At 64.4% G+C, this 112,502-nt stretch carries 114 protein-coding genes and 1 pseudogene (2 of these 115 only partly in view); 45 read left to right on the top strand and 70 right to left on the bottom strand.

Going from position 1 to position 112,502, the window contains the following annotated elements:
• On the top strand, positions 1-639 hold the 3' portion of the coding sequence (locus tag XH80_RS27065) for a lytic murein transglycosylase (RefSeq protein WP_271601196.1). Its footprint begins 186 nt before the window's first position; only the last 639 of its 825 coding nucleotides appear in the window; its start codon lies off the left edge, out of view; the stop codon is at positions 637-639.
• A 77-nt stretch (positions 640-716) separates the two neighbouring features.
• Here XH80_RS27065 and XH80_RS27060 read toward each other — a convergent pair whose 3' ends face one another.
• A complete protein-coding gene (locus XH80_RS27060) occupies positions 717-1,043 on the bottom strand; it encodes a hypothetical protein (protein WP_271601320.1) in 327 nt (108 codons plus the stop codon).
• Between the two features lie 634 nt (positions 1,044-1,677).
• Here XH80_RS27060 and XH80_RS27055 point away from each other — a divergent pair.
• From XH80_RS27055 to XH80_RS27035, 5 genes are all read left to right on the top strand, one after another.
• Entirely contained in the window at positions 1,678-1,830 is a 153-nt protein-coding gene (locus XH80_RS27055) for a DUF1127 domain-containing protein (RefSeq protein ID WP_007590701.1), read from the top strand.
• 126 nt (positions 1,831-1,956) lie between these two features.
• Positions 1,957-3,384 carry a methylenetetrahydrofolate--tRNA-(uracil(54)-C(5))-methyltransferase (FADH(2)-oxidizing) TrmFO gene (gene trmFO / locus XH80_RS27050; RefSeq protein WP_271601195.1) on the top strand — a complete coding sequence of 476 codons (1,428 nt, stop codon included), beginning with the start codon at positions 1,957-1,959 and terminating at the stop codon, positions 3,382-3,384.
• A 7-nt stretch (positions 3,385-3,391) separates the two neighbouring features.
• The gene (locus XH80_RS27045) at positions 3,392-4,486 is read left to right on the top strand and encodes a serine/threonine protein kinase (RefSeq protein ID WP_271601194.1); all 1,095 of its coding nucleotides are present in this window, start codon (positions 3,392-3,394) and stop codon (positions 4,484-4,486) included.
• A gap of 76 nt (positions 4,487-4,562) precedes the next feature.
• Positions 4,563-5,144 (top strand): CAP domain-containing protein, encoded by a 582-nt coding sequence (locus XH80_RS27040; RefSeq protein ID WP_271601193.1) that lies wholly within the window; start codon positions 4,563-4,565, stop codon positions 5,142-5,144.
• Between the two features lie 97 nt (positions 5,145-5,241).
• Positions 5,242-6,420, top strand: coding sequence for an aminotransferase class V-fold PLP-dependent enzyme (locus XH80_RS27035; RefSeq protein WP_271601192.1), 1,179 nt, complete (start codon positions 5,242-5,244; stop codon positions 6,418-6,420).
• Between the two features lie 26 nt (positions 6,421-6,446).
• Here XH80_RS27035 and XH80_RS27030 read toward each other — a convergent pair whose 3' ends face one another.
• A complete protein-coding gene (locus XH80_RS27030; protein ID WP_271601191.1) occupies positions 6,447-6,908 on the bottom strand; it encodes a cupin domain-containing protein in 462 nt (153 codons plus the stop codon).
• Positions 6,909-7,034: 126 nt separating this feature from the next.
• Between XH80_RS27030 and XH80_RS27025 the strand changes: the two genes are divergently transcribed.
• Entirely contained in the window at positions 7,035-8,576 is a 1,542-nt protein-coding gene (locus XH80_RS27025) for a winged helix-turn-helix domain-containing tetratricopeptide repeat protein (protein WP_271601190.1), read from the top strand.
• A gap of 14 nt (positions 8,577-8,590) precedes the next feature.
• On the opposite strand, the gene XH80_RS27020 is transcribed toward XH80_RS27025, so the two are convergent.
• From XH80_RS27020 to yajC, 6 genes are read right to left on the bottom strand one after another with little or no spacing between them, the layout of a single operon-like run.
• The gene (locus XH80_RS27020) at positions 8,591-9,835 is read right to left on the bottom strand and encodes a threonine ammonia-lyase (RefSeq protein ID WP_271601189.1); all 1,245 of its coding nucleotides are present in this window, start codon (positions 9,833-9,835) and stop codon (positions 8,591-8,593) included.
• 45 nt (positions 9,836-9,880) lie between these two features.
• Positions 9,881-10,744 (bottom strand): phytoene/squalene synthase family protein, encoded by an 864-nt coding sequence (locus XH80_RS27015; RefSeq protein WP_271601188.1) that lies wholly within the window; start codon positions 10,742-10,744, stop codon positions 9,881-9,883.
• Positions 10,741-11,124, bottom strand: a complete 384-nt coding sequence (locus XH80_RS27010; protein ID WP_057755755.1) for an Mth938-like domain-containing protein — start codon at positions 11,122-11,124, stop codon at positions 10,741-10,743. Before XH80_RS27010 ends, XH80_RS27015 begins: the two co-directional genes overlap by 4 nt.
• A gap of 60 nt (positions 11,125-11,184) precedes the next feature.
• Positions 11,185-12,210, bottom strand: a complete 1,026-nt coding sequence (secF, locus tag XH80_RS27005; RefSeq protein WP_271601187.1) for a protein translocase subunit SecF — start codon at positions 12,208-12,210, stop codon at positions 11,185-11,187.
• A gap of 16 nt (positions 12,211-12,226) precedes the next feature.
• Positions 12,227-13,825, bottom strand: coding sequence for a protein translocase subunit SecD (secD, locus tag XH80_RS27000; RefSeq protein ID WP_271601186.1), 1,599 nt, complete (start codon positions 13,823-13,825; stop codon positions 12,227-12,229).
• 49 nt (positions 13,826-13,874) lie between these two features.
• On the bottom strand, positions 13,875-14,243 hold the full coding sequence (gene yajC / locus XH80_RS26995) for a preprotein translocase subunit YajC (RefSeq protein ID WP_057755761.1): 369 nt from the start codon (positions 14,241-14,243) through the stop codon (positions 13,875-13,877).
• Between the two features lie 179 nt (positions 14,244-14,422).
• Between yajC and XH80_RS26990 the strand changes: the two genes are divergently transcribed.
• A complete protein-coding gene (locus XH80_RS26990; protein WP_271601185.1) occupies positions 14,423-15,415 on the top strand; it encodes an ATP-binding protein in 993 nt (330 codons plus the stop codon).
• A gap of 180 nt (positions 15,416-15,595) precedes the next feature.
• On the opposite strand, the gene XH80_RS26985 is transcribed toward XH80_RS26990, so the two are convergent.
• Both XH80_RS26985 and XH80_RS26980 read right to left on the bottom strand, forming a co-directional pair.
• Positions 15,596-16,993 (bottom strand): LysM peptidoglycan-binding domain-containing M23 family metallopeptidase, encoded by a 1,398-nt coding sequence (locus XH80_RS26985; RefSeq protein ID WP_271601184.1) that lies wholly within the window; start codon positions 16,991-16,993, stop codon positions 15,596-15,598.
• Positions 16,994-17,102: 109 nt separating this feature from the next.
• Positions 17,103-17,753 (bottom strand): protein-L-isoaspartate(D-aspartate) O-methyltransferase, encoded by a 651-nt coding sequence (locus XH80_RS26980; protein ID WP_083514639.1) that lies wholly within the window; start codon positions 17,751-17,753, stop codon positions 17,103-17,105.
• A 239-nt stretch (positions 17,754-17,992) separates the two neighbouring features.
• Between XH80_RS26980 and XH80_RS26975 the strand changes: the two genes are divergently transcribed.
• Entirely contained in the window at positions 17,993-18,364 is a 372-nt protein-coding gene (locus XH80_RS26975) for a response regulator (RefSeq protein WP_271601183.1), read from the top strand.
• A 2-nt stretch (positions 18,365-18,366) separates the two neighbouring features.
• Here the strand turns inward: XH80_RS26975 and surE are convergent, their stop codons facing one another.
• The 12 genes from surE to XH80_RS26915 all read right to left on the bottom strand — a co-directional run bounded on the left by surE (position 18,367) and on the right by XH80_RS26915 (position 29,866).
• Positions 18,367-19,134 carry a 5'/3'-nucleotidase SurE gene (gene surE / locus XH80_RS26970; protein WP_271601182.1) on the bottom strand — a complete coding sequence of 256 codons (768 nt, stop codon included), beginning with the start codon at positions 19,132-19,134 and terminating at the stop codon, positions 18,367-18,369.
• A gap of 132 nt (positions 19,135-19,266) precedes the next feature.
• Complete coding sequence (locus XH80_RS26965) at positions 19,267-19,632, bottom strand: hypothetical protein (RefSeq protein WP_271601181.1); 366 nt, start codon at positions 19,630-19,632, stop codon at positions 19,267-19,269.
• A gap of 97 nt (positions 19,633-19,729) precedes the next feature.
• The gene (gene serS, locus XH80_RS26960; protein WP_271601180.1) at positions 19,730-21,061 is read right to left on the bottom strand and encodes a serine--tRNA ligase; all 1,332 of its coding nucleotides are present in this window, start codon (positions 21,059-21,061) and stop codon (positions 19,730-19,732) included.
• A gap of 207 nt (positions 21,062-21,268) precedes the next feature.
• The gene (gene tatC / locus XH80_RS26955; protein WP_057755777.1) at positions 21,269-22,081 is read right to left on the bottom strand and encodes a twin-arginine translocase subunit TatC; all 813 of its coding nucleotides are present in this window, start codon (positions 22,079-22,081) and stop codon (positions 21,269-21,271) included.
• Positions 22,078-22,599, bottom strand: coding sequence for a Sec-independent protein translocase protein TatB (gene tatB / locus XH80_RS26950; protein ID WP_271601179.1), 522 nt, complete (start codon positions 22,597-22,599; stop codon positions 22,078-22,080). The genes tatC and tatB overlap by 4 nt, the downstream gene beginning before the upstream one ends.
• A gap of 88 nt (positions 22,600-22,687) precedes the next feature.
• Positions 22,688-22,921 (bottom strand): twin-arginine translocase TatA/TatE family subunit, encoded by a 234-nt coding sequence (locus XH80_RS26945; protein ID WP_027529733.1) that lies wholly within the window; start codon positions 22,919-22,921, stop codon positions 22,688-22,690.
• A 166-nt stretch (positions 22,922-23,087) separates the two neighbouring features.
• Complete coding sequence (scpB, locus tag XH80_RS26940) at positions 23,088-23,840, bottom strand: SMC-Scp complex subunit ScpB (RefSeq protein WP_271601178.1); 753 nt, start codon at positions 23,838-23,840, stop codon at positions 23,088-23,090.
• A 21-nt stretch (positions 23,841-23,861) separates the two neighbouring features.
• Positions 23,862-24,701, bottom strand: coding sequence for a segregation and condensation protein A (locus XH80_RS26935; RefSeq protein WP_271601177.1), 840 nt, complete (start codon positions 24,699-24,701; stop codon positions 23,862-23,864).
• The gene (locus XH80_RS44130; protein ID WP_442869181.1) at positions 24,698-25,135 is read right to left on the bottom strand and encodes a hypothetical protein; all 438 of its coding nucleotides are present in this window, start codon (positions 25,133-25,135) and stop codon (positions 24,698-24,700) included. The genes XH80_RS26935 and XH80_RS44130 overlap by 4 nt, the downstream gene beginning before the upstream one ends.
• A gap of 46 nt (positions 25,136-25,181) precedes the next feature.
• Positions 25,182-26,729: an SPOR domain-containing protein gene (locus tag XH80_RS26925; RefSeq protein WP_271601319.1), complete on the bottom strand. Its 1,548-nt coding sequence runs from the start codon at positions 26,727-26,729 to the stop codon at positions 25,182-25,184.
• Between the two features lie 140 nt (positions 26,730-26,869).
• Positions 26,870-28,660: an arginine--tRNA ligase gene (gene argS, locus XH80_RS26920; protein ID WP_271601176.1), complete on the bottom strand. Its 1,791-nt coding sequence runs from the start codon at positions 28,658-28,660 to the stop codon at positions 26,870-26,872.
• A 9-nt stretch (positions 28,661-28,669) separates the two neighbouring features.
• A complete protein-coding gene (locus XH80_RS26915) occupies positions 28,670-29,866 on the bottom strand; it encodes a deoxyguanosinetriphosphate triphosphohydrolase (protein ID WP_271601175.1) in 1,197 nt (398 codons plus the stop codon).
• Positions 29,867-30,001: 135 nt separating this feature from the next.
• On the opposite strand from XH80_RS26915, the gene erpA reads away from it, so the two are divergent.
• The gene (gene erpA / locus XH80_RS26910; RefSeq protein WP_271601174.1) at positions 30,002-30,331 is read left to right on the top strand and encodes an iron-sulfur cluster insertion protein ErpA; all 330 of its coding nucleotides are present in this window, start codon (positions 30,002-30,004) and stop codon (positions 30,329-30,331) included.
• A 299-nt stretch (positions 30,332-30,630) separates the two neighbouring features.
• On the opposite strand, the gene XH80_RS26905 is transcribed toward erpA, so the two are convergent.
• Both XH80_RS26905 and XH80_RS26900 read right to left on the bottom strand, forming a co-directional pair.
• Positions 30,631-31,053 carry a deoxycytidylate deaminase gene (locus XH80_RS26905; RefSeq protein WP_271601173.1) on the bottom strand — a complete coding sequence of 141 codons (423 nt, stop codon included), beginning with the start codon at positions 31,051-31,053 and terminating at the stop codon, positions 30,631-30,633.
• Positions 31,054-31,170: 117 nt separating this feature from the next.
• Positions 31,171-32,106, bottom strand: a complete 936-nt coding sequence (locus tag XH80_RS26900; protein ID WP_271601172.1) for a LysR family transcriptional regulator — start codon at positions 32,104-32,106, stop codon at positions 31,171-31,173.
• A 163-nt stretch (positions 32,107-32,269) separates the two neighbouring features.
• Here XH80_RS26900 and XH80_RS26895 point away from each other — a divergent pair, with 163 nt between their 5' ends.
• The 7 genes from XH80_RS26895 to fdxA are packed head-to-tail and all read left to right on the top strand — an operon-like array spanning position 32,270 to position 38,711.
• Positions 32,270-33,304, top strand: a complete 1,035-nt coding sequence (locus XH80_RS26895) for an ABC transporter substrate-binding protein (RefSeq protein ID WP_271601171.1) — start codon at positions 32,270-32,272, stop codon at positions 33,302-33,304.
• A gap of 33 nt (positions 33,305-33,337) precedes the next feature.
• Positions 33,338-34,153: an ABC transporter ATP-binding protein gene (locus XH80_RS26890; RefSeq protein ID WP_442869180.1), complete on the top strand. Its 816-nt coding sequence runs from the start codon at positions 33,338-33,340 to the stop codon at positions 34,151-34,153.
• Positions 34,153-35,001, top strand: a complete 849-nt coding sequence (locus tag XH80_RS26885; RefSeq protein ID WP_271601170.1) for an ABC transporter permease — start codon at positions 34,153-34,155, stop codon at positions 34,999-35,001. Before XH80_RS26890 ends, XH80_RS26885 begins: the two co-directional genes overlap by 1 nt.
• A 27-nt stretch (positions 35,002-35,028) precedes the next feature.
• A complete protein-coding gene (locus tag XH80_RS26880) occupies positions 35,029-36,381 on the top strand; it encodes an FAD-dependent oxidoreductase (protein WP_271601169.1) in 1,353 nt (450 codons plus the stop codon).
• An 11-nt stretch (positions 36,382-36,392) separates the two neighbouring features.
• Positions 36,393-37,583 (top strand): CaiB/BaiF CoA transferase family protein, encoded by a 1,191-nt coding sequence (locus tag XH80_RS26875; RefSeq protein ID WP_271601168.1) that lies wholly within the window; start codon positions 36,393-36,395, stop codon positions 37,581-37,583.
• Entirely contained in the window at positions 37,580-38,356 is a 777-nt protein-coding gene (locus tag XH80_RS26870; protein WP_271601167.1) for an enoyl-CoA hydratase-related protein, read from the top strand. Before XH80_RS26875 ends, XH80_RS26870 begins: the two co-directional genes overlap by 4 nt.
• A 16-nt stretch (positions 38,357-38,372) precedes the next feature.
• Positions 38,373-38,711 carry a ferredoxin gene (fdxA, locus tag XH80_RS26865; protein ID WP_271601166.1) on the top strand — a complete coding sequence of 113 codons (339 nt, stop codon included), beginning with the start codon at positions 38,373-38,375 and terminating at the stop codon, positions 38,709-38,711.
• Positions 38,712-38,742: 31 nt separating this feature from the next.
• Here fdxA and XH80_RS26860 read toward each other — a convergent pair whose 3' ends face one another.
• Entirely contained in the window at positions 38,743-38,976 is a 234-nt protein-coding gene (locus XH80_RS26860; protein WP_057755815.1) for a DUF6356 family protein, read from the bottom strand.
• 128 nt (positions 38,977-39,104) lie between these two features.
• Here XH80_RS26860 and XH80_RS26855 point away from each other — a divergent pair, with 128 nt between their 5' ends.
• Positions 39,105-39,578 carry an Lrp/AsnC family transcriptional regulator gene (locus XH80_RS26855; RefSeq protein WP_442868626.1) on the top strand — a complete coding sequence of 158 codons (474 nt, stop codon included), beginning with the start codon at positions 39,105-39,107 and terminating at the stop codon, positions 39,576-39,578.
• Positions 39,579-39,639: 61 nt separating this feature from the next.
• Here the strand turns inward: XH80_RS26855 and XH80_RS26850 are convergent, their stop codons facing one another.
• Positions 39,640-41,970 (bottom strand): ATP-binding protein, encoded by a 2,331-nt coding sequence (locus XH80_RS26850; protein WP_271601165.1) that lies wholly within the window; start codon positions 41,968-41,970, stop codon positions 39,640-39,642.
• Between the two features lie 134 nt (positions 41,971-42,104).
• Here XH80_RS26850 and xth point away from each other — a divergent pair, with 134 nt between their 5' ends.
• Positions 42,105-42,902 (top strand): exodeoxyribonuclease III, encoded by a 798-nt coding sequence (gene xth, locus XH80_RS26845; protein ID WP_271601164.1) that lies wholly within the window; start codon positions 42,105-42,107, stop codon positions 42,900-42,902.
• 158 nt (positions 42,903-43,060) lie between these two features.
• On the opposite strand, the gene XH80_RS26840 is transcribed toward xth, so the two are convergent.
• Positions 43,061-43,885 carry a tetratricopeptide repeat protein gene (locus XH80_RS26840; RefSeq protein WP_271601163.1) on the bottom strand — a complete coding sequence of 275 codons (825 nt, stop codon included), beginning with the start codon at positions 43,883-43,885 and terminating at the stop codon, positions 43,061-43,063.
• Positions 43,872-45,596, bottom strand: a complete 1,725-nt coding sequence (gene ilvD, locus XH80_RS26835) for a dihydroxy-acid dehydratase (RefSeq protein ID WP_271601162.1) — start codon at positions 45,594-45,596, stop codon at positions 43,872-43,874. The genes XH80_RS26840 and ilvD overlap by 14 nt, the downstream gene beginning before the upstream one ends.
• A 576-nt stretch (positions 45,597-46,172) precedes the next feature.
• On the opposite strand from ilvD, the gene XH80_RS26830 reads away from it, so the two are divergent.
• A complete protein-coding gene (locus tag XH80_RS26830; protein WP_063706516.1) occupies positions 46,173-46,451 on the top strand; it encodes a metal/formaldehyde-sensitive transcriptional repressor in 279 nt (92 codons plus the stop codon).
• 4 nt (positions 46,452-46,455) lie between these two features.
• The gene (locus XH80_RS26825; protein WP_271601161.1) at positions 46,456-47,529 is read left to right on the top strand and encodes a nickel/cobalt efflux transporter; all 1,074 of its coding nucleotides are present in this window, start codon (positions 46,456-46,458) and stop codon (positions 47,527-47,529) included.
• An 11-nt stretch (positions 47,530-47,540) separates the two neighbouring features.
• Here the strand turns inward: XH80_RS26825 and XH80_RS26820 are convergent.
• Positions 47,541-48,403 (bottom strand): annotated as a pseudogene (locus XH80_RS26820) (DUF1259 domain-containing protein).
• 433 nt (positions 48,404-48,836) lie between these two features.
• Positions 48,837-49,238 carry a MerR family transcriptional regulator gene (locus XH80_RS26815; protein WP_220005673.1) on the bottom strand — a complete coding sequence of 134 codons (402 nt, stop codon included), beginning with the start codon at positions 49,236-49,238 and terminating at the stop codon, positions 48,837-48,839.
• Positions 49,239-49,329: 91 nt separating this feature from the next.
• On the opposite strand from XH80_RS26815, the gene XH80_RS26810 reads away from it, so the two are divergent.
• Positions 49,330-49,770 (top strand): hypothetical protein, encoded by a 441-nt coding sequence (locus XH80_RS26810; RefSeq protein ID WP_271601160.1) that lies wholly within the window; start codon positions 49,330-49,332, stop codon positions 49,768-49,770.
• Positions 49,770-49,988, top strand: coding sequence for a hypothetical protein (locus XH80_RS26805; protein WP_271601159.1), 219 nt, complete (start codon positions 49,770-49,772; stop codon positions 49,986-49,988). The genes XH80_RS26810 and XH80_RS26805 overlap by 1 nt, the downstream gene beginning before the upstream one ends.
• Here the strand turns inward: XH80_RS26805 and XH80_RS26800 are convergent.
• The 8 genes from XH80_RS26800 to XH80_RS26765 form a co-directional block, all read right to left on the bottom strand.
• The gene (locus XH80_RS26800) at positions 49,976-50,740 is read right to left on the bottom strand and encodes a CbtA family protein (RefSeq protein WP_271601158.1); all 765 of its coding nucleotides are present in this window, start codon (positions 50,738-50,740) and stop codon (positions 49,976-49,978) included. The two genes, XH80_RS26805 and XH80_RS26800, sit on opposite strands and share 13 nt — an antisense overlap.
• 10 nt (positions 50,741-50,750) lie before the next feature.
• Positions 50,751-50,957, bottom strand: coding sequence for a CbtB domain-containing protein (locus XH80_RS26795; protein ID WP_220005677.1), 207 nt, complete (start codon positions 50,955-50,957; stop codon positions 50,751-50,753).
• A gap of 3 nt (positions 50,958-50,960) precedes the next feature.
• Entirely contained in the window at positions 50,961-51,251 is a 291-nt protein-coding gene (locus XH80_RS26790; protein ID WP_271601157.1) for a hypothetical protein, read from the bottom strand.
• A complete protein-coding gene (locus tag XH80_RS26785; protein ID WP_271601156.1) occupies positions 51,248-51,826 on the bottom strand; it encodes a hypothetical protein in 579 nt (192 codons plus the stop codon). Before XH80_RS26785 ends, XH80_RS26790 begins: the two co-directional genes overlap by 4 nt.
• Before the next feature lie 151 nt (positions 51,827-51,977).
• Positions 51,978-52,235: a hypothetical protein gene (locus XH80_RS26780; RefSeq protein WP_057755853.1), complete on the bottom strand. Its 258-nt coding sequence runs from the start codon at positions 52,233-52,235 to the stop codon at positions 51,978-51,980.
• Between the two features lie 130 nt (positions 52,236-52,365).
• On the bottom strand, positions 52,366-52,578 hold the full coding sequence (locus XH80_RS26775) for a hypothetical protein (protein WP_271601155.1): 213 nt from the start codon (positions 52,576-52,578) through the stop codon (positions 52,366-52,368).
• Between the two features lie 219 nt (positions 52,579-52,797).
• Entirely contained in the window at positions 52,798-52,974 is a 177-nt protein-coding gene (locus XH80_RS26770; protein ID WP_167354011.1) for a hypothetical protein, read from the bottom strand.
• Positions 52,975-53,080: 106 nt separating this feature from the next.
• Entirely contained in the window at positions 53,081-54,817 is a 1,737-nt protein-coding gene (locus XH80_RS26765) for an adenylate/guanylate cyclase domain-containing protein (RefSeq protein ID WP_271601154.1), read from the bottom strand.
• A gap of 325 nt (positions 54,818-55,142) precedes the next feature.
• Here XH80_RS26765 and XH80_RS26760 point away from each other — a divergent pair, with 325 nt between their 5' ends.
• Positions 55,143-57,338 carry a lytic transglycosylase domain-containing protein gene (locus XH80_RS26760; RefSeq protein ID WP_271601153.1) on the top strand — a complete coding sequence of 732 codons (2,196 nt, stop codon included), beginning with the start codon at positions 55,143-55,145 and terminating at the stop codon, positions 57,336-57,338.
• A gap of 69 nt (positions 57,339-57,407) precedes the next feature.
• Here the strand turns inward: XH80_RS26760 and XH80_RS26755 are convergent, their stop codons facing one another.
• Both XH80_RS26755 and XH80_RS26750 read right to left on the bottom strand, forming a co-directional pair.
• Complete coding sequence (locus XH80_RS26755) at positions 57,408-57,602, bottom strand: hypothetical protein (RefSeq protein ID WP_271601152.1); 195 nt, start codon at positions 57,600-57,602, stop codon at positions 57,408-57,410.
• A gap of 143 nt (positions 57,603-57,745) precedes the next feature.
• Complete coding sequence (locus tag XH80_RS26750; RefSeq protein WP_057755864.1) at positions 57,746-57,934, bottom strand: hypothetical protein; 189 nt, start codon at positions 57,932-57,934, stop codon at positions 57,746-57,748.
• A 68-nt stretch (positions 57,935-58,002) separates the two neighbouring features.
• On the opposite strand from XH80_RS26750, the gene XH80_RS26745 reads away from it, so the two are divergent.
• The 4 genes from XH80_RS26745 (at position 58,003) to XH80_RS26730 (ending at position 62,119) form a co-directional block, all read left to right on the top strand.
• Complete coding sequence (locus tag XH80_RS26745; protein WP_271601151.1) at positions 58,003-58,296, top strand: hypothetical protein; 294 nt, start codon at positions 58,003-58,005, stop codon at positions 58,294-58,296.
• Between the two features lie 693 nt (positions 58,297-58,989).
• A complete protein-coding gene (locus tag XH80_RS26740) occupies positions 58,990-60,969 on the top strand; it encodes a PAS domain S-box protein (RefSeq protein WP_271601150.1) in 1,980 nt (659 codons plus the stop codon).
• A gap of 8 nt (positions 60,970-60,977) precedes the next feature.
• The gene (locus XH80_RS26735) at positions 60,978-61,637 is read left to right on the top strand and encodes a response regulator transcription factor (RefSeq protein ID WP_271601316.1); all 660 of its coding nucleotides are present in this window, start codon (positions 60,978-60,980) and stop codon (positions 61,635-61,637) included.
• A 95-nt stretch (positions 61,638-61,732) separates the two neighbouring features.
• On the top strand, positions 61,733-62,119 hold the full coding sequence (locus XH80_RS26730; protein ID WP_271601149.1) for a response regulator transcription factor: 387 nt from the start codon (positions 61,733-61,735) through the stop codon (positions 62,117-62,119).
• A gap of 9 nt (positions 62,120-62,128) precedes the next feature.
• Here XH80_RS26730 and XH80_RS26725 read toward each other — a convergent pair whose 3' ends face one another.
• From XH80_RS26725 to eno, 16 genes are all read right to left on the bottom strand, one after another.
• Positions 62,129-63,100 (bottom strand): tripartite tricarboxylate transporter substrate binding protein BugD, encoded by a 972-nt coding sequence (locus tag XH80_RS26725; protein WP_271601148.1) that lies wholly within the window; start codon positions 63,098-63,100, stop codon positions 62,129-62,131.
• 87 nt (positions 63,101-63,187) lie between these two features.
• Complete coding sequence (locus tag XH80_RS26720; protein WP_271601147.1) at positions 63,188-64,429, bottom strand: threonine synthase; 1,242 nt, start codon at positions 64,427-64,429, stop codon at positions 63,188-63,190.
• Positions 64,430-64,613: 184 nt separating this feature from the next.
• Entirely contained in the window at positions 64,614-66,035 is a 1,422-nt protein-coding gene (lpdA, locus tag XH80_RS26715; protein ID WP_271601146.1) for a dihydrolipoyl dehydrogenase, read from the bottom strand.
• Positions 66,036-66,677: a hypothetical protein gene (locus tag XH80_RS26710; RefSeq protein ID WP_271601145.1), complete on the bottom strand. Its 642-nt coding sequence runs from the start codon at positions 66,675-66,677 to the stop codon at positions 66,036-66,038.
• Between the two features lie 16 nt (positions 66,678-66,693).
• Positions 66,694-68,046 carry a pyruvate dehydrogenase complex dihydrolipoamide acetyltransferase gene (locus XH80_RS26705; protein ID WP_271601144.1) on the bottom strand — a complete coding sequence of 451 codons (1,353 nt, stop codon included), beginning with the start codon at positions 68,044-68,046 and terminating at the stop codon, positions 66,694-66,696.
• 62 nt (positions 68,047-68,108) lie between these two features.
• On the bottom strand, positions 68,109-68,561 hold the full coding sequence (locus tag XH80_RS26700) for a nucleoside deaminase (protein WP_057755887.1): 453 nt from the start codon (positions 68,559-68,561) through the stop codon (positions 68,109-68,111).
• A gap of 2 nt (positions 68,562-68,563) precedes the next feature.
• A complete protein-coding gene (locus XH80_RS26695; protein WP_008547332.1) occupies positions 68,564-68,866 on the bottom strand; it encodes a DUF5076 domain-containing protein in 303 nt (100 codons plus the stop codon).
• A gap of 3 nt (positions 68,867-68,869) precedes the next feature.
• Entirely contained in the window at positions 68,870-70,252 is a 1,383-nt protein-coding gene (locus XH80_RS26690; protein ID WP_271601143.1) for a pyruvate dehydrogenase complex E1 component subunit beta, read from the bottom strand.
• Positions 70,253-70,280: 28 nt separating this feature from the next.
• Positions 70,281-71,303, bottom strand: coding sequence for a pyruvate dehydrogenase (acetyl-transferring) E1 component subunit alpha (gene pdhA / locus XH80_RS26685; protein ID WP_057755893.1), 1,023 nt, complete (start codon positions 71,301-71,303; stop codon positions 70,281-70,283).
• 254 nt (positions 71,304-71,557) lie between these two features.
• Positions 71,558-72,937, bottom strand: a complete 1,380-nt coding sequence (locus tag XH80_RS26680) for a glycerophosphodiester phosphodiesterase family protein (RefSeq protein WP_271601142.1) — start codon at positions 72,935-72,937, stop codon at positions 71,558-71,560.
• Positions 72,938-73,082: 145 nt separating this feature from the next.
• On the bottom strand, positions 73,083-74,600 hold the full coding sequence (adh, locus tag XH80_RS26675) for an aldehyde dehydrogenase (protein ID WP_271601141.1): 1,518 nt from the start codon (positions 74,598-74,600) through the stop codon (positions 73,083-73,085).
• Between the two features lie 134 nt (positions 74,601-74,734).
• Positions 74,735-75,694, bottom strand: coding sequence for a helix-turn-helix domain-containing protein (locus XH80_RS26670; protein WP_271601140.1), 960 nt, complete (start codon positions 75,692-75,694; stop codon positions 74,735-74,737).
• 188 nt (positions 75,695-75,882) lie between these two features.
• On the bottom strand, positions 75,883-76,200 hold the full coding sequence (locus tag XH80_RS26665) for an FtsB family cell division protein (protein ID WP_027529774.1): 318 nt from the start codon (positions 76,198-76,200) through the stop codon (positions 75,883-75,885).
• A gap of 171 nt (positions 76,201-76,371) precedes the next feature.
• A complete protein-coding gene (locus XH80_RS26660; RefSeq protein WP_271601139.1) occupies positions 76,372-76,923 on the bottom strand; it encodes an NADPH-dependent FMN reductase in 552 nt (183 codons plus the stop codon).
• Positions 76,924-77,149: 226 nt separating this feature from the next.
• Positions 77,150-78,283, bottom strand: coding sequence for a zinc-binding dehydrogenase (locus tag XH80_RS26655; protein ID WP_271601138.1), 1,134 nt, complete (start codon positions 78,281-78,283; stop codon positions 77,150-77,152).
• A 48-nt stretch (positions 78,284-78,331) separates the two neighbouring features.
• Positions 78,332-79,615, bottom strand: coding sequence for a phosphopyruvate hydratase (gene eno / locus XH80_RS26650; RefSeq protein ID WP_271601137.1), 1,284 nt, complete (start codon positions 79,613-79,615; stop codon positions 78,332-78,334).
• 112 nt (positions 79,616-79,727) lie between these two features.
• On the opposite strand from eno, the gene queF reads away from it, so the two are divergent.
• Entirely contained in the window at positions 79,728-80,204 is a 477-nt protein-coding gene (gene queF / locus XH80_RS26645; protein ID WP_057756723.1) for a preQ(1) synthase, read from the top strand.
• 37 nt (positions 80,205-80,241) lie between these two features.
• On the opposite strand, the gene XH80_RS26640 is transcribed toward queF, so the two are convergent.
• The 4 genes from XH80_RS26640 to XH80_RS26625 form a co-directional block, all read right to left on the bottom strand.
• Positions 80,242-80,709, bottom strand: a complete 468-nt coding sequence (locus XH80_RS26640) for a universal stress protein (protein WP_271601136.1) — start codon at positions 80,707-80,709, stop codon at positions 80,242-80,244.
• Positions 80,710-80,856: 147 nt separating this feature from the next.
• On the bottom strand, positions 80,857-82,068 hold the full coding sequence (locus tag XH80_RS26635) for an MFS transporter (RefSeq protein WP_271601135.1): 1,212 nt from the start codon (positions 82,066-82,068) through the stop codon (positions 80,857-80,859).
• Entirely contained in the window at positions 82,068-82,919 is an 852-nt protein-coding gene (gene kdsA, locus XH80_RS26630; RefSeq protein WP_271601134.1) for a 3-deoxy-8-phosphooctulonate synthase, read from the bottom strand. Before kdsA ends, XH80_RS26635 begins: the two co-directional genes overlap by 1 nt.
• Positions 82,920-83,035: 116 nt before the next feature.
• Positions 83,036-83,362, bottom strand: coding sequence for an NIPSNAP family protein (locus tag XH80_RS26625; RefSeq protein WP_271601133.1), 327 nt, complete (start codon positions 83,360-83,362; stop codon positions 83,036-83,038).
• Between the two features lie 195 nt (positions 83,363-83,557).
• Between XH80_RS26625 and XH80_RS26620 the strand changes: the two genes are divergently transcribed.
• The 4 genes from XH80_RS26620 to XH80_RS26605 all read left to right on the top strand — a co-directional run bounded on the left by XH80_RS26620 (position 83,558) and on the right by XH80_RS26605 (position 88,159).
• On the top strand, positions 83,558-84,232 hold the full coding sequence (locus XH80_RS26620; protein ID WP_271601132.1) for a response regulator: 675 nt from the start codon (positions 83,558-83,560) through the stop codon (positions 84,230-84,232).
• On the top strand, positions 84,229-85,605 hold the full coding sequence (locus tag XH80_RS26615) for a sensor histidine kinase (RefSeq protein ID WP_271601131.1): 1,377 nt from the start codon (positions 84,229-84,231) through the stop codon (positions 85,603-85,605). The genes XH80_RS26620 and XH80_RS26615 overlap by 4 nt, the downstream gene beginning before the upstream one ends.
• Positions 85,606-85,716: 111 nt before the next feature.
• Entirely contained in the window at positions 85,717-86,352 is a 636-nt protein-coding gene (locus XH80_RS26610) for a class I SAM-dependent methyltransferase (protein WP_271601130.1), read from the top strand.
• A gap of 148 nt (positions 86,353-86,500) precedes the next feature.
• A complete protein-coding gene (locus XH80_RS26605; protein ID WP_271601129.1) occupies positions 86,501-88,159 on the top strand; it encodes a hypothetical protein in 1,659 nt (552 codons plus the stop codon).
• Between the two features lie 40 nt (positions 88,160-88,199).
• On the opposite strand, the gene XH80_RS26600 is transcribed toward XH80_RS26605, so the two are convergent.
• The 3 genes from XH80_RS26600 to tpiA form a co-directional block, all read right to left on the bottom strand.
• Positions 88,200-89,831 (bottom strand): CTP synthase, encoded by a 1,632-nt coding sequence (locus tag XH80_RS26600; RefSeq protein ID WP_271601128.1) that lies wholly within the window; start codon positions 89,829-89,831, stop codon positions 88,200-88,202.
• A gap of 166 nt (positions 89,832-89,997) precedes the next feature.
• Positions 89,998-90,387, bottom strand: a complete 390-nt coding sequence (secG, locus tag XH80_RS26595) for a preprotein translocase subunit SecG (RefSeq protein ID WP_220005706.1) — start codon at positions 90,385-90,387, stop codon at positions 89,998-90,000.
• A 139-nt stretch (positions 90,388-90,526) separates the two neighbouring features.
• Positions 90,527-91,282: a triose-phosphate isomerase gene (tpiA, locus tag XH80_RS26590; protein ID WP_271601127.1), complete on the bottom strand. Its 756-nt coding sequence runs from the start codon at positions 91,280-91,282 to the stop codon at positions 90,527-90,529.
• A gap of 223 nt (positions 91,283-91,505) precedes the next feature.
• On the opposite strand from tpiA, the gene XH80_RS26585 reads away from it, so the two are divergent.
• The 5 genes from XH80_RS26585 (at position 91,506) to XH80_RS26565 (ending at position 98,747) form a co-directional block, all read left to right on the top strand.
• The gene (locus XH80_RS26585) at positions 91,506-93,404 is read left to right on the top strand and encodes a SurA N-terminal domain-containing protein (protein WP_271601126.1); all 1,899 of its coding nucleotides are present in this window, start codon (positions 91,506-91,508) and stop codon (positions 93,402-93,404) included.
• A gap of 14 nt (positions 93,405-93,418) precedes the next feature.
• Positions 93,419-94,432 carry an anthranilate phosphoribosyltransferase gene (trpD, locus tag XH80_RS26580; protein WP_271601125.1) on the top strand — a complete coding sequence of 338 codons (1,014 nt, stop codon included), beginning with the start codon at positions 93,419-93,421 and terminating at the stop codon, positions 94,430-94,432.
• A 7-nt stretch (positions 94,433-94,439) separates the two neighbouring features.
• On the top strand, positions 94,440-95,261 hold the full coding sequence (gene trpC, locus XH80_RS26575; protein WP_271601124.1) for an indole-3-glycerol phosphate synthase TrpC: 822 nt from the start codon (positions 94,440-94,442) through the stop codon (positions 95,259-95,261).
• 16 nt (positions 95,262-95,277) lie between these two features.
• Entirely contained in the window at positions 95,278-95,793 is a 516-nt protein-coding gene (moaC, locus tag XH80_RS26570; RefSeq protein ID WP_271601315.1) for a cyclic pyranopterin monophosphate synthase MoaC, read from the top strand.
• A gap of 221 nt (positions 95,794-96,014) precedes the next feature.
• Positions 96,015-98,747 (top strand): bifunctional diguanylate cyclase/phosphodiesterase, encoded by a 2,733-nt coding sequence (locus XH80_RS26565; RefSeq protein ID WP_271601123.1) that lies wholly within the window; start codon positions 96,015-96,017, stop codon positions 98,745-98,747.
• Here the strand turns inward: XH80_RS26565 and XH80_RS26560 are convergent.
• Complete coding sequence (locus tag XH80_RS26560) at positions 98,744-99,310, bottom strand: RNA polymerase sigma factor (protein WP_271601122.1); 567 nt, start codon at positions 99,308-99,310, stop codon at positions 98,744-98,746. The genes XH80_RS26565 and XH80_RS26560 overlap by 4 nt on opposite strands.
• A gap of 407 nt (positions 99,311-99,717) precedes the next feature.
• On the opposite strand from XH80_RS26560, the gene XH80_RS26555 reads away from it, so the two are divergent.
• Positions 99,718-99,957: a hypothetical protein gene (locus tag XH80_RS26555; RefSeq protein WP_271601121.1), complete on the top strand. Its 240-nt coding sequence runs from the start codon at positions 99,718-99,720 to the stop codon at positions 99,955-99,957.
• Between the two features lie 376 nt (positions 99,958-100,333).
• On the opposite strand, the gene XH80_RS26550 is transcribed toward XH80_RS26555, so the two are convergent.
• The 5 genes from XH80_RS26550 to XH80_RS26530 form a co-directional block, all read right to left on the bottom strand.
• On the bottom strand, positions 100,334-101,083 hold the full coding sequence (locus tag XH80_RS26550; RefSeq protein WP_271601120.1) for a cytochrome c3 family protein: 750 nt from the start codon (positions 101,081-101,083) through the stop codon (positions 100,334-100,336).
• A gap of 23 nt (positions 101,084-101,106) precedes the next feature.
• Entirely contained in the window at positions 101,107-101,811 is a 705-nt protein-coding gene (locus tag XH80_RS26545) for an iron reductase (RefSeq protein WP_271601119.1), read from the bottom strand.
• Positions 101,812-101,815: 4 nt separating this feature from the next.
• A complete protein-coding gene (locus tag XH80_RS26540; RefSeq protein WP_271601118.1) occupies positions 101,816-103,786 on the bottom strand; it encodes a 2Fe-2S iron-sulfur cluster-binding protein in 1,971 nt (656 codons plus the stop codon).
• A 22-nt stretch (positions 103,787-103,808) separates the two neighbouring features.
• Positions 103,809-104,519 carry a Spy/CpxP family protein refolding chaperone gene (locus XH80_RS26535; RefSeq protein ID WP_271601117.1) on the bottom strand — a complete coding sequence of 237 codons (711 nt, stop codon included), beginning with the start codon at positions 104,517-104,519 and terminating at the stop codon, positions 103,809-103,811.
• Between the two features lie 128 nt (positions 104,520-104,647).
• Positions 104,648-105,880 carry an OpgC domain-containing protein gene (locus XH80_RS26530; RefSeq protein WP_271601116.1) on the bottom strand — a complete coding sequence of 411 codons (1,233 nt, stop codon included), beginning with the start codon at positions 105,878-105,880 and terminating at the stop codon, positions 104,648-104,650.
• 494 nt (positions 105,881-106,374) lie between these two features.
• On the opposite strand from XH80_RS26530, the gene XH80_RS26525 reads away from it, so the two are divergent.
• Positions 106,375-106,629: a hypothetical protein gene (locus tag XH80_RS26525; protein ID WP_271601115.1), complete on the top strand. Its 255-nt coding sequence runs from the start codon at positions 106,375-106,377 to the stop codon at positions 106,627-106,629.
• Positions 106,630-106,860: 231 nt separating this feature from the next.
• Here XH80_RS26525 and XH80_RS26520 read toward each other — a convergent pair whose 3' ends face one another.
• Entirely contained in the window at positions 106,861-108,198 is a 1,338-nt protein-coding gene (locus tag XH80_RS26520) for a S41 family peptidase (protein ID WP_271601114.1), read from the bottom strand.
• Between the two features lie 309 nt (positions 108,199-108,507).
• On the opposite strand from XH80_RS26520, the gene XH80_RS26515 reads away from it, so the two are divergent.
• The 5 genes from XH80_RS26515 to lexA form a co-directional block, all read left to right on the top strand.
• On the top strand, positions 108,508-109,635 hold the full coding sequence (locus tag XH80_RS26515) for an alpha-hydroxy acid oxidase (RefSeq protein WP_271601113.1): 1,128 nt from the start codon (positions 108,508-108,510) through the stop codon (positions 109,633-109,635).
• A gap of 14 nt (positions 109,636-109,649) precedes the next feature.
• Positions 109,650-110,273: an HAD family hydrolase gene (locus XH80_RS26510; protein WP_271601112.1), complete on the top strand. Its 624-nt coding sequence runs from the start codon at positions 109,650-109,652 to the stop codon at positions 110,271-110,273.
• Between the two features lie 141 nt (positions 110,274-110,414).
• Positions 110,415-110,630, top strand: coding sequence for a hypothetical protein (locus XH80_RS26505; protein WP_271601111.1), 216 nt, complete (start codon positions 110,415-110,417; stop codon positions 110,628-110,630).
• Between the two features lie 171 nt (positions 110,631-110,801).
• Positions 110,802-112,013, top strand: coding sequence for a molybdopterin molybdotransferase MoeA (locus XH80_RS26500; protein WP_271601110.1), 1,212 nt, complete (start codon positions 110,802-110,804; stop codon positions 112,011-112,013).
• A gap of 175 nt (positions 112,014-112,188) precedes the next feature.
• On the top strand, positions 112,189-112,502 hold the 5' portion of the coding sequence (gene lexA / locus XH80_RS26495) for a transcriptional repressor LexA (protein WP_057756726.1). 388 nt of this gene lie beyond the right edge of the window; the window shows 314 of its 702 coding nt (coding positions 1-314); its start codon is at positions 112,189-112,191; its stop codon lies off the right edge, out of view.

Below are 112,502 nucleotides of genomic sequence, written 5' to 3'. Positions count from 1 at the left end.
GGTGTCACGCTGGACCAGAGCGTGCTCAACCGCGACAAGTCGCAAAAGGTCTTCACCCAGACCTTTGAGGAGTTTTCCGGCCGCATGGTGCCGCCGCGGATGACGCGCGGCTCCAACATGATGAAGCAATACGGATCGGTGCTGTCGCGGATCGAGCAGGCCTATGGCGTGCCAGGCGAGATCCTGGTCGCGATCTGGGGCCTGGAGACCGATTTCGGGGTCAACACCGGCAAGTTCTCGACCATCCGCTCACTGGCGACACTGGCCTATGATTGTCGCCGTGCCGAGCAGTTTCGCGGCGAGCTGATGGATGCGCTGCGTATCGTTCAGCGTGGCGATCTCACGCCTGCCGAAATGAAGGGCGCCTGGGCCGGCGAGCTTGGCCAAACCCAGTTCATGCCCTCGTCCTGGCTGAAATATGCGGTCGATTTCGACGGGAACGGCAAGCGTGACCTCCTGCACAACGCTCCCGACGTGCTTGCCTCCACTGCCAACTATCTCGCCGGATACGGATGGCAGAAGGGCAAGGACTGGCAGCCGGGCAGTCCGAACTTCGCGGTGCTGCAGCAGTGGAACAAGAGCGAAGTCTACTGCAAGACGGTGGCCTATTTTGCCACCCAGCTCGCGCACGCTCCTTAAGATACATCGAAATCAAAACGCGTAGGGCCGATCGGTAAGGCGACCGGCCCTCTCTTGGATTGCGCCTGCCTACCCGTCTACTTGCCCATGGTGGCTTGCATCGCCTTGTTCAGGTGCATACCGCACACACCCATCTTGCCGTTGAGCAGCGCGTCCTGGGCCGCCGTGATCTCCTTCTCGGCAGCGAACTTGCTATCGCCGTCAGGCATGGCCTCGATCGCGGTTTCAGTCTTTTCCAGATTGGCCCCGCTGCAACCACCCATGCTGTGCTTGGCGGCCTGAGCCGGTGCGACGGCGAATGCAACGGCGGCAATTGCGATAACCCCGAGTAACTTCGTCATGATGTTACTTTCCTTCTCTTTTTCTTGGGACAGACCCGGCGACATTGCCGGAATCCGCAACATGACTTTGCTGCCGACGCGGCAACTTGCCGCAATAAATTCCCCGCGAGAATTGCGTGATGTTGCGCGCGGCGCAGAGCCGCATGCGAAATTTCTGATTTTCATTACAACTTTGTAATCAGGCTCTGCACGCTCGGCGTGTGCGCTGCCCCATCAGGCTGGCGTTCAGCCACGAATTGGGCGCGCGATTCCCGCTCCCCTGAACGACGAACATGACCATAGGGCGGCCCTGCTCGTGATCTTCCGCCTGCAACCGCCGTTCGCCTGGCATTCAAAATATGATTTTATATTCATACTTACAAATCAGAGTTCATGCGAATCATGCATGCCGGACTTGGGCCTACAAGCTAGACCGACCACCTTGCAGATGACGGGAACGTGGCTTATTTCGCAACCGTCGGAACCGCCAGCCGGCGGGTAAATCCGTTATTTCACGGACATTTACCTAGACCGTTCGGTGATTTCGCCCAACCGTTGGGCGGGAGCGCCTAGAGGTTAAGCGTCTCTTACCTGGGCCATGCGTTTGACGCTTAGCTGCATCGCAACATAGGAACTTTCGCACTGCATCACTCTCACCTATATTCATTTCAACGATGACGCCCGGGCAAGGGCTGAATCGAACTACAGGAGACTACCAATGCTGCTCTCGCTCATCCGCATGATCCAGGCTTTCCGGGACTATCAGCGCAATGTTGCCGAGCTGTCCCAGCTCAGCGATCGCGAACTGGCCGATATCGGCCTCGATCGCTCGGACATCCCGCGCGTTGCCGCCGGTCAGTATCAGGGCTGATATCGTTCAGCCCTTCACTGGACGAACCGATAACGCCCGCCTCGTGCGGGCGTTGTCGTTTTCAGCGGCAGAAAACTCGATCTCGGCGATTCCACTGGCCGCCGAAAAGCGCTACCTGTCCGCCCCATGACAGGACCCCTATCCAAACCCGTGCACGTCATCGGTGCCGGCCTCGCCGGTTCCGAAGCCGCCTGGCAGGTCGCGAAAGCTGGCCTGCCCGTGGTGCTGCATGAGATGCGGCCCGACCGCATGACCGAGGCGCACCGCACCGACGGGCTCGCCGAGCTCGTCTGCTCCAATTCCTTCCGCTCGGACGATGCCGCCAACAACGCGGTCGGCCTTCTCCATGCGGAGATGCGGCGCCTTGATTCGCTGATCATGCACGCAGCCGATGCCAATCAAGTGCCCGCCGGCGGCGCGCTGGCCGTCGACCGCGATGGCTTCTCCGCGGCCGTAACAAAGGCGCTGAACGAGCATCCCCTTGTCGAGATCGCCCGCGGCGAAATTAAAGGCCTGCCGCCGGCCGACTGGAGCAACGTGATCGTTGCGACCGGCCCCCTCACCTCCGCGCCGCTGGCCGATGCCATCCGCGAATTGACCGACGAGAACGCGCTCGCCTTCTTCGATGCCATCGCGCCGATCGTGCACCGCGAATCCATCGACATGTCGGTGGCCTGGTTCCAGTCGCGCTACGACAAGGTCGGTCCCGGCGGCAACGGCGCCGACTACATCAACTGCCCCATGACCAAGGAGCAATATGATGGCTTCGTCGCCGCGCTGATCTCGGGCGAGAAGACCGAGTTCAAGGAGTGGGAGACCAATACGCCCTATTTCGACGGCTGCCTGCCGATCGAGGTGATGGCGGAGCGCGGTCCCGAGACGCTGCGCCACGGTCCGATGAAGCCGGTCGGCCTCACCAATCCGCACGATCCCACGACGAAGCCATACGCAATCGTGCAACTGCGCCAGGACAACAAGCTCGGCACGCTCTACAACATCGTCGGATTCCAGACGAAGCTGAAATACGGCGAGCAGCAGCGCATCTTCCGCACCATTCCCGGGCTGGAGAAGGCCCAGTTCGCCCGCCTCGGCGGCCTGCATCGCAACACCTTCCTCAACTCGCCAAAGCTGCTCGACAGCCAGCTGCGCCTGCGCGCGCAGCCGCGACTGCGCTTTGCCGGCCAGATGACGGGCTGCGAAGGTTATGTGGAGTCCGCCAGCGTCGGCCTGATCGCCGGCCTCTATGCGGCAGCCGACGCGCGCGGCGCGCAGCTTGCGAGCCCGCCGGCCACGACGGCGCTCGGGTCGCTTCTCGGCCATATCACTGGCGGCCATATCGAGACCATCGAGCCGGGCACGCGCTCGTTCCAACCGATGAACATCAATTTCGGCCTGTTCCCGCCACTCGCCAGCCCGCCCACGAAGAAGCCCGACGGCACGCGTCTGCGAGGCAACGAGAAGACCGTGGCCAAGAAGCAGGCCATGAGCGCGTTGGCGCTTGCCGATCTCGATCGCTGGATCGCCGATCATTTGCGCATTGCCGCAGCCGCGTGAGTTTTCGATGAGTCTTCCGAAAGACGACGCCGCGCTGCTGTCGGCGCGCTGGACCGAGGGCGTGCTGCTCAAGCGCGACGTGTTTTCGACCGTCGAGCGCGGCCGTTTCCGCAGCGACAGTGGCGAGGTCGACGCCGTGCTGCGCCGGCTCGATGAGGTGCCCTGGTGGTCGTTTCCGCTGGCACGCCATCTGTTCGCACGCGAGAAGCACGCGCTGGCGCTCGCAAAGGGCCTTCATGTCGGACCCGAGCTGCTGTGGGCGGGACGTCGTGCGCTGGTGCGCGGCTTCGTTGACGGCGTCGCGCTGCATCTGGCAAAGCCTCATGGCGATCTCGCCTATTTCCGCTCGGCGAAGGACGTGCTGCGCCGATTGCGCCGCGCCGGCATCTGCCACAATGATCTCGCCAAGGAACAGAACTGGCTGGTCGGCCGCGATGGCCGCGCCTATGTGACCGACTTCCAGCTTGCGGCGTGCTTCAAGCGACGCGGCCGGCTCTACCGCATCCTCGCCTACGAAGACCTCCGTCATCTGCTCAAGCATAAGCGTTCCTATGCGCCGGAGGCGCTGACGCCGCGCGAGCGGAAGGTGCTGGCGAAGAAATCGTTCGCCGCGAGCCTCTGGCTTGCAACCGGCAAGAAGGTCTATCGCGCCATCACCCGCGGCCTGTTCAACTTCACCGATCGTGAGGGTGGCGGCCGCCGGCTCGTCAACGATGCGCCTGTCATCGCAGAGCTGATCCGCAAGAACCCCGCCGTGCGCGACACCGCCGTCGTCGCTTTTGCCGACCGCCGTTCCGGCGTCGGGCTTTATGCCTTCGTCGAAGCCGATCACGCCGCGCTCGAGGGCCAGCTCCGCAACGAGCTCACGGCTGCCAGGGGCCCAAAGCCCCCTGAGCATATCCAGGTCGTGCACGCATTGCCGCGCGATGCCGGTGGCAGGCCACGCACCGAGATCCTGCAACTGGTCGCGATGAACCAGCTCGACCTGATCGAGCCGATGATGAGGAACGACCAGGATCGCGCCTTCCTCAAGGACATCCTGGAGCAGCGCAAGAACCTGCGTGATCGCTTCAACTTCGAGGCAGACCTGCCGTCCGGTTAGACTGCGCGAGGCGTGGCGCCTTGAAGCGTCCACAATGCCAGTGGAGAAGCCGGGGACTGCACTGATTTGGGGACCAATGACTCGCTGGGGGACGATAAGGCGCCGCGCTGCCCTGCTGCTTGCAGGTCTGGTGCTGCTGGCCGCCACCCCGGTGACGGCGGCCGAATCCCCGGCCGAACAGATCTCCGGCTTCCGGGCGAAGCACGGAGAGGGCCGCGTCGTACGCGACACAACGCTCGACCGCATTGCCATGGATCAGGCGCGCGCGATGGCGGCGAAGGACGATCTCAGCCATGACGCCCTCGGTCCGTTCAACAAGCGCGTCGCGCCGTCGGGCGCAGGACGCGCCGCCGAGAACATCGCCTACGGCTACGACACCTTCGAGAAGACGCTGGGACAGTGGATCGATTCCTCCGGCCACCGCAAGAACCTGCTGCTCCACAACGCCACCCGCGTCGGCATCGCGAGCGCAAAAAATGCCAACGGCAAGCGCACTTATTGGGCCATGGTGATCGCCGGCGATTACGAGCCGAAGCCGAGCAAGGGCAAAGGCAAGAAGGATAGCGAGCCGCTTGTGGCCGTGAAGCGCGAGGTCACACCCACCAGCAAGCCCAAAGTCGCCAACTGCCACGTCAAGCTGCTCGGCCTCTGCATCTGAGAGGAAGCCGGGCTGGCCGTTCGCCGGCACGCAGTCTTGCTTGCGTTGCTAGGGGCGTCTAATCCATCCCGTGGGACCTGCGAGAGGGAGAGGCGCGTTGATCGACATCGACCGAATCCGGGCCGACACTCCGGCCGCCTCCCGGCTCACCTATCTCCACAACGCCGGCGCGGCTCTCATGCCCACCACCGTCGTCGCGGCGATGAAGCAGCATATCGACCTCGAGAGCGAGATCGGAGGTTACGCCGCCGCCGACCGCGAGTCTGGCCGGCTCGATGCGGTCTACGGTTCCGTGGCACGCTTGCTGAACGCCGCACGGGACGAGATCGCGCTGATGGAGAACGCGACCGTCGCCTGGCAGATGGCGTTCTATGCGCTGCAATTTCGCGCCGGCGACCGGATCCTGACCGCCGAGGCCGAATACGCCGCCAACTATGTTGCCTTTCTCCAGGTTGCCAAACGTACCGGCGCGGTCATTGACGTCGTGCCGAGCGATGCCAATGGCGAGCTCGATGTTCACGCGCTCGAACGCATGATCGACGGCCGCGTAAAACTCATCGCCATCACCTGGGTTCCGACCAATGGCGGGCTGGTCAATCCGGCAGCAGCGATCGGCAGAATCGCGCGGACACATGGCATTCCCTATCTGCTCGACGCCTGTCAGGCGGTGGGCCAGATGCACGTCGACGTCGCAGCGATCGGCTGCGACATGCTGTCAGCCACAGGCCGCAAATTCCTGCGCGGCCCGCGCGGCACAGGCTTTCTCTATGTTCGCCGCGAGCTGCTGCAGCAGCTTGAGCCGCCGATGATCGACCATTTTGCGGCGCCCTGGGTCTGCCGAAACCGCTATCAGCTCCGCGACGATGCGCGCCGTTTCGAGACCTGGGAGAGCAATTACGCAGCGCGCCTCGGGCTGGGCGCGGCCGTCGACTACGCCCTTGCGATCGGCCTCGATCCGATCGAGCAGCGCTGCCGCCTCCTGGCCGACCGCCTTCGCAATGGTCTTGCCGATATCAGCGGCCTCACCATTCGCGACCTCGGCCGCACCCCGGGTGCCATCGTCAGCTTCACGATGGAGGGCTGCGAGGCAGACGCGATCGTCAGCAGCGCTGCCGCGGCCGGCATTGCCGTCGGCGCGTCCGATCCGTCGAGCACCCGCATCGACGCGGAAGTCCGCGCGCTCCCGGTCGTCGTGCGCGCTTCCCCGCATTACTACAACACGGAAGCCGAGATTGATCGGTTGGTCGCTCACATGGCGGGTCTGGCACCACGCTAGTGTGACACCAGACCAGTGGCGTAGACCTAGGCTCTCGTCGTCAGTGCCGACAACTGGTCGGTGTCGAAGCGAGCGCGCAACTTGCTGATGGCCTTCGCGTCCGGCGTTCCGCTGGCGGTGAGCTTGGCCAACTCCTCGAAGTAGTGCTCATGCCCCGGCGGAGACACGGTCATAAGCACGCGCGCGGGCTTGTCGCTGACATTGGTAATGTTGTGGGGAACGCCTGGAGGAATGAACAGGTACGTTCCCGGCGTGGCCCGGACGACCTCGTCGGCGACGTGCCATTCGCACTCGCCTTCAAGCATGTAGAAGGTCTCTTCCTGCACGCGATGAACGTGCCGGCCCGTGACGAACCCGGCCGGTATCGTCCAATCGAACATGCTGGTGTGGCGGCTGTCCTCACCCGTCACCAGAAAGGCCATCGGCTGACCGCGCAGCGTTACTCCCGTTGTTTCGCCGGGCCGGCGGACGAGTGGCTTTGCGTTCATGTGCTCCTCCATGGCTGGGCGCCAAATGCGCGATAACGAACCCATCATGGTCCGCCAGTTCCGGGAAGTAGCGAAGCAGCGCGGAAATCGTTGCAAAAAACCTGCGAAATGTGCCCTTCTCTGGCGATGGCCGCGATCCTTGAATTTGGTCCCTTCCGCCTCGACGCCGAAGCAGGGATTCTGTTCCGCGGGGCCGAGCCAACCCCGCTCGGCCAGCGAGCAGTGCAGCTTTTGGCCTTGCTGGTGCAGCGAGCCGGCATGCCGGTATCGAAGGACGCTTTGATCGAGGCGGCATGGCCCGACCAGGCCATTGAAGACAGCAACCTGACCGTCCAGATGGCGGCGGTCCGGCGCGCGCTGGCAGACGGCTGCGGAGAAGCGCAATGGATCGAGACCCTGCCACGGCGCGGCTATCGCTATGTCGGTCCGGCGGTGACGTCGTCGGCCTCGGACCCAACAACCGCACCATCGCTGACCTTGCCTGAGAGGCCATCGATCGCGGTATTGCCGTTTGCGGACCTGAGCGGCGATACGGAGCAGGACTATTTTGCCGACGGAATGGTCGACGACATCGTCACCGGCCTGTCCCGCATCAACTGGCTGTTCGTGATCGCGCGAAATTCCACGTTCACATACAAGGGCCGAGCGGTCGATGTGAAACAGGTCGGTCGCGAGCTTGGCGTGCGCTACGTGCTGGAAGGCAGCATCCGGAAGACCGGGGGCAATGTGCGTATCACTGGACAACTGATCGATGCGTCGACCGGCATGCATGTGTGGGCCGAACGCTATGACCGTCACTCCGATGATATTTTCGCGCTTCAGGACGACGTCGCCATGTCCGTCGTCGGCGCCATCGCGCCGAGCCTTCGCCGCGCCGAAATCAACCGGGTCAAACGCAAACGGCCCGACAGTCTCGATGCCTATGATCTCGTCCTGCGGGCTCAGCCGGATGTCGATTCCGGCATGCCGGAGCAAGTCACGCAGGCGCTCGTCCTGCTCGAGCGCGCAATCACGCTCGAGCCCTCCTATGCGCTGGCGCACGGTAACGCTGCGATGTGCCACCATTGCCTGTTCCTCCGCGCTGGTTTGCAGGAGGGAAGCCGCGCCGCCTCGATCAAGCATGCGCGATCGGCCATCGCCCACGGGCAGGATGACGCCCTTGCCCTTACGCTGGCAGGCTTTTCAATCGGCATGGACGGGCACGATCGCGCGGCGGCATTCACCGCACTCGATGCCGCGCTCGCGATCAGCCCGTCATCGGCGCTGACTTACATCCTCGGTAGTGTGATGCTCGGCTGGGGTGGTGATGCCGACCGCGCGATCGAATGGAGCGAGCGCGGCATGCGGCTCAGCCCGTTTGATTCCTGGGCCTTCGCAGCCTTTGACGCACAGGCGATGGGGCATTTCCATCGCGGTCGGTATGAAGAGGCCTGTCGCGCGGCCTACCGCTCGGTTCAGGCTAACCCGCGTCACAGCATTACCCATGTGCAATTGGCGGCGGCGCTTGCAAAGCTCGGGCGATTGCAGGAAGCGAGAGCCGCCGCGGCCCGGGTGTTGGAATTGCACCCGACCTTCCGCTATGGCCGCCAATTCCAGGGCGTCAATTGCGCACCGGCCCTGGCGGCATCGCTTGGTGAGGCCCTGCGGGCCGCCGGGCTGCCGGAGTAATTGTCAAATCCGCTTCAGGTGCAACGCGCGCTCAATCCGGATGCGCTGAGCTTGGCCATGACCTCGTCGAGATGGGCGCTGTCGCGTGTCTCGATGACGAGCTGCAACAGCGTTGCCTTGGCGGGGAGGTCCGAGAAGGTCCGCTGATGCGAGACCTCGATGATGTTGGCACCGGCCTCAGCCAGCAGCGCCGCGACCGCGGCCAGCTGGCCGGGTCTGTCGGGGATGTCGAGCGAAAGCTGCGTCAGCCGCCCCTCGCGGGCAAGCTCGCGCGTCAGCACGGAAGCGATCAGCCTGGTGTCGATGTTGCCGCCACTCAGGACCAGGCCAACCTTCTCGCCGGCAAAGCGCGTAGGATCCGACATGATCGCCGCGAGGCCGGCAGCGCCCGCACCCTCGACGACCGTCTTCTCGATCGAGATCAGGGTTGCGACCGCGCGCTCGAGCTCGGCTTCGTTGACGAGCGCGATGTCGTCGACGAGGCCGCGGACGATCTCGGTGGTGATCTTGCCCGGCGATTTGACCGCGATGCCTTCGGCGAGCGTATCGCCCCGCGCCGGCAGATTGCCGCCATGGATGGCGTTGTACATCGAGGGATAGAGCCAGGCCTCGACGCCGAGAATCCGCAGCGACGGCTTTAGCGATTTCGCCGCTATGGCGATGCCGCTGATCAGGCCGCCACCGCCGATCGGCACGACCAGCGTGTCGAGTTCCGGCACCGCCCTGAGTATTTCCAGCCCGACCGTGCCCTGCCCCGCAATCACCAGCGGATCATCGTAGGGGTGAACGAAGATCATGCCGCGGGCTTCGCCATGGCTGCGCGCAAACGCAGCCGCCTCTTCCAGAGTAGCGCCCGTCACGACGACCTCGGCGCCGTGATGCCTGGTGTTTTCGACTTTCACCATCGGCGTGCCCACCGGCATCACGATGGTGGCGGGAATGCCGAGCCGCCTGGCGTGATAGGCAACGCCCTGCGCGTGATTGCCCGCGGACATGGCTATGACCCCCCGCACACGCTCGTCCGGCGTCAGCGCGTTGAGCCGGTTGAGCGCGCCACGCTCCTTGAACGACGACGTGAACTGGAGGTTTTCGAATTTGAGCCAGAGGTCACAGCCGCAGATATTGCTCAGCGTTCGGCTGTAGCTGCAGGGCGTCTCGACGACGGCGCCGCGGATGATCTCGGCAGCGGCGTGAATGTCAGCCGGCGAAACCGGAAAGCCGCGCAGATCGGCAGATGCGGATTGGGACAATTCGGCCATGGGACAGCATAGTGCATTTGGCCGGCGGCGGCGATAAGCCAACCGCTATTTGGTAAATTCCCGGGATCGTGAAGCCCGCCACAGCGTCCATAGCGTGCGCAGCCGCGAGACCGGCTGCGGAGCGAAGGGATTACGTCCTGGCCGCGCCAGGCGATCGAGATCTGACCGCGCCTGGCTCAGCGGCAGGAAGGCGGCCCGCGCCGAGGGCGGCAGCTGCGCCAGCAGCGAGGACGCCGTCCCCAGATGCTGCCGCGCATCGCCGATAAGCTGGTCCAGCGCGGCATGGAGATTGGGCGTCTGCCTGCCCGCGAACACATCCTCGGTGGAGCAGCCATGGCTGGTCAGGAGTTGCTGCGGCAGGAACAATTGCCGATGGGAGGCGTCCCGCGGCAGGTTCGCGATCACCTGCGCCATGCCCTGTGCCAGGCCGGCGTGCCGGGCCACATGCTCAGCCGCGTCCAAAGCGTCGCCCATGATCCGCGCCGCAAGCGTGAAAAGGGCCGAAGAGGTCGCAGCCAGATAGCCTTCGAGCGCCGTCATGGTCGGCATCGGATCGTTGTAGAGATCGAACTGATGCTCGTCGACCAGCAGTGACAGCGGCTCGACCGGCAGGTCGAAATCGCGGATGGCGCGCAACAGCTCCGCAGCCACCGGATTGCCCTCGGCGCTGCCGTGGACCAGGCCCGAGAGCAAATCGCTCCACCATTGGAAGCGGATCTCGCCGGGCAAAGGCTGGCTCACCTGGTCGCGAACGCGGACGATCTCGACATTGAAGCCGTAGAGCGCAAGCAGCGCGCGGCGCTCGGCGGCCGGTGCGAACAGCGTCGCGACGTAGCGGGGAAAGTCGTGGCTGCGCACGAGGTCGGCGCAGTAGGTCGCGGTGTCGGGCGGCGTCGCGGCGCTGCTCATGGCACCGCTATCAGCGCGGCCGCGACGCGGCGCCGTTCGCCGATCATGATGTTGTAGGTGCGAACGGCGGGGCCGGTCTGCATGGTGTCCAGGACCACCCTCACCGCCTTCAGCGCCTGGCGCAGCTCCGGCGGCGGCAGCCAGAGCCCGGTTCCCGTGCCAACCAGCAGCGTGTCGATGCCGTTGGCCGCCGCAAACACCCGATCCAGCGAATAGCGGTCGATCTTGGTGGGATCGGTGACGTCCCAGGCCCAGATCGCATCGGGCAGGCACAGCAGCGAGCCCCGGTGCGACATGCCGCCAAAGGCGAAGCCGCCCTTGCCATAGGCCTCGATCGGCGCCGAGCGCGGGAAATGGGGAGCGTTGGGATCGCCGGCCATGAGCTTCGTCCGAATGAGCTGACTACCCTCGCAAACCCATGCGAGGGCATGCGGTTCGGATCATGCCTTGTTTTTCTTCGCCGGCGCAGCCTCTTCTCTCGCATCTTCGCGGTGCTCGCCGACGCCGAGATAGATCAGGATCGGCGCGGCGATGAAGATCGAGGTGTAGGTGCCGACCAGCACCACGCCGAACATCATCACGGCCGTGAAGCTGTGGATGGCGTGACCGCCGAACAGCAGCAGCGCCAGCAATGCCAGCGTTACCGTCAAGTGGGTGATGATCGAGCGCGACAGCGTCGAATTGATGGACTCGTTCAGCAGCTGCGGCATCGGCATCTTCTTGTAACGCCGCAGCATTTCACGGATGCGGTCGTAGATGACGACGGTGTCGTTGAGCGAATAGCCCAGAATGGTCAGAAGCGCCGCGATGCTGGTCAGGTCGAAATCGACCTGGCTGATCGACATGAAGCCGATCGTCAGCACGATATCGTGCACGTTGGCGATCATGGCGCCGAGCGCGAACTGCCATTCGAACCGGAACCAGAGATAGACCAGGATGGCAATGATCGCCAGCATCAGGCCGGCCATGCCCCAACCCAGCAGCTCGCCGGAGACGCGCGGGCCCACCACCTCGACGCGGCGATACTCCACGGACTCGCCGAGGGCGCCGCGAACCTTGTCCACGGCTTCCTGCTGCGCCTTGTCGCCGCCCGGCTGCTCGGCAACGCGAAGCAGCACGTCGGCGGCGCCGCCGAATTGCTGCAGCTGGACTTCGCCAAGGCCCAGGCTGCCAAGGGTCGAGCGCATCTGCGCAAGATCGGCGGTGCCCGACTTGGCCCGCACTTCCATCAGGGTGCCGCCCCTGAAGTCGATGCCGAAGTTCAGCCCATGGGTGAAGAACAGCACAATGGCGATGATCGAGAGCGTCGCCGAGATCGGGAACGAGATGCGGCGGAACTGGGTGAAGTCGAAATGCGTATCGTCTGGCACGATGCGCAGCGACGGCAGGAGGCCGAGCACGCTGACCACGGTCAGCACGGCAATCAGGACGCCGAGAGAGATGAGAACGAGTTGAGTAGTGGTCACAGCCGGCCTCGAATGATCAAATCGGCACGGTCTTCGGCCGCTTCCACTGCACCCACCATGCCACGATCAGGCGGGTCATGGTGAAGGCGGTGAACACAGTGGTGATGATGCCGATGCCGAGCGTTACAGCGAAGCCGCGCACCGGTCCGGTGCCGATCATGAACAGCACGGCTGCGGCAATGAAGGTCGTGATGTTGGAATCGAGAATGGTCGCGAGCGCCCGCTTGAAGCCTGCGTCGATCGCCGAGATCGGGCTCCTCCCGCCGCGCAGCTCCTCGCGGATGCGCTCATAGATCAGCACGTTGGAGTCGACCGCGATGCCGACGGTGAGCACGATGCCGGCAATGCCGGGCAGCGTCAGCGTGGCGCTCAGCAGCGACAACAGGCCGAAGATCATCGCGACGTTGATGCAGACGGCGATGTTGGCGAATACGCCGAACAGCCGGTACGTCAACAGCATGAACACGACGACCATGATCGATCCGACATAGGCCGCAAGCTCGCCCTTCTCGATCGAGTCCTGGCCGAGGCCCGGACCGACCGTGCGCTCTTCCACGACGGTCAGCGGCGCCGGTAGCGCGCCCGCGCGCAAGAGGATCGCGAGATCGTTGGCCGACTGCACCGTGAAGCTGCCGGAGATCTGGCCCTGCCCGCCGGTGATCGGCTCGCGAATGACCGGCGCCGAGATCACCTTGTTGTCGAGGATGATCGCGAAAGGCAGTCCGACATTCTCCTGAGTCGCCTGCGCGAACTTGCGCGCGCCCGAGGTATTGAACTTGAAGCTGACGACCGGCTCATTGGTGCGCTGGTCGAAAGTCGCCTGGGCGTCGGTCAGGTCGCCGCCCGCAACGAGCACCTGCTTCTTGACCACGTAGCCGGCCGGCGGCGGCGTGGCGGCGGGCAGGAACTCGGTGTCAGGCGGCAACCCGCCCTGCTGGGCCTGGTCCAGCGGCACCGAGGGGTCGACCATGCGGAATTCCATCTTCGCGGTCTTGCCCAGCAGTTCCTTCAAATGGGTTGGATCCTGCAAACCCGGCACCTGCACCAGGATGCGGTCGTTACCCTGACGCTGGATGATGGGCTCGACGGTGCCGAGCTCGTTGACGCGCTTCTCGACGATCTGGATCGACTGCTCGATGGTCTTGCGCAAACGGTCGATCATCGCGGGCTCCGGAACGCTGAGGCGGATCAATCCGCCACCGGCGTCGGCGACTTCAATGTCGCGCTGGCCGCTCGACCCCATAAGACCGCCGATCGGCTGCGCAAGGTCGCGCAACTTGGCGAGCGTCGTCTGGACATCGGCGTCCTTGACGCGCACCTCGACGGCATCGCCCTTCGTGACGAGACCGGTGTAAACGATCTTGGCCTCGCGCAGAACGCGACGGACGTCGTCGCGAATCTGGTCGAGCTTTTCCTTCTTCACATAGTTGGAGTCGACCTCGAGCTGCAGAGAGGAGCCGCCCTGCAAGTCGAGACCCAGCACCAGGCGCCGCTGCGCCCAGGCGGGCCAGGTCTTGACTCGCGCTTCGGAGAAGAAGTTCGGGACCGCAAAGAGGCACACGATCAGCGCTGTCAGGATGATCCCGAGCGCCTTCCACCGCGTGAAATACAACATCGACTGGACCTGTCAGATCAGGAGAATTGAGATGCCCGCAGGAAAGCGCTCACTTCGCCCCGGCGTCGTCCTTGGCGCTTTCCTTCGCGCTGTCCTTGGCCGGCTCGCCCTTGGCGCGCACGCCCGAGATCATCGAGCGCATCTGGCGCACGCGCACACCGTCGGAAATTTCGAACTCGATCTGGTCGTCGTCGACCACCTTGGTGACCTTGCCGACGAGGCCGCCCGAGGTCACGACGGTGTCGCCGCGGCGGATGTTCTTCACAAGCTCGGCGTGGTCCTTCACCTTCTTCTGCTGCGGGCGCAGAATCAGGAAGTACATGATCACGAAGATCAGGGCGAACGGCAGCAGCGACATCAACATGCTGTTGGTGTCGCCAGCGCCCGCGGCCTGGGCATACGCAGGGGTAATCAGCATTCGGACGATCCTCGTGGAAACGGGGGAAGCCGGTCAGGCCTTGACGGCGACCGGCTCGGTCAAATTCGCGCGGACTATAGCGACCACCGCCCCAATTGCAACGCTGCCAGACCGGCGATTTGGCCACCTTGCGGCGCGCCGTCAGGCCCGATAAGGCTGCGTTCTCAGGAACTTCGGACATGCCCAAAAAACCAAGTAAAAGCCCGGCCGGCAAAGGCCCCCGTGCCCCTGCTTTGAAGCCCGCCCTGGTCGCGGCAAAACGCCCCAATGCGGTCTCAAAGGCTGCCCCTCAGGCCTCCCCTGAGCTTTCCCAGGAACGCATCGCGCGCGCGCTGGAGACCATTGCGGCCCACCTCGCGGCCCAGGGCAAGCCGGCGATCGAGCGCGAGTCGTTCGACCGGGCGGACGCCTATGTCTGGCACCCCGACGGCCGCCTGGCGGCGGTGCCGCGGGTCAGCCGGGTCGAGCTGTTCCTGCTCAAGGGCGTCGACCGCATGCGCGACATCCTGATCGAGAACACCGAGCGCTTCGCCAACGGCCTGCCCGCCAACAACGCCCTGCTCTGGGGCGCGCGCGGCATGGGCAAGTCGTCGCTGGTGAAGGCGGCCCATGCCAGCATCAACGCGGACCGCAAGCCCGCCGACAGACTCAAGCTGATCGAGATCCATCGCGAGGATATCGAAACGCTGCCGATGCTGATGGAGAAGCTTCGCGACGCTGACTTCAACTTCATCGTATTCATCGACGACCTCTCCTTCGACGGCAATGATGCGTCCTACAAATCGCTCAAGGCCGTGCTCGAAGGCGGCATCGAGGGGCGGCCCGACAACGTCATCCTCTACGCCACCTCCAACCGCCGCCATCTGCTGGCGCGCGACATGATCGAGAACGAGCGTTCGACCGCGATCAATCCCGGCGAAGCGGTCGAGGAAAAGGTTTCGCTGTCGGATCGCTTCGGCCTCTGGCTCGGCTTCCACCGCTGCAGCCAGGACGAATACCTTGCCATGGTGCGCGGCTATTGCAGCCATTTCGGCATCAAGGTCGACGACGAGGCGCTGGAGCGCGAAGCGCTGGAATGGTCGACCACGCGCGGCTCGCGCTCGGGCCGCGTCGCCTGGCAGTTCGTGCAGGAGCTGGCGGGCCGGCTCGGTGTCAAGCTGGCGGCGAAATAGCTGTAGCCGAAGCTATAACCCAAACCGCAACTGTCATTCCCCGCGAAAGCGGGGAATCCAGTACGCCGCGCCTTATCGGCTCAATAACACCTGTCTCTGGAATACTGGATCGCCCGGTCGAAGCCGGGCGATGACGGCGTGCTTTGTGGTGATGGCGTGCCCCGAACTGGAGCCCTAGCCTTATGCCCCGTTGAGGAACTGAAGCGGGTCAACCGGGCTCGATCCCTTACGGATCTCGAAGTGGAGCTGCGGCGACGCCACCTCCCCTGATTGACCCGACTTGGCAATGACCTGGCCGCGCTTGATGGTATCGCCACGCTTCACCAGCAGCTCACTCGCATGGGCATAGGCGGTCACGTAGCCGTTGGAGTGCCGAACCAGGACCAGATTGCCGTAACCTTTCAGCTCGTTGCCGGAATAGGCGACGACGCCGTCTTCAGCCGCCTTGACCGGCGTACCCTCGGGCACCGCGACATTGATGCCGTCATTGGACTTGCCGTTGGTCTTGGCGCCGTAGCTCGTGATCACCTTGCCGCGCACCGGCCAGCGGAAGGTCGGCAGCGAGCTGGTGGTCTCGGCCGCCTTCGCGGGCGCCTCGGCCGCGGGCTTCTCTTCAATATTGGTGGTGGCTTGAGCCAGACGCGCGCTCTGCACCGGTTGGGCGACAGCGGCCATCTTGGTGGCAGGCACTGGTGCGGCCGCAACCGGCTGCAACGCGGCCGCCACGGGAGCCGCAGCAACCGGCGCCGGAGCAAGCGGAGCGGCAACGGCCGCGGTCTTGGCGCCCGGCACGGTCAGCTTGGTGCCGAGCTTGAGCTTCGCCGACGGCTCGAGACCATTGGCGCGAGCAAGCTCGGCCGCGGAGATATGGTTCTTGCGCGCGATGCTGGCGAGCGTGTCGCCGTGATTGACGAAGTGTAAGCTGGGCGGCGCGGCGACGGCCGCAACCGGCTTCGACGCCATCGCGGGCGCCGCGGCAGCCGGAGTCGTAACGGGCGCCGGTGCAGCCGCCACAGCACCCGGATGCGGGATAACGAGCTGCTGGCCTGGCGAAAGTGCGCGCGGCCCCTTGTAGCCGTTGGCGGCAAGAATCGCCTGCGGCGTCACGTGATAGCGCTTGGCGAGCACATCGAGCGTGTCGCTGGTGCCGACGATGATCTTGGTCCCGCCAGCCGGCTGTGCGGCCACGACGGAGCGTTGCGGCACCGTGCCGGTGGTTTCGAGACGCGGCTGAGCCGGCGGCGTGTAGGAGCCGAGCCCCCGCCCACCTCCAGAGACGCCCCCACCCGCCGCAACCGGATAGGATTGCGGCGCAGCGACTGCCGGCGGCGGCAGCGCCTGGGACTGATAAGAGCCCGGCTGGGTCTGCGGCCGCGCATATTGCGGCAGCTCGCGCTGCTGCGGCGGCGCCTGCTGCACCGAACCGGTCTGCTCGGACGAGAAGGGATTTGAGAAGTTCGACTGGGACAGCCGCGACGACATGTCGGCACTGCACCCTGCGAAACTCAAGGAAATCAGCGCCAGCACCGCGACCTGCGGTACGCGGCGCGAGTAAAGCAACTCGGCGACAACGGACATGGTTACTCACTCGTACGCAACAGAACTGGTTTTTTAAGTAAACACGCGCCGAGTAAATAACGGCTTAACCCTCCCAATAAGATGTTGGATGCACTGCCGATCCGGAGTTTTACAGCTCCCGCGCCACGCCAGGCAGCGCCGGCACGAAACGCACCTCAACGAGTTCCCTGCGTTCGATCCCGGCCTCGCTGCGGGTGAGCCGCGTCAGCGTCTGCACGCCCTGATGCGGGCCGACCGGTGCGATCAGGATGCCGCCGACCTCGAGCCGCTCGACCAGGTTCTCCGGAATCTGCTCCACCGCGGCGGTGACGATGATGCGGTCGAACGGACCGATGTTCGGCGGAAGGTTCAAGCCGTCGCCGAGCATCACCTCGACATTGTGACAGCCGAGCTTTTCGAGCCTGGCGCGTGCGGCGTCCGCGAGCTTTCGATATCGCTCAACGGTGAGGACCTCACGCGCCAGCTTCGACAGCACCGCGGCCTGGTAGCCGGAGCCGGCGCCGATCTCGAGCACGCGATGGCTCTTCTGGAGCTGAAGCTGCTCGGTCATGTAGGCGACGACAAAGGGCTGGCTGATGGTCTGCCCGCAGGCAATCGGGAGCGCGCTGTCACGGTAGGCGCCGTCGCGATCGGAGGCCTCGACGAAGAGCTCGCGCGGCACCTCCTCCATGGTCCGCAATACAGTCTGATCGCTAATGCCGCGACGTCTCAGCGTGAGCTGAAACATCATTTTTTCCGGCGGGGGCTGATTGGAGGTCATCGCTGCTCGTGTCGTCTCATCCGGTCCGGATCGATGGTTTCCGCGCCAATGTCCAGAGCCAGAATCTTGTTCCTGCGGAGGAACCCATAATAGCCCTTTGCGCTTAGGATTTGGCCATAAATTGGCCTGGAGCCGACAGCCACCACGGCCATTTTCAAGTGCCGGTTAGGCGAAACGCGCATTGCGTCGATTCGTGTTATCTGCGAACGTTTTCGGGAATGGGCAAGGACTCAACGACAATGACCGCGACAGGGCTTTCGGGCCGCTCTGTATTTCTCGTCGAGGACGAGGTCATGATCCGAATGATGGTCGCGGATATGCTGGAAGAGCTCGGCTACAAGGTCGCGGCCGAAGCGGGCGACATCACCGAGGCGATGCGGCTCGCCCAGGCGACCGAGTTCGACATCGCCATCCTCGACGTCAACGTCAACGGCAAGGTGATCTCGCCGGTCGCCGACGTCATCAAGGCCAAGGGCTGCCCGTTCATCTTCGCGACCGGCTACGGCTCATCGGGCCTGCCGGAGCAATATCGCGACCGGCCCGCGCTTCAGAAGCCGTTTCAGCTCGATGCGCTCGGCAAGACCATCGAAGCCGCGCTTCGCGCCGGCTAACCCTACTTCAACGTCGCGCTCAGCTCTTCGGAAAACGCTTCATTGGTGCGGTCGAGCCTGAGCGGGGTGACCGAAACGTAGCGCTCGCGCAGCGCCGCGAGATCGGTCCCTTCGGCCGGCGTATCCATCATCGCTGTACGTTCGAAGCCAATCCAGAAATAGGGATTGTTGCGCCCGTCCCTACGCTCGTCGATCCTGAGAAAGCCGAGATTGCGCTTGCCCTGCCGCGTCACGCGAATGCCGAGCACCTCGTCCGGCGCGCATGACGGGAAGTTGACGTTGATGACGGTGTCCTTGGGGATTCCGGCCTTGATCACCTTGCGCAGGATGTCGGGCCCGAATTTGCGCGCGGTGTCCCACGGCGGCCGCTCGCGCGTCTCGACGCTGAATTCCTGCGACAGCGCGAACGACGGGATACCCAGAATAGTGCCTTCGAGCGCGCCGGCGATGGTGCCGGAATAGACCACGTCCTCGGCAACGTTGCGCCCCTTGTTGACGCCGGAGAGCACGACGTCGGGCAGCTTGGCGCCGAGGATATGGCGCGCGCCCATGATGACGCAGTCGGTCGGGGTGCCGCGCACGGCAAAGTGCCGCTCGCCGACCTCGCGCAGGCGCAGGGGATCGTTCAGCGACAGCGAATGCGACACGCCGGACTGGTCGAGCTCGGGCGCCACCACCCAGACATCGTCGGACAGCGCGCGTGCGAGCTCCTCCACGACCTTGAGGCCGGGAGCGTGGATGCCGTCGTCATTGGTGCAGAGAATGCGCATGCCGGGGGTCGATTCCTGAGCTGGGGTCAGGCCGTCTTATCCGGCTATCACACGTCAGGCAAACCGGCTTCGGCGCAGTCCTGACCCGTGATTCATGCTCATCGCCGCAGCGCAGCAATTGCCCGGTCCGTTCTAACGGCGGACCCGCCATTGCGGCAGGAAGCGCGCCAGCCTGCCCTCCGCACGCAGTTGCATTGCCGGCACGGCCGGACTCGCGGCGGGCGTTGTTTCAATGACACCAAGCGCCTTGAGTTGCGCGACGAGCGGCTCCGCCACCGGCATCTGCGGATAGCGCCCCCGCGCCACCGTCAGCGCCTTGTCAAAATCCACGACATTGACGCCGGCCTTCGCTCTGCGATCCTGAATGAGCGCGTCGTCCCAAAGCCGCGCGATGTCGATGTCCAGCACGCCACGCAAGCGCTGGTCGACGGCCTGGATGCCGGCACCCGTCACCGCCCATTGTCGGCCGATCCAGAAGATATCGCGGTGCAAGGCCATGGACGGTGGTTTCGCATTCGCAGGTCACCGGCAGGATAGCCGGCGGCCCGAACTTCGCAACCAAACGTTTCTGCCATTGCATGCGGGCAATCACACTTTACTCGCGCGCAACCACCTTCAACCCGCCCATATAGGGCTGGAGTACGCTGGGGACCGCGATTGAACCGTCCTCCTGCTGATAGGTCTCCATCACGGCAATCAGCGCGCGGCCAACAGCGGTGCCGGAGCCGTTCAGCGTGTGCACGAAGCGCGGCTTACCGTCCGGACCGCGCGAGCGCGCATCCATGCGGCGCGCCTGGAAATCACCGCAGACCGAGCAGCTGGAGATTTCGCGGAACATGCCGCCCTCGCCCTGCCCGGGCATCCACACTTCGATGTCATAGGTTTTTTGCGACGAAAAACCCATATCTCCTGCACAGAGCGTCATCACGCGATAATGTAGGTCGAGCTTCTGCAGCACCTGCTCGGCGCAGGACAGCATCCGCTCCAGCTCGTCCTTGCTGGTCTCGGGCGTGGTGATCGAGACCAGCTCGACCTTGGTGAACTGATGCTGGCGGATCATACCGCGGGTGTCGCGCCCGGCCGCGCCCGCCTCGGCGCGGAAGCACGGCGTCAGCGCGGTGAGGCGCATCGGCAGTTGCTTCTCGTCGAGAATGGACTCGCGCGCGAGGTTGGTGAGCGAGACCTCGGCGGTCGGGATGAGGCCAAGGCGCTCGGTCTTCAGCCGCTCATGATCGAGTTCTGCCAGCAGCTCGCCCTTGATCGCCCAGAACTGATCGTCCTCGAATTTCGGCAACTGCCCGGTACCGAACATCACCTCGTTGCGCACGAGCAACGGCGGATTGATCTCGGTGTAACCATGCTCGGTGGTGTGCAGGTCGAGCATGAACTGGCCGATCGCGCGTTCGAGACGCGCGAGCCCCTTCTTCAGCACGACGAAGCGCGCGCCGGAGAGTTTTGCCGCCGCCTCGAAATCCATGTAGCCGAGCGCGGTGCCGAGATCGTCATGCAGCTTCGGCGCGAAGCCGTAGTTGCGCTTGGCGCCGAACACGTGGTGTTGGACGTTGCCGTGCTCATCCATGCCATCGGGCACTTCGTCGAATGGAATGTTCGGAATCGCAGACAGCTCTTTGGTGAGTTCCTCGTCGAGAGCCTTCGCGGCGGCCTCGAGCTCCGGCATCGTGGTCTTGAGCTCTGCAACCTCGGCCATCAGCTTGGCCGCGCGCGCCTCGTCCTTGGCTTTCTTGGCGTCGCCGATTTCCTTGGACGCAGCATTGCGCCGCGCCTGCGCCTGCTCCGAGGCCAGGATCGCCGCCCGCCGCCTCTCGTCGATCGCAAGCAGCGACGCCGACAACGGCTTCAAACCCCGCCGGGCGAGGCCGGCGTCGAAGGCTTGCGGGTTATCGCGGATCGATTTGATGTCGTGCATGGCGGCGGTCCTGTATCAGCGCGTAAACCTACAACGGCAAACGCTGTACGTCAGCGCGCCTCCCCTAGCACAGCTGTGATCGCCCGCGAAAGCGGGCGATCCAGTATTCCCGAGAGGATTCCTCGATAGGCCGCGGCGTACTGGATGCCCCGCCCCCCGTGCGCAATTGCGCACTAGGCGGGGCATGACGGCGGAGGGTGTGGCCCCCTACTCCGCCGGATTCGCGTCCGACGACGCGTTAGTTCCCGTGGTCGCCTGCGAGGCGGCCGCCTTCTTCTCCACCATCGACACCGAGATGATCGAGCCCTCGTAGAGCGCGAGCAGCGGAATCGCCAGCGAGCACTGGCTCAGGATATCAGGCGGCGTCAGCACCGCCGCGATGATGAAAGCCAGCACGATGAAATAGCGCCGCTTCTCGCGCAGCATTTTCGAGGTGATGATGCCGATCCGTCCGAGCAGCGTCAGGATCACCGGAAGCTGGAAGGCAATGCCGAAGGCGAAGATCAGCGACATCATCAGCGACAGATATTCGCCGACCTTGGGCAACAGCTGAATCTGCGCGGTCTCGGCGCCCCCCATCTGCTGCATGCCGAGCGAGAAGCGCACCAGCATCGGCAGCACGACGAAATAGACCAGCATCGCGCCCAGCACGAAGAAGAACGGGGTCGCGACCAGATAAGGCAGGAAGGCCTGCTTCTCGTGCTTGTAGAGGCCCGGCGCGACGAACTTGTAGATCTGCGTCGCAACAATCGGGAACGAGATGAAGCCGGCGCCGAACAGCGCGAGCTTGAGCTGGGTGATGAAATATTCCAGCAGCGCCGTATAGATGAACTTCGAGTTCTCGGCGCCCGCGACCCAAACGAACGGCCAAACCAGCACGTTGTAGATCTGCTTGGCGAAGAAGAAACAGAAAATGAAGGCCACGCCGAAGCCGAGCAGCGCCTTGATCAGCCGCGACCGCAGCTCGATCAGGTGGTCCATCAGCGGAGCTTTGCTGGCCTCGATATCGGCGTCGCTCATGACGCTTTGACGTCCTTGATTGCTTCGGGTGCGGCGTTCTGCGCAACCGGTGTCTGCTCGACCTCCTGGGTGACGGCGAGCGGCTCATTCGCAGCGGAATGTGCTTCCGCTTCCACGAAGGTTTCGGGCGTTGGGGCTTCCGGCGTCGTCGGCGTCGCCGGCGCTTCACTTGAAGCCGCTGGTGGTTCGACACCAGCGGTCGTCGGCGGCTCGGCCGGTTTGTCGAGCGCATCGACGCGCAGCGCGTCGCTGACGTCCTTCTGCAGCGAGGTCATCAGACCGCCGCCGGTGAAGCCGGAGGCGGCTTCCTTGACCTCGTCAAAGCTCTTCTTGAGGTCGGCCATCTCGGCCTCGCGCATCGCCTCCTGGAACTGGCCCTGGAATTCGGCGGCCATCTTGCGCGCCTTGCCCATCCATTGGCCGACCATGCGCAAAACGCCCGGCAGCTCTTTCGGGCCAATGGCGACCAGGGCCACGACCCCGATCAGAACCAGCTCACTCCAGCCGATGTCGAACATGACGTCTTCCGTTCACGCGAAATGACGATCGGCCCAATCCCTCACGCGCAGGATCGGGTCCGCTTCCCGCGTCTCGCGTGCTCCTGGCTCAGACGGCCTTGCTGCCAACGTCGGATCGCGCCGCGGTCGGAGCGGCATTGTGCTCGATGGACTTCGAGGGCTCCTGCTTCTCGGCGGGCTTGTCGTCGTCCTGCATGCCCTTCTTGAAGGCCTTGATGCCCTGCGCCACGTCGCCCATCAGATCCGAAATCTTGCCACGGCCAAACAGCAGCAGGACCACTGCGATCACCAAGATCCAGTGCCAAATGCTAAGTGAACCCATCCTGCAACCCTCCAAACGCGCATGGCCGGGACCCGGCCGATCTTGACCGGAACGTAGGCTTCGCAAGGCCCAAAAACAAGGACCAAGGCAGCGCCAATTCGCTGTTGGCGCTACGTAATCTTGCTAGTGTTAACCTGTCGCAGGAGGCCCGTAGAAGGCCGGAGTATCACTCCTCGCCGCCCCCCTCATCGCCCTCATTGCCACCTTCCGGTGGCGTCTCCGGCTCGACCGCCGGCGCCAGGGACAGATCGAGTTCCTCGCCCGGTTCCAAGGGATCCTCGTCCTCACGCAGCGCCGGATCATCCGACGGCGTCGGTACGCTGAATCCGGTCGGCAGGCGCGAATCCAAGAGGCCTGTGCCCTTCAGCTCCTCCAGACCCGGCAGGTCGCCGAGCTGTTCCAGGGTGAACTGCGACAGGAAGTCCTCGGTGGTTCCGAAGGTCAGCGGACGGCCGGGCGTCTTGCGGCGGCCGCGCGGCTTGATCCAGCCGGTCTCCAGCAGCACGTCGAGCGTGCCCTTGGAAGTGACCACTCCGCGGATCTCTTCGATCTCAGCGCGCGTCACCGGTTGGTGATAGGCGATGATCGCCAACACCTCGATCGCGGCACGCGACAGCCGCTTGGTCTCGGTGCTCTCGCGCGTCATCAACCAGGCGAGATCGCCGGCAGTACGGAAGGTCCATTTGTTGGCGACCCGCACGAGGTTGACACCGCGCGAGGCATAGTCCGCCTGGAGCTGCTCAAGCGCAGCCTTGACGTCGACGCCCTCGGGCATCCGCTTGGCCAGGGTCGCGGTGTCCAGTGGTTCACTCGAGGCGAACAGCAGCGCTTCCAGCAGCCGCAATTCTTCGGGGCGTGCCTGGGCCTCATTCTCCATCGGCTCGGCCTCTTCTACCCGCACTTCAGCCAGGCTTGCCATGGCAGCTTCTCCTTCTTGCACTTAACCGACCGGGGCATCGGGCGCAGACGCTGCGTCCACGATCGGTTTCCCGCGCCCCTTTCGGAAATAGATGGGCGCAAACGCCTCTTTCTGGTTCAGCTCAAGCTGCCCCTCACGCACCAGCTCGAGCGCGGCGGCGAAGCTCGAGGCGAACACCGTCGCGCGCTGCGTCGGATCGGCGACATGGCGGATCAGGAAATCGTCGAGCACGCCCCAATCGTCCTGCTCGGTGATGCTGCCGACCAGCCGCTCCAGCGTGGCCCGCGCCTCGGCGAGCGACCACACCGTGCGCTTGGCCAGATGCACGCTCGCCAGCACGCGCGACTGGCGCTGCGAGGCGTAGGCTGTGAGCAAATCGTACAGCGTCGCGGTGTATTTCGGATGCTTGATCTCGGCGATCTGCTCGGGTTCGCCGCGCGGGAAAACGTCACGCAGCAATTGCGCCCGGTTCATCAGCCGGTTGGCGGCTTCGCGAATGGCTTCGAGACGGCGCAGACGATTGGCAAGCGCGGTTGCCATTTGCTCGGCGCTCGGACCTTCCGCGCTCGGCGGTTCCGGCAGCAGCAGGCGCGACTTCAGGAAGGCGAGCCAGGCCGCCATCACCAGATAGTCTGCGGCCAACTCGAGGCGGATCTTTCGCGCGGCTTCGATGAAGTGGAGGTACTGGTCCGCCAGCGCCAGGATCGAGATCTTGGCGAGGTCGACCTTCTGCTGCCGCGCCAGCGCGAGCAGCAGATCGAGCGGGCCTTCATACCCCTCGACGTCCACCACCAACGCCGGCTCGCCCTCGGCGAGCTCTGCGGGCCGGCCGGTTTCAAACGATAGAATTTCTGCGGTCATGCGGATGCCGTGTTTGCGGTCAATGCGTCCAGTTGCGCATTGTCGTTGCTGTGACGCGGCGCGCCGGCCGCCTGCATGGCGCGACCTGCGTCGCCAATGCGTCCCGCCAGCGTCTTCATCGGCACGTCATTACTCATTAACAAACCCTGGAACCCGATTGCGCTGCGAATCACCTGAGCAATCATTGTCGCAGAACTCGGCATTGGATGGACCGGCTTGGCGGCGCCATCCACGGGAATGCTGTGACCGGCGGGTCCGGCCGCGACCAGCTGTCCCGCGTTCAATTCCCTAATGCGGCCCGCGACTTGAGTCGAAATCTCAAAGCTATGCCTGAAGGGAATCAAATCCCACGAGCCTTCGGCACGGACAAATGCCCGCTCAGCGGCGGTCAGTTCCGGTCCGGATACGCCGGTAATGAAAGCCCGCGTGCTCATAGGGCCGATTAACCCTGCCCCCCGAGGGGGGTCAAGGAAACGGCCGTTAATTCCTCTGGACGAAGCAGGACGGCAGGCCCGCCGATTTCAGATTGTTGCAGGCCTGCACCGCCTCATCAGCCGAGGCGTACGGTCCGGCGAAGGCACGGTAGACGATGCCCTTACCTTTGTCGGTCAGGTCGACCCGCTTGATGACCGGAGAGCGGGAGCCCAGCACGCTGCCGTATTTACTCTGGAGCACCCGGTAGGACGCGGCGGCGCTATCCTCGCTCTGTTGCGAAGAGACCTGCACGACATAGCCGCCGCCGCTGGGCGTGGGCGCGATCTGCGTCGGGTTGGTCGCAGCCACGCGCTGCGGTGGCTCGGCCGGGGCGGCTTGCGGAGCCAGCGACAGCGGCTGATTGGCGCTGGCATTGGCTGACGTCGGAGGGGTGCGCGCGGCGGCCGGCGCGGCGACCGGCTTCGGCGCAGCCGCCGACTTGGCGGGCGACGGTGCAGCGGCCTGCGCCGCGGTGGCGTCGGTTTGATCACCCTTCACAACGACGACCTTGACCGAGCGGGGCGCGCCGTTCGGCATCGTCCCGTTGCTCGGGACCACCCCGGCGCCCGGTGGCGGAACGGTCGATGGCGACACGCTCGCGACCGACGGCGGGTTGGCATTCTGGTTCAACGCCGGAAACACCACGCGGGGACCGGCCGCCTTGGCATTGACGTCGACAGGCGCTTCCTCGCGCGGCACGATCTTCTCGCTGCCGTCGCCGCTCACCATGCGATCCGGCACCTTGGCCGAGGAGTCCGACGGTGCCGGCACGATCTTGGTCGGCGTGTTATCGGCCTTGATGATCGGCGGCTCGCCGCTGCGGGGCGAGCCGATATAGGTCTTGTAGGCGAAAGCAGCGCCAGTTCCGACCACGGCGAGTGCGAGGATCGCCGCAACGGTCATCATGCCGCCGCGCGATTTCCTGGGCTCATCGAGATCAGCCTCGGGATAGTCGCTCTGGAATGCGTAGGGATCATCAGGATAGGCCGGCTCGCGCTGAAAATCCTGCTCGCCCGATTCGAGCCGCCCGTAGAGAGCGTCGTCGTAGCGCGCCGGATCAGGCTGCTCGTAGGGCGCTTCATAGGCTTGATGCTGGGCCGGCTCCTGACGGTAGGCTTGCTCATGGTAAGCCTGATCCTGATAGGACTGCTGCGGCTGATGAAACTGCGGCTCGGGCGCGGCTGGCTGGGCCGAATAGCGATGCAGCGGATGAATCGGATTCACGGCGACGGGATGGTCGGGCTCGGACGCCGGCTGCGGCTGCACGTTGGCGCGGCGCATCCATGAGGGCGGCCCAGGCTGAGCCGGCGGCGCGGGCTCGGCATGATCCTGCTGATAATCCTCCTGCTGGTAATCGTCGTCCTGATAGCTCTGCGTCGGCGCAGGTGCTGCTGCCGGTCGCGCACCCGGACGGCCCTGCGCCGCGAACGGATCGGTCTGCCCGATCAGGCGCGCAAGCTCGGCCAAGGGATCGCTGTCCGCTCTCCCATGCTGGTCGGCGCCGCGACCATAGTCATCGGAAGGAAACGGTCTGTCGTGATATCGATCGGCCATCGTGATGATGCGTCCCTTCGGGAAAGCTGCGCGCCCCTCGACCAAGGCGCAGCTTTCGACCCACAAGGCTTTCAACCAAGTCTAAGCGATCCGGCTTCTGCCGGTACCCCCAATATTCCCCTTAAGTAGTTCGCCCCAAACTACCGCATCTCGTCCGGAGCATGGACGCCGAGGATGGCGAGGCCCGATGCCAGGACAGAGACGACGCCCTGGACCATGGCCAGTCGCGCCTTTGTAAGATCTGCATCATTATTGATAATGAAGCGTAAATAGGGCAAATCCCGCCCTTTCGTCCAAAGTGCGTGAAATTCGCTCGCTAAGTCATAGAGATAAAAGGCAATACGGTGCGGCTCATGGGCCGCGGCGGCAGCTTCCAGCATCCGCGGATAAATTGCGAGGCGCTTAAGAAGATCGAGCTCGACGGGATCGGACAGCCGTTCCACGGCCGACTCACTGAGCCAGGCAATGCGCTTGCCGGTATCCTCTGGCAGGTCCGGGAACAGCTCCGCCCGAGCGTTGCGGAAGATCGAGTGGCCGCGGGCGTGGCCATACTGCACGTAGAACACCGGGTTGTCGCGCGACTGCTCCATGACCTTGGCGAGGTCGAAGTCGAGCACCGCGTCGTTCTTGCGGTAGAGCATCATGAAGCGGACGGCGTCCTGGCCGACTTCATCCACCACCTCACGCAAGGTGACGAAGTCCCCGCTCCGCTTGGACATTTTCACGGGCTCGCCGTTGCGCAGCAACTTCACGAGCTGGACGATCTTGACGTCGAGCGATCCCTTGCCCGAAGTCGTCGCCCTCACCGCCGCCTGCATGCGCTTGATGTAGCCGCCGTGATCGGCGCCCCAGACGTCGATCATCTCCGCAAAACCACGGTCGAACTTGTTCTTGTGGTAGGCGATGTCGGAGGCGAAGTAGGTGTAGGAATTGTCCGACTTGATCAGCGGCCGATCGACATCGTCGCCATAGGCGGTCGCCTTGAACAGCAACTGCTCGCGGTCTTCCCAATCCTCGACCGGCGCGCCCTTCGGGGGCGGCAGGCGGCCCTCGTAGATGTCGCCCTTGGCCTTCAGGAAATCGATGGTCTCGGCAACCTTGTTGTTGCCGGTCTCGATCAGCGAGCGCTCCGAGAAGAAGACATCGTGGCGGATGTTGAGGGCGGCGAGATCGTCCTTGATCTCGTCCATCATCATCGCGATCGCCTTGGCCCGCACCGTCGGCAGCCAATCGGTTTCGCTCATCGCGAGCAGCTTATCGCCGTGTTCCTTCGCGAGCGCTGCGCCCACAGGCTTTAGATAGTCGCCGGGATAGAGCCCTTCCGGGATCGCCCCGATGTCCTCGCCGAGCGCCTCGCGGTACCGGAGAAACGCGGAGCGTGCGAGCACGTCGACCTGGGCGCCGGCGTCGTTGATGTAATATTCGCGGGTGACGTCGTGGCCGCCGAACTGGAGCAGGCTCGCCAGCGCGTCGCCGAACACGGCACCGCGGCAATGGCCGACATGCATCGGTCCGGTCGGATTGGCCGAGACATATTCGACATTGACCTTGGAGCCGCCGCGGACGCGGCCGTAGTCAGCCCCCTCGCGCAGCACTGTCCGCAGCGCCTCGGCCCAGGCAGAGGGCTTGAGCGTCAGATTGATGAAGCCGGGACCGGCGACATCGACCTTGGCGATCAGCGCGTCAGCGCGGAGCTTCTCGGCGATCTGCTCGGCGAGGTCGCGCGGCTTCGTCTTTGCCTCTTTCGCAAGCACCATCGCGGCGTTGGTCGCCATATCGCCGTGGGAGGCATCGCGCGGCGGCTCGACCACCACGCGGGAAAAATCGACGCCCTCGGGCCAGTTGGCTTCGGCCGCGAGCGCGCGGCAGGCGGCGTGCACGCGTGCGAGCACGTCGGCGAACAGATGCGGGCTTGAGGATGTGTCGGGCATGGCCGCCGCCTAACGCAAATCCGGGGTCGAGTCAAAGAGCCGCTGGTGCTCGGTCAGGGCGAAACGGTCGGTCATTCCGGCAATGAAATTGCCGATCCGCCGGGCCCGGTCGCCCTCGTCGTCCGCGTCTGCCCCGACCAGCCATTCCGGCGGCAGGTCGGCCGGCGATTTCAGATACCTCGCGAACAGGTCGAACAGGATCTGTTCGGCCTCCGCCATCACCCGCATCACCCGCTTGTGGCGGTACATGTGCCGATAGAGGAAGCTCTTGATGGCAGCCTCCTCCTCGGCCACGTCAGGCGGGAACATGATCAGCGCCCGGCTCTGCTGGCGGACGTCCTGGGCCGACTGGGGCCGCACAGCGGCAATGTTCTTTTGCGCCTCCGCGAACACCGCGCCGATCAGGTGCGAGATCAGCTCGCGCACCAGTTCGGCGCCGCGCCTGACCTCTTCGAGATCGGGGTAATGTGCCGATGTCTCGGCGATGATCTCGGCCGTGAGCGGCATCACCTTGAGGTCGTCGAGATGGAACAGGCCGGCGCGCAGGCCGTCGTCGATGTCGTGGGCGTCGTAGGCGATGTCGTCGGCAATCGCGGCGACCTGGGCTTCGAGCGAAGCAAAGCTCCAGAGCTCGAGGTCGTAGGTCCTGACGTAGTCGGCGATGCCGACGGGAATGCCATGCTCGCGATAGCGGCCGACGGGCGCGCCGCCGCGATCGGTCAGCGGGCCGTTGTGCTTGACGATGCCCTCGAGCGATTCCCAGGTCAGGTTCAGCCCGTCGAATTCAGGGTAGCGGTGCTCCAGCGAGCCGACGACGCGGAGCGCCTGGGCATTGTGGTCGAAGCCGCCGAAATCCTTCAGGCAGGCATCCAGTGCCCGCTCGCCGGCATGGCCGAACGGCGGATGGCCGAGATCATGGGCGAGCGCCAGGGTTTCGGTGAGGTCTTCGTCCAAGCCCAGCTGCCGGGCCAGCGCACGGGCGATCTGGGCCACCTCCAGCGAATGGGTCAGCCGGGTTCGGTAATGGTCGCCCTCATGGAACACGAACACCTGGGTCTTGTACTTCAGGCGCCGGAACGCGGTCGAATGGATCACCCGGTCGCAATCCCGCCGGAACGGGCTGCGGGTCCGGCTCGGCGGCTCGGCGACCAGCCGGCCGCGGCTGCGATCGGGGTCGCAGGCATAGGGCGCGCGGGGGGCTGCCATTCCGACGGACACGGCGAATTTAGTCCCTATCCATTTGATTCTGCGTATGGTGGCACTTAACTATGTCGGACGCGGGATACCAAATGAATTGGGCAAGTGAACTTGGTATGACCGCGGGCCCATCGGAGACCTGCAATGACGACTGCCGTGACCATCAGTGACCGCGCCGCCCGCCGGATCGGGGAGATCCTCAAGGGCGAAGGCACAGGCGCGATGCTGCGCATCTCGGTCGAAGGCGGCGGCTGCTCCGGCTTCCAGTACAAGTTCGACATCGACCGCGACCGCACCGAGGACGATCTCGTCATCGAGCAGGACAACGCGGTGGTGCTGGTCGATTCCGCCTCCCAGCCGTTCCTCGCGGGCTCGCAGGTCGATTTCGTCGACGACTTGATCGGCGCCTCCTTCCGCGTCAACAATCCCAACGCGACGGCGTCCTGCGGCTGCGGCACCAGCTTCTCGATCTAGCCCAACCGCAAATCTCTAAAACAACCCCATGCACAGTAGCCGGGACGCCGGCACGGCACGCTTCGGCTTTTACGAAAACAACTTGCGGCGTCGGGCAAAACAGGGGTAGGATGTGATCATCGCGTGGTCCCCAAAGAGAAGCTCTACGGGACTCCGCTGAGATCCCCCCATTCTCCACGACATCCTCGCATTCATGGCGACAATCTCCCCAACGCTCGCCAAACGCACAATATCACGAGCCAGCTTCAGCAGCGACGGGTCAAGCATGCCCATCACAGCGGGCGTGATGACGCTGCTTGTCATGCACCGCTGCCGGCGTCGACCACGCGAATTTCCACGCCGCCCTCCTCAAGGATGATCTGCGAGCGCTCGAACGAGGCGCCCCAGACCGGATCGTCGAAGGCGGGGGCTGGCGTGTCGAGGCAGACGATGCCCGCATCGACGATGGCGCGCGCGCAATCGATGCACGGAAAAAACGTCGACGTGATATGAGCACCGGCCGTGGCCACCCCTGCCCTGGCGGCATTGAAGATGGCGTGGCGCTCGGCGTGCTCCATCCAGACAAAGCGGCCGTCGCCTTCATGGCGCTTGTCGAGGTCGCGCACACCTGGCGGAAACGTGTTGCAGCTCGCGATTTCGGTACCGTCCCGCGCGACCAGCACGGCGCCGACCTTGCGTATGCGGTTGGGGCTGTCGGCTGCGGCACGAAGCGCCGCCGGCATGTTGGCGCCGAGGGGCACCGGGCGATGGCGAGATGGGGGCTGCTGAGCCAAGGCGATCTCCTGATCGAAGGACTGATGATGAGCAGGCTGGGATGGGAATACGAAACACTGGAATCGCTACCGCCGGGGAATTGCGCGAAAATCCTCCTCCAGCAGGTTGAATTCCCGCTTCAGTTCGTCGGCGACGACGCTGATGTGATGAGCGCCGGCGCGGATCCGGTGCACGAACAAGCCGATTTCGCTCGCCGCAAGGCCCGCTTCCGAGAGGGGCACATGAACCAGCTCGCCGCGGGCAATCTCGTCGACAAAGCCGGCCGGAGTGAAGAAGCCGATGCCAAGTCCGGCCTTCATCGTCTCTTTCATGACGATGAGCGAGTTGGAGGTGATGCGCGGCGAAAACTGAGCCCCGCTGTGAATGAATTCGGCCTCCGATGCGGCGTCAAGCTGCCACGCATCGGCGAGCATGACGACCGGATAGGCGGCGCATTCGGTGAGAGTCACATGCTTGCGGTCCGCCAGCGGGTGGTCGGCGCACATGAGGGCTCCGAGCACCGTGTGCAGGCGGGCCGCGATGTCGTAGTGCCGATAGCGCTTGTCGATGAAATGCAGCGCGATATCGGGCCTCGCGGCACGCATCTCCTCGCCGTGCTCGGCGGGGTCGGCGTCGATGACGCGAAACGAGATATTGGGGTGGCGGGCAGCGATCGTCCTGATCGCTCTGGGCACGACCCGCACCAGCAGTGAGGGGATCGCCGTGATCCGGACCTCGCCCCTGATATCGCCCGCAATGGAGGCGATCTCCAGCCGGGTGCGACGCCATTCGGCGAGGGTGCTGCGCGTGTGGCGCAGCAACTGTTCTCCAGCCGGTGTCAGCCGCACACCGTTGCCCCGCCGCTCGAAAATCGCGACGCCGATTTCGGCCTCGAGCTTGAGAATCTGGCGGTTGACTGCGGACGAGGCGACATTGAGCTGTTCGGCCGCGCGGCGGATCGAGCCCACCTTGGCGACCTGGTCCAGATAGCGCAAAACAACGGCGTGCATGGCGCGATTCAAGCCGGGGTTAGAGTGATGCCGAAAAGGCATCACCTATCACGAAACTCTATCCTTCCCAACAGCGCTTGCCCTCCACTAGCCTTTCGTTGCGCCCGGAGGTGGGCGTGACCCGGTGCCGGAATGGTGAGCAGGTTTTCGGCGCCTGGCAAAGGGAGGCATGATCATGGCGAACGGGATCATCGGGACGCGGCGAAGCTTGCTTAGGGGCGGAGCCGCACTCGCGGTCGGCGCAGCATTGTCCCCGATCACCAGTCGGCGCAGCCGGGCTGCGAGCTTGCAGACCATCAACATGCAACTTGGCTGGATCACCGGCGGCAACCAGATCGGCGAGGTGGTCGCCAAACGCCTCGGCTATTTCGAGCAGGAAAACATCAACTTCGCAATCCAGCCCGGCGGCCCCAATATCGATGGCGTCGCGATCGTGGCTTCGGGGCGCTACGAGATTGGCCAGCTTTCATCGAGTCCTTCGCTGATGCTGGCTAGCTCGCAGGGCATTCCGGTTACCTGTTTTGCTGTCGGCGCCCAGGAGCATCCCTACGCCTTCTTCTCGCTGCCAAAGGCGCCGATCCGCAAGCCTGAGGACATGATCGGCCGCAAGGTCGGCGTCCAGGCGACGGGGCAAGTTCTGCTCACGGCGCTGCTGCGCCGGAACGGCATCCCGGAAGACAAGGTGCAGAAAGTGATCGTCGGCTCCGACATGACGCCGCTGCTCACCGGGCAGGTCGACGCCATCACGGGATGGCGCACCAACACGACGGCGCTGAAGGTGCTCGGACCTGACGTTGTCACGATGCGGCTGTGGGACAACGGCGTCAGGCTCTATGCGCTGCCTTACTACACGACGACGGACTTCCTGAAGGCGAAGCCCGATTTGCTTGCCGGCTTCTTGCGTGCCGCCGGGCGTGGCTGGGCCTACGCCAAGGCCAATCCCGAAAAGGCGGTCGACCTTCTCGTGCAGGAGTATCCGAATCTCGTCAGGGCGGACGAATTGGAAGCTCTCCCGATCATGTTGAACGTCGAGTTCACGGAGCGGACCAAGACTTTCGCCTGGGGCAGCTTCGACCCCGCGGTCTGGCAGGAGCAAATCGATCTGCACGACGAGCTCAAGCAGTTTGCTGCCGGCAAGCCCAAGCTCGAGCAGGTCATGACCACCAGGATTCTGGACATGACCGCCAACGACCGCCCCAAGATCGGCTGAAAAGATCGGCTGAAACCAAGATCGGCTGAAACCATGAGCATGATCTCGCAAGGGACTGTCCTGGACCGACCACTGGTTCGGGACCAGGGCCTGGCTGTCCGCCTTCAAGACGTCACGGTGCGCTTCCCGACCGAGCGCGGCGTTGTCACGGCGCTGGAGCGGGTGAGTTTGACCATTCCGAGCGGGGGATTCCTGACACTGCTCGGCCCGTCGGGCTGCGGGAAGTCGACGCTGTTGCGGGTTGTCGCCGATCTGATCCCGGCGACCTCGGGCGAGGTCGAGGTGCTCGGCACCACGGCCGCCGCCGCGCGGGCGCGGCGCGACATCGGCTTCGTTTTCCAGGACGCTTCGCTGCTGGCCTGGCGTACAGCGCTCGAAAATGTGCAGTTGCCGCTGGAAGTCGGCGGTCGGAGCAAGCGACGCGGCGCGCGCGACGCGCGCGAATTGTTGGCGCTGGTCGGCCTCACGGGTTGGGAGAATGCCTATCCACACGAACTGTCCGGCGGCATGCGTCAGCGTGTCGCGATCGCACGGGCGCTGATCAACGATCCCAAGCTGCTTTTAATGGACGAGCCGTTCGGTGCGCTCGACGAAATCAAGCGCGACCGGCTGAACGAGGAATTGCTGCGGGTCTGGGAGGAAACCGGCGCGACCATCCTGTTCGTCACCCATTCGATCTACGAGGCGGCCTTTCTGGGTCAGCAGGTGATGCTGATGGCCGCACGCCCGGGGCGGGTGCGCGAGATCGTCCCCGTCGATCTGCCGAGCCCGCGCCGCGTCGCCTTGCGCGAGACGCCGGAGTTCATCGCGCTTGCCGCACACCTGCGAACCGTTCTGGAGGCTTGCTGATGAGCATGCCGGCTTTGTCGACTCACGACGCCAGCGAAATCACGTCCGCCGATGCCGCCGCACAGGCCGGCTTCGCCGCCGCAGCCCGCCTCGCCGCCTGGCGACGCCGGCTGCTCCCGCTGGCAGCGGTCATTGCCCTGCTCATCCTGTGGGAGCTCGGCGTGATGATTTTCAAGATCCGGCCGTTTATCGCGCCCGCGCCGACCGCGGTGGCGATGACGCTCTATGGCAAATTCGGCATGCTGCTCGGCAATCTCTTGCCGACGGCGATCGAAGCGGTCGCCGGCTTCCTGATCGGCAACAGCGCCGCGATCCTGCTCGCGACCGCGTTCGTCTATCAGCGGACCGCCGAGGAGGCGCTGTTTCCGATCGCGGTGATGTTCCACACCATTCCGGTGATGGCTTATGCGCCGATCCTGGTGCTGCTGCTCGGCAACGGCCTCGAAGCCAAGGTGGCGATTGCCGCACTGATCTGCTTCTTTCCGACACTGGTCAACATGACGCGCGGCTTGCGCTCGGTCAGCTCGCAACAGATGGAGCTGATGCGCATCCTGTCGGCCACGCCCAGCGAGATCTTCTTCAAGCTGCGGCTCAAGAGCTCTTTGCCGTATCTGTTTTCGGCGCTCAAGATCGCCTCCGCAACCTCGGTGATCGGAGCGATCGTCGGCGAGTGGATCGGCGCGACCACGGGCATCGGCGCATTGATCATTCAGGCTACCTACAATTTCGACTCGCCGCTGCTGTACGCCACCATCGTGGTCGGTTCGGCGTTTTCCGCGGCGTTTTTCGGCGCGATCTCCTGGCTGGAGCGCCACTTCCTGAAATGGAACGTCGCGCAGACCGCCTGACCCCGCGCGCCCTTCGAGGAGCCTGCTATGACAAATCTTGACCGGATCATCGAGCCTGCGGCTGAAATTCCCGTCGTGCGCCGCGCCGATCTCGTGGTGGTTGGCGGCGGGCCTGCGGGCATCGCAGCAGCGGTCGCCGGGGCCCGCAACGGCCTCTCGGTGACATTGATCGAACGCTATGCCTATCTCGGCGGCCTGGCCTCGGGCGGCATGGTGCTGGTGCTCGATGACATGTGCAACGGCGAAGAGATCAGTGTTCGCGGGATTTGCAGCGAAATGATCGAGCGGATGCAGCGCATGGATCTGTGTGTGGTGCCGCCGGAAGCCGAGCGCCGCTCCAGTGCGGAGCTGTGGCGCAAATGGTCGCGGTGGGGCGTGTTCGATTTTCACTCACATGCCAAGCCACAGCCGATCTGCTACGCTGCCGCGTTCGACCCCGACGGCTACAAGCGCGCGGCGAACGCGATGATCAGCGAGGCAAAGGTCGACCTGCGGCTGCACAGCTGGTTCTCGCGGGCGATCGTCGAAGACGGTCGTATCACCGGGGTCATCTGCGACACCAAGAGCGGGCGGCAGGCCATCATGGGGAGCGTCGTGATCGACGCCAGCGGCGATCTCGATGTCGCGGCCTCGGCCGGCGCGCCGTTCAGCCACGGCTCCTACATCGTGACCACCGTGTTCCGCCTCGGCGGAGTCGATGTCGAAGCCGCCGAACGCTTCGAAGACGAAGAGCCGGAGGCGTTCGCCGCCATCGACCGCGAAGCCAAGAAGATCATGGGTGGGTCCTGGGCCAAGTGGTGGTTGAAGACGCCGCTGCCGGACATCGTCTGGTGCAACTGCCCGCATATGACCGGCTTCGACGGCATCAAGGTCGAGGATTTGACCCGGGCCGATTTCCAGGGGCGCGAGCGCATCGCTGCGCTGGTTGAATTTGTCCGCGCCAGGCTGCCGGGATTCGAGAGGTGCTTCGTGGTCGACGTTGCGCCGCAGATCGGCGTGCGCCAGACCCGGTTGCTCGACGGCGTCTATGTGATGAGCAAGGACGATGTGATGCATCGGCGTCATTTCGCCGACAGCGTCGCGCGCGGCCGCGACTACTACTATCCGTATCGCACGCTGCTGCCGCGAAACGTCGGCCAGTTACTGGTCGCCGGCCGGCACTATTCCGCGACCTCGTCGGCGCAACGCACCTCGCGCGAAATTCCTCCGTGCATGGCGATGGGCGAAGCGGCCGGCGTTGCCGCCGCGCTCGCCATCGATGCCAACGTTGCGGTCGATCGTGTCGATATCAGGAAGCTTCAGGCGCGATTGCGGGCGCAAGGGGCCGATCCGGGCGACCAGCCGGCCGCCAACGCGCTCGTGACCGTTGCCGCAGAATAGGAACATCAGGGATGGATAGCTCTTCCGCTCAGCCACTGTCGGGCGTGCGTGTCATCGATTTCACCCAGGTGATGCTGGGGCCGAGCGCGACGCAGGTGCTCGCCGACTACGGTGCCGACGTGATCAAAATCGAACGGCCGGGAGCCGGCGACCTGTCGCGTTCCTCGATTCCGGACGATCCCGATGGTCTCGACAATCCCGTGTTTCGCAGCCTCAATCGCAACAAGCGTTCGATCGCCCTCGACCTGCGCAAGGCAGAAGGCAGAGAGATCATCTATGATCTCGTTCGTACTGCCGACGTGGTGGTGAACAATTTCCGCGCAGGCGTCATGGAACGCATGGGCTTCGGCTACGAGCAGCTGTCCAAGATCAACCCGCGGATCATTTGCGCATTCGGCTCCGGCTTCGGCCAGGCCGGGCCGCTGTCCCACAAGGGCGGCCAGGACATTCTCGCACAGGCGCTATCCGGTGTGATGCGTCGCAAGTGCAATGACGACGAGCCGCTCACAGTCTACGCCACCGCGCTGTGCGACTACACCGCCGGCATGCATCTGGTGCAGGCGATCCTGCTCGCCCTTCTGCAGCGTGAGAAAACCGGCCATGGGCAGCAGGTCGCGGTTTCGCTGTTCGAGTCGATGCTGGCCATGCAAATGCAGGAAGCCGCGATGTGGCTGCAGCGCGGCAAGGATCTCAGCTGGGGATCGTATCCCCTGACCGGCTGCTTTGCGACCACCGACGGCGCCGTCGTTCTGGTCGGCGCTTTCAAGGCCAACCCGCTGAGGGATATCTGCAAGGCGCTGGACCTGCCGGATCTCTCCGCCGATCCGCGTTACGCAACGTTCCAGGGCCAGGTCGAGCACAAGGCCGAGCTGCAGGGGAAATTCCGCGAACGCTTCGCGTCGAACACGACTGCCTATTGGCTGGCGCGCCTCGACGAGCTGGATTTGTTGTGCTCGCCGGTGCTGACGCTTGCGGAAGCGCTTGGTCACGAACAGACCAAGCTGAATGGCACTGTAGTGACGCTGAGCGGCGGCGCGACGACCATGGCGCTGATCGGCACGCCGCTGACGATGGCTCCCGATGCCTTCCAGCTTCGCCGACCGCCGCCCGCACTGGGCGCCGATGGCACGGCCGTGCTTGCCGAGGCCGGGTTCTCCGCGGAGCGCATCGCCGCTCTCAAGGCGCAGGGGATCGTCGCATGAACGTGCAATTCACGGTGCAGGACCAAGTCGCGCGCGTGACGCTCGACCGGCCGGAACGCCTCAACGCAGTCGATCAGGCGACCGAGGCCGAACTGATCCGGATCTGGGAGACGATCGAGCGCGACCGCGAGATTCGCGTGGTGGTGCTCACCGGCGTCGGCGAGCGTGCTTTCTGCACCGGCGCGGACATGAAGGGCGGGTCCGGCTCCAGCGGGCTCGACTATTGGGCGGCTGCGCGTCCGGGCGGTTTCGGCGGCATCGCGCTCCGCGAGACGCTCGACATCCCTGTCATCGCCCGTGTCAACGGGCACGCGCTCGGCGGCGGCATGGAGATGATGCTCGGCTGCGACATCGTCATCGCCTCGCACAACGCAACCTTCGGTCTGCCGGAACCGCGGGTCGGCCGGCTTGCGCTCGACGGCGGCATCGCCCTGCTCGCGCGTCGCATTCCTCATGTCTGGGCGATGGGAATGCTGCTGACGGGACGTCGCATCAGTGCTGCGGACGCGTTGCGGTTCGGGCTCGTCAACGAGGTGGTCGCCCCCGAAACGCTCGACGACGCGGTCACGCGCTGGATCACGGATATTCTCGCCTGCGCGCCGCTGTCGGTGCGGGCCATCAAGCAGATGGTGCGGGCCGGTCAGCGCCTGTCGCCGACAGACGCGCAGATGTTGCGGTTGCCGGCGCTCGTCGAAGCATTGCAATCGTCCGACCAGGACGAAGGCGTGCGCGCTTTCCAGGAGAAGCGTGCGCCGAACTGGCGCGGACGCTGACCATCAGGAGATCCTCGTGGCCTACGTCATCGTCTCGACCTGCATCGACGTCAAGGACGGGGCCTGCCAGGATGTCTGCCCGGTCGAGAGCATCTACGAAGGCGGACGTATGATGTATATTCAGCCCGACGAATGCATCGACTGCGGCTTGTGCCTGTCGGTCTGTCCGGTTTCGGCGATTTACGCGCAGGATGAATTGCCTGAACACGAGCGTGATTTCATGCGCGCCAACGCCGAATTTTTTGCAAGCTCGGTCACCGGCTGGGGCTCGCCCGGCGGTGCGGATGCGCGGCACATCAGCACGCTCGATCATCCGCTCGTGGCCGCGCACAAGATTCCGGCGCCCTCCGATTAGCGCCTTTCACTTGCGGAGATCGCGCCGCTGGCTACTCGGCGGGCTGCAGCGCGTGGCCGCGACGCGCAATGCGCTCGTGCATCTGCCGGATCATGCGGCTGGCAGTGGTCTCGAACAGGCAGGGAATGACGGCGTGCACCAGCGCCGCCAATGCGGCGCCGAACAGGCGCGCCGCGAAGCCGAGCGCGAACAGGAAGTGCTCGCCGTAGGATTCATCGACGCTCTCAGGATGGGACAGAAACAGCCGGTGCAGGGTGGTTTGCATGCGGGGCTCCAGGGACGCGGTTCGCCTGCAATCCCTAGGGGATTCGGATCAAGAAGATGTCCCAAATATCACGCTATTGACCCTAATCCGGTTGAATTTGGACGACGATCTCCTGTATTGTTGGGATAATGGATGAAACAGACCGCAAACTCCTCAACCTGATCCAGCATGACGCCGCCCTGTCGCTGGACGAGCTTAGCGAGCGGGCGGGACTTTCCCGCAACGCCTGCTGGCGCCGCATCAAGCGCCTGGAGGATGACGGCATCATCAAGGGCCGCGTGACCCTGCTCGATGCCAGCCGCATCAATGTCGGCCTGACCGCGTTCATCGCGCTGCGCACCACCGAGCACAGCGCCAGCTGGCTCAAGCAGTTTTCGAACGCCGTGCGCGACATTCCCGAGATCATCGGCGTCTACCGCATGACCGGCGATGTCGATTATCTGCTGCAGGCCGTCATCCCTGACGTTGCCGCCTATGACAGGCTCTACCAGCGCCTGATCGGGAGGATCACGCTCGCGGACGTCTCGTCGTCCTTTGTCATGCAGGAAATCAAGGCGACGACGGTGCTGCCGCTCGACTATGCGCCGGAGCGGCACGGGTAAAGTCGGAGCCCCCGAAGGCGGTCGCCGCGCGCGTCTATGGAAAACCATGACCGGCGCCGCCTTACGCGCCCGTCGTCTGCCTTTCCTCGTCCGTCCACTCCACCTCATCAGGCGCCAGCTCCGGCTGCAGCGGCGCCTCCTCGGTCATCACATGGCCGTCCAGCGCGCGCAGCAGAGCCGCGACCAGCGCCGGCCTGCGCAACGGTTTGGCCAGGAAGTCCGACATGCCGGCCTCGCGGCAGATCGTGACGTCCTCGGGGAAGGCGTTGGCCGTTAGGGCGATGATCGGCAAGGCCGCAAAGCGCCCTCCTCCCGCGCGGATCGCGCGCGTCGCGGCGAGCCCGTCCATCTCGGGCATGCGCACGTCCATCAGCACGATGTTGTAGTCGCCTTCTGATGCGGCCGCGACGGCCTCGACACCGTCGCTAACGACGCGCAATTCGACATCGAAGGCGGCGAGCATCTTGCTCACGACCATGCGGTTGACGGCATCGTCCTCGGCGACCAGCACCTTCAGCGGCCGGTCGAGGCCGGCAATTCGGGCCTTGAGATCGTCGGATTCCTCGCGGCCCGCGTCCTGATCTGATGTCTGCGCCTGGCTCCACGGCAGCACCAGCGTGAAGCGGAAGGTCGAGCCCTCGTCCGGCGTCGAGGTGACGCCGATGGTGCCGCCCATCTGCTCGATGATGCGCCTTGAGATCGCAAGGCCAAGGCCGGTGCCGCCGAAGCGGCGGCTGATCGAGGCGTCGGCCTGCGCAAAGTCGCTGAACAGCTGCCCGAGCTTGTCGGGCGCAATGCCGATGCCGCTGTCGGTCACGGTCCATTCGACCGTCGCGAGCAGGTCGCGCCGCGCCGGGCACATGGCCTTGATCGTCACCTCGCCCGCGTCGGTGAACTTCACCGCGTTGGAGGCAAGATTGAGCAGCACCTGGCGGATGCGCGCGACGTCGCCGCGCAGCGTCGGCGGCAGGTTCGGATCGAGCTCGATCTTGAGGCTGATACCCTTGCCCTTGGCGCTCGCGCGCACGACGGTCGCAACCGTCTCGACCAGCGTCTGCGGCGCGAAGTCGATTGCCTCGAACTGGAAGCGTCCGGCCTCGAGCTTGGAGAGATCGAGGATGTCGTTGAGGATGCGCTGCAGATTGTCGCCGGATTCACGGATCGTGATGACGGCCTCGCGCTGCTCCTCATCCAGATTGGTTTCGAGCAGCATGCTGGCAAGCCCGAGCACGCCGTTCATGGGCGTACGGATCTCGTGGCTCATGACAGCGAGGAAGTCCGACTTGGCGCGGTTCTCGGCTTCGGCCTTCTCCGCGCGCCAGCGCTCGGTGACGTCGCGGCCGAAGCCGCGATAGCCCAGGAACTGACCGTCGCGATCGTAGGCGGGCTTTGCGGTCAGCGACCACAGCCGCGCTTCGCCGCCGGCGACGACCTTCAAATTCATCTCGTGCAGCGGCTCGGTATGCTCCATCAGGCCGAGGATGTTGTAGGCGGCCGCCTTGTCCTCGGGGCACAGCATGTCGAGCACGTCGGCGAAATGCGATCCCTTCAGGAGCGGAAGCGGCAATTGCGCGACGTCGGCGAAGCGTTGCGGCACGTCGACGAGGTGGCCTTCAGCGTCGGTCTGCCACAGCCAGTCGCTGGCGTTCTCCTGAAAGTCCTTCAGCAGCAGCGAGATGATCTCGGTCTGCCGCTCGAGGTCGAGCTGGGCCTTGAGATTGCCGAGGAACAGATTGCCCTGCGAGACGATGTTGCGCGCCATGAAGAACGCGAACAGCAGCAGAAACACCGCCGTCACCAGATATGGGCCGGTGCCGCACAGCAGCAGCGCTCCGGCGCAGGCGACCGTCATGGTGGCGAGGTAGACGAGGCCGGCGCGCGGAAAGGTCGACAGTGTGAAGGCGCCGCCGGACATCATGCCGACCATCAGGCAGGCCAGGATGAGCTGGCTGGTCGGCCCAACCCGGCTGAACAGCGCCAGCGGCAGCGTGCCCCAGATCGCGGCGAGGAAGAACGCCTGCCGCAGCATCTGCCGCGCCGTGCGGGGCGAAGCCTCCTGCGGTGGGTTCTGATGCGAGCGCTGCCATGCGCGCACGGCGACCGAAGCGACGGCCGTGAGGGTTGCGCCCCAGATCGCCAGGAAGTCGTTCCAGCCCCTGCCCCAGAACAGGATCAGAACAATAGCGACGTTGAGCATGGTGACGGCTATGGTCACGGGGATCAGCCGCGTCACCGCGTCGATTTGCTTGGCGCGGATGCGGCGCAGCTCGCGCTCGCTGAGATCGGCGATCAGCCCGTCTTCGATCTCGAAACCGCCGAGCCAGGACGGGAAAGCGCCGACGAAACCGTCGCGCTGCTCAGTCAATGCTGTGGATTTGTCCCGCCATCCCATTCCGAGGAACCTTTTCCGTATCAATGGCCTAGGACCGGCTTCAACCGGGTTAATTTTGTGGGAGATTTTGCGGCGTCCTTGACGGGGGCGTTAGCGGTTTGTTCTAACCATGACCCCTGCCCGGAGCCCGCCCCATGCCCATCAGAGTTGCCACCTGGAACGTCAATTCGGTCCGGCAGCGGATCGATCTCCTGCTGACCTGGCTTAGGGAATGCCAGCCGGACATCGTCTGCCTGCAGGAGATCAAATGCATCGACGAGGCGTTTCCGCGGCTCGAGATCGAAGCGCTCGGCTATAACGTGGTGACCCACGGGCAGAAGACGTTCAATGGGGTTGCCCTGCTCTCCAAGCTCAAATTCGACGAGACCAAGTCAGGACTTGCCGGCGATGACGAGGACACGCATGCCCGTTTCCTCGAGGGCGTGGTGACGCTCAAGCAGGGCGTGATGCGCATCGCTTGCCTCTATCTGCCCAACGGCAATCCTGTTGGCACCGATAAATATCCCTACAAGCTCAAATGGATGTCGCGTCTTCTTGAATATTCGAAGGAGCGTCTTAAGACCGAGGAGCCACTGATCCTCGCAGGCGACTTCAACGTCATCCCGCATGCCCGCGACGTCCACAATCCTGCGGCCTGGACCGAGGACGCTCTGTTCAAGACCGAAACGCGGGAGAGCTTTCAGTCCCTGCTCGGCCTCGGCCTGACCGACGCCCTGCGGGCCGTCACCGACGAGCCTGGTCTCTACACGTTCTGGGATTACCAGGCCGGGGCCTGGCAGAAGAACCAGGGGCTGCGCATCGACCATCTGCTGCTCTCGCCGCAGGCGAGCGATAAGCTCGCCAATGTCGGCATCGACAGCTACGTGCGGGCCTGGGAGAAGCCGTCGGATCACGTGCCGGTTTGGGCGGATCTGGATCTGGAGGCGGCGTAGGCCTTGCGCGGAGTTGGCCGGCGCGAGCGGCAATCACAACTGCGGTAGGGTGGGCAAAGGCGCGCCCTTCGCGCGCCGTGCCCACCATCTCGTCGTGATCGAAACAGGTGGTGGGCACGCTTCGCTTTGCCCACCCTACGGCACCTTCGTTGCCGCAGCTATTCGTGGCGGCCCTGCACCCACTGTTCCAGCATTTGCAGGCACATGGCGCGGTCGTCGTCGGAGGCCTTGGCGAAGGCGCGGTTGTAATTTTCCTTGATCCAGGTCTCGTCGGCGCCGGCGCTGTCACGCGCCAGCGTCAGCCACATCAGGCCGCGCGCGGCCTGCCGCGGCAGGCGATCGCCGTTGAACAGCATCTGCCCGAGCAGCGCCTGGGCCTCGTGCTGGCCCTTCTGGGCGGCAAGGCCAAGCCAGCGGGCGCCGTAGCGGAAATCCTCCCGGGAGGCGTCCGGCGTCTTCAGATAGAGCCGGGCGAGATCGTACTGCGCGTCCGCGTTGCCGAAATAGGAGGCGGCATAGGAGAACATCTCCCGCGCCCTGTCAGGATCGGCCTTGATCTTGGAGTTCGGGATGCCGCTCAGATAATAGCGCCCGAGCGCGACAAAGGCATTGGCGACGACCTGCGCCTGCGGCGCCGACGGGCTGTCCTCGGCATGCGCATTGGCGATCCGGGTGAAATATTCGAAGGCGCGCACGTCGTCCTGGGCGACGCCGTCGCCGCTGGCGTACATGCGGCCGAGCTTCCACTGCGCGATCGGGTGACCACCCTCGGCAGCATATTGCAAGGCACTGAGCGAGGTTTCCTGGGTCGCGACCGGCGGCACTGACTTTCGCGCCGCACCCGCGGCACCGGGCAGACTGGTCACGACGGGGATGGTCGCGTCCTTCGGATTGACGGGCGCGCCGTCGAAGGCGAGCGCCGGCGCGGCCAGCGCGGTAGCCCCCAACACAAACGCAACAATGGCACGCCTAGATGTCCGCATAGCACTGTTTCTCGTGCGCGCCGCCCGGATGGGTCACTGCCCCTCCGACCGCTGGTCCAACCTGCTGGGCATACTTCCAGAGCGCACCCGACGTGTGATTAGTCGCGCGAGCGCTCCATTTGGTCTTGCGCTGAGCCAGCTCAGCGTCGCTCAATTTTACGTTAAGGGTACCGGCGTCCGCATCGATCTCGATGATGTCGCCGTCCTCGAGCAGCCCGATCGGGCCCCCGACCGCGGCCTCCGGCCCGACATGGCCGATGCAGAAGCCGCGCGTGGCGCCGGAGAAGCGGCCGTCGGTGATGAGCGCGATCTTGCCGCCCATACCCTGGCCGGTCAGCGCTGCGGTGGTCTGGAGCATCTCCCGCATGCCGGGGCCGCCCTTGGGGCCCTCGTAGCGGATCACGATGACTTCGCCTTCGCGATAGGTGCGCTTCTGGACCGCCTCGAAAGCATCCTCCTCCCGGTCGAAGCACCTGGCCGGACCGGTAAACTTGAGGTTGGACATTCCCGCGACTTTCACGATCGCACCTTCTGGCGCCAAATTGCCCTTCAGACCGACCACACCGCCTGTCACGGTGATGGGCTTGTCTGCCGGGTGCACCACGTCCTGGTGCGGATTCCACTTCACGCTTTTGAGGTTTTCGGCGATCGTTCGACCGGTGACCGTAATGCAGTCGCCGTGGAGAAATCCGTTGTCGAGCAGCGTCTTCATCAGAAGCGGTATGCCACCTACTTCAAACATGTCTTTGGCGACATAACGGCCACCCGGCTTCAAATCCGCGACATAAGGTGTCTTTTTGAAGATTTCGGCGACGTCGAATAAGTCAAACTTAATGCCGGCCTCGTGCGCAATCGCCGGCAGGTGCAGCGCAGCATTGGTCGAGCCGCCTGAAGCCGCGACGACGGCAGCGGCATTCTCGAGCGCCTTGAGGGTGACGATGTCGCGCGGACGGATATTGGACGCGATCAGGTCCATCACCTTCTCGCCCGCGGTCATGCAGAACGCGTCGCGGATCTCGTACGGTGCGGGAGCACCGGCTGAGTAAGGCAGCGCGAGGCCAATGGCCTCCGACACCGTCGCCATTGTGTTGGCGGTGAACTGCGCACCGCAGGCACCCGCCGAGGGGCACGCCACACGCTCGATCTCGTCGAGGTCCTCGTCCGACATGGCGCCGACGGAGTGCTTGCCGACGGCCTCGAACATGTCCTGCACCGTGACCTGCTGCCCGCGGAAATTGCCGGGAAGGATCGAGCCGCCATAGATGAAGATCGACGGCACGTTGAGGCGCACCATCGCCATCATCATGCCCGGCAGCGACTTGTCGCAGCCGGCAAGACCGACCAGCGCATCATAGGCGTGGCCGCGCACGGTCAGCTCGACGGAGTCGGCGATGCATTCGCGCGATGGCAGCGAGGAGCGCATGCCGTCATGGCCCATGGCGATGCCGTCGGTCACGGTGATGGTGCAGAATTCGCGCGGCGTGCCGCCAGCGGATGCGACGCCCTTCTTCACCGCCTGCGCCTGGCGCATCAGGGCGATGTTGCAGGGCGCGGCTTCATTCCAGCACGAGGCGACGCCGACGAAGGGCTGGTGGATCTGCTCGGTGGTCAGACCCATGGCGTAGAAGTAGGAACGATGGGGCGCGCGCGCAGGACCTTCCGTCACGTGACGGCTCGGCAGCCTCTGCTTGATGTTGGCCTTGGCGTCCATCGCGACCAGTTTCCTCAGATCTAGTTTCCTGGCCAACCCTTGTCAGTTCAGGAAACATCAGAGCCAAGATTTGAATCGACCTTGGGATTTCCTGCCGCCAGCAAGGGACCAGCCCGGGCCCCTCAAACATTCGAGTGATTTATTCATGTTCGGGTGTGGCCAAAAAGCGGCGCCGCTGCAAACGACCAGTGGTGAGGGTTAAATCCACCAGCGGTGTGGCTCAGGCAGCACAGTCGTTACCGGGAAGACACGGGTTCGCTTACAGTGATACCCTCGCGAAGATGACATCGCGCAATCTCTGATTTCATGATGCGAGGTGCGCGACCAGTGTTGCGACGGCGCCGCCGGGATCGCGACTGAGTCGGCGTTTGTCGGAGATATGGGCGACAGATGCCGTAGGGTGGGCAAAGGCGCAACGCGCCGTGCCCACCACCTCTTTCCATCGCGAAAAATGCGTGGGCACGCTTCGCTTTGCCCACCCTACGCCGAGCGAGTGGCACGCTGCTGCTTCCCACCGTCCTTGAGTCGAGCCTCAGTTGCATTGACTCGTATAGGGTACCCCCCTATCTTACTGCGATGTCGCATACCATCAAGCACAAGTCGAAGCTCATCGGCCGCGTCCGGCGCATCAAGGGTCAACTTGAAGCCGTCGAGCGCGCACTGGAGTCGGAGATCGGCTGCGCCGACGTGCTGATGCTGGTGGCGTCGGTGAAAGGTGCGATCAGCGGTCTCACCACCGAGCTGCTGGAAGACCACATCCGCCATCATGTCGTGGATCCCGCGCACGAGAAGGATCCGGAGAAGGCCAAGGGCGCCGCCGACCTCATCGACGTCGTCCGAACCTATTTGAAGTGATGAGATGACCGATCTGTCTCACCTGCTCCAGCAGAGCAGCGCGCACGCATGGCTGTTCGTGCCTAGTGCCATCCTGCTCGGCGCGCTGCACGGCCTCGAGCCCGGCCATTCCAAGACGATGATGGCCGCGTTCATCGTCGCTATCAGAGGCACCGTGCTCCAGGCCGTGCTGCTCGGCCTGTCGGCGACCATTTCCCATACCGCTGTTGTCTGGGCGGTCGCGCTCGCGGGCCTTTATTTCGGCCAGGAATTATCAGGCGAACGCAGCGAGGCCTGGCTGCAACTGGTCTCCGCCGCGATCATCATCGGCATCGCCACCTGGATGGTCTGGCGCACCTGGCGGGACCAGAACCGCGAACACGATCATGACCATCATCATCACCACCACGACGAGCCGCAATCGATCTCGCTCGCCGGCTTCGCGCTGCTGCTGGAAGTGTTCGAAGACGGCGTGCCGCCGCGCTGGCGGATCCGGAGCGAGACGGCCGCGCTTCCCGCTGATGGCGACATCAGGGTGACCACCATCCGCGAGGACGGCTCGGAGCAGAGCTTCGCCTTCACTGCAGGGGACGGGTATCTCGAAAGCGTCGATGAAATTCCCGAGCCACATGCGTTCAAGGCGCGCGTCACCCTCGCCGGCGATTCCGCCGAGCTTCTGTTCGAGGAGCACGATCACGACCAGATGGACCTCGGCGACGAAGACGACGCGCATGCGCGCGCCCACGCCGCAGACATCCGCAAGCGCTTTGCCGGGCGCACCGTCACCACCGCGCAGATCATCCTGTTCGGCCTCACCGGCGGATTGATCCCCTGTCCCGCCGCGATCACCGTGCTGCTGCTCTGCCTTCAGCTGAAGCAGTTCAGCCTCGGCTTCGTCCTGGTGCTGTCCTTCGGCATCGGGCTCGCGATCACGATGGTGTCGGCAGGCGTTCTGGCCGCGCTCAGCCTGCGCCACGTCGAACGTCACTGGGGCGGCTTCAGCCGTTACGCCCACCGCGCGCCCTATGTCTCGGCGGCCCTGATCGTCTTCGTCGGCCTCTACACCGGCTGGACAGGCCTGCACGATCTGATGACGTAGCGCCTCGCCGGTCAGCCTTTTGCACTCGCCGTCTTGTCGAGCGCGGCGCGAAGGCCTTTGGCGAGCTTGATCGCGTCGTCGTTGGCCCAGAAGTGCATGAAGAACAGCCGCGGCTGCTCATCCAGCACATATGGCTGTGCAGCGCCGTCACCTCGATGCCGTTCTCCAGCAGCGCCGCGATCACCGGGTTCACCTCATTGTCAGACAGAACGAAGTCGCCGGTGATGGCAGCCTTGCCTCCGCCTGATGGCTGGAAGTTGATGCCGATGGCGACGCCCATCGGCCCGACGGGCGTGAGCGCCATGCCCTGTTGCGTGATCGGATCACGGCGCTTGACGTTGAACTGGTAGACGCCGCCGTTGGCCTGTCCCTTGGTGCCGATGATCTGGTCGAGTTTCGCCGTGTCGAGATCGACCGCGGGCGGCGGGCTCGCCGGCGCGGCAGCGGTCAGTGGCGTCTTGCTTGCGGCGAGTGCGTCATGGATCGCGGCGGCCAGCTTGACGGGGTCGCCATGTCCGGCGACATGCATGTAGAACGTCGCCGGGCTCGCGCGCAGCAGATGGTTGTGCACGGCAGTGATCTCGAGACCGCTCGCGATCATCTTCACCATCACCGGATTGACCTCGGTCTCGAGCAGCACAAGGTCGCCCATGACCATGGCGCCGCCATGCGCCGGCTTGAACGCCACCCAGCCGCCGAGCGCCAGCGCCGGCTTGATCGCGACCCCGTCCAGGGTCACGGACAGATCGCTGCGCGGAAATCCGTAGCGGTGGACATCATCCGTGACGGCGGCCTTGCGGCCGAGCGTTTGGTCGATCGCCTGCCAATTGACGTCATCCGCCCGGGCCGGCGCGATGAATTGCCCGGCGCCCATGACGACTCCCAAGGCGGCGGCCAGCATGATAGCCGCGTGACAGAGTGTACCTCGTCGCATGATCGTTCTCCTGGTCTCACTGCCCCCAGGGTCGAAGCCGTGTTCGGCCCAGGCGTCAGCGGCGCGCGCAGACGCATGCCTCGCAAGACGGATGAGCCGATCTGTCTGATCAATCGAGATGGATGAAGTGGACATGCTGCGCCCTTGGTGATCAGGACGCGATGCTTGGGCATGTCGCCTCGCGGGGAGACCGCATATCCCCGATGCCTGAACTTGAAGCCCGTGGGTCCAGGCTGTCAACGCGTGGATTCAGTCGAGCCAGGAAAAAGATTTTGCAGACCCATTGGAACGAAATCGCTCGTGGGTCTCTCGCGTGAAAGCCGCATCGTGGCGAGCTCACGCTTTGTAATCCCCGATGAGGCGCCGGTGGCGTTCAACCGCAACATGGCTGGCCGGGCTGCAGGATCACGCAGTCCGGCGCGGCGCTGCCGCTGCATGTCGTTTCGCAGCCGCTCACGAGTGCGGCCACCGTCGCCTCCAGCGCGCACAGCTCGGCAATTTTCTTTCTGATCGAACGGAGATGTCGCTCCGCAAACGCCTTCGTCTCGCTACAGGGCAAGCGCCGCTGCACTGACGCAAGGATGTCGCTGATCTCGTCGAGCGAGAAGTCGAGATCACGGCAATGCCTGATCAGGCTGAGCGCCTTGACGTCTTCGGTGCTGTAGACGCGCTGACCGCCCTGTCGCGCTGGCCTCGTGAGCAAGCCGATGCTCTCGTAGTAGCGGACGGTGGGGACGGAGACGCCGGCTGCTTTGGCGAGGACGCCGATTCTCATGGAAGCGCTCACTCTCACTTTTCGCTTGAACCTCAAGTGGCTTGAGGGCGTAGCGATCGGGTCCTGGACGCACAAGCATGAGGAGAATCACATGAGCGTTATCGGACCGTCGTGCAGCCCTCCCTCCGAAACGTCGGCCGGATGCGGCTGCGCGGCGAAGACCGAGCCGGGTGGCGGCAAGGCCGCGGGCATGGCAGTCGCAACGGCTGTTGCGGCTGCGGCATGCGCGGCTTGCTGTGTGCTGCCCTTCACATTGCCTCCCGTCGTGCTCGCCAGCGCGGGCAGCGTGATCGCGGTGCTCGACCATGCGCATGGGTTGATGACAATGCTGTCGATCGCCGTTGTGCTCTGCGCCTGGGGCTGGATCGGGTGGCGATCGCGAACGACGGGCACGAAGATCCGATCGTCGGTGCTGGCAGCGATGTGCGCCGCGACCGTGCTGACGGCAACGGCTGCCCTTTGGCCGGTGATGGAGTATGCCGCCTTCCACGCGCTCGGCGTTGCCAAGAAGCCGAGGGCGCCGATGAGCTGATGGACGGACTCACTATCTTCGGGCTGCTGTCGGTTAGCGCGATGCTGCTGTTCTACGCGTTCGAGCCGCGCGGGCCACTTTACGTACTGGCCTTCGCGGCTGCCTGCGCGCTTAGCGCGGTCTACGGCTTTCTCCAGGGCGCCTGGCCGTTCGGCCTTGTCGAGACGGTGTGGACGGCTGTCGCGTTGCGGCGATGGCGCAAGCTTCAGGCGCGCTGATCGAAACGCGCAAACACTGCGCTCGTCAGGCCACCGAGCAGGGTCCAGAACACCAGGCTCGTCACCGTCACCGCGGTGACGAACTGATGCAGCAGCGATGACGGCACGTTGGTCTCGACATTGGCGAGATCAGGCGCGCCGATCAGATGCGGCAGGGTCAAGAGGATCACGCCTGATATCGCCGCCGGCACCGTGCGGCGGAAGACGATCAAGGCGAGCCCGCCTGCCGTCGCCAGCACGGCGGCGAGCCACCAGATCTGCCGCGACAGCAGCGGCGCTGACGGCACGCCGGGCAGCTCCGGCGGCAGGCCGAGGCCCGGTGCGATGGTGAAGACGGCGAAGCCCGCCAGGCCCCACAGCAGGCCTTCGTGCCAGGACACGCTGGTCCCGGTCGCGCCGCTACGCACGGCGAAGAAGCCGGCCAGAAGCAGCGCGAAGCCGATCGCGGTCAGCACGTTGGCGGCGGCGGTGTAGGCGTTGCGCTCAAACCCGTCGCGCGGCTCCCAGGCGCCGCCATGGTCATGGTCGCCGGCGCCATGGTCATGATCACCATGGTCGTGGGCTGCGTGGTCATGCCCGGCCGCGACCGGCTGCGCCAGGGCGTCGTGGTGGTGCGCGCCCGCCGCCTTCTCGAAGACTTCCGCCTTCAGGATCAGGGGGACGGTGCCGAACTGCTGGACGACGGTGACGAGGAGACCGACGACGAAACCCGAGATGACCGACGCGAAGACGATCGCGCGAAACGTGCTCATGCCATCAAGGTTAGTGGCAGGGGAACGCGTTCGAGTGCCGCACGTCGTGGGCGGCGTTGTGGACGACGTCGATATGGGAGAAGCCGACCATGCCGATCACGAACGCGCCGAGCACCATGGCCATCAGCGCCTGCGACAGCCGTCCCACCTGCCCTGCGGCAACCGGAAGCGTGATCTGGGCCGGGACTTGCGCGTTGGCGAGCTGGGACTGGCTCATGGTCTATTCTCCATTGGCGATTTGCGCCTCTTCTAGCAGCTTCCGGGCGATATCGCGACTGGTAAGATGCAGGCTTGTCCCGGGCAAAATGTCCCTGCGGGCGATCTTGGCGTCGGCGGCCGTGCGAAAGGCGGCCTCAAATCGCCGGAAATAGTCGAGGCAGGCCTCCGGCGTGGGCTTGGTGCCGAGCAACGTCCGGAAAGCGCCCCGGTGCACGGCGCAGATCGCGCCGTGTCCGGCCACGGGAAAGACCAGTGAGGCGATATCGTCGCGCCAACGGGCTTCGCTGCTCAAGCGGTTGCGCGTCCCCGCCCGAGGGAGCCGATCAGGCGGGCGACCTCGCAGACGGCGACGAGGCCCGCGAGCCAGATCGCGCAGGTCAGCCCGATCCGCGAGACGATGGCCGCCGTGAAGGCGCCCTGCCCGCCAAGGAACGGCGTCGCGGCGAACAGCGCAAGCTCATAGGCCGCATAGGCGGCGACGAGGGCAATGGCCAGCGTCAGCGGCGTGCGAAGCTGGGTCAGGATGCGAAGCATCGTCGATGCGGCAGCGGTCGCAACAAGCGCCGCGGCGCCGATCACAAGGCCCCAGGCGATGGTGCCGGCATCAAGGGGATAGTGCAGCGCGCCGAAGCCGATGCATTGGTTCGCCAGCCACGTGGCGGTGACAACCAGCAGCGCCTGACGCTGCGACAGCGCGGCCGCAGCCACGACCGCGAACGCTGCAAACGGCGTGGCACAGGCAAGCGCAAAGCTTGCCAGCGCGCAGGACACAGTCAGCAGCGCAAGGCAGAACAGAGCGACACCATGCGGCGCGACGGGGTGAAGCCTGACATGGTCGGAATGCGGCGGCAGGTTGGTGAGGGCCATGGACAATCTCCCGGCGGCGATCCTACCACATTGTCGGACAACTCCGCCAACCGGCCCCAAGCTGTGGCACGGGCGCGCTATGCTCGCTCTCTCGTTGGTTTGAAGACGGGCGCGCTACGCACGCCCTCTCGCTGGGTGGAAGACGGGCGCGCTACGCACGCCCTCTCGGGCGTTGGGCCTGAGCCCAGGCCGTGGTGACGTCGCGCGGCGGAGCGTCGATCCGCTTGATGGGAGTGAGCTCACCGGAGGCGGAGATGATGGCGGTTTCCTCGCGGCGACAGCGCGGGCAGACAAAGCTGACTTCGTGCGGCTGCGCCGACCAGCTCGAACGTTTGACATTGGCCGCCATGGGCCATGCTTCGCAATGCGAGCACGACACCAGAAACCGACCGGGATCGAGCATACCCATTCCTTAGGTCTCCGCGTCCTGCCGCCCTCCTCTAATGATTAGCCCATGTAAATCGTTCCGGTGCGGAGGCACCGTCAGCCCCAGGGTTCCCCAGTCGCGGCCGGATCATACGAGGTGCCGCGCCCTTGCCTCAGCGCGCACCGTGGAGCGTGCAGGCGGTCGTGCAGGTGACGGTGTTGCCGTGGTCGCAGGCCTTGCAGGCGGCCACGCACTGGTTCATGTCGCGGGGATTGTAGGTGCTGTAGGTGCGCATCGGGCAGAGCGGGGTCGAGCCAGTGACGTCCTGCTCCTGGTCACAGGCTGCCGTCAAAAGCGCAAACAGGGCGACCGCAAGCAGACGCATGGGATGTCCAACCATAGGACGGGTGACGTTCGCGGGCAATATTGCAAGGCAACCTTGCCCCAGGCATTCCCATCGCCGGGAACCGCAACGCGCGAATCCGCGGACCTCATCAAGGATGGGTCTCAATTATTAAGAACGGATTGCGATTGCACGACCTCTCGTAAAGACACCGATGCGGAACATCGTGCCTCGTTCCTGGCCGCAAGCTTCATCCGGGCGTCAGGCGGCAGCCTTGGTCGCGATCGCCAGGCGCATGTCGACCGCGAGCTGACGGTACCGCTCCGAAAGCTTCAGGTAGAATTCGCGCTTGTGGCTGTCGGTCGCAAGCTTGGCAATCAGCTCGCATTCGGCGGTGAGCGTCTCGAAGCGCTCCAGCCTGTCCTCAAGTTCTGTCATCGGCGTGTCCCCGTCAAACGCCTCAGGGACAACAAGCCTAAGCCCGGAAAATGGGTCACGGCCAACATCGTTATAGAGTAGAATCAATTATTCCCGGCGCGGACAGTTATTTGCTGTCCATGCGCCAGGCACCGTCCCAATCGGCCGCCGGCGGCGCGGTCTCGAACTGCACGATGCGCGCGAGCATCGCCTGAGACGGGCCGTCGCCAGGGACGCTCTGCAGCGCCGCATTGAATGCCGAGCGGGCCTCAGTGAAGCGGCAGGCGCGATAGGCGGCAAGCCCTTCGGCGTAGTGCGCGCGCAGCCCTTCCTGCGAGGCGGTGAGCGCACCTGCCCGGCCCATCACCTCGAACACCGGCTGCGGCACGCTCTGGCCGACCACCGCGAGGCGGTCGATCTCGCGCAATTCGAGCCGGGATCCAATCGCCGCGGCGGTCGCGTGCGAGATCAGGATTCGGGTACCGTAGATCTTGTTCACGGCCTCGAGGCGCGAGGCAAGGTTCACGGCATCGCCCATCACCGTAAAGCTCATCATCAGCTCGGAGCCGATGCTGCCGGTCAGGACCTCGCCGGTGGCGATGCCGATGCGCAGGTCGCAGGACACCGGCATGGCCCGGATGCCGAGCAGGTCCGGCAGCTGCTTCTGCAGCGCGGGCACCTGGTCGGCCATGTCGATGGCGGACAGGCCCGCGAGCAGCGCCTGCTCGTCCTCCTCGATGAAGGGCGGGCCCCAATAGGACATGATGGCATCGCCGATATATTTGTCGATGACGCCGCGGTTGTTGCGGATCGGACCGGACATCAACGTGAAATAGTGGTTCATGACCTTGACGAGGCCGCGCGGGGTCATGCCCTCGCTCATCGCGGTGAAGCCGCTCATGTCGCAGAACATGATGGTCATGACCCGACGCTGGCCGTCGACGGCGACCTCCGGCCGGTCGATCAGGCCCTGCACCACCTTGGGATCGATGTAGCGGCCAAAGGTCTCGCGGATCCGCTCGTTGTGGCGCAGCTGCTCGATCATGCGGTTGAAGGCGGCGGCGAGCTCGCCGATCTCGTCCTGGGTCGAGACGGTGATGCTCTTGTCGAAGCGGCCGGCCTCGACCTCGCGGGCACCGGCGAGCAGCAGCCGCACGGGCCTTGTGATGCCGCCGGAGACAAGCAGCGCAAAGGCAAATCCGACGACCGCGGCGAGCAGCGTTACGACGCCGGAGATGATGATCGCCTGTCGCTGGTGGCCGACCACCGTCGAGGTGCTCGCATAGACCTGCTTGAGCATGTCGGTGCGGACCGTATCGATCCGCTGGTTGAACTGATCGCGCAGCGCATCGATGTGCTCCAGCGTGCTGCGTGCCTCCGGCATCTGCTTGGCGTCGATCTGCTTGAGCAGTTTGGCGTGGTCCTCGTTCATGCCCTGGCGCAGCTCGGTCACGGCGGTCTCGATGCGGGTGTCGATCCGCGCCAGCGCGGCATTGTCCGACGGCGTCCTCGGATCCTCGATGATCGCGTTGATGAGCTTTTGCGCGGCCGACGTCTCTTCGTCGATCTTGCGGTCGGCTTCCTCGAACTCCTTCAGGCGGGCCGCATAGGCCTGCTCGTCCGAGGAATCCTGCATCTTCGCCATGACCATCCGCCGCAACGCCACCGACCGCTCCAGCGAGCGGATGTTGGCCCGCGCCAGATCACCATAGGCCGGGATGTAGCGGTTGGTCAGCTCGTCCAGGAGAATGCCGACCTGGCTCGACATCACCATCGACAGGATCGAGGTGATCAGCATCAGGACGATCAATCCGAGGGCGATGCCGACGATCTTGCGCCGGATCGACTGGTTGAAAAGCGGCATGAGATGCGGGCAAAGGCTGAAGAAGGATCTTTGGAACCCTCAATACACCGGATTTTCGCTGGGGAACACGCGCAATCGGGCCGGTTTGGCGCCCAGCGCTGCCCGCAACCGTTGCGCGAGTCCCATTTGTTAATAAAGGTTAAGGAACTGCCACTGCCGCCGTTTCTGAAGTTCCGCGAGTTCCAATCCGTATTTTGCCGCATTGTTGAACGAGCGTGAGGAATGCGAAACGATGCCACGGCATCGTTTTGGTGTCGTTCTTGATTCTCAAGCCGCATGTCGTCGCGGACCTTGGTTTGTAGTGGTTTCGCAGGGGGACCATCGAATGAACCAGTGCCTACGCTCGCTCGCGTGTGTCGTTGCCGTGGCCGCTTTGGCCCTCCTTCCCACCGGGCTGGCGGCGAAGAGCGGTCACAAATCATCCGCGTCGAAACCGTCTTCGTCCAAGAAGACGCACGAAGCGAAAACCGGCAAGCAACGGCATGCTGCATCCGGCAAGCACCGCAAACATGCCGAGGCCAGGCGCAAGTCGAAGAAGCGGGACGAGCCCACGGACAAGCCCGCGCCGCCGGCGCTGACCGGTGACCTCGCCGCGCTGAAGGATGCGATCGACCTCGCGCGCAAGGGCAAGACCGACGATGCGACCGCGGCGCGCGACCGCATTGCCGATCCCGCCGGACAAAAGCTCGCCGACTGGTTCATGCTGCGCCATTCCGAGAGCACCGCCCCCTTCAAGCGCTACGCCGCCTTCCTCGCCGCCAATCCGGATTGGCCGAGCGCCGTGCTGCTGCGCAAGCGCGCCGAGGCGCGGCTGTGGCAGGAGAAGAGCGACGCGGCAACCGTCCACGCCTTCACGATGGACCGCCCGATCAGCGCCAAGGGCAATTTCGCGCTCGCGCGCGCGCTGTTCGCCGAGGGCGACAACGACGGGGCGACGCGCCTCGTGCGCGAGGCCTGGCGCTCGGACGAACTGTCCGAGCGCAGCGAGGAGGATTCCTACGAAGCGTTCCACGATTTGTTGCGGCCCGAAGACCATCGCGCCCGGATGGACAAGCGCCTCGGCGCCAAGGACTATGCCGGCGCAAGGCGCGCCGCAAAACGTCTTGGCGAAGATTTCCTCGCGATCGTCAAGGCCTGCGCCGCCGTCAACGGCAAGGAGAACAAGGCCAAGGATTATCTCGAGGACGTGCCTCAAGACGCGCGCCGCGATCTCGGCTATGTGCTGTGCCGCGCACAATGGCACCTTCAGAAGGACCACATCGACGATGCAGCCGAGGTGATCCTGGCTGCCGCACCCGAGACGATGGCGGCGCAGGACACAGACGCATGGTGGCGCGAGCGCCGCCTGCTCGCGCGAAAGCTGCTCGACCAGGGCAAGTTCCAGACCGCCTACGACGTGGTGCGCGCAGCCACGGTGCCGGCGATGGAGGTCTACCGCGTCGACTATCACTTCATGTGCGGCTGGATCGCGCTGCGCTATCTCGACGATCCCAAAACCGCGATGATGCACTTCGCCTCCATCGACGAGGGATCGCCCAATCCACTGGCGCTGTCGCGAGGCCATTACTGGCGCGGCCGTGCGGCCGAGGCAATGGGCGCCGTCGCCGACGCGCAAGCGAGCTACAAGGCCGCCGCGCGCTATCCGACCGCCTATTACGGCCAGCTCGCCCGTGCGCGGCTCGGCCTCGAGGGGCTGGAGCTGCGCACCCCCTCGCCCGTGCTGGCCGCCGCCGACACGCAGGCGGCAGATGAGCGCGTGCGCGCCGCCGACATGCTCTATGCCATCGGCGAACGCGATATGGTGTTCTACTACGCCGAGGATTTCGCCCAGGAGAGCACCGACGCCGCCGCGCTCGCGGCGCTTGGCGAGCTCGCCGGCCAGCGCAACGATGCGCGCGTGATGCTGGAGGTCGGCAAGTCGGCGTTGGCCCACGGCCTCGCGCTCGACCACTACGCCTTCCCGACCATCGGCATCCCCGAGCACAAGCAGGTCGCACCAGCGATCGAGACCAGCGTGATCTATTCGGTGGCGCGCACCGAGAGCTCGTTCAACCAGCGCGACAAGTCGTCCGCCAATGCGGTCGGCCTGATGCAGGTGACGCCGGAAGCCGGCCGCGACACGGCCAAGCGCTTCGGCGTGACCTATGACTGGGACAAGATGGTCTCCGACCCCGTCTACAACACGCAGATGGGTGCGGCCGAGCTCAGCGCGCTGCTGTCGGAATATCGCGGCAACCAGATCATGACTTTCGCCGGCTACAATGCCGGCCGCGGCCGCGTGCGTGAATGGGTGCAGGCGCATGGCGACCCCAGAGATCCCAAGATCGATCCGGTCGACTGGGTCGAGCGCATCCCGTTGTCCGAGACACGCAACTACGTCCAGCGGGTGATGGAGAACGTGCTGGTGTATCGCGCCCGCTTCGAAGGCAGCGGCGCTGTCGCCGGCAAGACCGATCAGCGCGTGGTGACGCAGGAACTCAACGCAACGGCACCCGTGGCAGCCGCAGCACCCGCTCCCTAACCGGCGCCACCGGGGCTGAAGGGGCGCCGACGAGGTTAGGTTGCTGCGGCTTCCGCGCGAGTCGCGCAGCTAGGTGTCACCTCCTTCCGTCGTGATCAGGTCGCGCCCGTCCAGAAATGCGCCGGTCAAAGCTCTCGCGATGGTCCAGAACTGCATCGTGCAGGTCCAGCACGAGACGGCGCTCAGCATCACCAACATCTCGATCGTGTTCCCGGTGGCCGTCGCGCTGCGCCCAGGCATCGACCATGGCATCCACAGCGTCATTAGCTCGCCTCGGCGATAGCAATCATAGTCACAGTAATGGCGCTGTGTCCGTACATGCCGGACATAGCCTGATCGGATCGACCGCGAGCATGTGCCGCACGTCGCCGCGCTTGGCGGAGGCTCGTGATTGACCAGCACGAAGTTCATGAGGCCACCCTCACGCGATCTTCTGCAAGGGCCTCGCAGAACAACGCGTAACATTGATAGTCGCAGTACGGCAGACGGGTCGCCATCTCGCGAAGATAGCTGCCGCTGATCGGCTCGCAGCATTGCATGCACCACGCCTGCCGGAACGGTGTCCGGTCGTTCACCAGCACGAAGGCGAATCTCACGTGGCACCTCCCAAAGCGAAGCAGTAAACGCTGTCCAACGGAGACAGTGCGGGCGGTGGAGCGCAAAGATGGCTTCGGCCGTCCGGATTATCCCTGTTTTGCTCCACCTTCTGCGGCGGGACCCGGATGTATCTTCCGTCCTCCCTCCGCCGCGCATAGATCTGGCCGTCGACGTACTTGATATCGGTTGGATAGCAATCAGCGCTGTTGCAGCAACTGAGGCTCGGGTTATCCGGCATGCGCCAGGTCGAGTAGAATTTCTCGTGCAGCGCCTGGTCCTGGGGTGGATGCCGGCGATGGACGGCACCGTTTCCGGTCTCCTGCGCCTGGATTGTCGCGGTGGAGCAGAAGAGAACGATTGAGCACAAGAGCTTGCACGAGCGGTTCAAGACATGGGCTCCCGGATCAGGCCTGCGGAATGATGTCAGCTCTCTGGTTCAGCCCCGCGCGAACTGAGCCCGAAACAACCACCGGCGGTCGCGTTCGCGGCGTGAGCGGAAGCGATCGACACACGTCTTTGAGCAGAGCGCAGTGCGCCACGCGTAGTAGCGGATCAAGCCAAATTTACCGCCACACACTGCACAGCCGTTGGCAGAAGAGCACGGTCTGGAGTCGGGCTGGTCAACCTCGGGAAGTACGGATGCATGACACATTGTTGTCTCCCTTTGTTGCTTGCGGTTGCGCTCGCCGCGACTGGCTGGTCGACACTCCCGATTGGCCGTGAGGGTAGTCAGCCGGGCACGAAGTGCTCAACTGTACGGAGGTAAATGACCGACATGACTAGGGTTGGAAGAGCTATACCTAGGTTTGTCCGTATTTGCCCGGGGCTTCCGCGCTCATTCTTATTCAACGAGACGGCGCATGATGCTCCGGCTGCACGGTCACGGTGAAGACCCCTGCTGGCGCGGCTACCTGATCTGCCTGGATAGCCGAAGCGGCGACAGGTCAATTCAAGGACGAACATCATCACGGTCATCCGGCTTTGGCCGGAATTGCTCCTCTTGCGCCAACGTGCTCTACTCGTGTTCACGCAGAGAGTGCCGGGAGCGTCTGCGATGAAACCTGGCCAGGCAGCCACGTTCGGGAAGTCAGCCGCGCAATTCCTCGTCGACTGCGTCAGGCAAGCTGTCGCCGCTAAGCCGCGTGCCGAGCCCGATGATGGCCAGCTCGAAGCGGTCAAACAATGGCAGCAGGTCTTCGAGCACAATCCGGTCATGTACTTCATGGTCGATCCGGCCGGAACCGTCATCAACGTGAACACGTTCGGCGCCGCGCAACTGGGCTACACGGCCGCAGAGTTGATCGGCCGATCGGTACTGGATGTCTTCTTCGCCGAAGACCGCGATTTTGTCCGCGCCTGTGTTGCACTGTGCCTCGAGACCGTCGATCAGTCCCACACCTGGGAGATCCGGAAGGTTCGCAGGGACGGCTCGGTACTCTGGGTGCGCGAGAACGCCAAGACCATGCTGCGGGCCGATGGCTCGCCAGTCGTGTTGGTCGCCTGCGAGAACATCACCGAGCGCAAGGAAGCGGAGAATGCTCTGCGGCAGAGCGAAGCCTATCTCGCTCAGGCGCAGGAATTGAGCCACACCGGCAGTTTCGGCTGGAAGGCCGCAACCCGCGAGATCACATGGTCCAGGGAGACGTATCGCATCTTCCAGTGCGACGAGGGTTCCAAGCCGCAGATCCCGGTCATGCTCCAGCGGATCCATCCGGAGGACCGGCTCGCCGTGCAGCGGACCACAGGTCAGGCAGCGCGCGAGGGAAAGGACTACGACCACGAATACCGGCTCGTGATGCCCGACGGCTCCATCAAGTACGTCCGAGCGGTGGCCCGGGCTACACGAGATTCTGCCGGCCACGTCGAGTTCGTGGGATCGGTGAGCGACATTACGGCGACCAAAGAGGCAGAGCGCAAGCTGCGCGAGAGCGAACAGCGCTTTCGCGATTATGCCGAAACCGCATCCGACTGGTTCTGGGAGACAGGGCCAGACCACCGCGTGACCCTGATATCGGAACACTCAGATACCACCACCCCGCCGGGCGTGATTGGGCTTACCCGTTGGGACATTGCGCCGGACGCCGATCTCGAGCCGGAAAAATGGCGACAACATCGCGCGGCACTCGACGCCCACATCCCGTTCCGCGACCTGGTGTATCGCAGCAGGGACCGCAACGGGCAGACCATCTACGTTCGGACCAGTGGCAAGCCGTTCTTCGATGCCGACGGAAACTTTCTCGGCTATCGTGGCGTCTGCACCGACGTGACTGCGGCCATCCGCGCCGACCAGGCCGAAGAGGCGCTGCGCAAGGCCCAAGCCGAGCTGGCTCATGTCACGCGCATCACGACACTGGGCGAACTGACTGCTTCGATCGCCCATGAAATCAACCAGCCGCTCGCTGCCGTGATTGCAAACGCCGACGCCTGTGTGGCGTGGCTGCAGCGCAATCCGCCTGATCTCAAGGCGGCGCGCCGCTCCGTGGAGTGGATCACCGAGGATTGCAAGCGTGCCAGCGACGTGATCCGTCACATTCGGGCGCTCGCCAAACGAACCGAAATCGAAATGGGTCCGCTCGACCCAAACTCAATCGTGCGCGAGGCCGTCGCACTCGTTCAGCGCGAGATGGCCCGCCATGCCGTGTCGGTGCGGATGGAACTGTCGTCGGCCCTGCCCAAGATCTTTGGCGATCGGATCCAACTGCAGCAGGTCCTGATCAATCTGATCATGAACGGGATCGAGGCCATGGAAGACGTCCGTGACCGTCCGCGCAAGCTGACGATCCGCTCGGCGGCGGATGGCGACGACGCGATGCTGGTGAGCGTCGCCGACTGCGGCGTCGGCATCGACGAACAGGCGATAGACCGCCTGTTCACCCCGTTCTTCACCACGAAACCCGGCGGCATAGGGATGGGGCTGCCGATCTGCCGCTCCATCATCGAGATCCACGGCGGACGACTTTCCGCCGCGCCGAACCAATCTGGCGGCGCGACGTTTCAGATCACCCTGCCCCTCTATCGAGAGGAAGCATCGTGAGCGACCGCATGGCGCCTTCGCCGCCCCAGGAGAACGGTGATCAGCCGATTGTCTACGTTGTCGACGACGACGCCTCCATGCGCCGTGCGCTGACCAACCTCTTCGAATCGGTTGGCCTCAAGGTCGAAGCGTTTGGCTCGGCGCCGCAGCTCCTCCAGGCCAAGCCACCGCAGGTGCCGAGTTGCCTGGTGCTTGACATCCGCCTGCCGGGAGTCAGCGGCCTTGAGCTGCAGTCCGATCTGGCCAAGGCCAACATCCACACGCCGATCATCTTCATTACCGGTCACGCTGACATTCCCATGACCGTTCGGGCCATGAAAGGCGGTGCGATCGATTTCCTGACCAAGCCGGTCCGCGACCAGGATATCCTGGACGCAGTCCAGGCCGCGATCGAGCGAGACCGCAAGCGGCGCGATCTCAACAAGACGGTCTCGAACGTCAGATCACGCTTCGAGTCACTCACCTCGCGCGAGCGGGACGTATTGGCTCTAGTGACGTCCGGCCTGATGAACAAGCAAGTGGCCGCCCAACTCGGATTGGCCGAAATTACCGTGAAGATCTATCGCGGCCAGATCATGCGCAAAATGGGGGCGAAGTCCCTGGCCGACCTCGTGCGAATGAGTGAGGCGCTCGGCGTTCGGCCCGGCCGGCCCGACGTACAAACCTAAGTATGAGTTTGCAATGGCGAGTGGCAGGTCCACCCTGCGTGTTTGGATTGGGCCGTCGCGACGGCAAGCGTGATCCCGGGCGAGGAGCGGACGTCTTGTCAGCGGCTTCGGTCATTTCGGTCCTTGATGATGACCCCTACGTGCGGGAGGCGATCAACAATCTCTTGCGGTCGCGCGGGTATATGGTCCACACATTCGCCTCGGCCGAAGAATTTTTGAGCTCGAGCGATTCCAAGCGCACCTCCTGCATCGTCGCCGACATGCATATGCCGTCCAAGACCGGAATCGATTTGTTGACGCAGATGCGCGCCCAGGGTTCGGCCACCCCGTTCATCTTGATCACAGGTTTCCCGGATGAGACCCTTCACATCCGGGCGCTCGAAGCCGGAGCAATCTGTTGTCTCCGTAAGCCGTTCGTCCCCGCGGACCTGATGAAATGCCTGCAGTGGGCGCTGGCAGCAGGTGACGACGTCACGGAGTGACGTTCCGCCTCACTCCACCGAGATCTTCGCCGCCCTGATGATCGGCCACCATTTCGCGATCTCGGCCTTCTGCCTGATGCCGAGTGCCTCCGGGGTGAGCTGATCCTTGGGCGTCATCTCGAGGCCCTGGCTTTCAAGCTGCTTCTTCACGGCGGGATCGTTCAACGCGTCAACGGCGGCGGCATTGAGTTTGGCGACGATCTCCTTCGGCGTGCCCTTCGGCACCCACATGCCGGACCACAGCGTCATGTTGAAGCCTTTCAATCCCGCTTCATCCGCGGTCGGGATGTCGGGCGCCGAGGCGAGGCGCTTGTCGTCGGTGACGGCGTAGGCGCGGATGGTACCGGCGCGGACCTGGTTGATGGAATTGGAGGTCTGGTCGACGATGATGTCGATCTGGCCGGCGATCAGATCGTTCAACGCCGGCGCGGTGCCGCGATACGGCACGTATTGCAGCTTGATACCGGAGACGCTTTCGAAATAGACGCCGGCGATGTGGCTGCCGGAGCCGGCGCCGGCCGTGCCGGCAGTCGGCGGCGTCGGCCGCGACTTCAGCCAGTCCAGCAGCTCCTTCAGCGATTTCGCGGGCACGGCGTTCTTGCTGACCACGATCATCGGGTTGCTCGGCAAGAGCACCACCGGTTCGAGATCGGCGACGAGGTCGTAGTTGAGCTTGTAGACGGCACCGTTTGCGACGTGGGTGCCGAGATGGCCGAAGGAGATGGTGTAGCCGTCAGGCGGCGAATGCACGGCGCGCCCCACGCCGATCGAGCCGCCGGCGCCGGTGACGTTCTCGACCACCAGCGCCTGGCCGAGCGATTGGCGCATCCGCTCGGCGAGCACCCGCGCCATCGCATCAGACGGGCCGCCGGCGGCAAAGGGAACGATGATGGTGATCGGATGCGAGGGATATTCGTCGGCGCGCGCGAGGCCGGCGAGAGCGAGAATACCGATCAGTCCGGCCCAGACGGCCTTGTTCATTGTGGTCTCCTCGACGATATCGTTCTTGTTTTTGTCTCTTCCCGCGTACGGGAAGAGCGATCGTTCGTGAAGAGACGAAATGACGCCTCAGAACTGCGAATAGTCGATCGGCTTGTGGCGATCGAGCGTGCGGGTGACCGGCGGCAGCGGATATTTCAGGCCGGTGGCGCAGTTGAACAGCATGACGCGGTCGCCCTTCGAAACGCGGCCGTCGGCAAGGCTCTCCTTGTAGGCGGCGTAGGTTGCAGCGCCCTCCGGGCAGAGCAAGAGCCCCTCCTCGCGCGCGACCTCGTTCAGCGCCGACGAGATCTTGTCGTCGTCGACCGCAATGGCAAAACCCTTGCTCTCGCGCACAGCGCGCAGAATCAGAAAATCGCCGATCGCCTGCGGCACGCGAATGCCTGAAGCGATGGTGTGGGCGTCCTCCCAGCGCGTGGCGTGCTCGGTGCCGGCCTCATAGGCCCGCACCATCGGCGCGCAGCCGGAGGCCTGCACCGCGACCATGCGCGGGCGCTTTGAACCAATGAAGCCAATCTTCTCCAGCTCGTCGAACGCCTTCCACATGCCGATCAGGCCGGTGCCGCCGCCGGTCGGATAGAAGATCACGTCGGGCACGTCCCAGCCGAGCTGCTCGGCGAGCTCCAGGCCCATCGTCTTCTTGCCTTCAATGCGGTACGGCTCCTTCAAGGTGGAGGTGTCGAACCAGCCGACTTTCGCCTTGCCCTCGCCGACGATCTTGCCGCAATCGTCGATATAGCCGTTGACGCGGTAGACGGTGGCGCCCTGCAGCTCGATCTCGCTGACATTCACCTCGGGCGTATCGGCCGGGCAGAAGATCGTGGTCTTGATGCCGCAGGACGTCGCGTAAGCCGCGAGCGCCGCGCCGGCATTGCCGTTGGTCGGCATCGCCATGTGCTTGATGCCGAGCGCCTTGCCCATCGATACCGCCATGACAAGGCCGCGCGCCTTGAACGAGCCGGTCGGCAGCCGTCCCTCGTCTTTCACGATGATTTCGCCGCCGCCGAGCTTCTTGCCGAGCTTCGGCAGCCGGATCAGCGGCGTCGTGACCTCGCCGAGCGAGACGATGTCCTGGCATTTGCGCACGGGAAGCAGCTCGCGGTAGCGCCACATGTCGCCGGGACGCTGGCTCAGCGCATCCTTGGTCAGCGCCTTCTTCACGCCGGCGAGGTCGTAGCGCACCAGCAGCGGCTTGCCGGCCTTGGAGAGATTGTGGACCTGATCGGCGGCGTAATGATCGCCCTCCATGGCGCATTCGAGATGCGTGACGAAGGTCGGGCGTTCGATGGTGAGGTTGTCGTTGTCGTGCATGGGTTCATTCCCTTTTCTTGTTCTGCTTGGTCGCTATTGAACTCGTCACCCTGAGGTGCCGGAGCGAAGCGGAGGCCTCGAAGGGCGACGAGCCCGGCTGCTGCATCTCGGCCGTTCATCCTTCGAGGCTCGCTGCGCGAGCACCTCAGGATGACGGATCGGGGACGCCGCCGTCCGCCTTCCGTCAAATATTCAACACCCGTCCATAAGCATCCAGCACGGCTTCCTTCATCATCTCCGACAGGGTCGGATGTGGGAACACCGTGTGCATCAGCTCTTCTTCCGTCGTCTCCAGGTTCATGGCGACGACATAGCCCTGGATCAATTCGGTGACCTCGGCGCCGACCATGTGGGCCCCTAACAGCTGGCCGGTCTTCTTGTCGAAGATCACCTTGACCAAGCCCTGGTCCTCGCCGAGCGCGATCGCCTTGCCGTTGCCGACGAAGGGGAAACGGCCGACGCGGATCTCGCGGCCGCTCTCCTTGGCCTTGGCTTCGGTCAGACCGACGGATGCGACCTGCGGATGGCAGTAGGTGCAGCCCGGGATCATGTTCTTGTCCATGGGATGCGGATGCAGGCCCTTGATCGCCTCGATGCAGATCACGCCCTCATGCTCGGCCTTGTGGGCGAGCATCGGGGGTCCCGCGACGTCGCCGATGGCGTAGATGCCTGGGACGTTGGTCTTGCCGTAGCCGTCGATGACGATGCAGCCGCGCTCGGTTTTCACGCCGAGCTTTTCGAGACCGAGATTCTCGATATTGCCGACGACGCCGACCGCCGAGATCACGCGCTCGAACTCCGATGTGATGGGCTTGCCCTTGCCGTCGTCGATGGTGGCGACGACGCTGTCGGCTTTCTTCTCGAGCTTCGTCACCTTGGTCGAGGACATGATCTTGATGCCCTGCTTCTCCAGCCGCTTGCGCGCAAGGCCCGCGATCTCCGCGTCCTCGACGGGGAGGATCTGCGGCAGCACCTCGACCACGGTGACGTCAGAACCCATGGTGTGGAAGAACGAGGCGAACTCGATGCCGATCGCGCCGGAGCCGACCACCAGCAGCGACTTCGGCATCCGCTCCGGCACCATCGCCTCGAAATAGGTCCAGATCAGCTTCTTGTCGGGCTCGAGGCCCGGCAGCACGCGCGGCCGCGCGCCGGTCGCGACAATGATGTGCTTGGCCTGGTAGGTCCCCTCGCCCAGCGAGCCCTTGGGACCCTCGACGTCGGACTTCTTCACGGTGATCTTGCCGGGCGCGTCGATCGAGGCGGCGCCCCAGATCACGCTGACCTTGTTCTTCTTCATCAGGAAGCCGACGCCGTCGTTCAGCCGCTTAGAGACGCCGCGCGAGCGCTGCACCACAGCCTTCGGATCGAACGAGACTTTCTCTGCCGACAGGCCATAGTCCTTGGCGTGTTGCATGTAGTGATAGATCTCGGCCGAACGCAGCAGCGCTTTGGTCGGGATGCAGCCCCAGTTCAGACAGATGCCGCCGAGATAGGATTTCTCGACGATCGCGGTCTTGAAGCCCAGCTGGGCGGCGCGGATCGCGGTGACATAGCCGCCGGGACCGGAGCCGATGATGATGATGTCGAAAGACGTGTCGGCCACTCAAACCTCCGCCTGAACCGGTAAACGTAAACGACGCGCACGCAGCGCGTATTCGATGATGCCGAGGACAGCAAGCATGGCGGCCGCGACCACGACGATGATGCGCCACAGGCCGGCCAGCCAGTCGCTGCCGGAAGGCGCAACCGCCGAGCCGACCAGCTCGATGCCGACGGGATTGAACACAAGCACGAGGCCCAGGCCGATTGTGATCCACGGCCAGAGTGTGCGCGGATCGCCACCTGTGGCAATCCGGTGCGAGCGCACCAGCATGCGCCAGAGCACCATCAAGCCGACAAGGCTCGGCAGCAGGAATTCCTGCACGATCTGCGCATCGCGATGGTCGCTCGGGAACGGATTGGTCGAGCGCGCATCAACAGCATTCATCCACACCGACCATCCGGAAAACAATAGCGTCGCCACTGCGAGCACCAGCGCGGCCAGCGTCATGTCGCGTTCGCGTCCCGACTTCTGCAGCACGAGGGCGAACACCGCGATAGCCAGCGCGATATCGACCGCAATCGCGCTCGCCACCACGCCGAACTCCTCGGTCGTGCGGTAGCTCAGCGTCAGCTGCAGCGCGATCAGCCAGGCCATGCCGAGCGCTGCACCACCTGCCGCCGCAAATGCGTGCGAGTTCGGCATCGCCACGCTCCGCGCGCTAGACCATCATCATGACGGGATTTTCGATCAGCTGCTTGAAGGCGCCGATCAGCTCCGCGCCGAGCGCGCCGTCGATGGCGCGGTGGTCGCAGGACAGCGTCACGCTCATCATGGTTGCGATCTCGATCTTGCCGCTCCGCACCACCGGCCGCTCCTCGCTGGTGCCCACCGCAAGGATCGTCGCATGCGGCGGGTTGATCACCGCCGTGAAGTCCTTGATGCCGAACATGCCGAGGTTGGAGACGGCCGTGGTGCCGCCCTGATACTCCTCCGGCTTCAGCTTGCGCGAGCGGGCACGCGCGGCAAAATCCTTCATCTCGTTGGAGATGGTCGAAAGCGTCTTGGTCTCGGCCTTGCGGATGATCGGCGTGATCAGGCCGCCCGGCATCGCCACGGCAACGCCGACGTCGGAATGATGGTGCTTGACCATGCCTGACTCGGTCCAGCTGACATTGCAGTTCGGGATCTTCTGCAGGGCGACCGCCATCGCCTTGATGACGAAGTCGTTGACCGAGATCTTGTAGAGCGGCTTCTTCTCCTTGTCCTTCGGAGCCGCGGCGTTGATCTCCTCGCGCGCGGCGAGCAGCTTGCCGATATCGCAGTCGATGGTGAGATAGAAGTGCGGGACGTTCTGGATCGACGCGGTCAAACGTTGGGCAATCGTGCGGCGCATGCCGTCATGCGGAACGATGTCGTAGGAACCCGGCTCGAACAGCGACAGGATCTGCTTGTCCGACATCGTCGGTGCGATCGACGGCGCGCCGGCGGACGGAGCCGCAGCGGGCGCCTTGAGGCCCTTGCCTGATTTGGCCTGCTCGACGTCGCGCGCAACCACGCGGCCGTGCGGACCGGTGCCCGTGACCATCGAGACGTCGATGCCGGCTTCCTTGGCGAGACGCCGCGCCAGCGGCGACGAGAACACGCGCCCGGCATGGCCATTGCCCTGCGCAGCCGGTGCAGCAGCCTGCGGCGCCGGAGCAGCGGCGGGAGCCGGTGCAGCCTTGGACGCGGCGGGCGCGGGAGCCGGCGCAGCGGCAGGGGCTTCGGCAGCCTTCGGCGGCGCGGCGGAAGCGCTGGGCTTGGCGCTACCCGCGGCCTTCACGTCCTCGCCTTCGCCGGCGAGCACCGCGATCACGTCGTTGACCGGCACGTCCTGGGTGCCCTCGGGCACCAGGATCTTGGCGATCGTGCCCTCGTCGATGGCTTCGACCTCCATGGTCGCCTTGTCGGTCTCGATCTCGGCGATGACGTCGCCTGACTTGACCTTGTCGCCTTCCTTCTTCAGCCACTTGGCGAGGTTGCCCTTCTCCATCGTCGGCGAAAGAGCTGGCATCAGGATGTTGATGGGCATGCTGACCTCACGAAGAACTTCTCAAAACGTCGTCTCCGAAAGTGAAGACGAACAGACCAGGTTTAGTTGCCGATGTCGCCTTGCCAGAGGCGCTCATTGGCAGGGATGGAGCGCCAATTCTTCATCATGGTGATGGAGCGGTCGTCGGCCAGGTCGATCCAGGGAATCCCGAACTTGTCGAGAATGTCCTTGGAGCCCTCGAAGGTGACGGATTCCCCGATCACCACGAGCTTGACCTTGAACAGACCGAGCGCGCCGGCACACATCGAGCATGGCGACAGCGTGGTGTACATGACCGTGTCATGGAACGAGATCGCGCCGGCCTCGCGCAGGCAGCTCATCTCGCCATGCAGGATCGGATTGTTCTCCTGCACGCGGTTGTTGTGGCCGCGGGCGATGATCTTGTTGTCGCGCGTCAGCACTGCGCCGATCGGCAGACCACCTTGCGCGATCGAGGCTTCCGCTTCGCGGATCGCCTCCAGCATGAAATCGTAATGATAGGATTCGATCGTCACGGTCAGTGTCCCTTTCCCCGCGGCGTCGTCGTGCCAGTGTCGGTCGGACGCTCGATCTCGGCCTGGAACATGTCGAGGATCCGGTTCAGCGCGTCCTCCTCGGTATATTCGCTCTCGCGCGCATAAGCGCGCGCGGCGTGGCGGGCGAGATCGACCAGCAGCAGGCCCCACATGTCGGGCTCCTCGAAGGCGCGCTGGAACGCCATCGACAGCCCGCCATCCAGCACGAACACGCGCAGAATCTCGACCGCGTCATCGCGGGTCATGACGTCCGGCGGCAGTGGCTGCTCCTTCGGGCCCGCCATGGTCTACCTGTAGCAGACGGCTTTGGCGGCCTCGACGACCTCAGCCGCCGACGGCAGCGCAAGCTTCTCCAGATTCGCGGCATAGGGCATCGGCACGTCCTTGCCGGCGACGCGCGCGACCGGCGCGTCAAGATAGTCGAAGGCGTTCTCCATGATGCGCGCGGCGATCTCGGCGCCGACGCCGCTCTGGGCCCAGCCCTCTTCCACCGTCACGGCGCGACCGGTCTTCTTGACCGAGTTGATGATGGTCTCGGTGTCCATCGGACGCAGCGTGCGCAGGTCGATCACCTCGGCATCGATGCCCTCCTTGGCGAGTTCGTCGGCGGCCTTCAGCGCATAGGTCATGCCGTTCGACCAGGAGATGATGCTCACATGGCTGCCCGAACGCACGATGCGCGCCTTTCCGATCGGCACGATGAAGTCGTCGAGCTTCGGCACTTCGCCGGTGTGGCCGTAGAGCACCTCGTTCTCGAGGAAGATCACCGGATTGGGATCGCGGATCGCGGCCTTGAGCAGGCCCTTGTAGTCGGCGGCCGAGTACGGCGCGATGACCTTGAGACCCGGAACGTTCGAGTACCAGGCCGAATAGTCCTGGCTGTGCTGGGCGGCGACGCGCGCGGCGGCGCCGTTGGGTCCGCGGAACACGATCGAGCAGCCCATCTGGCCGCCGGACATGTAGAGCGTCTTGGCCGCGGAGTTGATGATCTGGTCGATCGCCTGCATGGCGAAGTTGAAGGTCATGAACTCGACGACCGGCTTCAACCCGGTCATGGCGGCGCCGACGCCGACGCCGGCAAAACCATGCTCGGTGATCGGGGTGTCGATCACGCGCCGCGCGCCGAACTCCTGCAGCAGGCCCTGCGTGACCTTGTAGGCACCCTGATATTCGGCGACCTCTTCGCCCATCACGAAGACATCAGGATCGCGGCGCATCTCTTCAGCCATGGCGTCGCGCAGCGCTTCGCGGATGGTCTGGGTGATCATCTCGGTGCCGGCGGGCACCTCAGGATCGGGTTCGGCGACGGCCTGCGGCGCAGGTGCAGCCTTCGGCGCGGGCGCTTCAGCCTTGGCAGCGGCGGGCGGCGCGGACTCCGCGGCCTTCGCCGCCGGTGCAGGCGCCTTCGCCAGATCGGCGGCGCTCTCGCCATCGGCGAGAATGGTCGCGATCGGCGTGTTCACGGCAACGTCAGCGGTGCCCTCGGGAATCAGGATCTTGCCGAGCGTACCCTCATCGGTCGCCTCGACCTCCATGGTGGCCTTGTCGGTCTCGATCTCGGCGATGACGTCGCCGGACTTGATCGTCTCGCCCTCTTTTTTCAGCCATTTGGCGAGGTTGCCCTTTTCCATCGTGGGCGACAACGCGGGCATCAGCACTTGAATTGGCATATCGACTCCAAAGAAAGCTTGCGCGCGTTTAGCGGTAAACGTCGGTCCAGAGCTCGGCGGCATCCGGCTCGGGATCATGCTGGGCAAAGTCGGCGGAGGCGTTGACGATGTCACGCACCTCGGCATCGATCGCCTTGAGATCGGCCTCGCTGACCTTGGCCGCCAGCAGGCGGTTACGCACCTGCTCGATCGGATCCTGATCGTGACGGACCTTCTCGACCTCCTCGCGCGTGCGGTACTTCGCCGGGTCGGACATCGAGTGGCCGCGATAGCGGTAGGTCTGCATCTCAAGGATGTAGGGGCCCTTGCCGGCGCGGCACCAGGCCGCCGCCTCCTCGCCCGCGGCCTTGACGGCGCGGACGTCCATGCCGTCGACCTGCTTGCCCGGGATGTTGAAGGACACGCCGCGCTTGGAAAAATCCTGCTGCGCCGAGGCGCGCGAGACCGAAGTGCCCATGGCGTAGCGGTTGTTCTCGATGACGTAGATCACCGGCAATTTCCAGAGCTCCGCCATGTTGAAGCTCTCATAGACCTGGCCCTGGTTGGCCGCACCGTCGCCGAAATAGGTGACGCTGACATTGCCGTTGCTGCGGTAATTGTTGGCGAAGGCAAGACCGGTGCCGAGCGAAACCTGCGCACCGACGATGCCATGGCCGCCGTAGAAGTGCTTCTCCTTGCTGAACATGTGCATGGAGCCGCCCTTGCCCTTGGAATAGCCGCCGCGGCGTCCCGTGAGCTCGGCCATCACGCCGTTGGCATCCATGCCGGTGGCAAGCATATGGCCATGGTCGCGATAGCCGGTGATGACCTGATCGCCCTCCTTCAGGGCCATCTGCATACCAACTACCACGGCCTCCTGGCCGATATAGAGATGGCAGAAGCCGCCAATCGCACCCATGCCGTAGAGCTGGCCGGCCTTTTCCTCGAACCGCCGGATCAGGAGCATGTCGCGGAGCGCCTTCAGCTCCTGCTCCCTGGTGAATTCCGGGGGCGAACCGCCGTTGGTTTTATCGTGCTCAGCGCTTGCGGCGGCTTTCTTGGGTGCGGCCATGGGAATTCCGGGTCAGAGAAATCTAGGTCCTCTCTAACCTAACTCAATCGGGTGTGAAAGCACCGCAGCGGCATAGGACGACTTTCATTATGCCGCACTGCAGCGTGGCCGAAATTTTGCAAAACTTTTGGCGCTGGATCAGGCAACATTAGCTCCGCGCCTGCGAGAGCTCTGCACGCAAGCGCGGCGACGACATCGGACACGCATATCTCGGGTGCCGAGCCCCGCTGCGTGTCCGATTCGAACCGCCGGACCTACCAGCCCAGTTCGCGCAAATACGCAGCGCGGGCGGCAACGCCGGTGTGCGTGAAGTCGGTGAAGACTCCGTCGACGCCAAGCCGGAAAAATTTGAGATATTCCTGGGCTGGATCGGCGTGATAGTCGGCCGCAAGATATTTCTTCTCGTTACGGAACGTGAAGACGTGGACGAACAGGCCGAGCTTGTGCGCATCGGCAATCAGGCTGGTCGCCTTCTGGGTCGAAGCCTCCGGTGTCGATCCCTTGTAGGGCGTGCCGTCGGCATTGGTGTCCTTCCACAAGGCGACCTTCAGCGGAACGATATAGGGCTTCCACGGACCGATGCCGTCGGCATAGGTCTTGATTTCGGCGAGTCCCTCAGGCGTCAGCATCGCATCATACAAGCGTGCATCGCCCGCCACCGTCCAATCGAACGGACGTGAGTTGGTGATGTTGTCGAGCAGCACCTTGCCGGTCTTGAAGTCGATGCCGTTGCCGTCGATGAGCTGCACCTGCCGGGTCTGAAGGCCGTGGCTGCGCATATATTTCAGGCTGCCGGGCTCGAAGCTCTGAACCAGGATGGGCGCGTCCCTGGTGTTGAGGCCGTTGTCGTTGATGATTTTGATCAAGGCGTCTTCCAACGGATGGCTGCCCGGCGCGCCGCAGCCGTTTGCGATCGCCTGGGCATTGTTCCAGGTCGGATTCTTGGTTTCCGGATAGACCAGGATGGGACGCCCCGTCTCCTTGCTCTTGGCCTTGGCGATATCGAGGATGTCCTGGAAGCTGATGACGGGGAATTTGCCGTTGAACATCTTCGGCCGCTCATTCGCCGCATCATAGGTGGTGCCGCCGATCCACTGCTTCAGCTCGGCCATGGTGAAGTCGGTGAGCGACCAATCATTGGTGTGATCCTCACCGTCGACGATCAATGACTTCAGCACCGATTTGGGATCGGAGGGATCGGTGAGATCCGTGAGATAGTCGGCCGGCGTGCCGGCGGCGGCCGGCGCCTTGACGCGCACACCTGATACTGTGCGCTTGCGGGCTGCGACCGCTGCGTTGGTCTTCGCCACGTCGGCCACATTGGTGTTGTCGGCCAGCCAGGGGTTGTGACGCGCGACCAGGACGCAGTCCTTGGTGAGGTGCAGATCCTCTTCGAGCGCGTCGGTTCCGAGCGCGGCCGCGAGCTCGTAGGAGGCCTCGGTCTCTTCGGGCACCAGCCCCGGCACGCCGCGATGTCCGAGGATCAGCGGCGCCTTTCCATCGACGGTCAGAAACGGCTTGGCACCCGATGGCGCAGACTGGGCCACCGCCACCGACGGCACCAGCAACGCCAGGGCCGCGCCGAGCAGCATCGCTCTGACATGCATCTTCCGCCGCACGAGATTGTTCGTCATGGCCGCGCCTCCCTCTGTGCCTCGCATCGCGTCGTCGCGATCGGGCTCGTCTTGTCTCAATAATCTGACAGACGGATGACGGCGGGTCGGGCGGTCACGGATGTGCACAGGCGGCGTCGACATGACGCCGCCTGCGCTGGTTCGATCAGAAGAAGCCGAGCTTCTTCGGGCTGTAGCTGACCAGGAGGTTCTTGGTCTGCTGATAGTGATCGAGCATCATCTTGTGGGTCTCACGGCCGACGCCCGACTGCTTGTAGCCGCCGAAGGCGGCATGGGCGGGATAGGCATGGTAGCAATTGGTCCAGACCCGGCCGGCCTGGATCGCCCGGCCGAAGCGGTAGCAGCGGTTGGCGTCGCGGCTCCAGACGCCGGCCCCGAGGCCATAGAGCGTGTCGTTGGCGATCGCGAGTGCCTCGTCGTCGGTCTTGAAGGTCGTGACCGAGACCACGGGGCCAAAAATCTCTTCCTGGAAGATCCGCATCTTGTTGTGGCCTTCGAACACCGTCGGCTGGACGTAGAAGCCACCCGAGAGGTCGCCGCCGAGATCGGCGCGTCCGCCGCCGGCCAGGACCTTCGCGCCCTCCTGCTTGCCGATGTCGATATAGGACAGGATCTTTGTGAGCTGCTCGCTGGAGGCCTGCGCGCCGATCATGGTGTCGGCCGCACGCGGATCGCCCTGCTTGATGGCGGCGACGCGCTTCAGCGCCCGCTCCATGAAGCGATCGTAGATGTCGGCGTGGACCAGCGCCCGGCTCGGACAGGTGCAGACCTCGCCCTGGTTCAGCGCGAACATGACAAAGCCTTCGATCGCCTTGTCGAAGAAATCGTCGTCTTCAGCGGTGACGTCCTTGAAGAAGATGTTCGGCGATTTGCCGCCGAGCTCCAGCGTCACGGGGATCAGGTTCTGGCTGGCATATTGCATGATCAGCCGGCCGGTCGTGGTCTCGCCGGTGAAGGCGATTTTTGCGATCCGCGGGCTGGAGGCGAGCGGCTTGCCGGCCTCCAGGCCAAAGCCGTTGACGATGTTGAGGACACCCGGCGGCAGGAGGTCGCCGATGATCTCGGCCCACACCATGATCGAGGCCGGCGTCTGCTCGGCGGGCTTGAGCACCACGCAATTGCCCGCGGCAAGCGCCGGCGCGAGCTTCCAGCACGCCATCAGGAGGGGGAAGTTCCAGGGGATGATCTGGCCGACGACCCCGAGCGGCTCGTGGAAATGATAGGCGATCGTGTCGTGGTCGATCTCGCCGATCGAGCCTTCCTGGGCGCGGACGACGCCGGCGAAATAGCGGAAATGATCGATGGCGAGCGGCAGGTCGGCGGCCCGGGTCTCGCGGATCGGCTTGCCGTTGTCCCAGGTCTCGGCCACCGCGAGGCGCTCGAGATTCTCCTCCATGCGGTCGGCAATCTTGTTGAGGATCGCAGCGCGCTCGGCGACGCTGGTGCGTCCCCAGGCAGCCTTGGCGGCATGGGCCGCATCGAGGGCCGCTTCGACGTCCTGCGCGTCGGAGCGCGCGATCTTGCAGACGACCTTGCCGGTCACCGGCGAGGCGTTGTCGAAATATTTGTCCGAGATCGGCGCCACGAACTTGCCGCCGATGAAATTGTCGTAGCGTTCGGCGAACGGATTTTGGGTGACGCCGAGGAATTCAACCTTGTTCATTGATCACTCCCGATGTTGATGTTTGCGCTCATCGTCGTGTGTTCACGACTTGCGCCAACGATCTCGCGGGAGGTGCTTTCTGTCAGCCCGGGTGGATGCGAAGGTGGAGCGGACCTGTCGCAGAACTGCGACAGTCAGTGCTTCAGCTCGAACCGCTTCAGCTTCCGGTGCAGCGTGGCGCGGCTGACGCCGAGGGCCTTGGCGGCGGCCGACACGTTGCCGCCGGCGCGGAGCAGCGCCCGCTGCAGCACCGCGCGCTGGCCGCCGGCGAGATGGTCCTGTGCGGGCTCGCCGCCGAGCAGGTCTGCCGCGGGAACCGGCCGCAGCGCCCTGCCCGGCGCGATCCCGAGTCCGGCCCGGGCGGTGCGGGTCGCGCCGATCACGAGATCGTCCGCGTCAACCGCGACGAGTCCGATCGACTGGCCGTCCGGTCCTTGTGTCAGCACGATGCGGGCATGGGCGAAGGCGCGGCGAAACAAATCAGCCTCGATGCGCCTCGCCGCCTCGGCCGCAGCCAGCGCGATCAGGCTGGAGAACGCGTCGGTGCGGTCGGCACGGCAGGAGGAGACGTCGAGCACGCCGGCAAAGGCCGCCTCGTGATCGTAGATCGGAACGGCGGTGCAACTGAGCAGCGTGTTGCGGGTGAAGAAGTGTTGGTCGCGATCGATCGTCAGAGGCCGCTGCTCGACGACACAGGTGCCGATACCATTGGTGCCCTCGTGCTCCTCGCTCCAGAGCGCGCCGGTCCACAGGCCCCAGGATTGGAATGTTGCATCATCCGCCGGCGTGCCACGGCGGTCGACCGGCACACCGTCGCCATCGGCGAGCAGCACGCAACAGCCGGCCGCACCAACTGCCTGATAGAGCCGGTCCATGGCGCCTTGCGCCGCGGCGAGCAGCGGCGCGATGCGCTCGCGGGCCTGTCGCAGCTCGACATCGCTCAGCCGCAGTGGCGCGCTGCGGCCGGAAGGGTCGAGATGATGCAGACGGGACGAGCGGCGCCACGAGGCCACGAGCGCGGACCGAGCCGCCTGGCCTGATGCAATGGCGGCTTCGACACGAGCCGCGTGATGCCGGGGCATTGACCCATCCATCACCGTTTCCTCCGGAAAGCAGTCTAGGCGGCGCCTCGCGAGTCCGATTGATCTCCGTCAATCCGTGGCGGCATCGCGCGCGGACAAGCAATGCCTCTCTCGCCGCGGCGGCGTCAAGACTGCGGTCCTACGACCTTCGGAATAGTCGGCGGCGGCTTTCGCGTCAGTTTCGGATACGGCGGAATGCGCTAGTTCTGCGGGATCATCCGAACCAGGTCGTGCGGATTGACATAGTCGAGCTGGAACCGGGCCCGCTCGTCCAGCATGTCAGGGTCGATCTTCTCGGTGCGCAGCAGCGACACGCGCTGCTCGCTGCGGGCGCGCTCGCGCTTGAGCTGGGCCAGCTCGCTGGTCAGCGCGATGATCTCCTGGTCGAGCTCCTGGCGGGCGTTGAGGCCGTATTTGCCGGTATAGGCGTTGACGCCGAAATAGCCGACGATGGCCGCCGCCATCGCATAGAGGGCAAGGCCGGTCAGGATCGATTTGAGGCGGGCACGGGAGACCATGATGGCAAGATGGGCCAGCTTGGTTAAGGGAGTCTTGACGCCCCGTCCCGGTCGTTGTCATTCCGGGGCGCGCGTCGCGCGAACCCGGAATCCATCAGGCCACAGCCTCCGTCGGGAAATGGATTCCGGGCTCGATGCTTCGCATCGCCCCGGAATGACGGAATGAGCGGCTTACCCGTGATGCTTGGCGACGTGCGCGGCAAACGCGTCGACGTAGGCCTGGAGCACGCCCTTCAGCGAGTCCTTGGTCAGGTTGCCCTCGGCATCGAAGGCGTCGCCGACCCCGTTCAGATAGGTCTCGGGCTGCTGCATGATCGGGCCGGCGATGCCCGGCAGGATGTTCTGCAGCGTCTTGGCGGCGCTGACGCCACCCAGCGGGCCCGGCGAGTTGGAGATGATGCCGACCGGCTTGCCGTTGAACGAGCTCTTGCCGTAGGGGCGCGAGGCGACGTCGATGGCGTTCTTCAGCACGCCCGGGATGGCGCGGTTGTATTCCGGCGTGACGAAGATGACACCGTCGGACTTCTGCAGCTTCTCGCGGAAGGCCAGCCAGTCGGCCGGCGGCGCGCCTTCGAGGTCCTGGTTGAAGAACGAAATGCCCGCGGGGGTGATCACCTCGAGCTTGAGGGAGCTAGGCGCGACCTTGGCGAGCGCGTTGGCGATCTTGAGCGAGAAGCTGTCCTTGCGCAGGCTGCCGGCGATCACGACGATGTTGTAGGCCATCAGATTATCCTTGGCTTGTCTTTGAAACCTTGAAGGGGAAGTGCCGTCGGCACTTAAGCGATCCGGAGCAAAGGATGCAAGTGCATGAACCGGGCTGGTTTGGAAACGCTGGGTTTCCGAGAAGCAGACGGTCGCCGAAAACCACCGGACCGCCAAGCGGCGGCCCGATCTTTCGTGCAAATCTGCAAAATGGGATCAGATGGTGATCTGCCGTCCCAAATCGCGATTACTTATTTGGGTTGATGAGGAATTTTTCGCCGGTGGCGCGTTTGGCGTACACCGCGATGTTGGCGGGATCGAGCGTCTCCTGCAGCGACACCACCTTGGTGTAGTGGCTGGCAAAGGTCGTCTTCAATTCACTCACGACGCGCTGGCGCAGCCGTCCCACATCGGCAGGTCCGATCTTCTGCAGGAACGGGGTGAGCAGCCAGCCGCCGACGCCCCAGGCCATGCCGAACCCGCGCGGCAGTTCGATCGGACGAACGTCGAGCCCGCCGTAGACATAGACCTGCTTGTGCACGCTGGAGCCGTAGCGGCTGTATTCCTTCGCGGTCTTGTTGATCGCGATTTCCATGCAGTTGAGAATGTCGCCGGCAAGCCTGCCGCCGCCGATCGCGTCGAACGCGATGGTGGCACCGGTCTCGACCAGTGCATTGGTGAGGTCGTCGAGGAAGCTTGGCACGCTGGAATCGACCACATATTTGGCGCCGATCTTGTGCAGGATCTCCGCCTGCTCCTTGCTGCGCACGATGTTGACCAGCGGAATGCCGTCCTTGATGCAGATCTTGTTCAGCATCTGCCCGAGATTGGAGGCGGCCGCGGTGTGCACCAGCGCCTTGTGGCCCTCGCGCCGCATCGTCTCGGTCATGCCGAGCGCGGTGAGCGGGTTGACGAACCAGGAGGCGCCCTCCGCCGCACTGGTGCCCTCGGGTAGCACCTGGCAGTCTCTCGCCTTCAAGGTGCGGTACTGCGCGTACATGGCCCCGCCAATCATCGCGACGGTCTTGCCCATCAGCGCCTTCGCGGCCTCCGACGAGCCGGTCTTGATGACGACGCCGGCGCCCTCATTGCCGACAGGCAGCGACTGATCGATCCGCGCCCCCATCGCCCGCATCGCTCCGTCAGGCACCTTCGCGGTGATGATGGGCGCTTCTTTCGTGCCGGACGCCTTGGCCGTGCTCATGTCGGCAGCGCCAACGAGCAGGCCGAGGTCGGACGGGTTGATCGGCGCCGCCTCGATGCGGACGACGACCTCGTCGTCCGCGGGCTCGGGGGTCGGCACCTCCAGAAGCGAGATTTCCAGCTCACCGCTGCTCTTGATCAGCGAACGCAGTTGCAGTCCGGTCTTGCCGTCGCTCATGTCGATCCTCCCCTGTCCTCGTTTCGCGCTTTCGCGCGGTGACCCCGCTTATGCCAGCGCCTTCAGTGCCGCCTTGCCACCGTACAGCGCCTGCTTGCCGAGCTGCTGCTCGATGCGCAGCAGCTGGTTGTATTTGGCGGTGCGATCGGAACGCGCAAGGGAACCGGTCTTGATCTGACCGCAATTGGTGGCGACCGCGAGGTCGGCGATGGTGGAATCCTCGGTCTCGCCGGAGCGATGCGACATCACCGAGGTGTAGCCGGCCTTGTGCGCCATCTCGACGGCAGCAAGCGTCTCGGTCAGCGTGCCGATCTGGTTGACCTTGATCAGGATGGAATTGGCGCGGCCGGCCTTGATGCCTTCGGCAAGGCGCTTGACATTGGTGACGAAGAGATCGTCGCCGACCAGCTGGCACTTCTTGCCGACGAGGTCGGTGAGCTCCTTCCAGCCGTCCATGTCGTCCTCCGACATGCCGTCCTCAATGGTGACGATCGGATAGCGTCCGACGAGGTCGGCGAGATACTTGGCCTGCTCGGAGACCGAACGGGTCTTGCCCTCGCCTTCATAGACGTACTTGCCGTCCTTGAAGAACTCGGTCGAGGCGCAGTCGAGCCCGAGGACGATGTCGGCCCCTGCCTTGAAGCCGGCCTTGCCGATCGCGTTCATCACGAACTCCAGCGCGGCGTCGGCCGACGGCAGGTTCGGGGCGAAGCCGCCCTCGTCGCCGACATTGGTGTTGTGGCCGGCCTTCTTCAACTCCGACTTCAGCGTGTGGAACACTTCCGCGCCGTAGCGCAGGCCTTCGGCAAAGGAAGGCGCACCGACCGGCAGGATCATGAATTCCTGGAAGTCGATCGGGTTGTCGGCGTGCACGCCGCCATTGATGATGTTCATCATCGGCACCGGCAGCAGCCGCGCCGAGGTGCCGCCGACGTAACGATAGAGCGGCATGTCGAGCGAATTCGCCGCGGCCTTGGCGCAGGCGAGCGAGACGCCGAGAATGGCGTTGGCGCCCAGCCGGCTCTTGTTCGGCGTGCCGTCGAGATCGATCATGATCTGGTCGATCTGGGCCTGCTGCTCGACATCGAGGCCGCTCAGCGCCTCGAAGATCTCGCCGTTGACGGCGCCGACCGCCTTGGTAACGCCCTTGCCGAGATAGCGGGCCTTGTCGCCGTCGCGCAGCTCGACCGCCTCATGGGCGCCGGTGGAGGCGCCGGACGGCACCGCGGCGCGGCCAAGCGCGCCATCCTCCAGCACAACGTCGACCTCGACGGTGGGATTGCCGCGGCTATCGAGGATTTCGCGTCCGATGATGTCGATGATGGCGGTCATGAGGGCCTCTTTTCCGGGAACAAAGGGGGCAGTTCGCGGGTGCTTCTACCGCAATGCATCGAGACGGAAAAGGCCGGGTGACGGCCGCCGAATGATTGGCTATGAGGGCCGCATGTCGAAAAAACCCAGCAAATCGAACACCTCACCCAGCCTGCAACTCGGTCGCGCGGTGGAATGGCCAGATGCGCCTGAGAAAGCTCAGCTCGATCGCGTGCCCAATCCGCAAGGAGGGACCGACTACCTGGTCCGTTTCACCGTGCCGGAATTCACCTCGCTCTGCCCAGTCACGGGACAGCCCGATTTCGCCCATCTGATGATCGACTACGCGCCCGGCCAGTGGCTGCTGGAGTCGAAATCGCTCAAGCTTTACGTCGCGAGCTTCCGCAATCACGGCGCGTTCCACGAGGATTGCACCGTGATGATCGGCAAGCGCATCGCGCGCGAGATCAAGCCGAAATGGCTGCGCATCGGCGGCTATTGGTATCCGCGCGGCGGCATTCCGATCGACGTGTTCTGGCAGACCGGCCGCGTGCCGAAGGGCCTGTGGGTGCCCGAGCAAGGCGTCGCGCCGTATCGTGGCCGGGGCTAGTGGGAGAGCCCTGACGTTGACATCCGGCGCGACATAGTCACGCCGTGGCGTCGGGCGGCACGACCAAGACTGGCACGCTTCCGTTCCCGAGCACCTCGGATGTCTGACTTCCCAAAAACAGCTTTCTGAGGCCGCGGCGCCCATGAGAGGCCATGACGATCAAATCGCAGCCTCTGGATCTTGCGGTTTCGACAATCGCCGTGGCCGGGTGCGAATTGGGAACGTGCAGGAGTTCGACCGGCATCCCGCGCTGCTCGGCTATGCCTCGTGCCCGATCGAGTACCCTGCCGGCGCGTTCCCTGCAGGCCGCGTCAAAATTGTCGACCTCTTCCTGCGACGGCACCCATCCCGAGTCAAATCCTCCGCCATAGTCGATCGGCAGCGGTTCGGTCACGGTGATGATCGTCGCTTTGGCATTCAACGCTTTCGCCAGCGCAATTCCATGCTCGAGGCCTTTTGTGGCGACGTCCGAACCATCGGTGCTCAAGAGAAGATTGGCGTACATTGCGGCTCCTTGTTGCGCGCCCCGCATGCCCTCGCAATTGATGCCCCGGCGAATATGATCCGATCCTCGCCGCCGGTCCAATCGCTTTTGTTTTAATCTCGATATCCCGGCTTTTACGCCACTTCACACGCCGGTCGCGGCCCTGGATCAGGCTCGCGCGTCGGACGGCGCCCGCGGCCTCAGCAGCGCGGCGCAGGCAAGGCCCAGCAGCACCATGAGCACGGCGCTTGCGGCCAGGGTCGGCGCCTTGCCGGCATGCGCCAGACCGAACCCGTAGGCGAGCGGACCGACGGTCTGGCCCATGAAGAAAAAGAACGAGTGCAGCGACATCGCTGTTGCCCGCGCCTCGACCGACAGCTCGCTGGCGAACACCTGCAGGCAGCCATGGATCATGTAGAAGCCCCAGCCCATCAGCAGCATGATGGCGAACTGGACCTTCCAGCCGGGGCCAAGGGCGAGCGCTGCGAGCTGAAGCGCGACGAGGCTCCCGCCAGCGATCATCATCCCTTTGACGCCCAGTCGCGGCAGGAAGCGCGCGACCGTGAAAGTATAGAACAGCCCGCCGACCGCGAAGCCCGCGATGACGATGCCCGCGATCGACAGCGAGGTCTCGCCGAGATCGAACAGCAGCGCGGCGATGAAGGGAAACAGGCCGAACACGCAGCAGCCCTCGACGAACACGGCCGAATAGCAATAGCGCGCGTTCGGATTGGCGAGAATGGTGCGATATCCCTGCCGCAAGGTCCTCAGATCGCTCTTCGGCCGCGCCGTGAGCGCGGCACCGCGAAAGCCCGCCGCGACCGCGACGGCCGCGATCAGCCCGAGCGCACCGATGATCACCAGCACGCCGCGCCAGCCGACGAGGTCGCCGATGATGCCCGATGCGGTCGCACCTAGCAGGTTGCCCGTCATCGAGCCCGCCAGCGTGCGGCCGATCGCCACCTGCCGCTTCGCCGGCGCGACCAGGTCGGCGGTGAGGCCGAGCGCAACCGGGAACACGCCGCCCGAGGCGATGCCGGCGAGCATGCGGCTGGCGAACAGGCCCGAGAAGGTGGTCGAGAGCGCGCCCAGAATGCAGGCGGCACCGAGCAGCGCCAGGCACAACGTCATCAGCCGCGCCTTGCCGAACAGATCGGCTGCCGCACCAACGATCGGCTGGATCAGCGCGTAGATCAACGCATAGCCGGCCGCAATGCTCGCCGCCGTCGTGATGCTGATCGAAAATTCCTCGGCAACATGCGGCAGCACCGGATCGAGCGCGCGCGTCGACAACGCGGCGGAGAAGCTGGCAAGTGCGATGATGTTGATCGCAGGTGGAAACTTCTGGTCGGACGACGATCTTGCCACGCGCTCGTGCATCAGTGCGCTTGGCCCTTGGCCACCGCGTCGAATGCCATCAGCCTGGCGATCAGTCCTTCGAAGTCGCGCAGCGGCACCATGTTGGGTCCGTCCGACGGCGCGCTGTCTGGATCGGGATGCGTCTCGATAAACAGACCGGCAACGCCGACGGCGACGGCCGCGCGCGCCAGCACCGGCACGAACTCGCGCTCGCCGCCGGAGGACGCGCCCTTCCCGCCCGGCTGCTGCACCGAATGGGTGGCATCGAAGATCACGGGCGCACCGGTGGTGCGCGCCATGATCGGCAGCGAACGCATGTCAGAGACTAGCGTGTTGTAGCCGAAGGAGGCGCCGCGTTCGGTGACGAGCACGTTGGGATTGCCAGCGCTGGTGATCTTCGCAACGACATTCGCCATGTCCCAGGGCGCAAGAAACTGCCCCTTCTTGACGTTGACGACATTGCCGGTTGCGGCTGCGGCCAGCAGCAGATCGGTCTGCCGGCACAGAAAAGCCGGGATCTGCAGGACGTCGACGGCTTGCGCCACCTCGGCGCATTGCGCGGCATCGTGCACGTCGGTCAGCACGGGCAGGCCAAGGGAGGAACGGATCTCGGCGAAGATCGGCAGCGACTGCGCGAGGCCAAGGCCGCGCGCGGCCGAGGCGCTGGTGCGGTTGGCCTTATCGAAGGAGGTCTTGTAGACGAGACCGATCTTGAGCCGTGCGGCGATCTCCTTCAGCGCGGAGGCCACCTCGAGCGCATGCTGACGGCTTTCGAGCTGGCAGGGACCTGCAATGATCGAGATCGGCAGATCATTGCCGAATTTGACCGACCCGACGCTGACGACCGGCGCTGCAGATTGACTGGTGCTCAAGACGCAAAATCCCTGTTTCGGCGCGACCATAGCGGCCGAATGGGCGGGATCAACCCCATTCGGCCCTGACCTTTGAATATCAGGGTTGCGCCACGGCCACCTGTCCGGAACGACGGCTACTTGACTGAAGAGAAAGCAGTCGGAGCCAGAATCTGGCTGACGATGTTGGCAACGATCTGGCCATCCGCTTCGGACTTGGCGCGCGCCTCCACCCATTCTGGATCGGCCATAAATGCCCCCCATTTCTTCTCGCGCTCGGCCAGTGACTCCCAGGCCAGAAAATAGGTCAGCTCCTGGTTGGATTCGCCGATCAGCGTGGTGAAGAACCCTGCCTGCCTGATGCCGTGCTTCTCCCAGATCTTCAGCGTGGCAGTCTCGAACCGCTTGAGCAATGCCGGCAGGCGACCGGGCACGCAGCGATACTGGCGCATTTCGTAGATCATTCTCGTTTCCTCCCTGGAAGGGTGCGACGGTTATAGCGATCGGCCATAGGGCTGTCTTGAGCCCTGCCCGGCCGCCCCCGCAGCGTTTCGCGCATGGCTGGACGGGACCCGGCCACGCGCAGCGCCTGTTCCCGCAATGCTGCCGCAATGATCGGGCCGCTAGAATGGCTCGGTTTCAGTTAGGGTACCTGTCACATGCGGATCTTGCTTGTCGAGGATGAAGTCGAGATGGCCGGCGCCCTTTCGTCGGCACTGAAACGCTACGACATGGTGGTGGATCACGCCCCGACGCTTGCGGAGGCGGAGGAAGCGATTTCCGCCGACGTCCATGCCGCCGTCCTGCTCGACCGCCAGCTTCCCGACGGCGACGGCCTCACGCTGATCCCAAAGTTGCGGGCGCGCGCCGATGGCGTGCCGATCATCGTTCTGACCGCGCGCGGCGAGCTCGCCGACCGCATCGCCGGGCTCGACAGCGGTGCCGACGACTATCTCGCCAAGCCGTTCGCGGTCGAAGAGCTGCTGGCGCGATTGCGGGCGGTGCTGCGGCGGCCCGCGGGCCTGTCCCCGGACGTCATCCGCGCCGGCCGCATCGCCTTCGACCTCAACCATCGCGAGGCCAGCATCGACGGCCAGCCGTTCGAGCTTCCCCGCCGCGAGTTGCTGGTGCTCGAAGCCCTGATCCGCCGGATGGGCCGCACGGTGCTGCGCGCGGCGTTGGAGGAAGCCGTCTACAATTTCGACGACGAGATCCAGTCCAACGCGCTGGACACGCATGTCTCGCGGCTGCGCCGCAAGCTTGCCGAGGCCGACGCCGGCGTAGAGATCCACGGCATCAGGGGCGTCGGCTATCTCCTGAAGAAGCTCACATGAGCAGGCACGACGATCCCTATTGCCTGCGCTCGCGATTGAGCTGGCGCCTGCTCGCGCTCCAGGCCGCGCTGCTGCTGGCATTGGTCGGCGTGATCGTCGGTGCGCTCTGCGCCTCAGGCTTCGTGCTGGCGGAGCGCGACGAGGACCGCGTCATCGATGTCGTGCAGCGCGCGCTTGCACGCGACGCAGCTGGTGGCCTGATTCTGCGGTCGACGCCCGATTTGACACAGTTGCGTTCCGAGACACCGGACCTCTGGTTCCTGGTCCGCGACCGGCAAGGACATTCGCTGACCGAAGGCGCCGTGCCGGCGGAATTCGCAACGATCGGCAGCGGTCTCGACCATATCAGCCAGGCGCGGCTCGGCTGGCAGATGTTGGAGGATGATCCGCGCAAGCCGGCGGCGCGGCTGAAGCGCGTCAACACCGATGCCGGCAATGTGCAGATCATCACCGCGACGCAGGGACGGCTGACCGGCGCCAAGGCACTCTTCATGACCTCGCTGGCGTTTCTCGGCATCGCCCTGCCCGGCCTGCTGATTATGGGTACCGCGACCTTCATCGCGACGCCGATGATCGTGCAGCGCGCCTTCCGGGGGTTGGATGCAACCGCGGACCAGGCGCGCCGCATCGACATTCATCAGCGGGGGGCGCGGCTGTCAGTGGAGCGGATTCCGCTGGAGGTCGTGCCGCTGGTCACCGCAGTCAACGATGCGCTGGCGCGGCTCGACCAGGGCTATATCAGGCACAAGCGTTTCGTTGCGGACGCCGCGCACGAGTTGCGCACGCCGATCGCGATCCTCAATACGCGACTGGAATCGCTGCCCTCTGGTCCGGACAAGACCCGGCTGCTGGAGGATACTGCGCGGCTGGCGACGCTGGCCGAGCAATTGCTCGACATCCAGCGGCTCGACCGCTGCGGCCATCCCTTTGCACGTGTCGATCTCGTCGCGGTCGCGCAGAGCGCGGCCGCCGACCTCGCGCCGCTGGCCATTGCCGCCGGCTACGAGCTTGCGCTCGATGCGCCCTCAACGCCGGTCGAGACGATTGGTGACGCAGCCGCGCTGGAACGGGCGCTGACCAATCTCGTGCAGAATGCGATCCAGCACGGCCCGCGCCGCGGCACGATCGGCATTCGCGTCAGCAAGCCCGCTTGCATCGAGGTCACCGACGAAGGCGCCGGCATTCCACAAGATCAGCGCGAGCAGATCTTCGAGCCGTTCTATCGGCTCACCCCGCTCGACCGTGGCGCCGGCCTTGGTCTCAACATGGTGCGCGAGATCGTGCTGCTGCATGGCGGCCAGGTCGCGGTCACCGACGGCGCAGACGGCGGCACCTGCTTCAGAATGACGCTGCCGCCACATCGGCAGGATTGAATCAATCTGCATCCGCACCTCGCACCGCAATGCTGTCGCAATCCAGCGGCGCAACAGTGCATTCGCATCACCTCTGGTTTCATGAGGTGCAACCGAAATGCCGGAGTGCGCATGCCCAACGATTTTCTCTCCTTCTTCCTGTCCTGGATGTCCTCACCGCGCCAGGTCGGCGCCATCGCACCATCGGGTGCGGCGCTGGCCGATCTCATCACGCGCGAGATTACCGAGAAGACCGGCCCGATCCTCGAGCTCGGTCCCGGCACCGGCGCATTCACCTACAAGCTGCTGAAGCGCGGCGTCAGGCAGCAGGATCTCACGCTGATCGAATACGGCTCGGATTTCATGAAGCTGTTGCAGATGCGCTTTCCCGGCGCGCGCGTGCTGTGGATGGATGCGGCGCGGCTGGCGACGGAGCGTCTCTATGACGGTTCGCCCGTCGGTGCGGTCGTGAGCGGCTTGCCGCTGCTCAACATGTCGACGCGCAAGGTCATCTCGATCGTCAGCGGCGCATTCAGCTATGTCCGCCCCGGCGGCGCCTTCTACCAGTTCACCTATGGCATGAGCTGTCCGATCCCGCGGCCGGTGCTCGACCGCCTCGGCCTGCGCGCAACGCTGGTGGACCGGGCCTTCATGAACGTGCCGCCGGCCGCCGTCTACAAGCTGACCCGGCGACCGCAAATGACGCTGATTGCGGGATCGCTGGCGCAGGAGGCTTCAACACCCGCCCCAGCGCAAGCGGATTGTTAGACCAACCGCCTCCCTAATTGCGAGCATGGGCTCAATAGCGCTCGGGCGCTCTTCTTGGTATTGTCGCGGCTCGATCTTGCGGATGAGCCGCCGGTGACGCTCAAGGGCAGATGGCGCCGCGGCCAACGCGATCAGGGGAGGCAAGACATTGACCTATTTTGATCTCGGCCCTTACAGCCGCAAAATCACCACCTCGTCGCCCGAGGCCCAGCTCTGGTTCGACCGAGGGCTCAACTGGGTGTTCGGGTTCAACCACGGTGAAGCGATCAAGTGTTTTCGCAAAGCGCTGGCGTACGACGGAAACTGTGCGATGGCGCACTGGGGCATCGCCTACGCATCGGGCCCCAACTACAACCTTCCCTGGGTTCGCTATGACGCCCACGGCCGTCAGCTGGCGCTCGCGGCATCCTACGATGCGACGCAGGACGCTCTCGCGCATGCGGACAAGACTGGCCCGGTCGAGCGCGCGCTGATCCGTGCGTTGCCTGCGCGCTATCCCCAGCGCGAGGCCATCGAGGACATGGCGCCGTGGGACAAGGCTTTCACGCAGGAGATGCGCAAGGTCTTCGCGACATATTCAGACGATCTCGATGTCCGGGCCATCCTTGCCGAGGCGATCATGAACGAGACGCCGTGGCTGATGTGGGACCTGACCTCTGGAAAACCGACGGCGGGAGCCGGCACCGAGGAATGCAGGACGGTTCTCGAACAGGCCTTCGACAGGATGCCGGCGGCATGGGATCACCCGGGGCTGCTGCATCTCTACGTCCATCTCATGGAGATGTCGCCGTTCCCGCAACGAGCAATGCGAGCCGGCGACCGGCTGCGCACGATCGCGCCCGACAGCGGACATCTGATCCACATGCCGACCCATCTCGATGTGCTGTGCGGACAATACAACGACGTCCTGCTGTACAATCAGAAGGCGCTGGCAACGGATCGAAAGTTCCTCGCTTACTCCGACGATCCAGGTGTCTACCTGGTCTATGTCATCCATAATTTCCACTTCGCCATCTACGGCGCGATGTTCCTGGGCCAATATGCTCCCGCCATTGCGGCAGCCGAGGAGCTCATTGCGACCGTGCCCGATCCGGTGCTGCGCATTCAATCGCCACCCATGGCCGACTTCCTGGAAGGCTACCTGACGATGAAGCAGCACGTGCTCGTGCGCTTCGGCAAATGGAACGATATCATCGCGCAAAAGCTGCCGGAGGATCGCGAGTTGTACTGCTCGGTGACCGCCATGATCCACTACGCCAAGGCGGTCGCTCATTCGGCGCTTGGCCACGTCACTGAGGCCGAAACCGAAAAGGCGCTGTTCGCGCAGGCAAAGACCCGCGTGCCGGAAAGCCGGCTCGTGCACAACAACAAGGTCGTGAACCTGCTTGGTGTGGCCGACGCCATGCTGAATGGGGAGCTGGAATATCGCAAGGGCAACTACGACATGGCCTTTGCCGAGTTGCGCAGATCGGTCGCACTCAGCGACGCATTGCCCTATGACGAGCCCTGGGGATGGATGCAGCCGCCGCGCCACGCGCTCGGCGCGCTGCTTCTGGAGCAGGGACGGATCGAGGAAGCCGAGGCGGTGTACCGCTCCGACCTCGGCCTCGATGGAAAGCTAAGCCGGGCCTGTCAGCATCCCGACAATCTGTGGTCACTTCACGGATTGCATGAATGCCTGGTGCGGCGTGGCGACAAGGTCGAGACGCCGCTGATCAAGCAGCGGCTCGATCTCGCCCAGGCCCGGGCGGAGGTGCCGATCAAGGCATCCTGCTTCTGTCGCAGGATGGAGATGGCGGCCGCGTAAGCGACCGTGCGAGACAGATCACCGGAAACGGCTGAGCCGGTTACACCAGCCGGCTCTGCTTCGCCGCCGCCTCGATGAACGAGGCGAACAGCGGGTGCGGCTCGAACGGCCGCGATTTTAGCTCGGGGTGGAACTGGACGCCGATGAACCAGGGGTGATCCTCGTATTCGACGATCTCGGGCAGCACGCCGTCGGGCGAAAGGCCGGAGAATTTCAGGCCGTGCTGCTCGAGGCGATCCTTGTAGGCGGTGTTGACCTCGTAGCGATGGCGGTGGCGCTCGGAAATCTCGGTCGCGCCGCCATAGACCTGCGAGACGCGGCTGCCGCGGCTGAGCGCGGCGGGATAGGCCCCTAAGCGCATCGTGCCGCCGAGATCGCCGGCCTGCGAGCGCTTCTCGAGCTCGTTGCCGCGCAGCCACTCCGTCATCAGGCCGACCAAGGGCTCCTTGGTCGGGCCGAACTCGGTGGAGTTGGCGTCCTCGATGCCGACGAGATTTCGCGCGGCTTCGATGACGGCCATCTGCATGCCGAAGCAGATGCCGAAATACGGCACGTCGCGCTCGCGCGCGAACTGCGCCGCCTTGATCTTGCCTTCGGCGCCGCGCTGGCCGAAGCCGCCCGGCACCAGGATGCCGTTGACGTGTTCGAGGAACGGCGCCGGATCTTCCTTCTCGAAGATCTCGCTCTCGATCCAGTCGAGATTGACTTTCACCTTGTTGGCGATGCCACCATGCGAGAGCGCCTCGATCAGCGACTTATACGCATCCTTCATGCCGGTGTACTTGCCGACGATGGCGATGGTGACGTTGCCCTCGGGGTTGCGGACGCGCTCGTTGATCTTCTGCCAGCTCTGCAGCGCCGGCGGAATCCGCGAGCCGATGCCGAAGGCGGCGAGCACTTCATCGTCGAGGCCGGCGTTGTGATAGGCCTCAGGGACGGCGTAGATGTTGTCGACGTCGCGCGCCTCGATCACGGCGCTTTCGCGCACGTTGCAGAACAGGCCGAGCTTGCGCCGCTCTTCCTTCGGGATCTCACGGTCGGTTCGGCACAGCAGGATATCCGGCTGGATGCCGATCGAGCGCAGCTCCTTCACCGAATGCTGCGTCGGCTTGGTCTTCAATTCGCCGGCGCTCGGGATGTAAGGCAGCAGCGTCAGGTGGATGTAGACGGCGTGGTCGCGCGGCAGCTCGTTCTTGAGCTGGCGGATCGCCTCGAAGAACGGCAGGCCTTCGATGTCGCCGACGGTGCCGCCGATCTCGACCAGCACGAAGTCGTACTCGTCATTGCCTGACAGCACGAATTCCTTGATGGCGTTCGTGACGTGCGGGACCACCTGGATGGTCGCGCCGAGATAATCGCCGCGGCGCTCCTTCGAGATGATGTCCTGGTAGATGCGCCCCGTCGTGATGTTGTCCTGCTTGGTCGCAGGACGTCCGGTGAAGCGCTCGTAGTGACCGAGATCGAGATCGGTCTCCGCGCCGTCATCGGTCACGAACACTTCACCGTGCTGATACGGCGACATCGTTCCGGGATCGAGGTTGAGATAGGGGTCGAGCTTGCGGAGGCGGACCTTGTAGCCCCGGGCCTGCAGCAGGGCACCGAGCGCCGCTGAAGCGAGACCCTTGCCGAGCGAAGAAACCACGCCGCCGGTGATGAATATGTACCGCGCCATGGGACCTAACCTCTAATCCCTCAAACCCGATTCGCCAAAGCGATTCGTATTCAGCCCCAAAGAATCTGCGGGCCTGTGGGTGAGCCAAAACGAAGAATGGTGACAGAGCCTTGATGGGGATTGTTGATGCAGGACGCTAGCCACCGTCCTGCATGGCCCCCCTGCTTTATTGCGAGCGCGGCACCTGCGGGCCGCTCGGAGCCGCCGGAGCCTGCTGCTGCTCGTCCGCCTTCTTCAGCGTGTCCAGAATACCGCCCGACGTCGGCGCGGTGATCGGGTTGGCGCCGCCCGGCTGGGTCTGTGACGCGGGCTGGCCGATGATCGAGGACGGCGCGCGGTTGTAACCGGCGTACCAGGACAGGAACAGGCTGGTCAGGAAGAAGCCCGCCGCGAGGACCGCGGTGGTTCGCGACAAGAGATTCGCAGTGCCACGGCTCGACATGAAGCCAGCACCGCCGCCCATGCCGAGGCCGCCGCCTTCCGACTTCTGCAGCAGCACGGCGCCGATCATGACGGCGACGATCATGAGGTGGATGACGATGACAACGGTCTGCATGCTATCCTTCCGTCACAAGCGGGCGGCGCCTGACGGCGGCCGATCGCGCTTCGCGGGTTTTCCTGAAGTTGCGCGGTGTTACACGATCGGAGGGGGTATTGCCACCCCCGATCGCCCCCGGATCAAAGCTTTGACTTAGCTAGGGGCAACCCTTCGCGATCGCAAGGAAGTCGGCCGCCTTCAGGCTGGCGCCGCCAACCAGCGCGCCGTTGACGTTTTTGACCGCCATCAGCTCGGCTGCGTTCGACGGCTTGACCGACCCGCCATAGAGGATCCGCATTTTCGCCCCGTCAGCCTTGAACCTGGAGCTCAGGAACTCCCGGATAAACCCATGAATCTGCTCGACATCCTTGGCCGTGGGGGTGAGGCCCGTGCCGATCGCCCAGACCGGCTCATAGGCCACGACCAGATTGGCGGCCGTGGAGCCGTCCGGCAGCGAGCCGTCGAGCTGGCCGCGGACGATGTCCAGGGTCTGGCCGGCATCGCGCTGGGCCTGCGTCTCGCCAACGCAAACGATCGCGACCAGCCCGGCTCGCCAGGCGGCTTCCGCCTTCTGCCTGACAAGCGCATCGCCCTCGCCGTGGTCGGCGCGACGCTCGGAATGGCCGACGATGATGGCGCTCGCGCCTGCGTCCGCCAACATTTCGGCCGCGATATCGCCGGTATGGGCGCCGGAGGCCTTGGGATGGCAGTCCTGGGCTCCCACCGCGACCTTCTTGCCCCGCGCCTTCTCGGCAAAGGCCGCGATCAGGGTCGCCGGCGGGCAGACCAGCAGATCGGCCTTGCCTGATACCTCTGCCGCACCATTGAGCATGGCGTCGAATTCGGCGGCCTGGGCTTTCAGGCCGTTCATTTTCCAATTGCCGGCGATCAAGGGGCGGATGGCTTCGGTCATGTCAATGTCCAGCGGAATGAGGTTTGTGCATGCGCTAGCAGAGGCGCCGTGGCAGTTCCAGAGACCAGACGCCTCTAACCGCAACTTCGAGGGCCGGCCTGAGGCGAGGTTGCGGGGCGAAAGCCGCCACTTTATGATGGCATATCAATTTGGTGACGCGCTTTTGCGGAATCTGCATTAAGACGCGCTCCCGTTCCCCTCCTATCAAGACAAGTTGGACCAAATGCTTCGAGGAATGCGCAAGGCCTCATCAAACTGGGTCGGCAAGACCATCATGGCCGTCGTGATGGGCGTGTTGATCATCAGCTTCGGCATTTGGGGCATCGCCGACATTTTCCGGGGCTTCGGGCAGTCCACGTTGGCCAAGGTCGGCCACACCGAGATTTCGCTGAACGAGTTCCGCCAGATCTACACCGACCGCCTGCAGCAGATCGGCCGCCAGTTCGGCCGTCCCCTCACGCCGGACCAGGCGCGCGCGTTCGGCCTTGACCGCCAGGTGCTGCAGCAGACGATTGCGGAAGCCGCCCTCGACGAGAACGCGCGACAGATGGGGCTGGGCCAATCCGATGAGCAGGTCCGCCAGCTCATCATGAACGACCCGAACTTCAAGGGCGTCGACGGCAAGTTCGATGCGAACCGCTTCCAGGGGCTGATCCGTAATTTCGGCTACACCGAGCAGCGCTACGTGGCCGAGCAGCGCAAGGTAGCGCTGCGCCGGCAGATCACGGGCACGATCGGTGCCGGCCTCGAGCCGCCGAAAACCATGCTCGAGGTGGCGACGCGCTTCCAGAACGAGCAGCGCTCGATCGAGTTCGTCAGGCTCGATACGGCGCAGGCCGGCACCATCGATCCCCCCTCGCCCGAGGCACTCGCCGCCTATTTCGAGGATCACAAGGTCCAGTTCCGCGCGCCCGAATACCGCAAGATCGTCTTCGCCATGATCTCGCCTGAGGAGATCGCCAAGTGGAGCGACGTCTCCGACGATGACGCGAAGAAACTGTTCGATCAGCGCAAGAACCAACTCTCCACGCCGGAGAAGCGCCAGATCAAGCAGATCGTGTTTCCTGATGCCGCCCAGGCGCAGGCCGCGCGCGAGCGTCTGGTCGGCGGGATGTCTTTTGAAGATCTCGGCAAAGAGCGCGGTTTGACGGCCTCCGATGTCGATCTCGGCCTGGTGACGAAATCCTCGCTCGAACCCACCGTCGGCAATGCCGCCTTCGCGCTTTCCGTCGGCGAGATAAGCCAGCCGATCCACGGCCCGATTGGCGTCTCGATCGTCAAGGTCGAGAAGATCGAGCCCGCCGCCGAGGCCGACTACGCCAAGTTTGCCGCCGACGTGAAGCGATCCATCGCGACCGAGCGCGCGCGCAGCAAGGTCGGCGAGCTCCGTGACAAGATGGAGGACGAACGCGGTGCCGGCACCAGCGTCGCCGATGCCGCGCAGAAGCTCGGGCTCACGGCCGTGACCATCGACGCCGTCGACCGCTCCGGCCGGGCGCCGAACGGGCAGCCGGTCGCCAACATTCCCCCGGGCCTCGATGTGGCGTCGCAGGCCTTCAACAGCGATGTCGGCGTCGACAACGACCCGATCTCGTTCAAGGGCGGCTACGTCTGGTACGACGTGCTCGCCATCACGCCGTCGCGCGACCGCAATCTCGACGAGGTCCGCGACCAGGTCGAGGCGCGCTGGCGCCAGGACCAGATCGCCACCAAGCTGAAGGCGAAGGCGACCGAAATGGTGCAGAAGCTCGAACAGGGCGGCAAGCTCGCCGACGAGGCCGCAGCGGTCAACGCCAAGGTCGAGACCGCCAGCGGCTTCAAGCGCGACGACACTCCGGCCGGCGTGCCCGCCAACATCGTTGCGGCCGCCTTCCGCACCGCCAAGGACGGCGTCGGGCAGGCGCCCGTGACCGGCGGCACCGAAGTCATCGTCTTCCGCGTCACCGACATCGTCGATCCCGCGGTCGACACCGCCTCCGATGCCGTCAAGAAGCTGAAGGAGAGCGTCGGCAAGTCGCTGACCGATGAACTGGTCGCCTCCTACGTCAACAAGCTTGAAACCGACATCGGAACCACCATTAATCAGGCCGCCTTCGCGCAAGTGACCGGCGCGAACCAGTGAGTTGAAAGCACGCGATGGACGACCTGAAATCGATCATTGGAAAAGTGGCGACCGGCGCCAGCCTGTCGCGTGAGGAAGCCGCATCCGCCTTTGACGCCCTCATGTCCGGCGAGGCCACCCCCTCGCAGATGGGCGGCCTCTTGATGGCGCTGCGCGTGCGCGGCGAGACCGTGGAGGAGATCACCGGCGCGGTGACGGCGATGCGCTCGAAGATGCTCACCGTCGACGCCCCCGCCGACGCGGTCGACATCGTGGGCACCGGCGGCGACGGCTCCGGCTCGGTCAACGTCTCGACCTGCGCCGCCTTCATCGTCTCGGGCACCGGTCTTCCCGTCGCCAAGCACGGCAACCGCGCACTGTCGTCGCGTTCGGGCACCGCCGACGTGCTGGCCTCGCTTGGCGTCAAGCTCGACCTCAAGCCCGAGCAGGTCGGGCGCTGCGTGCGCGAATGCGGCATCGGCTTCATGTTCGCGCCGGCCCATCACCCCGCCATGAAGAACGTCGGCCCGACCCGGGTGGAGCTCGCCACCCGTACGATCTTCAACCTGCTCGGGCCGCTCACCAACCCGGCTGGCGTGAAACGGCAGATGGTCGGCGTGTTCTCCAGGCAATGGGTGCAGCCGCTGGCGCAGGTGCTGAAGAATCTCGGCTCCGAATCCGCCTGGGTGGTGCACGGCTCCGACGGCCTCGACGAGATCACCCTCACCGGCCCGACCTTCGTTTCGGCGCTCCACAATGGCGAGATCAGGAATTTCGAGGTGACGCCCGAGGACGTCGGCCTGCCGCGCTGCGAGCCCGGCGCCCTCAAGGGCGGCGACGCCGACGCCAATGCGATGGCTCTGCAAAACGTGCTCGACGGCAAACCGAGCCCCTATCGCGACGTCGCGCTGATGAACGCCGCCGCGGCGCTGGTCGTCGCTGGCCGCGCCAAGGACCTGAAGGAAGGCGTCGCGATCGGTGCGAAATCGCTCGACAGCGGCGCTGCGAATGCGCGACTGAAACATCTGATCGCGGTCTCGAACAGCTGAACCCGTCATGTCCGATATCCTGACCAAGATCGAGGCCTACAAGCGCGAGGAGATCGCGGCGGCCAAGCGCGCGCAGCCGCTCTCGGCGCTCGAGGCACAGGCCAGGGCGCAAGGCGCGCCGCGCGGCTTCGTGCGCGCAATCAAGGCCAAGCATGCCGATGGCGATTACGCGCTGATCGCCGAGGTGAAGAAGGCCTCGCCCTCCAAGGGGCTGATCCGCGAAGATTTCGATCCGCCCCTGCTGGCCAAGGCCTATGAAGCGGGCGGTGCGGCCTGCCTGTCGGTGCTGACCGATGCGCCCTCGTTCCAGGGCCATCTCGACTTCATGGTGTCGGCACGCGCGGCGACCTCGCTGCCTGTGCTGCGCAAGGATTTTCTGTTCGACACCTATCAGGTCGTCGAGGCGCGGGCGCACGGCGCCGACTGCATCCTCATCATCATGGCCGCGCTGGATGACGCGACGGCCAGGGATCTCGAAGACGCCGCGATCGCCTACGGCATGGACGTGCTGATCGAGATCCACGACCGGACCGAGCTCGATCGGGCGCTGAAGCTGCGTTCGCCGATGATCGGCGTCAACAACCGGAACCTGCGCACCTTCGAGACGTCGCTGGCGACCAGCGAGATGCTGGCGCCTCTGATCCCCGAGGGGCGGCTGATGGTCGGCGAAAGCGGCATCTTCACGCCCGCAGACCTCGCCCGGCTCGAGCGCGTGGGCATGTCGACCTTTCTGGTCGGCGAGAGCCTGATGCGGCAGGCCGACGTCACTGCCGCCACGCGCACGCTGCTCGCGCGCGAGACCAAGGCCCGTGCCACGGGCGCGCGCTGACATGGTGCGCAAGATTCTGGCGCGCAGGCCTGCGAAGACCAGGCCTTCGAAGAAGGCGGGCCCTGCCCTCACCCATATCGGCGCCACCGGCGAGGCGCGGATGGTCGACGTCTCGGACAAGGCCGCGACCGAGCGGCTCGCCGTTGCCGAAGGCCGTGTCGTCATGGAAAAGGCAACGCTCGACCTGATCGTGTCTGGCAACGCCAAGAAAGGCGATGTGCTCGGCACCGCACGCATCGCCGGAATCATGGCCGCGAAACGGACCTCGGAGCTGATTCCGCTCTGTCATCCGCTGGCGCTGTCGAAGGTCACGGTCGACATCGAGCCCGATGCGAAGCTGCCGGGCTGCGTGGTCCGCGCCAGCGTCAAGGTGACTGGCCCGACCGGCGTCGAGATGGAAGCCCTGACGGCGGTGACGGTCGCCTGCCTCACCATCTACGACATGATCAAGGCGGTCGAGCGCGGCGTGCGCATCGAGAGGATCCATCTGATCGAAAAGCTGGGCGGCAAGTCGGGCCATTACCGCGCCTGATCCGGTGCCATGTCAGCGTTGAGCTTGCTGCCCAGGCCGCTCACGAACGTGATGACAGCAAGTGCGAGACCGGCGCCGTGGGTATCGATTGCATTTGTGCGCATCCGTTTATGTCGCGTTAACCGCGATTCCTAACGTCGCCTCCACATCGATCCCGTAAACCGACGGATGTCATGAGGATCAAGTAGCCACCCTGACGTGTGTGGACGGCAGCGATCGACATGATGACAAGATACGGCAGCCGCCTCTTCGACCAGGCCTTCGTGCGCAGCGGACCGATCCGCTGGCTCGTGGTGGGCGGCACATTGCTCATCGCGGCGATCGCCGTCGGCGCGGTATTGATGGCGCAGAATTTCCGCGAGCGCGCGCTGCGCAACTCCAGTCGCGAACTGGAAAACACCGCGCTGCTGCTCGCCCATCATTTCGATCAGCAATTGCAGGATTTCGTGGTCATCCAAAAGGACTTCGTCGACCACGTCCGCCTCAGCGGAATCCTGACCGCGGATGACTTCCGCAAGCGCCTCTCCGGCGAGGACGTGCACCGGATGCTGCGCTCGAAGATCGAGGCGCTGCCGTACATGGGCGGCGTCAACATCATCGACGCCGACGGCAATGTGATCAATTCCTCGACGGCATGGCCGGCTCCGAAGGTCAACGTTGCCGACCGCGCCTATTACCGCACGTTCCGGTACGATCCGCAGGCGCCCGACGTGCTGATCGAACCGGTTCACAGCCGCATCTCCGGCGCCTGGACCATCCTGATCTTGCGCAGGATCATGGGGCCACACGGCGAGTTCATGGGTGCCGTCGGACGCGGCATCGAGCCGGCTAATTTCGAGAAGTTCTTCGAAACCCTCATGCTCGGCGATAGCGCCACGATCTCGATGCTGCATCGGGACGGCACACTGCTTGCCCGCTTTCCCCAATCGAGCGACATGATGGGACGCAATTTCAGGAACGGCTCGTTCGAGCAGCAAAGGATCTTCACGCAAGACCATTTCGCGGGGCGGATGGTGAGCCCGATCGACGGCGAGGACCGGCTGGCCTCGGCGCGCACCCTCCCCCACTTCCCGATCCTGATGATGGCGACGACAACGCGCGCGGCAGCGCTGGCCGACTGGCGGGAACAGATCGGAATCCTGATTTCGGTCGCCGGCGCGTCCGCGCTTGCGATCGCGGGCGTGTTGACCGCGATCGTGCGCAAGCTGCTGGAGCAGCACCGCATGTCCCGGGAACGGTTGACACTGGAGAAGCAGCGTCTCGATCGCGCCGTCAACAACATGACCCAGGGCCTTTTGCTGTTCGACGCCTCGCAGCAGCTGGTGGTCTGCAATCAGCGCTACATCGAGATGTACGGCTTGTCGCCCGACATCGTCAGACCCGGCTACAGTTTCCGCGACATCATCGCGCACCGCAAGGAGACGGGCTCGTTCACGGGCGATGTCGACCAGTATACCGCGCGCGTGCTGGGCGACATCCACGTGCGCAATTCCATGGTGGTCGACACCAGCGATGGCCGCTCGATCCAGATCGTCAACGAGCCTCTCGCCGACGGCGGCTGGGTCGCGACCCATGAGGACATCACCGAGCGGCGCCGCACCGAGGAGCGCATCACCCACCTCGCCCACTACGACGCGCTGACCGACCTGCCCAACCGCGCCAAATTCCACGAACATCTGCGCGAAGCGCTAGCCGCCATCGGCCGCGACGAAGAGCTCGCCGTGCATTGCATCGACATCGACGAGTTCAAGGGCGTCAACGACGCGCTCGGCCATCTCGTCGGCGACGAGCTGTTGAAGTCCGTGGCGGAGAGCCTGCGTCGCTGCGCCGGCCCAAACGATTTCGTTGCCCGGCTCGGTGGCGACGAGTTTGCGATCGTGCAGGGCGCGGTGACCTCGCAGGACCAGGTCAACGAGCTCATTGCCCGGATCTTCGCCGCGATCCGCACGCCGTTCGATTGCATGGGCCATCACCTCACCACCGACGCCAGCATCGGCATCGCGCTGGCGCCGCGACACGGCAACGCGCTCGACCAGATCCTGAAGAACGCTGATATGGCGATGTACGCCGCCAAATCTGCCGGGCGTCACACCTATCGCTTCTTCGAGCCGGAGATGGACGCCAGGGTGCGCGAGCGGCGCCGGCTGGAGATCGACCTGCGCCACGCCATCGCCCAAGGCGGGTGCGAAGGCGGCCTCGAGGTCTATTACCAACCCTGCGTCAGCCTGAAGGACGATCGCATCACCGGCTGCGAAGCGCTGGTGCGCTGGCGCCACCCCGAGCGCGGCATGGTTTCGCCGGCCGAGTTCATCCCGATCGCCGAGGATACCGGGCTGATCAACGAGATCGGCGAATGGGTGCTGTCGACCGCCTGCCGTGAGGCGGCCACCTGGCCCGACGACATTCGCCTTGCGGTCAACGTCTCGCCGGTTCAGTTCAAGAGCGGCACGCTGGCGATGAAGATCGTGGCAGCGCTGGCCGCCTCCAGCCTGCCGGCGAGCCGGCTCGAGCTCGAGATCACCGAGGCCGTGCTGATCCGCGACGATGACACCGCGCTGGCGATCCTCCACCAGCTCCGCGCCATTGGCGTGCGCATTGCGCTCGACGATTTCGGCACCGGCTACTCCTCGCTGAGCTATTTGCACCGCTTCCCGTTCGACAAGATCAAGATCGATCGTTGCTTCGTCAACGACATCGCCGGTCCCGACGGCTCCGCCAGCATCGTGCAGGCGGTGGTCAATCTCGCCAGCGCCCGTCGCATGGCAACCACGGCCGAAGGCGTTGAGACCGAGGAGCAGCAGCGGCTGCTGCGCACGCTCGGCTGTACCGAGATGCAGGGCTATCTGTTCAGCGCCGCGAAACCGGCCGACAGGATGCTGGAGCTGTTCGCGCTTCATCGCAGCCGGCTCGCCCAGCGCGAGGCCGAACCAGGCCGTCGGCGCGAGGTTGGCTAGGGCGGAGTTCGGCTGCCGGCGCAGCGGCATTCCCAGAAGCTCTCCTCAAGACATACAACGCAGGTCTGCTCGAGACGCTCCCTCAGGACATTTCGCGCGCGGTGAAGACGAACGGTCAGATTGTTCACGGTCACGCCCAGATCGGCGGCAACCAGCTCCCGCGGTTCACCGGCAAGATCTATCCTCCTGATGACTTCGGCGTGCTCGGGCTTCAGCAAGGTCAAATGGGTATGAAGACACTCGCAGACCACGGTATTCGCCGCGGCATCCTGGTCGGCTGCAAGACGGTCGTTGAGCTCGTGCGGAAACGGCATCTCCCGCGTCCTGCTCTTCAATCTCTGACGGTGAAAGTCGGCGATGGTCGTTGCCAGGACCCTGCTCAACCAACCTCGAACCGAGTCCGCATCACGAATGTCGCCCGACCGCTCCAGTGCGCGCAACATGAACGCCTGGAGCACTTCCTCCGCTTCCGCCCTCCCGCCAAAGCGTCGCTGCAGATAGCTGCGGAGGCGATCGTAACTGCTGACGAGAGCAGTACGAACAACGCTCTCCTGCGCTTCCAAGGAGCCGGCTCTCCGCGCCGGTCGGCTCTCGTTCGGCGATTTCATGACCAAAGTCCTTGCATGACGTTCGGTAGATCGCTTGGCTTGATCGGGAACGCGTCAATCGGACACGCTCCGTTCGCTAGTGCGGCAGCCGTCCGAGCATTGGTCGCGAGGGCTCGCCGCTACAGCGGCGCACAGGGGATGACCTGAGCCGACGATCGCGATGCGGGCATTCTTCTGCTCGACGCGCAGCGCGCGCGGGTGCCGACCAGGACCGATCATGTCGCTCGCTGCGCGAGGTCTTGGCGCGCGTCGCCGTCATCCGCCTGGGCATCGCGCCCATTGCCGATGTGTCGGCCCGCGCTCCAACCTGGAGCGAGTCAGCCTGGTGGCCGGGAGCTATTTCAGGTGATGGGAGGCCGATAGTGGCGACGGAACGTGCCTTCGTCGCCGATCACGTCAGGCTGGGCTTCGCAACGCGAGCGCGGCACGACGAACTCCCCAATCCCGGGCGCCTGAGGCGACACGGCGGTGAAGCAGAGGACCGAGCCGCAGCAGCTCGCATGCCGGTCGCAGGGTCGATCCTGGTCGTCATCACAATCCCCGGCCATCGCAACGTCATGCGAATGAACCGCCGATCCGACCGCGTCGTCATGCCCGTGTGAATCCGCAGGCTGATCGGCCTGGTACTCATACTGCATCATTGAGTCGAGGGGGATCGAAATCGCAAGAGACGGCGTCATCGATGCGAACAGGTAAGCGACGGCGACAAGCCATCCCCACCATCTTCGCCTTGGCTTTCGCAAGCCAATCATCTCCGCACCTGCTATCACGACCGGGAAACATATAGCCCCGGTTGCAGTGACGGCCAATAGAAAACGGCACACACAGATTAGACAATGCGAGAGCTGCGATAGACGAATTGCACGTGCGGGAATTTGGGGTCCGGCGCGGCCGCCGGATACCGTGCGAAAACGAACGCCCTGATTTTTTCGTCCGCTCCCGTAATATAGGGCACCCATCTGCGTCGCACGCCCCCGGTCAGTGATGCTTCATCCAGCCGACACCTTTGATGTCGTTGAACGAGTCGGTCCGGTGACACAGAAAGCATTGATCGACCGATGCATGCTCCTGTCCGGCGATCACCCGATCCATCATCGCGAAGTGACCCATGTAGTGGCTCGGCGGCGCCTGATGACATTGGGCGCAGTCCTTCGACGTTGGCGAAGGATGCAGGAAACCGACGATTGTCCAAAACGCGAGACCATGGCAATTCGAGCATTGCCGTCCAAACAGCTCGCGGTGCGGTTGCCGGTTGCTGTGGCAGTTGGCGCAATCGAGCTCTGCCTTTTCCCGCCTCTCGGACTTTGGCAGGCCGAGAAACTCCTTCAAGTCCTCCGCCAATCGATCGGCCGTCCTGTCAAACAAGTTCCCGCCAGCGGGAGGCATCGCAACTTGCAGCAGTGAAGCGTGATCCATCCTGATCGGCCGCGGCCCGCCAATGTGCTCACGATGGCAGCCGGAACATTGACCGGCCGCCGCAGCATGAAACGCCGTCGACTGCTTGCCGAGATCGCCCGCAGACGGCGCATGACAGGCGATGCAGGCCGCAGCATCAACGCCCTTGGTCGGCGTGTGGCAGCTCTCGCATCTGTCGGACAGAAATGCGTGCTTCCCCGAGAGCGGCCCGGGCATCACGAACCTTTTCCAGCCCGGGACGACTTCGGAGCTGCCCCGATACAGAGCAATCGACGTGACGGCCGCGCTTGCGAGGGCCAGCGTCGCGACCACGACGTAGAGCGCGCCCCTGATCGTCACGCCAGCCACCGCAGCCCGTAATAGACCTCGGCTGCCACATGCACCGCGAGCAGCGCATACATCACGATCGCGGCCACGACGTGCAGCCCGATCCACGGCATGAAGATCTTCTTGACCGTTTCGCTCGATCCGATCGCTGCTTCGAAGTCGGAAATGCTATCGACGAGCTGCAGCAACGGCACGTTTCGAAGCGCCGGCGCAGGCATGGCGGCCTCCTCATGCGCCATCCGATCGGGCGACGACAGAGCCGCAGCAGTGTGCTCATAAGCCGACCTCAAGGTCGCCAGATCCGACTGCTGCCGGCGAAGCTCCGTTGCCGTTTGCGGCAGGTAGTAGCGCCCGACAAATCCGGTGACGACGACGATCAGCATGCTGGTCACCAGGGCGATCCCAAGCGGGCTCTGGAATTTGTGTCCGGTATGCAGAAGCGCGAAGAACGCCGCGACGATTCCGGCATAGGCGTGAAATGCCAGGAGCGTTGGCATCGACACGCATCGCGTGACCAGCGTCTTCAGACCCAGGCTGTATTTCGTCATCGGATAGACAAGAAGGAGAACCATCAGCACGGCCGCACCGGCCCCGAGGACAAAGCCCGCGAGGCTTCCAGCGAACCTGCCGTCAGAGTGAAGCAGGAAAGCCGGCACCAACAGCAACAGGGCCGCCAGAACGATATCCGCGATCAGACGCTCTCTCCGGTTCATCTTGTCAGGCCTCGACGACCAGATCTCCGACCGATTTCGCCTGGCAGGCCAGGATGAGGCCGTTCGCCTTGTCATCGGCGGTCAAGGCGTCCTGGACCTCCATCGTGACGTTACCTTGCAGCAGGTGCGTCTTGCAGACACCACAGACCCCGGCCCTGCACGAATAATCAATCGACACGCCGGCGCTCTCGGCCACTTCAAGGACACTCTTGTCGGGGGGCAGCGCCGCCACCTTGTCCGATCTCGCAAAACGAATGGTGGCCGTCGCGGGCCCGATCGCCGCGGCCAATTGATGACGCGCCTCACCTTCCGGCGTCGGCGCTTCGACGACGGCCTTGCCGGGGGGCGGAACGGCTCCGCGGGCGGGCCCAAAAGCCTCCGTCTTGATCTGCTCGCGTGGCAGGCCGAGTCCGATCAGCGTCTTCCTGAGCGCGTCCATCATTCCGGGCGGACCACACAGGTGAACACGCCGTTTGACCAGATCGGGCACGGCCTGCGTCAGGAAAGCAGCTGTGATCTGCCCTTCGTTTCCCATCCATGACGTGCCGGCGGCCCGCACCATGGTGGCCGCAACGTGCAAATTGTTCATCCTGCGCTGGAGATGTTCGAGCTCGTCCCGGAAGATGAACTGCTCGGTCGTCTGCGCGCCATAGACGAGATAGATCTGGCCCGGCCACGCGATGTCAGAGAGATACCGGATCGCCGCCATCAGAGGCGTGATGCCGACACCGCCTCCGATCAGGACAACGCTGTCGGCTTCCGTGCCCGTGAATGTAAAGGCGCCGGAAGGGCCTGCGACCTCAAGGAGGTCACCCTCCTTCACGTGGTCATGCATGTAGTCGGAAAGAAGCCCGCCATCTTCGCGCTTGATCGTGGTCTCGACGTAGGCAGTCTGGGCAGCGGACGACGCGATCGTATAGGAGCGCCTGATGGTCTTTCCGTCGATCTCGATGGCGTAGGTCAGGAACTGCCCGGGCAGGAATGCAAATGGGATCGCGCCGCCGCCCGGCGCTTGCAGACGGAAGGTCTTGACGTTCGGCGTCTCCTGAAAGATCGCACAGATCCTCAGCTTGCCTTTCAAGGAGCGGTTCGCTTCGACCCGCGGAGGATCGCGATCCCTCCCCTGAGAAGGTGTCGGTTCAGCCCTGCCCGGCTGACTAACTGATGTCGCGGCCGCGGGGGGTGCTGCGGCAGCAGCCGGAGCGACTGCTGCGCGAGTCAGCCGCTCCACCAGCGCATTCGCCCGGCGCATGCGCGCGACATAGATGGCCAGCATCGCGAGCGAGAACAGCACCAGCAGCGCCATGGTCGAGACGTGAAACCAGGAGACCCTCGCGGCCCCATCATCGGCATCCATGGCGCTTCGCTCAGGCAGGAGATTCATCTGCGACTTGAACCAGGCCTGCGCGACCTGCTGCGGTGGCTTGCCCTCCTGAAGTGATCGCAGAACGATCACGCCACTCTGGACCGCGTTAAGGGACACGCGAAGCCGCCGCGACGCCTGATCGGCGGCAACGAGATCGCCCCCGGCGATGGCATGCCGCAGGTCCGTTCCGGCTCCCGCCAGGCGATCGGCCTCCGCGCCGATCCGCTCGCGCACCTGAGCCTCCAGATGACTGCGTTGCTCGGCCGACAGCGCCGGCATGTCCATCAACGCCGGATAAAACTCCTTGCGCGGCCGCCCCATCATGTCGTCCATTCCGCCCATCATCCCGGAGGCGGCCCTGCCGGTCGGAACGCGGACAGCATCGCGACCGCTCAAGCCTGCTGAACCGTCCGGCGGCGCGCCATCGCCGGCGCCGCCGGACGGTGCTGGATGATGCGCCGCGTGATCGCTCTCTGCCTGCGCCAGCTCCTTGCGCTGAAAGAACTGCCCTGCCAGGTCCGAGGCGAGCACGGCATTCCCGACGAGCTGGCTCGTCAGGACGACGAGCGCAGCCACGCCGGATCGACATCGAAGCGGCCCACCGAACATGATCCTGCCCTCGCCGCAGTGTTCAGAATGACGCGATCAGGGGCAGCAGGATCGTGTCTGCGGTCTGTTTCTGGCTTTGGTTCAACGACGCATAGAGACGCGTGAAGGCCAGACGCGCCGATTTGATTGCCTCCAGACGCTCGGACAAGTGCCGCTCGTAGTGCTCCAGACGGTCGGCGCTACCAAGCCCCTCGTCCATTGCGAGCATCTTGCGCGCTTCCAGCAAATGCCGCCGGCTCGCACGCAAGGCATCTGCAACGTTATTCCAGTCGGCAGCCTGCCCGTCGCTGATCTGCAGCTCCGCCTTCAGAAATGCGATCCGCCCTTCGAGCCGCTCGGTCACGTCAGCCGGGCCACTGATTGCACTGCCGCTGCCGGACGAACTCATCTGGCCGCGCATCATCTTTTCCATCATCGGCATCATCGGCATCGTGCTGGATTTGTCCTCGCAGCCAGCGCCCTGACAGTCCCGCATCTGGCCCTGTGGCGGCATCTTCATCTTGTCGTCGTTCATCCGGCCGCCACCCATGTTCTGCGGCTGGCCTGCCGGTTGGCCCATATTGGTGTTGCTGCCGGATAGCGACGGGTCGGGAGTCTTTGACATCTTGTCGTCATCCATCATCGCGATCCGGTTCAGATCAGCTGTGGCGATTGCGGACGACGGCCCAATCGGCCCCAGCACGAAGACAGCCAAGGCGGCGGCGCTCACGACAAGATTTCTCGGACGATTCATGGTCATTCTCCAGGTTTGATTCGGCTGGTTATCTGCCCGCCGAGGTCGGCGGTGAGGCAGCGATGTGCGGGTCAGGCCATATAGACGCGAAGTGCCCGCGGCTCTTACGCGTTGGTGCGTGCAGACTTTCAGCGGTTATCATTCGCCCCCTCCTCACCGGACGAACGGCTTCTGTCGACATCCTTCGACCACGTCCGGTAGTAGGCGACGATCGTCATGACCCAGAGCCCTGCAGCGCCGACCACGAGCTGGGCCCATATTCCCTCCGCCCCGGTCTCGATCACGAAATGCGCGACGAACGACAGGAAGAGGCCAACGCAGAACACGGACAGCGATTGCTGGCCGCATCGGATCAGCGGTTGGAGGAAGGGCGACTTCAGGCCGGGCCAATCGCTTGGAACGAGCGAGACGACGATGAGCACGAGGCTCGCCAGATGGATCACGCGATACGGGCCAAGATTGGTCTTGTCGTTCGGAATGAAGATGGCGGTGAGCCCTTCCGGAACGTAATCCCGCAGCGAGGGGATTCGTTCGGCCAGCGTCATCGCAAACGCAAAGAGCAGGAAGCCGCAGCTCGCGACGAGCAGCGTGCGGGACGACAATAGCCACCGGCTTGCCGCGGCGCCTCCCAATGCGAGCCAGGCGCCGAATACGAAGAGCAGCTGCCAGGCGAACGGATTGAAATACCAGACTCCCGCCGGATAGGACGGCAAATTCCAGCCGTAATGGCGGGCGGCCAGATAGAGGCCCAGCGAACCGATCATCACCGCGTTGCGCCATCGCAGCATGAGCCAGAGCACGGCCGGAAACGCTGCCATCAAAACGATATAGGGCGGCAGGACGTCGAGATTGAGCGGCTTGAACTTGAGGATCAGCCCCTGGGACAGCGTTTCGACGGGAAAGGTCATCAACGGCGCGACGTTGAACTGATCCATCAGGTGAAGGTCATCGAAGCTGTGCGCGAGATAGTGCACGGCGGTGAGATAGACGAAGAACAGCAGCAGGTGGGCGACATAGAGCTGCCATACCCGCCGCAGCAGCCGGGTTGCTCCGATAACGAAGCCACGCTCCATCATCATCGACCCGAACACGAACGTCGCCGTGTAGCCGGAGATCAGCACGAACAGATCGGCGCCATCGCTGAAGCCGTAATTCCGTGTCGTAAGCCAGACGAGCGCCGAATCCGGAACGTGTCCCAGGAAGATCAGCCAGTTTGCCAGGCCGCGAAACAAATCCAGCCGAACGTCGCGTCGGGGCCTGGCCAGCACGGATCTGATCGTGATCGTCTCCCAGAGCCGACGATGCAAGAGAAACGCAACTCGCAAGGGCCGACCGGGCACCTGGATCGTATCGTCAATCAACGGTGTCTTCCCATTTCCGTGCGATGTGCTGCGGATCGCAATCGCAACCGCGATGCTTCCGCCGCTCATTCGCGCCGGCACGCTAGGTCGCGTCGTTGATGCTCCTTTGACAGACATCAAACTCGAACGACGCGCCGGCCAAATCTTTTTGTCGCGCAGGCATGTAATCAATTGAAGCGTCTGTCGTCCTCGAGTGATTTCGATCGACGGCGTCATCCTCGGGCGAAGTCTCTCGACGGCGCCGCAGGTAGTCGACGGCATGACAAGAAGCCATCGAATTCACGCAATCGATGCAAAATTTTTTCTGTAAGAAGATCGATGCTTTGCGTCGCCCGCCGCAATTCGACGATCCACGCGTCGGCGCTCGCAAGCGTGCACGCCGACGATTGATCTTGCTCAACTTCGACGTTCTCACTCCGGGTTTGGTTGCCTCTCAGTCAAGCCATCGGGACTTGATGACACCAACTCGACAAGATCAAACAGGAGAAACCAGAATGAGCCACCGCAAGCTGATCGCTGCTGCAGCGATCATGTCGTTCGTCGCGCTGCCCGCCGTGGCGCAGACGAGCACCACCGATGAGAAGAACGGCCACCACTACACGGGCGGGCCGAAGACCGAGGTCCTGCACCACATGGGCAAGAAGGACAGCGATGGCGGACCGACCACCGGGTCTGGCGGCAGCCATCATTACGGCGGCGGACCAAAGACCGAGGTCCCGCATCACATGGGCCCGAAGAAGGAGCAATGACGATCGGACGGTGATCCCGCCGCGCGCAAGACGCGGGATCACATCTCCCAGGCAACGCAACGGGGAAACAGTGTGTCCTCGTTGTCGCTACGGCGGAAGCCCGACGCAGCGACACTGGTCAAGCCTGCGGCCGAGACGTTGAGTTGCCCGGACTTGACGACAGCGCCCAAGACGAATTCGCCCGGGAGCGGTTCATCCGCACCCGGGCGCTGTATCCGTCGGCTTCTCGCTCTAGTTCGGCACCGTCGTCTTCGGCGCCGGTTTCGCGGCAGCCGCATTCACCGTGACGCCGTGCAGGAAGTCATAGGCCGCGTGCAGCGCCTTGTCGTCCTTCTCTTCCGGCGGGACATAGGACTGCGAGCCCGTCTGCTCGGTGCCGTCGGCGGCCTGCAGATGGCCGCGCATCTGCGATTCGGCGATGGTGTCGACGCGGCCCTTCAGCTCGGCCGGGACGTCCTGGAGGATCTCGATATCGGGCGCGATGCCCTGAGCCTGGATCGAGCGGCCCGACGGCGTGTAGTAGCGCGCCGTGGTCAATGCCAGCGCGCCATTGCCGGTGCCGAGCGGAATGATGGTCTGCACCGAGCCCTTGCCGAACGAGCGCGTGCCGATGATCGTAGCACGCTTGTGATCATGCAGCGCGCCCGCCACGATTTCCGACGCCGAAGCCGAGCCGCCATTGACCAGAATAACGAGCGGCTTGCCCTTGGTGAGGTCGCCGCCATGCGCAGTGAAGCGCTGGGTTTCTTCCGGATTGCGTCCGCGGGTCGAGACGACCTCGCCGCGCTGCAGGAACGCGCTCGATACCGACACGGCCTGGTCGAGCAGGCCGCCTGGGTTGTTGCGCAGATCCATCACATAGCCAATGAGCTTGTCTTGCGGGACGTCCTTGGAGATCGAGGCGATCGCCTTCTTCAGGCCGTCGGTGGTCTGCTCGTTGAACGAGGTGACGCGGATGTAGCCGATGTCCCCGTTCTCCACGTGGAAGCGGACCGGGCGGACATGGATGATCTCGCGCGTGATCGCGACATCGAGCGGAGCATCGGCGCCCTTGCGCACGATGGTCAGCTTGGTCTTGGTGTCGACCGGCCCCTTCATCTTGTTGACGGCCTGCTCGAGCGTCATGCCCTGCACGTTTTCGCCGTCGATCTTGCTGATGAGGTCGCCGGACATGATGCCGGCCTTGGACGCCGGCGTATCGTCGATCGGGGAAACGACCTTGACCAGGCCCTCTTCCATCGTGACCTCGATGCCGAGGCCGCCGAACTCGCCGGAGGTGGTCTCCTGCATCTCGGTCCAGGCCTTGTCGTTCATGTAGCGGGAATGCGGATCGAGCGAGGTCACCATGCCCGTGATGGCGCCTTCGATCAGCTTGGCATTGTCGGGTTTCTCGACGTAGCTCGCCTTCACCCGCTCGAAAACTTCCCCGAACAGGTTGAGCTGGGAATATGCATCATCCGCGCCTGCCGCCGCCCGAGCCGCCCATAGTCCGCCCTGCGGACCTGATACGAGGAGGGTCAGGCACGCTCCGGTGAGCGCGCCCAGGGGGAAGAGCAGGGTTTTCCGCATGGAATGGGTGGCCTTTTCGCTGAGCGGTTCTATTGAGGCTGGGCAGCCGCCATGCAAGTGGCGATCCAGCCCGGTTCTCACAATATCATTCTGGTTTCTTCAAGGCCGGCCTGCCACGCCGGCGGGTACGCGGTAAAAATCCCTTCGCCTAAGCCTAAACATTTGGCAACGTTCGCAAGATCGGCCCCGTTTCCAGCGGGAATCAGTCGACCGGACGGCGCCTCGCAGCTATGCCATTTTAGGATGGTCTTGGAGCGCTGGACGGGATAGGCGATGGCACAATTGCTTCAAATTCTCGGGAGGATAACAATGAACGAAGCACTCCGGCCGGAACGGAACGTCGAACTCGGCGCCAGCAACGAGCCGTTCCAGAACCTGCACGAATTCATCCGGAAGGCGCGTTCCAATCTCAACCAGAACGCCTGGGACTACATCGTCGGCGCGGCCGAGACAGAGACCACGATGCGCCGCAACCGCATGGCGCTGGACGAGATCGCGTTCCGCCCCCGCGTGCTGCGCGACGTGCGCAAGGTCAGCGGCTCGGTCGAGCAGTTCGGCCGCAAGATGCGACTGCCTGTGGTGCTCGCCCCCGTCGGCGCGCTGGAGATCTTCGATCCCCTTGGCGCAGCCAGCGTCGCGCGCGCCGCCGGTACTTTCGGCGCATCGCACATGCTCAGCTCCGTGTCCGAGCCCGGTCTGGAAAAGACCGCCGAGGCCGCGCCCGATGCGCTGCGCCTGTACCAGCTCTACGTCCGTGGCGATGACGCGTTCGTCGCGGACGTCGTCAGCCGGGCGCAGAAGGCCAATTATGCCGCCTTCTGCCTGACCGTCGACACCGCCCATTACAGCCGTCGCGAACGCGACATCGCCAAGCGCTATGTTCGCGAGAGCCGTCTGCGCGCCACCGGCGGCGACTACCAGAAGGGGCTGGAGTGGCGGACCGTGAAGATGATCAAGGACAAATTCAAGATCCCCCTGATCCTCAAGGGCATCGCCACCGCCGAGGATGCCCTGATCGCGCTCGATCACGGCGTCGAATGGATCTACGTCTCCAACCATGGCGGCCGCCAGCTCGATCACGGCCGCGGCGCCATGCATGTGCTGCCCGAGATCGTCGACGCCGTGAAAGGCCGCGCCAAGATCATGGTCGATGGCGGCTTCTGCCGCGGCACGGACATCGTCAAGGCGATCGCGGCGGGCGCCGACCTCGTCGGCATCGGCCGGCTGCAATGCTGGGCGCTGGCCGCAGCCGGCGAGACCGGCGTAACGCGGATGCTGGAACTGCTGGAGGACGAGGTGCTGCGCTGCCTCGGCCTGCTCGGTGCCACCTCCTTCGCCGAGGTCGACAAGTCCTGCCTGCACCCGGCCACCGCAACCAATGTACCGAGCGTGTTCAGCGCGTTCCCGCTATTCGACCACGAGCCCTACCGATACTGACCCGAAAGGATGCAATGACCTCGCTCTCTCCCGGCAGCGCAGATGCGCTTCTGTTCGATCTCGGGCGCGTCGTGCTCGACATCGATTTCTCCAAGGCGATCGCCTGCTGGGCGGGACATGCCGGCTGCGAGCCCGAAGCCATCGTCGCCCGCTATGTGCGCGACGAGGCCTACCGCCTGCACGAGGTCGGCAAGATCAGCGATGAAGACTATTTTGCCTCGCTGCGCTCCTCGCTCGGAATCTCCATTTCGAATGTCCAGTTCCTCGAGGGGTGGAACGCGATTTTCGCGGGCGAGATGCCTGGCATCGCCGAGCTGCTGTCGCGCGCGGCAAAGCAGATGCCGGTCTACGCCTTCTCCAACACCAACCGCCCGCACGTCGACTATTTTTCCAGAGAATATGCCGACCTGCTCGGCCATTTCCGCGAGTTGTACCTGTCCTCCAGCATCGGCCTGCGCAAACCGGATGCGGAAGCGTTCGACCACGTCGTGGCCGCGATGGGCGTACCGGCGAGCCGGATCGTGTTCTTCGATGACCTCGCCGAGAACATCGAAGGCGCGCGCGCCCGCGGCCTCACCGCGGTCCATGTGACCTCACACCACGACGTCGGCGTCGCGCTGAAGGCGCTGGGGATCTGATCGGGCGGCAATTTCCGGAACAATTTCGCCCGAAAACGAGGAACCAAAGCTCTTTGTGCATTTTTGTACGGAGTTCCGGGAACGGAATGCCCCCTTCCGGACTCTTGAGTCCGCTGGGACTTCCATGGACGGACATATCGCGTGTTGGGCAAAACATACCTCACCAAGCAGGCCTCCCTGCTGGTCAAATTCGCCAAGACCACTTCGGACGCCGAGCTTTCTGCCAAGCTGATGAGCAAAGCGGCCGATCTGAAATCTCAGGCAGATCCGATGCCCGACCGGGATCAGGGCCCCAAGGCGCCCGACGTCGCTGAAGTGGAAAACGCGGCAAGGGGAAATCCCATAACGCGGTCGTGACGCTGCCCACAGTTCTGCCCCCGTCGGACCGGTCTGCCCGGATCATGCTGGACATGAGCCCTAGTGCCCGAAGCGTAAGCTTCGCAGCAGTATAGCCCTTTTTGCGTCGGCCCTCCCGCTCGGCTAGAACCTTGCCCGACCGAGTCCTTGATCTCGTTGCGGGAGTTCGCCGTGGCCCTGATGCCGGTTTCCGATGCGCTTGCCGCCGTGCTCGCCGGTGCGGAGCCTTTGGCTGAGGAAATGATCGCTCTGGATCAGGCCTTCCATCGCGTGCTCGCGCGGGACGTCGCGGCGCGCCGGACGCAGCCGCCCGAGGCGATGTCAGCGATGGATGGTTATGCCGTTCGCGCGGCTGATGCTGCGAAGGTTGATGCGCAGCTCACGGTGGTCGGCGAGGTTGCAGCCGGCCGCCCATTTGCAGGAACGGTCGGTGCCGGCGAAGCTGTCCGGATCTTCACCGGCGGCGTCGTTCCCGCCGGCGCCGATGCGGTCGTGATCCAGGAGGACACCATCGCGGACGGCAAGCGCATCACGATCAAGGAAGCCGCCGTCACCGGGCGGCACATTCGCCCGGCCGGGATCGACTTCCGCGAGGGCGACGTGCTCCTGCGCAAGGGCGCACGGCTGACCGATCGGGACCTTGCGCTCGCCGCGGGCATGAACCATCCGCAGCTGAGCGTTCATCGCCGTCCTAAGGTCGCGATTCTCGCAACCGGCGACGAGCTTGTGATGCCGGGCTCGACACCCGGCCCCGGCCAGATCGTCTATTCCAATGGCTACGCCCTGCACGCCCTCGCCCGCAGCGAGGGTGCCGACACCATCGATCTCGGCGTCGCCGCCGACACGCTTGCCGCCACCACCTCGGGCATCCGCCGCGCCCGCGAATCCGGCGCCGACATCCTGATCACGACCGGCGGAGCGTCTGTCGGTGACCACGATCTGGTGCAGCAGGCGCTTCGGCACGAAGGTATCTCGATGGCGTTCTGGAAGATCGCGATGCGGCCGGGCAAGCCGATGATGAACGGGCAGCTCGGGCCGATGCGCGTCATCGGCCTGCCCGGCAATCCCGTGTCATCCTACGTCTGCGGCTTCCTGTTTCTGGTGCCGCTGATTCGCGCGCTGTCGGGCCGCTCAATGATTCATCATCGCCGCGAACGCGCCGTGCTCGGTCGCGACCTCGGGGCCAATGACCAGCGCGAGGATTATCTGCGTGCGCGTCTGGAGACGCGGGACGACGGCACGCTCGTCGCTCTTCCCGTCAACCACCAGGATTCCTCACTGTTGGCGAATCTCGCTGCGGCACAGGCACTTCTCGTGCGCGCGCCGTTCGCACCGAAGGCCGCTTCCGGCACGCCTTGCGAGGTGTTGCGACTGCCGGAGTGAGCGCGCCGACGCAACCGTCCCGCGAACTTTGTCGCGTTCACGGTAAATTAAGCAGTTGTGGAACATGTATCGAACATATAGTGTCCGTTCATGCTTTGTTTCGAGCATGTAGCGGCTTACTGCTGAATTCAGCGTCTGGGAATCGAGCGACATCGTCAGGGGGATTTTGGTCGAGATGTTAACGCGCAAACAATACGAGCTCCTGCGGTTCATCAGCGAGCGATTGAAGGAAAGCGGCGTGCCGCCCTCCTTCGACGAGATGAAGGATGCGCTCGACCTGCGCTCCAAGTCGGGCATCCATCGCCTGATCACTGCGCTCGAGGAGCGCGGCTTCATCCGCCGCCTGCCCAACCGGGCCCGCGCCATCGAAGTGATCAAGCTGCCTGAACTCCAGGCGGCTGCCGGCAGCCGTCGCGGCTTCACGCCGAGCGTCATCGAGGGCAATCTCGGCAAGGTGCGCACGATGTCGAGCCCGCCCGTCGATGAGGG

Origin of the sequence: Bradyrhizobium sp. CCBAU 45384 (assembly GCF_028128665.1) — a bacterium.
GTDB lineage: Bacteria > Pseudomonadota > Alphaproteobacteria > Rhizobiales > Xanthobacteraceae > Bradyrhizobium > Bradyrhizobium manausense.
The sequence above is the reverse complement of the archived record's forward strand: the minus strand, read 5'-3'. Positions and strand labels throughout refer to the sequence as shown.

Coding starts and splice junctions, on each gene's coding strand:
- xth (WP_271601164.1), top strand. CDS start 42,105: ATGCCCATCAGAGTTGCCACCTGGAACGTCAATTCGGTCCGGCAGCGG.
- XH80_RS27060 (WP_271601320.1), bottom strand. CDS start 1,043: ATGTTGCGGATTCCGGCAATGTCGCCGGGTCTGTCCCAAGAAAAAGAG.
- XH80_RS26620 (WP_271601132.1), top strand. CDS start 83,558: ATGCGGATCTTGCTTGTCGAGGATGAAGTCGAGATGGCCGGCGCCCTT.
- pdhA (WP_057755893.1), bottom strand. CDS start 71,303: ATGGCCGCACCCAAGAAAGCCGCCGCAAGCGCTGAGCACGATAAAACC.
- XH80_RS26585 (WP_271601126.1), top strand. CDS start 91,506: ATGCTTCGAGGAATGCGCAAGGCCTCATCAAACTGGGTCGGCAAGACC.
- XH80_RS26905 (WP_271601173.1), bottom strand. CDS start 31,053: ATGCCGGCGGCGCTTCGTGCCGCAGCCGACAGCCCCAACCGCATACGC.
- XH80_RS26695 (WP_008547332.1), bottom strand. CDS start 68,866: ATGGCGGGCCCGAAGGAGCAGCCACTGCCGCCGGACGTCATGACCCGC.
- XH80_RS27055 (WP_007590701.1), top strand. CDS start 1,678: ATGCTGCTCTCGCTCATCCGCATGATCCAGGCTTTCCGGGACTATCAG.
- XH80_RS26780 (WP_057755853.1), bottom strand. CDS start 52,235: ATGGGTATGCTCGATCCCGGTCGGTTTCTGGTGTCGTGCTCGCATTGC.
- XH80_RS26825 (WP_271601161.1), top strand. CDS start 46,456: ATGACCGATCTGTCTCACCTGCTCCAGCAGAGCAGCGCGCACGCATGG.
- XH80_RS27025 (WP_271601190.1), top strand. CDS start 7,035: ATGGCCGCGATCCTTGAATTTGGTCCCTTCCGCCTCGACGCCGAAGCA.
- trpC (WP_271601124.1), top strand. CDS start 94,440: ATGTCCGATATCCTGACCAAGATCGAGGCCTACAAGCGCGAGGAGATC.
- secD (WP_271601186.1), bottom strand. CDS start 13,825: ATGTTGTATTTCACGCGGTGGAAGGCGCTCGGGATCATCCTGACAGCG.
- XH80_RS26725 (WP_271601148.1), bottom strand. CDS start 63,100: ATGAACAAGGCCGTCTGGGCCGGACTGATCGGTATTCTCGCTCTCGCC.
- XH80_RS27045 (WP_271601194.1), top strand. CDS start 3,392: ATGAGTCTTCCGAAAGACGACGCCGCGCTGCTGTCGGCGCGCTGGACC.
- XH80_RS26805 (WP_271601159.1), top strand. CDS start 49,770: ATGGACGGACTCACTATCTTCGGGCTGCTGTCGGTTAGCGCGATGCTG.
- XH80_RS26680 (WP_271601142.1), bottom strand. CDS start 72,937: ATGACGAACAATCTCGTGCGGCGGAAGATGCATGTCAGAGCGATGCTG.
- XH80_RS26860 (WP_057755815.1), bottom strand. CDS start 38,976: ATGCAAACCACCCTGCACCGGCTGTTTCTGTCCCATCCTGAGAGCGTC.
- XH80_RS26610 (WP_271601130.1), top strand. CDS start 85,717: ATGCCCAACGATTTTCTCTCCTTCTTCCTGTCCTGGATGTCCTCACCG.
- XH80_RS26935 (WP_271601177.1), bottom strand. CDS start 24,701: ATGACCGCAGAAATTCTATCGTTTGAAACCGGCCGGCCCGCAGAGCTC.
- XH80_RS26890 (WP_442869180.1), top strand. CDS start 33,338: ATGAGCATGATCTCGCAAGGGACTGTCCTGGACCGACCACTGGTTCGG.
- XH80_RS44130 (WP_442869181.1), bottom strand. CDS start 25,135: ATGAGCACGCGGGCTTTCATTACCGGCGTATCCGGACCGGAACTGACC.
- XH80_RS26745 (WP_271601151.1), top strand. CDS start 58,003: ATGGCTTCGGCCGTCCGGATTATCCCTGTTTTGCTCCACCTTCTGCGG.
- XH80_RS26565 (WP_271601123.1), top strand. CDS start 96,015: ATGATGACAAGATACGGCAGCCGCCTCTTCGACCAGGCCTTCGTGCGC.
- XH80_RS26535 (WP_271601117.1), bottom strand. CDS start 104,519: ATGAATCGTCCGAGAAATCTTGTCGTGAGCGCCGCCGCCTTGGCTGTC.
- argS (WP_271601176.1), bottom strand. CDS start 28,660: ATGCCCGACACATCCTCAAGCCCGCATCTGTTCGCCGACGTGCTCGCA.
- trmFO (WP_271601195.1), top strand. CDS start 1,957: ATGACAGGACCCCTATCCAAACCCGTGCACGTCATCGGTGCCGGCCTC.
- XH80_RS27015 (WP_271601188.1), bottom strand. CDS start 10,744: ATGAGCAGCGCCGCGACGCCGCCCGACACCGCGACCTACTGCGCCGAC.
- XH80_RS26985 (WP_271601184.1), bottom strand. CDS start 16,993: ATGTCCGTTGTCGCCGAGTTGCTTTACTCGCGCCGCGTACCGCAGGTC.
- tpiA (WP_271601127.1), bottom strand. CDS start 91,282: ATGACCGAAGCCATCCGCCCCTTGATCGCCGGCAATTGGAAAATGAAC.
- XH80_RS26915 (WP_271601175.1), bottom strand. CDS start 29,866: ATGGCAGCCCCCCGCGCGCCCTATGCCTGCGACCCCGATCGCAGCCGC.
- XH80_RS26875 (WP_271601168.1), top strand. CDS start 36,393: ATGGATAGCTCTTCCGCTCAGCCACTGTCGGGCGTGCGTGTCATCGAT.
- XH80_RS26870 (WP_271601167.1), top strand. CDS start 37,580: ATGAACGTGCAATTCACGGTGCAGGACCAAGTCGCGCGCGTGACGCTC.
- XH80_RS26640 (WP_271601136.1), bottom strand. CDS start 80,709: ATGTACGCCAATCTTCTCTTGAGCACCGATGGTTCGGACGTCGCCACA.
- tatB (WP_271601179.1), bottom strand. CDS start 22,599: ATGTTCGACATCGGCTGGAGTGAGCTGGTTCTGATCGGGGTCGTGGCC.
- XH80_RS26800 (WP_271601158.1), bottom strand. CDS start 50,740: ATGAGCACGTTTCGCGCGATCGTCTTCGCGTCGGTCATCTCGGGTTTC.
- XH80_RS26795 (WP_220005677.1), bottom strand. CDS start 50,957: ATGAGCCAGTCCCAGCTCGCCAACGCGCAAGTCCCGGCCCAGATCACG.
- XH80_RS26755 (WP_271601152.1), bottom strand. CDS start 57,602: ATGACGCTGTGGATGCCATGGTCGATGCCTGGGCGCAGCGCGACGGCC.
- XH80_RS26830 (WP_063706516.1), top strand. CDS start 46,173: ATGTCGCATACCATCAAGCACAAGTCGAAGCTCATCGGCCGCGTCCGG.
- XH80_RS27030 (WP_271601191.1), bottom strand. CDS start 6,908: ATGAACGCAAAGCCACTCGTCCGCCGGCCCGGCGAAACAACGGGAGTA.
- scpB (WP_271601178.1), bottom strand. CDS start 23,840: ATGGCAAGCCTGGCTGAAGTGCGGGTAGAAGAGGCCGAGCCGATGGAG.
- XH80_RS26635 (WP_271601135.1), bottom strand. CDS start 82,068: ATGCACGAGCGCGTGGCAAGATCGTCGTCCGACCAGAAGTTTCCACCT.
- XH80_RS26760 (WP_271601153.1), top strand. CDS start 55,143: ATGAACCAGTGCCTACGCTCGCTCGCGTGTGTCGTTGCCGTGGCCGCT.
- XH80_RS26600 (WP_271601128.1), bottom strand. CDS start 89,831: ATGGCGCGGTACATATTCATCACCGGCGGCGTGGTTTCTTCGCTCGGC.
- XH80_RS26705 (WP_271601144.1), bottom strand. CDS start 68,046: ATGCCCATCAACATCCTGATGCCAGCTCTTTCGCCGACGATGGAGAAG.
- XH80_RS26665 (WP_027529774.1), bottom strand. CDS start 76,200: ATGGTCTCCCGTGCCCGCCTCAAATCGATCCTGACCGGCCTTGCCCTC.
- trpD (WP_271601125.1), top strand. CDS start 93,419: ATGGACGACCTGAAATCGATCATTGGAAAAGTGGCGACCGGCGCCAGC.
- XH80_RS26775 (WP_271601155.1), bottom strand. CDS start 52,578: ATGCGTCTGCTTGCGGTCGCCCTGTTTGCGCTTTTGACGGCAGCCTGT.
- serS (WP_271601180.1), bottom strand. CDS start 21,061: ATGCACGACATCAAATCGATCCGCGATAACCCGCAAGCCTTCGACGCC.
- XH80_RS27020 (WP_271601189.1), bottom strand. CDS start 9,835: ATGGCCGAATTGTCCCAATCCGCATCTGCCGATCTGCGCGGCTTTCCG.
- ilvD (WP_271601162.1), bottom strand. CDS start 45,596: ATGGACGCCAAGGCCAACATCAAGCAGAGGCTGCCGAGCCGTCACGTG.
- adh (WP_271601141.1), bottom strand. CDS start 74,600: ATGAACAAGGTTGAATTCCTCGGCGTCACCCAAAATCCGTTCGCCGAA.
- XH80_RS26655 (WP_271601138.1), bottom strand. CDS start 78,283: ATGAGCGACGGCAAGACCGGACTGCAACTGCGTTCGCTGATCAAGAGC.
- XH80_RS26740 (WP_271601150.1), top strand. CDS start 58,990: ATGAAACCTGGCCAGGCAGCCACGTTCGGGAAGTCAGCCGCGCAATTC.
- XH80_RS26735 (WP_271601316.1), top strand. CDS start 60,978: ATGGCGCCTTCGCCGCCCCAGGAGAACGGTGATCAGCCGATTGTCTAC.
- XH80_RS26615 (WP_271601131.1), top strand. CDS start 84,229: ATGAGCAGGCACGACGATCCCTATTGCCTGCGCTCGCGATTGAGCTGG.
- XH80_RS26885 (WP_271601170.1), top strand. CDS start 34,153: ATGAGCATGCCGGCTTTGTCGACTCACGACGCCAGCGAAATCACGTCC.
- XH80_RS26770 (WP_167354011.1), bottom strand. CDS start 52,974: ATGACAGAACTTGAGGACAGGCTGGAGCGCTTCGAGACGCTCACCGCC.
- XH80_RS26660 (WP_271601139.1), bottom strand. CDS start 76,923: ATGGCCTACAACATCGTCGTGATCGCCGGCAGCCTGCGCAAGGACAGC.
- XH80_RS26850 (WP_271601165.1), bottom strand. CDS start 41,970: ATGGGATGGCGGGACAAATCCACAGCATTGACTGAGCAGCGCGACGGT.
- XH80_RS26925 (WP_271601319.1), bottom strand. CDS start 26,729: ATGGCCGATCGATATCACGACAGACCGTTTCCTTCCGATGACTATGGT.
- XH80_RS27040 (WP_271601193.1), top strand. CDS start 4,563: ATGACTCGCTGGGGGACGATAAGGCGCCGCGCTGCCCTGCTGCTTGCA.
- XH80_RS26945 (WP_027529733.1), bottom strand. CDS start 22,921: ATGGGTTCACTTAGCATTTGGCACTGGATCTTGGTGATCGCAGTGGTC.
- XH80_RS27010 (WP_057755755.1), bottom strand. CDS start 11,124: ATGGCCGGCGATCCCAACGCTCCCCATTTCCCGCGCTCGGCGCCGATC.
- XH80_RS26990 (WP_271601185.1), top strand. CDS start 14,423: ATGCCCAAAAAACCAAGTAAAAGCCCGGCCGGCAAAGGCCCCCGTGCC.
- XH80_RS26525 (WP_271601115.1), top strand. CDS start 106,375: ATGAGCCACCGCAAGCTGATCGCTGCTGCAGCGATCATGTCGTTCGTC.
- XH80_RS26720 (WP_271601147.1), bottom strand. CDS start 64,429: ATGCACGACAACGACAACCTCACCATCGAACGCCCGACCTTCGTCACG.
- XH80_RS26710 (WP_271601145.1), bottom strand. CDS start 66,677: ATGCCGAACTCGCACGCATTTGCGGCGGCAGGTGGTGCAGCGCTCGGC.
- XH80_RS26520 (WP_271601114.1), bottom strand. CDS start 108,198: ATGCGGAAAACCCTGCTCTTCCCCCTGGGCGCGCTCACCGGAGCGTGC.
- XH80_RS26765 (WP_271601154.1), bottom strand. CDS start 54,817: ATGCCGCTTTTCAACCAGTCGATCCGGCGCAAGATCGTCGGCATCGCC.
- XH80_RS26840 (WP_271601163.1), bottom strand. CDS start 43,885: ATGCGGACATCTAGGCGTGCCATTGTTGCGTTTGTGTTGGGGGCTACC.
- eno (WP_271601137.1), bottom strand. CDS start 79,615: ATGACCGCCATCATCGACATCATCGGACGCGAAATCCTCGATAGCCGC.
- XH80_RS26810 (WP_271601160.1), top strand. CDS start 49,330: ATGAGCGTTATCGGACCGTCGTGCAGCCCTCCCTCCGAAACGTCGGCC.
- XH80_RS26515 (WP_271601113.1), top strand. CDS start 108,508: ATGAACGAAGCACTCCGGCCGGAACGGAACGTCGAACTCGGCGCCAGC.
- XH80_RS26510 (WP_271601112.1), top strand. CDS start 109,650: ATGACCTCGCTCTCTCCCGGCAGCGCAGATGCGCTTCTGTTCGATCTC.
- XH80_RS26690 (WP_271601143.1), bottom strand. CDS start 70,252: ATGCCAATTCAAGTGCTGATGCCCGCGTTGTCGCCCACGATGGAAAAG.
- yajC (WP_057755761.1), bottom strand. CDS start 14,243: ATGCTGATTACCCCTGCGTATGCCCAGGCCGCGGGCGCTGGCGACACC.
- XH80_RS26625 (WP_271601133.1), bottom strand. CDS start 83,362: ATGATCTACGAAATGCGCCAGTATCGCTGCGTGCCCGGTCGCCTGCCG.
- XH80_RS26895 (WP_271601171.1), top strand. CDS start 32,270: ATGGCGAACGGGATCATCGGGACGCGGCGAAGCTTGCTTAGGGGCGGA.
- secG (WP_220005706.1), bottom strand. CDS start 90,387: ATGCAGACCGTTGTCATCGTCATCCACCTCATGATCGTCGCCGTCATG.
- XH80_RS26670 (WP_271601140.1), bottom strand. CDS start 75,694: ATGGATGGGTCAATGCCCCGGCATCACGCGGCTCGTGTCGAAGCCGCC.
- XH80_RS26980 (WP_083514639.1), bottom strand. CDS start 17,753: ATGACCTCCAATCAGCCCCCGCCGGAAAAAATGATGTTTCAGCTCACG.
- surE (WP_271601182.1), bottom strand. CDS start 19,134: ATGCGCATTCTCTGCACCAATGACGACGGCATCCACGCTCCCGGCCTC.
- tatC (WP_057755777.1), bottom strand. CDS start 22,081: ATGAGCGACGCCGATATCGAGGCCAGCAAAGCTCCGCTGATGGACCAC.
- XH80_RS26785 (WP_271601156.1), bottom strand. CDS start 51,826: ATGGCCCTCACCAACCTGCCGCCGCATTCCGACCATGTCAGGCTTCAC.
- XH80_RS26975 (WP_271601183.1), top strand. CDS start 17,993: ATGACCGCGACAGGGCTTTCGGGCCGCTCTGTATTTCTCGTCGAGGAC.
- XH80_RS26965 (WP_271601181.1), bottom strand. CDS start 19,632: ATGGCCTTGCACCGCGATATCTTCTGGATCGGCCGACAATGGGCGGTG.
- erpA (WP_271601174.1), top strand. CDS start 30,002: ATGACGACTGCCGTGACCATCAGTGACCGCGCCGCCCGCCGGATCGGG.
- XH80_RS26545 (WP_271601119.1), bottom strand. CDS start 101,811: ATGAACCGGAGAGAGCGTCTGATCGCGGATATCGTTCTGGCGGCCCTG.
- XH80_RS26540 (WP_271601118.1), bottom strand. CDS start 103,786: ATGTTCGGTGGGCCGCTTCGATGTCGATCCGGCGTGGCTGCGCTCGTC.
- XH80_RS26880 (WP_271601169.1), top strand. CDS start 35,029: ATGACAAATCTTGACCGGATCATCGAGCCTGCGGCTGAAATTCCCGTC.
- XH80_RS26855 (WP_442868626.1), top strand. CDS start 39,105: ATGGATGAAACAGACCGCAAACTCCTCAACCTGATCCAGCATGACGCC.
- XH80_RS26815 (WP_220005673.1), bottom strand. CDS start 49,238: ATGAGAATCGGCGTCCTCGCCAAAGCAGCCGGCGTCTCCGTCCCCACC.
- queF (WP_057756723.1), top strand. CDS start 79,728: ATGTCGAAAAAACCCAGCAAATCGAACACCTCACCCAGCCTGCAACTC.